117 protein-coding genes and 1 tRNA gene (2 of these 118 cut by a window edge) are annotated in these 113,950 nt (G+C 47.3%); 72 read left to right on the top strand and 46 right to left on the bottom strand.

Features of this window, described 5'->3' with window-relative positions:
• Positions 1–344, top strand: partial view of a response regulator gene (locus tag OU814_RS12640; protein ID WP_017286307.1) — the 3' portion only. 52 nt of this gene lie to the left of the window's left edge; the window shows 344 of its 396 coding nt (coding positions 53–396); its start codon lies off the left edge, out of view; its stop codon occupies positions 342–344.
• Positions 345–352: 8 nt separating this feature from the next.
• Here OU814_RS12640 and OU814_RS12635 read toward each other — a convergent pair whose 3' ends face one another.
• The 5 genes from OU814_RS12635 to OU814_RS12615 form a co-directional block, all read right to left on the bottom strand.
• Complete coding sequence (locus tag OU814_RS12635; RefSeq protein ID WP_017286306.1) at positions 353–1,099, bottom strand: superoxide dismutase; 747 nt, start codon at positions 1,097–1,099, stop codon at positions 353–355.
• Positions 1,100–1,262: 163 nt separating this feature from the next.
• Positions 1,263–2,579 (bottom strand): ATP-binding protein, encoded by a 1,317-nt coding sequence (locus OU814_RS12630; RefSeq protein ID WP_268183268.1) that lies wholly within the window; start codon positions 2,577–2,579, stop codon positions 1,263–1,265.
• Between the two features lie 39 nt (positions 2,580–2,618).
• Positions 2,619–3,368, bottom strand: coding sequence for a proteasome-type protease (locus OU814_RS12625; protein ID WP_026148415.1), 750 nt, complete (start codon positions 3,366–3,368; stop codon positions 2,619–2,621).
• Between the two features lie 139 nt (positions 3,369–3,507).
• Positions 3,508–4,071: a TIGR04376 family protein gene (locus OU814_RS12620; protein ID WP_017286303.1), complete on the bottom strand. Its 564-nt coding sequence runs from the start codon at positions 4,069–4,071 to the stop codon at positions 3,508–3,510.
• Positions 4,072–4,121: 50 nt separating this feature from the next.
• The gene (locus OU814_RS12615) at positions 4,122–5,159 is read right to left on the bottom strand and encodes a type II secretion system protein N (RefSeq protein ID WP_268183265.1); all 1,038 of its coding nucleotides are present in this window, start codon (positions 5,157–5,159) and stop codon (positions 4,122–4,124) included.
• Between the two features lie 192 nt (positions 5,160–5,351).
• Between OU814_RS12615 and OU814_RS12610 the strand changes: the two genes are divergently transcribed.
• A complete protein-coding gene (locus tag OU814_RS12610) occupies positions 5,352–5,540 on the top strand; it encodes a hypothetical protein (RefSeq protein WP_268183263.1) in 189 nt (62 codons plus the stop codon).
• On the opposite strand, the gene OU814_RS12605 is transcribed toward OU814_RS12610, so the two are convergent.
• Positions 5,511–6,098 (bottom strand): Uma2 family endonuclease, encoded by a 588-nt coding sequence (locus OU814_RS12605; protein WP_268183261.1) that lies wholly within the window; start codon positions 6,096–6,098, stop codon positions 5,511–5,513. The two genes, OU814_RS12610 and OU814_RS12605, sit on opposite strands and share 30 nt — an antisense overlap.
• A 148-nt stretch (positions 6,099–6,246) precedes the next feature.
• On the opposite strand from OU814_RS12605, the gene OU814_RS12600 reads away from it, so the two are divergent.
• From OU814_RS12600 to OU814_RS12570, 7 genes are all read left to right on the top strand, one after another.
• A complete protein-coding gene (locus tag OU814_RS12600) occupies positions 6,247–8,880 on the top strand; it encodes a tetratricopeptide repeat protein (protein WP_268183259.1) in 2,634 nt (877 codons plus the stop codon).
• 162 nt (positions 8,881–9,042) lie between these two features.
• Entirely contained in the window at positions 9,043–9,321 is a 279-nt protein-coding gene (locus OU814_RS12595) for a type II toxin-antitoxin system prevent-host-death family antitoxin (protein WP_268183256.1), read from the top strand.
• Between the two features lie 5 nt (positions 9,322–9,326).
• Positions 9,327–9,608, top strand: a complete 282-nt coding sequence (locus OU814_RS12590) for a type II toxin-antitoxin system RelE family toxin (RefSeq protein ID WP_268183254.1) — start codon at positions 9,327–9,329, stop codon at positions 9,606–9,608.
• Between the two features lie 187 nt (positions 9,609–9,795).
• The gene (locus OU814_RS12585) at positions 9,796–10,098 is read left to right on the top strand and encodes a DUF4258 domain-containing protein (RefSeq protein WP_268183252.1); all 303 of its coding nucleotides are present in this window, start codon (positions 9,796–9,798) and stop codon (positions 10,096–10,098) included.
• A 15-nt stretch (positions 10,099–10,113) separates the two neighbouring features.
• Positions 10,114–10,341, top strand: coding sequence for a type II toxin-antitoxin system MqsA family antitoxin (locus OU814_RS12580; protein WP_268183250.1), 228 nt, complete (start codon positions 10,114–10,116; stop codon positions 10,339–10,341).
• A gap of 183 nt (positions 10,342–10,524) precedes the next feature.
• Positions 10,525–10,791: a hypothetical protein gene (locus OU814_RS12575; protein WP_268183248.1), complete on the top strand. Its 267-nt coding sequence runs from the start codon at positions 10,525–10,527 to the stop codon at positions 10,789–10,791.
• Positions 10,792–10,806: 15 nt separating this feature from the next.
• Positions 10,807–11,013, top strand: a complete 207-nt coding sequence (locus OU814_RS12570) for an HNH endonuclease (RefSeq protein ID WP_190647099.1) — start codon at positions 10,807–10,809, stop codon at positions 11,011–11,013.
• A gap of 84 nt (positions 11,014–11,097) precedes the next feature.
• Here OU814_RS12570 and gndA read toward each other — a convergent pair whose 3' ends face one another.
• The 3 genes from gndA to OU814_RS12555 all read right to left on the bottom strand — a co-directional run bounded on the left by gndA (position 11,098) and on the right by OU814_RS12555 (position 14,568).
• Positions 11,098–12,615, bottom strand: coding sequence for an NADP-dependent phosphogluconate dehydrogenase (gene gndA, locus OU814_RS12565; RefSeq protein ID WP_190647098.1), 1,518 nt, complete (start codon positions 12,613–12,615; stop codon positions 11,098–11,100).
• Positions 12,616–12,833: 218 nt separating this feature from the next.
• Positions 12,834–13,670, bottom strand: a complete 837-nt coding sequence (locus OU814_RS12560) for a hypothetical protein (protein WP_268183244.1) — start codon at positions 13,668–13,670, stop codon at positions 12,834–12,836.
• A 154-nt stretch (positions 13,671–13,824) separates the two neighbouring features.
• Entirely contained in the window at positions 13,825–14,568 is a 744-nt protein-coding gene (locus OU814_RS12555; RefSeq protein ID WP_268183242.1) for a histidine phosphatase family protein, read from the bottom strand.
• 118 nt (positions 14,569–14,686) lie between these two features.
• On the opposite strand from OU814_RS12555, the gene OU814_RS12550 reads away from it, so the two are divergent.
• On the top strand, positions 14,687–15,025 hold the full coding sequence (locus tag OU814_RS12550) for an NAD(P)H-quinone oxidoreductase subunit M (RefSeq protein WP_017286292.1): 339 nt from the start codon (positions 14,687–14,689) through the stop codon (positions 15,023–15,025).
• A gap of 103 nt (positions 15,026–15,128) precedes the next feature.
• Here OU814_RS12550 and OU814_RS12545 read toward each other — a convergent pair whose 3' ends face one another.
• From OU814_RS12545 to OU814_RS12535, 3 genes are all read right to left on the bottom strand, one after another.
• Positions 15,129–17,069, bottom strand: coding sequence for a peptidoglycan D,D-transpeptidase FtsI family protein (locus OU814_RS12545; protein ID WP_268183239.1), 1,941 nt, complete (start codon positions 17,067–17,069; stop codon positions 15,129–15,131).
• A 2-nt stretch (positions 17,070–17,071) separates the two neighbouring features.
• The gene (locus OU814_RS12540; protein WP_017286286.1) at positions 17,072–17,461 is read right to left on the bottom strand and encodes a hypothetical protein; all 390 of its coding nucleotides are present in this window, start codon (positions 17,459–17,461) and stop codon (positions 17,072–17,074) included.
• 158 nt (positions 17,462–17,619) lie between these two features.
• Entirely contained in the window at positions 17,620–20,349 is a 2,730-nt protein-coding gene (locus OU814_RS12535; RefSeq protein ID WP_268183236.1) for a GAF domain-containing protein, read from the bottom strand.
• A gap of 145 nt (positions 20,350–20,494) precedes the next feature.
• Here OU814_RS12535 and OU814_RS12530 point away from each other — a divergent pair, with 145 nt between their 5' ends.
• Positions 20,495–21,610: a quinone-dependent dihydroorotate dehydrogenase gene (locus OU814_RS12530; RefSeq protein WP_326498300.1), complete on the top strand. Its 1,116-nt coding sequence runs from the start codon at positions 20,495–20,497 to the stop codon at positions 21,608–21,610.
• Between the two features lie 59 nt (positions 21,611–21,669).
• Here OU814_RS12530 and OU814_RS12525 read toward each other — a convergent pair whose 3' ends face one another.
• The 4 genes from OU814_RS12525 to OU814_RS12510 all read right to left on the bottom strand — a co-directional run bounded on the left by OU814_RS12525 (position 21,670) and on the right by OU814_RS12510 (position 27,344).
• Positions 21,670–23,265, bottom strand: a complete 1,596-nt coding sequence (locus OU814_RS12525; protein WP_190647095.1) for an NAD(P)H-quinone oxidoreductase subunit 4 — start codon at positions 23,263–23,265, stop codon at positions 21,670–21,672.
• Between the two features lie 741 nt (positions 23,266–24,006).
• Positions 24,007–25,542 (bottom strand): type IV pilus twitching motility protein PilT, encoded by a 1,536-nt coding sequence (locus OU814_RS12520; protein ID WP_268183232.1) that lies wholly within the window; start codon positions 25,540–25,542, stop codon positions 24,007–24,009.
• Between the two features lie 90 nt (positions 25,543–25,632).
• Positions 25,633–26,577: a glycosyltransferase family 2 protein gene (locus OU814_RS12515; RefSeq protein WP_268183230.1), complete on the bottom strand. Its 945-nt coding sequence runs from the start codon at positions 26,575–26,577 to the stop codon at positions 25,633–25,635.
• A 44-nt stretch (positions 26,578–26,621) separates the two neighbouring features.
• Entirely contained in the window at positions 26,622–27,344 is a 723-nt protein-coding gene (locus OU814_RS12510; RefSeq protein ID WP_190647093.1) for a hypothetical protein, read from the bottom strand.
• Between the two features lie 79 nt (positions 27,345–27,423).
• Between OU814_RS12510 and cobU the strand changes: the two genes are divergently transcribed.
• Complete coding sequence (cobU, locus tag OU814_RS12505) at positions 27,424–27,954, top strand: bifunctional adenosylcobinamide kinase/adenosylcobinamide-phosphate guanylyltransferase (protein ID WP_268183227.1); 531 nt, start codon at positions 27,424–27,426, stop codon at positions 27,952–27,954.
• On the opposite strand, the gene OU814_RS12500 is transcribed toward cobU, so the two are convergent.
• Positions 27,951–28,544 (bottom strand): Uma2 family endonuclease, encoded by a 594-nt coding sequence (locus OU814_RS12500; protein ID WP_190647091.1) that lies wholly within the window; start codon positions 28,542–28,544, stop codon positions 27,951–27,953. The two genes, cobU and OU814_RS12500, sit on opposite strands and share 4 nt — an antisense overlap.
• A gap of 95 nt (positions 28,545–28,639) precedes the next feature.
• Between OU814_RS12500 and OU814_RS12495 the strand changes: the two genes are divergently transcribed.
• The 5 genes from OU814_RS12495 to ureC all read left to right on the top strand — a co-directional run bounded on the left by OU814_RS12495 (position 28,640) and on the right by ureC (position 37,170).
• Positions 28,640–29,383: a phosphoadenylyl-sulfate reductase gene (locus OU814_RS12495; RefSeq protein ID WP_026148413.1), complete on the top strand. Its 744-nt coding sequence runs from the start codon at positions 28,640–28,642 to the stop codon at positions 29,381–29,383.
• 250 nt (positions 29,384–29,633) lie between these two features.
• Complete coding sequence (locus tag OU814_RS12490; RefSeq protein WP_017286275.1) at positions 29,634–30,974, top strand: efflux RND transporter periplasmic adaptor subunit; 1,341 nt, start codon at positions 29,634–29,636, stop codon at positions 30,972–30,974.
• A complete protein-coding gene (locus OU814_RS12485) occupies positions 30,971–34,162 on the top strand; it encodes an efflux RND transporter permease subunit (RefSeq protein WP_268183223.1) in 3,192 nt (1,063 codons plus the stop codon). Before OU814_RS12490 ends, OU814_RS12485 begins: the two co-directional genes overlap by 4 nt.
• A gap of 56 nt (positions 34,163–34,218) precedes the next feature.
• Positions 34,219–35,334 carry a LuxR C-terminal-related transcriptional regulator gene (locus OU814_RS12480; RefSeq protein ID WP_268183220.1) on the top strand — a complete coding sequence of 372 codons (1,116 nt, stop codon included), beginning with the start codon at positions 34,219–34,221 and terminating at the stop codon, positions 35,332–35,334.
• A gap of 126 nt (positions 35,335–35,460) precedes the next feature.
• Positions 35,461–37,170: an urease subunit alpha gene (gene ureC / locus OU814_RS12475; protein WP_190647087.1), complete on the top strand. Its 1,710-nt coding sequence runs from the start codon at positions 35,461–35,463 to the stop codon at positions 37,168–37,170.
• An 85-nt stretch (positions 37,171–37,255) separates the two neighbouring features.
• On the opposite strand, the gene OU814_RS12470 is transcribed toward ureC, so the two are convergent.
• Positions 37,256–37,630: a c-type cytochrome gene (locus OU814_RS12470; RefSeq protein ID WP_017286271.1), complete on the bottom strand. Its 375-nt coding sequence runs from the start codon at positions 37,628–37,630 to the stop codon at positions 37,256–37,258.
• A gap of 223 nt (positions 37,631–37,853) precedes the next feature.
• Here OU814_RS12470 and petG point away from each other — a divergent pair, with 223 nt between their 5' ends.
• The 3 genes from petG (at position 37,854) to OU814_RS12455 (ending at position 39,624) form a co-directional block, all read left to right on the top strand.
• Entirely contained in the window at positions 37,854–37,967 is a 114-nt protein-coding gene (gene petG / locus OU814_RS12465) for a cytochrome b6-f complex subunit V (protein ID WP_017286270.1), read from the top strand.
• Positions 37,968–38,077: 110 nt separating this feature from the next.
• Positions 38,078–38,767 (top strand): DUF1361 domain-containing protein, encoded by a 690-nt coding sequence (locus OU814_RS12460; RefSeq protein ID WP_268183213.1) that lies wholly within the window; start codon positions 38,078–38,080, stop codon positions 38,765–38,767.
• A 38-nt stretch (positions 38,768–38,805) separates the two neighbouring features.
• Positions 38,806–39,624 (top strand): hypothetical protein, encoded by an 819-nt coding sequence (locus tag OU814_RS12455; RefSeq protein ID WP_268183211.1) that lies wholly within the window; start codon positions 38,806–38,808, stop codon positions 39,622–39,624.
• 100 nt (positions 39,625–39,724) lie between these two features.
• Here the strand turns inward: OU814_RS12455 and OU814_RS12450 are convergent, their stop codons facing one another.
• Positions 39,725–41,338, bottom strand: coding sequence for a 2-isopropylmalate synthase (locus tag OU814_RS12450; RefSeq protein WP_017286267.1), 1,614 nt, complete (start codon positions 41,336–41,338; stop codon positions 39,725–39,727).
• A gap of 167 nt (positions 41,339–41,505) precedes the next feature.
• Positions 41,506–42,012, bottom strand: coding sequence for a LabA-like NYN domain-containing protein (locus OU814_RS12445; protein WP_239741285.1), 507 nt, complete (start codon positions 42,010–42,012; stop codon positions 41,506–41,508).
• A gap of 556 nt (positions 42,013–42,568) precedes the next feature.
• On the opposite strand from OU814_RS12445, the gene OU814_RS12440 reads away from it, so the two are divergent.
• The 23 genes from OU814_RS12440 to OU814_RS12330 all read left to right on the top strand — a co-directional run bounded on the left by OU814_RS12440 (position 42,569) and on the right by OU814_RS12330 (position 56,568).
• Positions 42,569–45,031, top strand: coding sequence for a protein kinase domain-containing protein (locus OU814_RS12440; RefSeq protein WP_268183206.1), 2,463 nt, complete (start codon positions 42,569–42,571; stop codon positions 45,029–45,031).
• 303 nt (positions 45,032–45,334) lie between these two features.
• Positions 45,335–46,330 (top strand): aromatic ring-hydroxylating dioxygenase subunit alpha, encoded by a 996-nt coding sequence (locus OU814_RS12435; RefSeq protein WP_268183203.1) that lies wholly within the window; start codon positions 45,335–45,337, stop codon positions 46,328–46,330.
• 103 nt (positions 46,331–46,433) lie between these two features.
• On the top strand, positions 46,434–46,727 hold the full coding sequence (locus tag OU814_RS12430) for a hypothetical protein (RefSeq protein ID WP_268183201.1): 294 nt from the start codon (positions 46,434–46,436) through the stop codon (positions 46,725–46,727).
• Between the two features lie 6 nt (positions 46,728–46,733).
• Positions 46,734–47,078 carry a type II toxin-antitoxin system VapC family toxin gene (locus tag OU814_RS12425; RefSeq protein WP_268183199.1) on the top strand — a complete coding sequence of 115 codons (345 nt, stop codon included), beginning with the start codon at positions 46,734–46,736 and terminating at the stop codon, positions 47,076–47,078.
• A 532-nt stretch (positions 47,079–47,610) separates the two neighbouring features.
• Positions 47,611–48,249, top strand: coding sequence for a 50S ribosomal protein L3 (gene rplC / locus OU814_RS12420; RefSeq protein ID WP_268183196.1), 639 nt, complete (start codon positions 47,611–47,613; stop codon positions 48,247–48,249).
• Between the two features lie 3 nt (positions 48,250–48,252).
• Entirely contained in the window at positions 48,253–48,888 is a 636-nt protein-coding gene (rplD, locus tag OU814_RS12415; RefSeq protein ID WP_017286260.1) for a 50S ribosomal protein L4, read from the top strand.
• Positions 48,878–49,180, top strand: a complete 303-nt coding sequence (locus OU814_RS12410) for a 50S ribosomal protein L23 (RefSeq protein ID WP_017286259.1) — start codon at positions 48,878–48,880, stop codon at positions 49,178–49,180. The genes rplD and OU814_RS12410 overlap by 11 nt, the downstream gene beginning before the upstream one ends.
• 18 nt (positions 49,181–49,198) lie before the next feature.
• Positions 49,199–50,062, top strand: a complete 864-nt coding sequence (gene rplB / locus OU814_RS12405; protein WP_017286258.1) for a 50S ribosomal protein L2 — start codon at positions 49,199–49,201, stop codon at positions 50,060–50,062.
• A gap of 18 nt (positions 50,063–50,080) precedes the next feature.
• Positions 50,081–50,359: a 30S ribosomal protein S19 gene (gene rpsS, locus OU814_RS12400; RefSeq protein WP_017286257.1), complete on the top strand. Its 279-nt coding sequence runs from the start codon at positions 50,081–50,083 to the stop codon at positions 50,357–50,359.
• A 5-nt stretch (positions 50,360–50,364) separates the two neighbouring features.
• Positions 50,365–50,724 (top strand): 50S ribosomal protein L22, encoded by a 360-nt coding sequence (rplV, locus tag OU814_RS12395; protein WP_017286256.1) that lies wholly within the window; start codon positions 50,365–50,367, stop codon positions 50,722–50,724.
• 15 nt (positions 50,725–50,739) lie between these two features.
• On the top strand, positions 50,740–51,492 hold the full coding sequence (rpsC, locus tag OU814_RS12390; protein ID WP_017286255.1) for a 30S ribosomal protein S3: 753 nt from the start codon (positions 50,740–50,742) through the stop codon (positions 51,490–51,492).
• Positions 51,493–51,601: 109 nt separating this feature from the next.
• Entirely contained in the window at positions 51,602–52,030 is a 429-nt protein-coding gene (rplP, locus tag OU814_RS12385; protein WP_026148407.1) for a 50S ribosomal protein L16, read from the top strand.
• A 3-nt stretch (positions 52,031–52,033) separates the two neighbouring features.
• Positions 52,034–52,240, top strand: coding sequence for a 50S ribosomal protein L29 (gene rpmC / locus OU814_RS12380; RefSeq protein WP_017286253.1), 207 nt, complete (start codon positions 52,034–52,036; stop codon positions 52,238–52,240).
• Between the two features lie 6 nt (positions 52,241–52,246).
• A complete protein-coding gene (rpsQ, locus tag OU814_RS12375; protein ID WP_017286252.1) occupies positions 52,247–52,492 on the top strand; it encodes a 30S ribosomal protein S17 in 246 nt (81 codons plus the stop codon).
• An 18-nt stretch (positions 52,493–52,510) separates the two neighbouring features.
• Positions 52,511–52,876, top strand: a complete 366-nt coding sequence (rplN, locus tag OU814_RS12370) for a 50S ribosomal protein L14 (RefSeq protein WP_017286251.1) — start codon at positions 52,511–52,513, stop codon at positions 52,874–52,876.
• On the top strand, positions 52,877–53,227 hold the full coding sequence (gene rplX / locus OU814_RS12365) for a 50S ribosomal protein L24 (protein WP_017286250.1): 351 nt from the start codon (positions 52,877–52,879) through the stop codon (positions 53,225–53,227).
• A 49-nt stretch (positions 53,228–53,276) separates the two neighbouring features.
• Positions 53,277–53,822 carry a 50S ribosomal protein L5 gene (gene rplE / locus OU814_RS12360; protein ID WP_017286249.1) on the top strand — a complete coding sequence of 182 codons (546 nt, stop codon included), beginning with the start codon at positions 53,277–53,279 and terminating at the stop codon, positions 53,820–53,822.
• 25 nt (positions 53,823–53,847) lie between these two features.
• Positions 53,848–54,249 carry a 30S ribosomal protein S8 gene (rpsH, locus tag OU814_RS12355; RefSeq protein ID WP_017286248.1) on the top strand — a complete coding sequence of 134 codons (402 nt, stop codon included), beginning with the start codon at positions 53,848–53,850 and terminating at the stop codon, positions 54,247–54,249.
• Between the two features lie 72 nt (positions 54,250–54,321).
• A complete protein-coding gene (gene rplF, locus OU814_RS12350) occupies positions 54,322–54,870 on the top strand; it encodes a 50S ribosomal protein L6 (protein ID WP_017286247.1) in 549 nt (182 codons plus the stop codon).
• Between the two features lie 3 nt (positions 54,871–54,873).
• Positions 54,874–55,239: a 50S ribosomal protein L18 gene (gene rplR / locus OU814_RS12345; protein WP_017286246.1), complete on the top strand. Its 366-nt coding sequence runs from the start codon at positions 54,874–54,876 to the stop codon at positions 55,237–55,239.
• An 11-nt stretch (positions 55,240–55,250) separates the two neighbouring features.
• Positions 55,251–55,778, top strand: coding sequence for a 30S ribosomal protein S5 (gene rpsE, locus OU814_RS12340; protein WP_017286245.1), 528 nt, complete (start codon positions 55,251–55,253; stop codon positions 55,776–55,778).
• Positions 55,779–55,787: 9 nt separating this feature from the next.
• Positions 55,788–56,231 (top strand): 50S ribosomal protein L15, encoded by a 444-nt coding sequence (gene rplO / locus OU814_RS12335; protein ID WP_190652369.1) that lies wholly within the window; start codon positions 55,788–55,790, stop codon positions 56,229–56,231.
• A 94-nt stretch (positions 56,232–56,325) separates the two neighbouring features.
• Complete coding sequence (locus tag OU814_RS12330) at positions 56,326–56,568, top strand: hypothetical protein (protein ID WP_268183186.1); 243 nt, start codon at positions 56,326–56,328, stop codon at positions 56,566–56,568.
• Between the two features lie 134 nt (positions 56,569–56,702).
• Here OU814_RS12330 and OU814_RS12325 read toward each other — a convergent pair whose 3' ends face one another.
• A complete protein-coding gene (locus OU814_RS12325; protein ID WP_268183184.1) occupies positions 56,703–57,350 on the bottom strand; it encodes a DUF726 domain-containing protein in 648 nt (215 codons plus the stop codon).
• A gap of 58 nt (positions 57,351–57,408) precedes the next feature.
• On the opposite strand from OU814_RS12325, the gene OU814_RS12320 reads away from it, so the two are divergent.
• The 3 genes from OU814_RS12320 to OU814_RS12310 are packed head-to-tail and all read left to right on the top strand — an operon-like array spanning position 57,409 to position 58,303.
• Complete coding sequence (locus OU814_RS12320) at positions 57,409–57,612, top strand: hypothetical protein (RefSeq protein WP_268183182.1); 204 nt, start codon at positions 57,409–57,411, stop codon at positions 57,610–57,612.
• Positions 57,606–57,869, top strand: coding sequence for a hypothetical protein (locus tag OU814_RS12315; protein ID WP_268183179.1), 264 nt, complete (start codon positions 57,606–57,608; stop codon positions 57,867–57,869). Before OU814_RS12320 ends, OU814_RS12315 begins: the two co-directional genes overlap by 7 nt.
• A complete protein-coding gene (locus tag OU814_RS12310; RefSeq protein WP_268183177.1) occupies positions 57,863–58,303 on the top strand; it encodes a type II toxin-antitoxin system VapC family toxin in 441 nt (146 codons plus the stop codon). The genes OU814_RS12315 and OU814_RS12310 overlap by 7 nt, the downstream gene beginning before the upstream one ends.
• Positions 58,304–58,417: 114 nt before the next feature.
• Here OU814_RS12310 and OU814_RS12305 read toward each other — a convergent pair whose 3' ends face one another.
• Both OU814_RS12305 and OU814_RS12300 read right to left on the bottom strand, forming a co-directional pair.
• Positions 58,418–58,714, bottom strand: coding sequence for a type II toxin-antitoxin system RelE/ParE family toxin (locus OU814_RS12305; protein ID WP_268183174.1), 297 nt, complete (start codon positions 58,712–58,714; stop codon positions 58,418–58,420).
• A complete protein-coding gene (locus OU814_RS12300; protein WP_017286239.1) occupies positions 58,711–58,935 on the bottom strand; it encodes an addiction module protein in 225 nt (74 codons plus the stop codon). Before OU814_RS12300 ends, OU814_RS12305 begins: the two co-directional genes overlap by 4 nt.
• Positions 58,936–59,033: 98 nt before the next feature.
• Between OU814_RS12300 and OU814_RS12295 the strand changes: the two genes are divergently transcribed.
• From OU814_RS12295 to OU814_RS12280, 4 genes are all read left to right on the top strand, one after another.
• Complete coding sequence (locus tag OU814_RS12295) at positions 59,034–59,180, top strand: hypothetical protein (RefSeq protein WP_268183171.1); 147 nt, start codon at positions 59,034–59,036, stop codon at positions 59,178–59,180.
• Positions 59,181–59,262: 82 nt separating this feature from the next.
• Positions 59,263–59,499, top strand: a complete 237-nt coding sequence (locus tag OU814_RS12290) for a type II toxin-antitoxin system Phd/YefM family antitoxin (RefSeq protein WP_268183168.1) — start codon at positions 59,263–59,265, stop codon at positions 59,497–59,499.
• 109 nt (positions 59,500–59,608) lie between these two features.
• Positions 59,609–59,758: a Txe/YoeB family addiction module toxin gene (locus OU814_RS12285; protein ID WP_268183166.1), complete on the top strand. Its 150-nt coding sequence runs from the start codon at positions 59,609–59,611 to the stop codon at positions 59,756–59,758.
• Between the two features lie 270 nt (positions 59,759–60,028).
• A complete protein-coding gene (locus OU814_RS12280; protein WP_268183164.1) occupies positions 60,029–60,286 on the top strand; it encodes an HNH endonuclease in 258 nt (85 codons plus the stop codon).
• Here the strand turns inward: OU814_RS12280 and cas1 are convergent.
• Complete coding sequence (cas1, locus tag OU814_RS12275; protein ID WP_268183162.1) at positions 60,274–60,750, bottom strand: CRISPR-associated endonuclease Cas1; 477 nt, start codon at positions 60,748–60,750, stop codon at positions 60,274–60,276. The genes OU814_RS12280 and cas1 overlap by 13 nt on opposite strands.
• An 81-nt stretch (positions 60,751–60,831) precedes the next feature.
• Between cas1 and OU814_RS12270 the strand changes: the two genes are divergently transcribed.
• Positions 60,832–61,728 (top strand): ABC transporter substrate-binding protein, encoded by an 897-nt coding sequence (locus OU814_RS12270; protein ID WP_268183160.1) that lies wholly within the window; start codon positions 60,832–60,834, stop codon positions 61,726–61,728.
• 173 nt (positions 61,729–61,901) lie between these two features.
• On the top strand, positions 61,902–62,687 hold the full coding sequence (locus OU814_RS12265) for an N-formylglutamate amidohydrolase (protein WP_268183158.1): 786 nt from the start codon (positions 61,902–61,904) through the stop codon (positions 62,685–62,687).
• 77 nt (positions 62,688–62,764) lie between these two features.
• Here the strand turns inward: OU814_RS12265 and OU814_RS12260 are convergent, their stop codons facing one another.
• Positions 62,765–64,462, bottom strand: a complete 1,698-nt coding sequence (locus OU814_RS12260; protein WP_268183156.1) for a TROVE domain-containing protein — start codon at positions 64,460–64,462, stop codon at positions 62,765–62,767.
• Between the two features lie 73 nt (positions 64,463–64,535).
• Positions 64,536–64,663 (bottom strand) — tRNA-OTHER (locus OU814_RS12255).
• Between the two features lie 249 nt (positions 64,664–64,912).
• On the opposite strand from OU814_RS12255, the gene OU814_RS12250 reads away from it, so the two are divergent.
• Together OU814_RS12250 and OU814_RS12245 are read left to right on the top strand one after the other, a co-directional pair.
• Entirely contained in the window at positions 64,913–67,792 is a 2,880-nt protein-coding gene (locus OU814_RS12250) for a HEAT repeat domain-containing protein (protein WP_268183154.1), read from the top strand.
• Complete coding sequence (locus tag OU814_RS12245; protein WP_144056139.1) at positions 67,755–68,024, top strand: hypothetical protein; 270 nt, start codon at positions 67,755–67,757, stop codon at positions 68,022–68,024. Before OU814_RS12250 ends, OU814_RS12245 begins: the two co-directional genes overlap by 38 nt.
• Here the strand turns inward: OU814_RS12245 and OU814_RS12240 are convergent.
• From OU814_RS12240 to OU814_RS12230, 3 genes are all read right to left on the bottom strand, one after another.
• Positions 67,997–68,455 carry a DUF4174 domain-containing protein gene (locus OU814_RS12240; protein WP_051077764.1) on the bottom strand — a complete coding sequence of 153 codons (459 nt, stop codon included), beginning with the start codon at positions 68,453–68,455 and terminating at the stop codon, positions 67,997–67,999. The two genes, OU814_RS12245 and OU814_RS12240, sit on opposite strands and share 28 nt — an antisense overlap.
• A 160-nt stretch (positions 68,456–68,615) precedes the next feature.
• Positions 68,616–70,070, bottom strand: coding sequence for an alpha/beta fold hydrolase (locus OU814_RS12235; RefSeq protein WP_268183151.1), 1,455 nt, complete (start codon positions 70,068–70,070; stop codon positions 68,616–68,618).
• Between the two features lie 109 nt (positions 70,071–70,179).
• Positions 70,180–72,927, bottom strand: a complete 2,748-nt coding sequence (locus OU814_RS12230) for a CHAT domain-containing tetratricopeptide repeat protein (RefSeq protein ID WP_268183149.1) — start codon at positions 72,925–72,927, stop codon at positions 70,180–70,182.
• Between the two features lie 318 nt (positions 72,928–73,245).
• Here OU814_RS12230 and OU814_RS12225 point away from each other — a divergent pair, with 318 nt between their 5' ends.
• From OU814_RS12225 to OU814_RS12185, 9 genes are all read left to right on the top strand, one after another.
• Entirely contained in the window at positions 73,246–74,169 is a 924-nt protein-coding gene (locus OU814_RS12225; protein ID WP_268183147.1) for a type IV pilin-like G/H family protein, read from the top strand.
• A 74-nt stretch (positions 74,170–74,243) separates the two neighbouring features.
• A complete protein-coding gene (locus OU814_RS12220; protein WP_268183145.1) occupies positions 74,244–76,037 on the top strand; it encodes a hypothetical protein in 1,794 nt (597 codons plus the stop codon).
• Positions 76,038–76,255: 218 nt separating this feature from the next.
• On the top strand, positions 76,256–76,786 hold the full coding sequence (locus tag OU814_RS12215; protein ID WP_198421427.1) for an SH3 domain-containing protein: 531 nt from the start codon (positions 76,256–76,258) through the stop codon (positions 76,784–76,786).
• 43 nt (positions 76,787–76,829) lie between these two features.
• Positions 76,830–77,792 (top strand): hypothetical protein, encoded by a 963-nt coding sequence (locus OU814_RS12210; RefSeq protein WP_268183141.1) that lies wholly within the window; start codon positions 76,830–76,832, stop codon positions 77,790–77,792.
• A gap of 133 nt (positions 77,793–77,925) precedes the next feature.
• The gene (locus OU814_RS12205) at positions 77,926–78,546 is read left to right on the top strand and encodes a tetratricopeptide repeat protein (protein ID WP_268183138.1); all 621 of its coding nucleotides are present in this window, start codon (positions 77,926–77,928) and stop codon (positions 78,544–78,546) included.
• 66 nt (positions 78,547–78,612) lie between these two features.
• Positions 78,613–79,095, top strand: coding sequence for a hypothetical protein (locus OU814_RS12200; RefSeq protein WP_268183136.1), 483 nt, complete (start codon positions 78,613–78,615; stop codon positions 79,093–79,095).
• A 29-nt stretch (positions 79,096–79,124) separates the two neighbouring features.
• Positions 79,125–79,682 (top strand): hypothetical protein, encoded by a 558-nt coding sequence (locus OU814_RS12195; RefSeq protein ID WP_268183134.1) that lies wholly within the window; start codon positions 79,125–79,127, stop codon positions 79,680–79,682.
• 253 nt (positions 79,683–79,935) lie between these two features.
• The gene (locus OU814_RS12190) at positions 79,936–81,885 is read left to right on the top strand and encodes a hypothetical protein (RefSeq protein WP_268183132.1); all 1,950 of its coding nucleotides are present in this window, start codon (positions 79,936–79,938) and stop codon (positions 81,883–81,885) included.
• Positions 81,882–82,184 (top strand): hypothetical protein, encoded by a 303-nt coding sequence (locus tag OU814_RS12185; protein WP_268183129.1) that lies wholly within the window; start codon positions 81,882–81,884, stop codon positions 82,182–82,184. The genes OU814_RS12190 and OU814_RS12185 overlap by 4 nt, the downstream gene beginning before the upstream one ends.
• Positions 82,185–82,319: 135 nt before the next feature.
• On the opposite strand, the gene OU814_RS12180 is transcribed toward OU814_RS12185, so the two are convergent.
• The 6 genes from OU814_RS12180 to OU814_RS12155 all read right to left on the bottom strand — a co-directional run bounded on the left by OU814_RS12180 (position 82,320) and on the right by OU814_RS12155 (position 89,031).
• On the bottom strand, positions 82,320–82,994 hold the full coding sequence (locus OU814_RS12180) for a pyridoxamine 5'-phosphate oxidase family protein (RefSeq protein WP_268183127.1): 675 nt from the start codon (positions 82,992–82,994) through the stop codon (positions 82,320–82,322).
• Between the two features lie 285 nt (positions 82,995–83,279).
• Entirely contained in the window at positions 83,280–84,014 is a 735-nt protein-coding gene (locus tag OU814_RS12175) for an SGNH/GDSL hydrolase family protein (RefSeq protein ID WP_268183124.1), read from the bottom strand.
• 1 nt (position 84,015) lies between these two features.
• The gene (locus OU814_RS12170; protein WP_268183122.1) at positions 84,016–85,434 is read right to left on the bottom strand and encodes a hypothetical protein; all 1,419 of its coding nucleotides are present in this window, start codon (positions 85,432–85,434) and stop codon (positions 84,016–84,018) included.
• Between the two features lie 38 nt (positions 85,435–85,472).
• A complete protein-coding gene (locus tag OU814_RS12165) occupies positions 85,473–86,297 on the bottom strand; it encodes a hypothetical protein (protein ID WP_268183120.1) in 825 nt (274 codons plus the stop codon).
• Between the two features lie 362 nt (positions 86,298–86,659).
• Entirely contained in the window at positions 86,660–87,727 is a 1,068-nt protein-coding gene (locus OU814_RS12160; protein WP_268183117.1) for a DUF1822 family protein, read from the bottom strand.
• A 2-nt stretch (positions 87,728–87,729) separates the two neighbouring features.
• Positions 87,730–89,031 carry a hypothetical protein gene (locus OU814_RS12155; protein WP_017286213.1) on the bottom strand — a complete coding sequence of 434 codons (1,302 nt, stop codon included), beginning with the start codon at positions 89,029–89,031 and terminating at the stop codon, positions 87,730–87,732.
• 249 nt (positions 89,032–89,280) lie between these two features.
• Between OU814_RS12155 and OU814_RS12150 the strand changes: the two genes are divergently transcribed.
• Positions 89,281–91,347 carry a caspase family protein gene (locus OU814_RS12150; protein ID WP_268183113.1) on the top strand — a complete coding sequence of 689 codons (2,067 nt, stop codon included), beginning with the start codon at positions 89,281–89,283 and terminating at the stop codon, positions 91,345–91,347.
• Between the two features lie 233 nt (positions 91,348–91,580).
• Here OU814_RS12150 and OU814_RS12145 read toward each other — a convergent pair whose 3' ends face one another.
• The 5 genes from OU814_RS12145 to OU814_RS12125 all read right to left on the bottom strand — a co-directional run bounded on the left by OU814_RS12145 (position 91,581) and on the right by OU814_RS12125 (position 96,482).
• Positions 91,581–92,273, bottom strand: coding sequence for a hypothetical protein (locus OU814_RS12145; RefSeq protein WP_268183110.1), 693 nt, complete (start codon positions 92,271–92,273; stop codon positions 91,581–91,583).
• On the bottom strand, positions 92,266–94,524 hold the full coding sequence (locus OU814_RS12140) for a CHASE2 domain-containing protein (RefSeq protein WP_268183108.1): 2,259 nt from the start codon (positions 94,522–94,524) through the stop codon (positions 92,266–92,268). The genes OU814_RS12145 and OU814_RS12140 overlap by 8 nt, the downstream gene beginning before the upstream one ends.
• Complete coding sequence (locus tag OU814_RS12135; RefSeq protein WP_268183106.1) at positions 94,499–94,732, bottom strand: hypothetical protein; 234 nt, start codon at positions 94,730–94,732, stop codon at positions 94,499–94,501. Before OU814_RS12135 ends, OU814_RS12140 begins: the two co-directional genes overlap by 26 nt.
• A 242-nt stretch (positions 94,733–94,974) precedes the next feature.
• Positions 94,975–95,946, bottom strand: coding sequence for an NAD(P)-dependent alcohol dehydrogenase (locus OU814_RS12130; RefSeq protein WP_017286207.1), 972 nt, complete (start codon positions 95,944–95,946; stop codon positions 94,975–94,977).
• A 35-nt stretch (positions 95,947–95,981) separates the two neighbouring features.
• Positions 95,982–96,482 carry a hypothetical protein gene (locus OU814_RS12125; RefSeq protein ID WP_268183105.1) on the bottom strand — a complete coding sequence of 167 codons (501 nt, stop codon included), beginning with the start codon at positions 96,480–96,482 and terminating at the stop codon, positions 95,982–95,984.
• Positions 96,483–96,793: 311 nt separating this feature from the next.
• On the opposite strand from OU814_RS12125, the gene OU814_RS12120 reads away from it, so the two are divergent.
• Complete coding sequence (locus OU814_RS12120) at positions 96,794–99,160, top strand: TonB-dependent hemoglobin/transferrin/lactoferrin family receptor (protein ID WP_268183103.1); 2,367 nt, start codon at positions 96,794–96,796, stop codon at positions 99,158–99,160.
• 3 nt (positions 99,161–99,163) lie between these two features.
• Positions 99,164–100,027, top strand: coding sequence for an ABC transporter substrate-binding protein (locus OU814_RS12115; protein ID WP_017286204.1), 864 nt, complete (start codon positions 99,164–99,166; stop codon positions 100,025–100,027).
• Here the strand turns inward: OU814_RS12115 and OU814_RS12110 are convergent.
• Entirely contained in the window at positions 100,004–100,810 is an 807-nt protein-coding gene (locus OU814_RS12110) for an ABC transporter ATP-binding protein (RefSeq protein WP_268183100.1), read from the bottom strand. The two genes, OU814_RS12115 and OU814_RS12110, sit on opposite strands and share 24 nt — an antisense overlap.
• On the bottom strand, positions 100,810–101,862 hold the full coding sequence (locus OU814_RS12105) for a FecCD family ABC transporter permease (RefSeq protein ID WP_268183098.1): 1,053 nt from the start codon (positions 101,860–101,862) through the stop codon (positions 100,810–100,812). The genes OU814_RS12110 and OU814_RS12105 overlap by 1 nt, the downstream gene beginning before the upstream one ends.
• 527 nt (positions 101,863–102,389) lie before the next feature.
• Between OU814_RS12105 and OU814_RS12100 the strand changes: the two genes are divergently transcribed.
• The 3 genes from OU814_RS12100 to OU814_RS12090 all read left to right on the top strand — a co-directional run bounded on the left by OU814_RS12100 (position 102,390) and on the right by OU814_RS12090 (position 104,669).
• Entirely contained in the window at positions 102,390–102,554 is a 165-nt protein-coding gene (locus OU814_RS12100) for a hypothetical protein (protein WP_017286201.1), read from the top strand.
• 63 nt (positions 102,555–102,617) lie between these two features.
• Positions 102,618–103,646 (top strand): chlorophyll a/b binding light-harvesting protein, encoded by a 1,029-nt coding sequence (locus OU814_RS12095; RefSeq protein ID WP_268183095.1) that lies wholly within the window; start codon positions 102,618–102,620, stop codon positions 103,644–103,646.
• A 411-nt stretch (positions 103,647–104,057) separates the two neighbouring features.
• Positions 104,058–104,669 carry a Crp/Fnr family transcriptional regulator gene (locus tag OU814_RS12090; RefSeq protein WP_017286199.1) on the top strand — a complete coding sequence of 204 codons (612 nt, stop codon included), beginning with the start codon at positions 104,058–104,060 and terminating at the stop codon, positions 104,667–104,669.
• Between the two features lie 338 nt (positions 104,670–105,007).
• Here the strand turns inward: OU814_RS12090 and OU814_RS12085 are convergent, their stop codons facing one another.
• Both OU814_RS12085 and OU814_RS12080 read right to left on the bottom strand, forming a co-directional pair.
• Positions 105,008–105,409 (bottom strand): ExbD/TolR family protein, encoded by a 402-nt coding sequence (locus OU814_RS12085; protein WP_268183093.1) that lies wholly within the window; start codon positions 105,407–105,409, stop codon positions 105,008–105,010.
• Positions 105,410–105,423: 14 nt separating this feature from the next.
• Positions 105,424–106,065 carry a MotA/TolQ/ExbB proton channel family protein gene (locus OU814_RS12080; protein ID WP_017286197.1) on the bottom strand — a complete coding sequence of 214 codons (642 nt, stop codon included), beginning with the start codon at positions 106,063–106,065 and terminating at the stop codon, positions 105,424–105,426.
• Between the two features lie 276 nt (positions 106,066–106,341).
• Here OU814_RS12080 and OU814_RS12075 point away from each other — a divergent pair, with 276 nt between their 5' ends.
• A complete protein-coding gene (locus OU814_RS12075) occupies positions 106,342–107,820 on the top strand; it encodes an energy transducer TonB family protein (protein ID WP_017286196.1) in 1,479 nt (492 codons plus the stop codon).
• Positions 107,821–107,841: 21 nt separating this feature from the next.
• On the opposite strand, the gene OU814_RS12070 is transcribed toward OU814_RS12075, so the two are convergent.
• Both OU814_RS12070 and OU814_RS12065 read right to left on the bottom strand, forming a co-directional pair.
• Positions 107,842–109,863, bottom strand: coding sequence for an iron ABC transporter permease (locus OU814_RS12070; protein ID WP_268183090.1), 2,022 nt, complete (start codon positions 109,861–109,863; stop codon positions 107,842–107,844).
• Positions 109,860–110,777: an ABC transporter substrate-binding protein gene (locus OU814_RS12065; protein ID WP_268183088.1), complete on the bottom strand. Its 918-nt coding sequence runs from the start codon at positions 110,775–110,777 to the stop codon at positions 109,860–109,862. The genes OU814_RS12070 and OU814_RS12065 overlap by 4 nt, the downstream gene beginning before the upstream one ends.
• A 309-nt stretch (positions 110,778–111,086) precedes the next feature.
• Here OU814_RS12065 and OU814_RS12060 point away from each other — a divergent pair, with 309 nt between their 5' ends.
• Positions 111,087–112,079 carry a helix-turn-helix transcriptional regulator gene (locus OU814_RS12060; RefSeq protein ID WP_268183085.1) on the top strand — a complete coding sequence of 331 codons (993 nt, stop codon included), beginning with the start codon at positions 111,087–111,089 and terminating at the stop codon, positions 112,077–112,079.
• 176 nt (positions 112,080–112,255) lie between these two features.
• A protein-coding gene (locus OU814_RS12055; protein WP_017286192.1) for a TonB-dependent receptor domain-containing protein crosses the window boundary here: on the top strand, positions 112,256–113,950 show its 5' portion. It continues 849 nt past the right edge of the window; 1,695 of the gene's 2,544 nt are visible here — the first part of the coding sequence; its start codon is at positions 112,256–112,258; its stop codon lies off the right edge, out of view.

Below are 113,950 nucleotides of genomic sequence, written 5' to 3'. Positions count from 1 at the left end.
CTAGGGATTTGCTTCGATTCATGCTTGAAGATGAAGGTGCGATCGTTACCGTTGCGCCCAACGCGAAGGAAGCATTATCCCTACTTGAAAGAGAACTTCCAAAGCTATTAGTCAGTGACGTTGCGATGCCTGAAATGGACGGCTTTGAGCTAATCGGGCGGGTGCGCGAACTCCCCAAAGGTGAAACGCTTCCTGCGATCGCGCTGACTGCTTATGCGCGTGAAGAAGACCGCCAGGCTGCGCTCAGATCCGGATTTAATGACTACCTGACTAAGCCCGTTGATCCTTTGGAACTCATCCGGCTGGTTCAGCAATATTGCTTGGCTTTCCCGCCGGATGCTTAAACCGATGATTACTTTCTCTGCGCTTGCGCGTAGCGTTGATTGACTGCTTGCCAATTCACAACATTCCACCAGTTGGTTAGATATTCTGCGCGACGATTCTGATACTTCAGGTAGTAAGCATGTTCCCAAACATCATTGCCTAAAATCGGATAGGCATTAGGATTGCTCATCAGGGGATTATCTTGGTTTGCGGTTGAAGTGATGCTGAGCTTTCCTTGGCGATCGCTGACGAGCCACGCCCATCCACTGCCAAAGCGATCGGCTCCAGCTTTATTGAACTGCTGTTTAAATGCATCAAAACTTCCGAAGGTTTGATCAATTGCTTTTGCGACAGCCCCAGTCGGCGTGCCTCCAGCTTTTGGAGCCATAATCTGCCAGAACATCGTGTGATTGACATGTCCGCCGCCGTTGTTGCGAATCTTCGTCCGAATTGCCTCCGGAACCTGGTTGAGATTCTGAATTAAACTATCAACACTTTGCTTCTGAAGGTCTGGATAAGCCTTTAGAGTCTCATTAATGTTATTCACATAAGTTGCATGATGCTTATCGTGGTGAAGTCGCATCGTTTGAGCATCAATGTAAGGCTCTAGGGCAGCATAATCGTAAGGCAATGGATCAAGCTTTGCGGGGGAAGCACTCAACTGTGGTGCTGCTGAGGGAGCCGCATCGACTTGGCTATTAGACTGACAAGCAAAAAACAATGGAACTAGCAAACCGACGAAAAGGATGAGGATACGTCTGAAAGTTGTTTGCATAAGAACCTCTCTATTCCTAGAATCACTCAGACAATACCATAGGCGATCGGCAACTTCGTTCTGATGTGACCTCGCTTTACAGTCCTAATGAAATCGTCATAAGCCCTCTGTCTTAGGGCAGTTGAAAGCTTATGACGGTTCCTGATACAGCGCGTTCTGTAGCTTAAAGTGTGAACTCAGCAAACTCATCCTGTTCGGTTGACGTTGGCGGAGTTTGATACTTCTGAGTTTGAATCAATTCGCTCAAGGTCAAATTCGGATTCTGCTGGATTAAGTTCAAAGCAGTCATGAAATCGCGAATAATTTCACCTGGAGTGAGGCGCGTCTCAGAGCCGACTTTTCCGCCGCGGACTGCACTGATAAAGGTTGAAATTTCAGAAGCAGTGAATTGCTTCCGCATCTCGTAATGATTGAAAAATACGATCGAGATTCGCTGCAAAAGTAACTGCAATTCTGGTTCACTTAATGCCTCTAATCGAATCACAGGCGCACTTGTATCTGCTTCATCGGATTGAATGACGCGACTTTCAGCCGTGCGACGTTGCCAAGCTGGATCACTATACAATCCGCGTCTCGGATCTTCGAGAAACTGAGGGGTTCCGCCAATCAAAGTTCCCAGATGGCTGACCTTCCCTTGCATCGCATCATTGAACATTGCTAGAAGCTTGTCATAGTTGTTTTGACGCGCGATCGCGGTTGAAATCTTCGACAAGTGGATGACTTCATCCAAAATGATGATCAGTCCTTTATAGTCAATGTCTGCTGCAAATCGAGCGATCAACTTCACATAGTCATACCAAGAATCATCATCAATAATGACTCTGACTCCCAAAGCTGCTTTAGCTTCGGTCTTAGTGGAAAACTCACCGCGTAACCATCGCATTGCGGCTTCTTTTTTGGCTTCATCATTCGATCGATAGCCTGTCCAGTAAGCGATGATCACCGTTGCAAAATCAAATCCATTGACTAAATCTGCAACATCTTGCGTCACTAACCGAATCTGAGCTTCTACCTGTTGATCGAAGCCTTCGTCACTCGGCTTCATGCCTGTGTCCTGAGCCACCTGTGCCTGAATGGCTGCAATCCAGCGTTCTAGAATGAGGGTGAGCGCACCACCTTCCGGTCGGCTTTTCGTTGCCAAATTTCGCATCAATTCGCGGTAAGTTGCAACGCCTGCGCCTTGACTGCCAACTAACCGTCGATCGGGTGTGATATCTGCATCTGCAACAACAAATCCCTGTTCCATTGCGAGATTGCGAATCAATTGCAGGGTAAAGCTTTTCCCGGCTCCATATCGTCCAATCACAAATCGAAATGCGGCTCCGCCATTTGCCACATGCTCAAAATCCTGCCGAATGGCTGCAATCTCTTTTTCTCGTCCGACTGCAATATGCTCTAAACCGACACGTGGCACAACTCCTGCACTCAGAGCATTGACGAGAGCAGTGGAAACGCGCTTAGTAAGTTTAGGTTGAGACATAGAGAACCAAAGAATTTCAGAAATTCACAGTAACACTAATTATGTGTCCCCGTTCAAGTAATGCTGCCAATCAATGTTCGGCATCTGCTCAAACGCTTCGTTGAGACATTTTCCCCATTGTTGGCGAATCTGAGTTAAGTAAGGCGCATCAATGTTTAAGCTCAGGCGATATCGAACTTTGAAACTATTCGCCTCATACATGACTAAGTTGATGGGCGGGCCGACTGAAATGTTAGAAATCATGGTCGAATCGATCGATAACAGCGCACATTTCGCAGCTGATTCGATCGAGGTTTCAAAGGACAAGACACGATCGAGAATCGGTTTGCCATATTTCGCCTCGCCAATCTGCAAAAAAGGCTTTTCTTTCGAGGCTTGAATGAAATTGCCTTGACTATAAATCATGAATAGTTCTGGCTCTGAACCGCGAATCTGTCCGCCGAGGAGCACGGTGCAGTTGTAATCAATGCCATCTTTCTCAAGCCAGGGGCGATTTTGTTCCTGAACTTGACGAATCATGTTGCCGATATACCGCGCAATTTCAAACATGCTCGGCAATGTGTGCAGGCTGACTTCTGCTTTTGCGGTGATGTCTTGCTGCATTAAAGTCAAAGCGGACTGCGTGATCGACAAATTGCCAGATGTGCAGAGCAAGATGGTGCGATCGTTGTCGATCGAGAAGTCAAAGAGTTTCCGATAGGTCGAGATGTAATCGACTCCCGCATTCGTTCGAGAGTCTGCCGCCATTACGAGTCCTTCTTTTGTGAGAATCCCAAGGCAATAAGTCATACGGGTAGAGTAAAAAGTCTATTAGCACTACTCTACGATGAAGTGGGGAGTGGGGAGTGGGGGTGTTCCTTTGGTAGCTTCCTACTCCCTACTCCCTACTCTTATTTAGCATTTACAATTGCAAACAGAATTCCTCTCCCTATCTCCCCATCTTCCGCTTCATCTCCTCCAACTCTTCCTGCGTTTCCCACTGCTGAAACTTCTGCTCTAACGGGTCATCGATCTTAGTTGCACTCTGATTCCAGCCATCGACTGCCCAGCGTTGTGAAGCTTGAGCGGCTTGGGTTGCTTTCACCTGTTTGATCTCAGTCTGCAATTCTTGTCGTCGAATCTGGATTTTTTTCTGTAACTCTTCTGTCTGCTGAATCCGTTCTTTGAGAACTTGCATTTGTCCCCATTTCTGATTGCCTTCGCGTAAGAGCGAAGCTTCATGTGCCTCGGCTGGTTCTGCTAAATCCTTGCGTCCTGCTGTTCTTGCTTTCTCAATTCGCACATGCCAGCGCTGAATTTCTTGCGCTGTCGTCAAAATTTCTGCTTCGACTTGTTTTTCTCGCAACCGCAAATCTGCTAACAATCGGCGCGTTTCCTGTTCTTGTTCATACAGCTTCTCTTCGAGTGCTTGTAATTCAAGCTGCGGATTGTTCTTCAAAAACTCATCGATGCGAGTTTCTAGAAAACGCCCAAGATCGTCGAACAAACCCATAAACTGCTCCAAGAGAAAGGGACAGAGGAAGAATTCTCCCCTGCCCTATTCTAAAGTTTTTGTCCGATCGAGAGCGATCGAACCTCGCCATTCCGTCGCACCGTGACGTAATTATTGTCAATATCGACGACGCTCCATCCGCTCGACCCAATGCTCTCACCAATGTAATAGCGCTGAGTCACACCATTCATTTCAAATAAAATTGCAGATTGGGTGGGGTCAGTCGCGATCGCGATGCCGCGTAATAATCGCTGAGGTTCTGCTGCTGGAGCTTGACTCGGCAGGATGACTGGAGCCACTGGAGCGTTTGGTTTGGTTGCTAAGGGATTACTGGCTGGATTGATCGATAAACGCTCTAGCGCAGAAGAAAGCCGAGAGAGAACTTGGTTGAGTTCTTGCGGATTTTTACTGACGGCTGTGCCAACGGGCATCGGACTGGAAACAGAAGGAACATTGATCACGACTGGCGAATTGAGTTTGGATGCAGTGGGATTTCCTGCAACTGCAACCGGAGGAAGACTATTCTTAAGGGGTGTGAGATTTGTCGGCTTATTTGCAGCTTTGCGATCGATAGTTTCGAGCGATCGCTGCATGTATTTTGCAAATTGGGCGTTTGTATCTTTCGCAGGTGTTTTAATCGTGGTGGAAGTTGCGATCGCAGAGGGTTCTTGGGTCGCGATTGTGAACCATCGCTGAATTGTTCCTCGTTGAATCAGCCACGCTGAAGCGGCAGCGATTGCCGTTAAGCCGAATGCGATCGTCAGAAATTTCAGAAGTCGATTGCTGTGAGGCTTGAGCGGTTCTGCTGCGATCAGTTCATCCATTTCGGGCATGGAACCTGCCGAATTCCATTGAGGTAAGCGGGGCAGGGATGCTGTGGAACGCGGCACGATCGAGGAAAGTGCGGGAGGCATGACGATTTCGGGTGATTTCTGCGGTTGCGCCCGAATCGGTTCAGGTGGGGGAACGCTGCCGGAGAGGAGATCTTCCACATCCTCAAACAAATCATCCATGAGTCGATCGGCGTAGGCATCGACTTGAATCGAGGGTTGAGTTGCAACGAGTGCGCCGCTGATGTTTTGAGGCATAGCTTTGAGTGCAAGGGCGGATATGTGGACTTTCTGGAAACCAGAACAATGGGATCGATTTTCAGTAGGCGATTTTTTGCCGCGATCGTGGGTTTCACGATCGGTTTTTCGAGTAAAATCTTCGATTCCGGTCGTACTACGTGTTTGGAATTATACTCACGAACTTTTTTGACGGCGCAGTTCTGATTCACGATGCCCGGATTCTACGGAGATCTGGTGCGATCAGTGGGGAGTGGGGAGTGGGGAGTGGGGACTCTAAGCGCGATTTGCTCGATCGAAAAGGTGGCCCGTTATGAGGCGGGAGGGGCGATCGCGATTCGACTGTTGCAGATTTGGGGGATTGGGGGTGGGTTAGTCGTCTGTGAAGCGATCGACAGTTAATTCAAATCCTGGGAGAACATCTTCGCCTGAGAGGATTGTGGGGAGTGGTTTTACTTCTTTGGCTTGTCCTTGGCGGTAGATTTCGACTTGTTGATCTTGTGGATTGAGTAACCAACCGAGTCGGACTCCGCTTTCTAGATATTCCTGCATTTTTTCTTGCAGCGTCTTCAGATCATCAGTGGCGGAGCGTAATTCGATCACAAAATCGGGCGCGATCGGGGGAAATTTTTTGCGTTGGTCTGGAGTGAGGGCTTGCCATCGAGACGATTCGACCCAGGCTGCATCGGGAGAGCGCTTCCCGCCTTTTGGAAGTTTGAAAATTGTTGAGGAGCTAAAGACTTCTCCGAGTCGAGTTTGACGATTCCAGATGCCAAGATCGATGATGTAATCCGCTTCTCGTTTACCGCTTTCTCCGCCGACGGGTGACATAACGATTAAGACTCCTTCTGCATTCTGTTCGATGTTCCATTCGGGATTGTGGAGGCAGAGTTGGTAAAACTGCTCGTCGGTGAGATGAACATGGTTGAAATCGAGTTTGAGGGGAGACGTGAGTTCCATATTGCAGTCCAAAGGTTGGTGCAAGAAAGAGGATGCTTTTATCGTACTTCTGAACTGGTGGGGTCAGGAGATTGACTCGGCTTTGCTTTGCGGAAATTCTTTCATTCTGTGAGTATAAAAGAGAGGTCTCCCGGTTGGATGTTTGATTATGCAGAATGAGACGACTGTGCTTGATTCTCCGCTGTTGATTTTCATTTGCTATGCTCGCAAAGATAATCAAGATGATGCCTTCAAACGCCGATCGCTAGATCGACTTCTCGACCATTTAAAGCCATTGGAACGTCAGAGAAAGGCGAGGATTTGGTGTGATAAGAAGATCGATCTGGGAACGCAGTGGGATGACGAGATTCATACGGCACTGAGTTCGGCAAAGGTGGCGATCGCGTTAATGAGTCCTTCGTTTTTTGCGTCGGATTACGTTTGCGAGAAAGAGATGCCGAAGATTTTTCAGCAAGTCGATGCCGGACAGACGATATTACTGCCGATTTTGTTGAGTCCGTTTGATTTGGGATCGGCTGAGTTTTATTACTTGGATGCTCAGGGTGAAGAAAAAGTGCGATCGCTGATTGATTTTCAGGCGGCGAATGGGATGGAGAAGCCGCTGATCGGTTTGCCGGAGCATGAGCAGGATGCGGTGTTGCTGCGGGTGGCACAACGGGCGCGGGAGATCGTCAGCGGAAAAAAGTCTGAGGTTCCCATCGGTGGGGAACGGGGAAAACATACACCGAGTAATTTACCGCGATCGCAGACGGAGACATTTGTGGGGCGGGAGGTGGAACTGCGCGAGATTCACGATCGTGTGCAAGATGAAAGTCGGTTGGCGATTTTTGCGGTGTCGGGGATGGGGGGCATTGGCAAGACGGAATTGGTGTTGCAGTATGCAATGCGGTATCGCAATGCGGGGATTTATTTGGGGGCGGTGTGTTGGGTGAATGCTCAACAGGAGATTGGGTCGCAGATTTTGGGGTTTGCTCGATCGTGTTTGGGGTTGCAGTTGCCGGAGTTTTCGGATTCGAGTGAGTTGGTGGCTTGGTGTTGGGGACATTTTCCAACGGAGTCGAGTCTGGTGGTGTTTGATAATGTGCTGGACTATGCGGACATTGAGAATTTTCTGCCGCCGGTTGAGGAACGGTTTAAGGTTTTGCTAACGACGCGATCGCGGATTGAAAGCGAGGCAGTTTCGGTGTTGTCGATCGAGACTTTGCAGCCGTTGCAGGCGTATCGATTGCTATATGAAACAGTTAAAGATGAGCGTCGGTTTGAGCGAGAGCAAACGCAAGCCGCAGAACTGTGTGAATGGGTGGGAGATTTGCCACTGGGGATCAAATTAGTCGGGAAGTTTCTGAAAGTAGAGCCGGATTTGTCGATCGTGGAACTTCTTGCGGAGCTAAAGGCAGAGCGGTTGAAGCAGGATGGCATTAGTCAGATCGAAACAGTCTTTGAGTTGAGTTGGGAGAGGCTGAACGCGGCAGAACGACAGTTGGCGATGCTGTTGGGGACGTTTGGGAAAGCAGCGATCGCGTGGGAGTTGGTCGATCGAGCGGTGGAATTTTGTCGAGAGGAAACGGCGTGTTTGTTGCTGGAGCCAAAGGCGTTGCGGCGAGGGCGGAGAAAGTTAGTTGAGTTGAGTTTGCTTCAGCGATCGGGAGAAAACCAGTATCAAATCCATCCGCTCTTGCGGGAGTTTTTTAGAAGCAAGATGACGCAGGAGGAACAGCGATGGATCACAACTGCGGTGGCGATGGTGATAATTGAAATCGCGAAAGAAATTCCGCAAAGTCCGACGTTGGAATTGATTGGCTCGGTTACTCCTGCAATTCCACATCTGCAAGCAGTAGCAGAAGACCTGATGAAGTTGAAAAGTCGGGAAGAATGTGGGATTCCAGACGATGATGATCTGACTTGGGCATTTATTGGAATTAGTCGATTTTATGAGGGACAAGGACTTTATGCCGATGCTGAGCCTTGGGTTGCTGCGGGGTTAACGGTGGCACGATCGCTGCTAGAAGAGCAGCATCCATTGGTAGCGACGAGTCTGAACAATTTGGCAGTACTTTATCGCACTCAAGGACGATACGAGGAAGCGGAACCGCTGTATCTCCAAGCGTTGGAATTGTATCGAACGCTGTTAGGAGATCAGCATTCATTGGTAGCGACGAGTCTGAACAATTTGGCAGAACTTCATCTCTCTCAAGGACGATACGAGGAAGCGGAATCGCTGCACCTCCAAGCGTTGGAATTGTATCGAACGCTGTTAGGAGATCAGCATTCATTGGTAGCGACGAGTCTGAACAATTTGGCAGGACTTTATTTCTCTCAAGGACGATACGAAGAGGCGGAATCGCTGTACCTCCAAGCGTTGGAGTTAATGCGAACGCTGTTAGGAGAGCAACATTCATCTGTGGCGACGAGTCTGAGCAATTTGGCAGGACTTTATTTCTCTCAAGGACGGTATGAGACAGCTGAACTGCTGTGTATCCAAGCTGTGAAAATTGGACTGCAAACATTAGGAAAGGATCACCCTGATGTTGCAATTCGGTTTAAAAATCTTGCAGGACTTTACACAAAGCTAGAGCGCTACGTAGAAGCAGAGCAATTGTATCGACAAGCGATCGCCATCTTTTACAATCGGCTCGGAGAAGCGCATCCTTACACTCAACAAACTTGCCAAGGATTTATCTATTTCTTAGATCAAGTGCTGCGAAAGGGTCAAATTTCCGAACTCTCGGATCATCCGATGACACGATCAATCCTTCAACAATTGCAAAGCGCATCAGAATAAAGAACGGTAGCTTCGCTTCTGGGAGAGTTCGCAGGAAGTAAAGCAGCGATCGCTCTTTTCAAAACTGCGATCGTCTAGAAGCCTCTGAGAACCCTTGCCCCTTGCCGCCATCCTCAACAAATCGCCTAAAATAGTCGCATCTGCCGTGAATCATTTGCCACCATGCAGCAATATTCGATCGAAGAAATGCGAGAGCGATCTCAAGATGTCCTAGACTCCGCAACCAGCGAACCCGTCATTTTAGTCAATCAATCTCGACCCAGCTACGTTGTGCTATCCGTTCAAAATTATCAACAACTCATCGATCGATTAACCGAACTAGAAGATCGCGCACTCGGCAAACAGGCTGAAACTGCACTCCAAAACTCATCCCTGATCGGAACCGAGACATTTGTCACCGAACTTCAGCAACTTGCCAACTTAGACGATGGCGACCAGTAGCAAAGATGGCAAAACTGGATGGTCTAGCATCCGTTCTCGAATTTATCAAAGGACTTCAGCCCAAAATCGCGGCTCAAATCTCCAAAAAAGTTCTCATGTTAAATCTCGATCCCTTACCTGCGGATAGCAAAGCCCTCAAAGGTTACGAGGGGTATTATCGAGTAGACTCCGGCGAATACAGAATTGTTTACCGCTTTGATCCAGAAGCAGATCTCGTCGAAGTGATTCTAGTCGGCAAACGCAACGATGATGAAGTCTATAAACAACTAAGCCGATTGCTTGATTAAACCGCTTTGCCAATCCGTAAACAATCTTGCAGAATGCCACCTTACACTCAACGACTTGGCGAGAAGTAAAGCAGCGATCGCGGTTTTGAGCAGAGCGATCGCACTTGCGATAATCGATTGAGATTTAGAGCTAGAAAATTTAGATCTGGATCGCGATCGCGGACACTTTATCTAGTTCAATAGAATTTTGTCCTATCAACGATTTATTGTGTTTGAACAAATCTTGCAGCGAATGCAGGAAAAAATCCATCAAAACCAATATGTCATGACGCTCCACGCCGAAGAAGAAATGGAAGACGACAACCTCTCCATTCTTGATGTTGAGCAAGCTATCCTGACAGGCAGTATTCTGGAACGTCAGAGTGATCGAGTAACAGGCGAATGGAAATATCGCATCTGTGGCATCACGCTAGACAACTCCGAAGCAGAAGTCATTGCTAAACTTGGAGTAACCGATAAAGTTGTCATCATCACTGTGTACCTTCTCTAAACTCCTGCTGCTGCCATGCTATGTGATATCTGTGGACAAGGAAACGCTCGAATTCGACACATCTCTCGGAGCTATGGCAAAGGCGAAACTCTGCTCGTTATCGAGAACGTCCCCGTGATTAGCTGCCCAGATTGTGGTGAAAGCTATCTCACTGCCGAAACCCTCCATCAAATTGACCGCATCAAACGCGATCGCAAAACCCTAACGCAAGAACGCCCCGTAGAAGTCGCTACATTTGTCTAGTCCCTGTCCTGGCTAGCTCATCACACCCAGAAAGATGGTCAACTGAAAAGCACGTTGCGTTTGAACATACGACACGCTTGCAATTCAGTATTGAGCGATCGTAGTTTTGAGAAGAGCGATCGCAAATTTCGCCAGTATGATCAATCTACACATACTTAAATCGCCCGTATACGATCGCCGCTTATGACAAATTCTCTCATTCCTGCCCTACGAATTCTCCCCAACGCACTGCCCATTGACGGAGCCGTGCGTTTAGAACTTGAAGAAGGCATTCCCATCTTCAAAGCCTCTGAACTCGTTCAAACCCGTATCGAAACCCTACTCAGCAAACAGCAAACCAGCGAACTCACCCCAGAAGAAATTCAAGAACTCGACAGCTACGAAGAAATGGACGACTATCTTGGCTTTGTCAATCGCACCCTTCGCAACCTGCACCTCACTCAAAGCTAAAATCCTTCGCTCGTAATGTCATCTCGTAACAAACTCTCACCCGAACTTCAGCAACAGATCCGCGAACGCGCTAAATTCCTATGCGAATATTGCCACGCTTCAGAAAAATGGCAATACGTGCAATTCACGATCGATCACATCATCCCAATTCGCCAAGCTGATCTTGCAATTGGAAGACATCCACCCCTACAAGATGCGATCTTGAAGGAATCGCTACCCTAATCTTCAATCGAAAAGGTCGATCGAGAAACCTCGATCGACCCTTGTTTGCAGACGTTCCCAAGCTAGATGACTCAGTGTAACTGACTAACGATTAGTCTGCACTTCTTTTATCTCAACATCATCTGCACTTGGACGTGGCTGATCCGCAACCAACTTCTGCGGAGTCGAAAAACTCGAAGCCGACTCCTGCGCCAAAGCCGTCCATTCCGTGTGGAATACACCTTCTTTGTCCGTCCGCAGATAAGTATGCGCCCCAAAATAATCGCGTTGTGCCTGCGTTAAATTTTGTGGCAAGCGATCGCGACGATAACTATCGAAATAATCCAGCGACGCACTAAATGCCGGAACCGCAATTCCATGCCGTGCCGCCGCCATAATCACCTCACGCCAAGCCGATTGACGATCGAGAATCGTCTGCCTAAACTCCGGAGCCAACAGCAAATTCGGCAGCGTCGGATTTTCGATAAATGCGTGCTGAATCTTACCCAGGAAGCCCGCCCGAATAATACAGCCGCCCTTCCAAATCCGCGCACATTCCGCCAAATTCAACTCATAGCCATAGTTTTGCGACGCAACATTCAGCAACGCCATCCCTTGCGCGTAAGAACAAATCTTCGAGCAATACAGCGCATCTCGCACTGCATCAATAAACGTTTTGCGATCGCCCTCAAACTTCGGACTCTCATAGCTCAACTGCTGCGAAGCCTCCATCCGCTCCGTCTTATAAGACGACATAATCCGCGCATTCACCGCAGCAATAATCGTCGGGATCGCAACCCCCAATTCCAACGCATCCGTCACCGTCCAGCGACCCGTTCCCTTCTGCCCCGCAGCATCGAGAATCAACTCAACCAAAGGCTTCTGAGTATCGGGATCAAAGACTTTGAAAATATCTGCGGTAATTTCAATCAGATACGAATTCAACTCAGGAGTCTCATTCCACTCCATGAACACCTGATGCAACTCGTCCTGAGTCAATCCGCCCACATTTTTCAGCAAATCATAGGCTTCTGCAATCAACTGCATATCGCCATACTCAATGCCGTTGTGCACCATTTTGACGTAGTGACCCGCGCCACCTGGCCCAATGTAAGTCACACAAGCCCCGTCATCTACCTGAGCCGCAATCTTCGTCAAAATCGGCTCTAGATATTCATAAGCCGTTCTCGTTCCCCCCGGCATCAAGCTTGGCCCATTCAATGCGCCTTCTTCACCGCCACTCACGCCCATACCAATGAACGTAAACTTAGCCGCTTCCAGCTCACGAGCACGACGCGCTGTATCGGTAAATAAAGAATTACCGCCATCAATGAGAATATCTCCTTCATCCAATAGCGGTTTCAACTGCTCGATCATCGCATCCACAGGCGCACCCGCTTTCACCATGATCAAAATCTTGCGCGGACGTTCTAATGAAGCGACAAATTCTTCGATCGTATAAGTCGCCTGAACATTCTTGCCGCCTGCCCGCTGTGCCATGAAGGCATCGGTTTTTTCGCGGCTGCGATTATAGACCGAAACTGGGAATCCGTTCCGCTCAACGTTGAGCGCGAGGTTCTCGCCCATCACGGCAAGACCAATTACACCAAAACTTTGTGCCATAAAAATTCTCTGCTAACTCTGTAACAGCCAGAAGCAATCGTTCCTTCAACGGTAACTCGATCGCACTTAGAGTAGCCTGGAAGATTACATTAAGACTCTGGCTCAAGAATGATTGAGTGCGATCTCAACATTGCTTGAGCAAAGCATCTCAATCAAAAATGGCACTGTATGCAATTGTTGCAATTGTCAACAGCCTCACATAAATTGCGAACACAAAATTATTTTAAGTTCCGCAGAGCAACTTCCTGGTTTTTACGGTAAGCCTGAGTTCGATTTTTAGCGACATCCGCACGAGCATGATTGTTCGGAACTTCAGACATCAACCGTGAAGCCGTTCCCCACATATCCGCTACTTCTTGCCACTGAGCCGGGGTTTTGGCATCTTTACTCGCTTTGGCTGCTCGTTCTGCAACTCGGACTGCGGTTGCAAAGGAGTCACCATCTTGCTTAATACTGCTTTTCCAGGTTGATTGAGGAGAATCTGCTGCTTGTGGAGGCTGCCCCGGCAGAATCTTGCCGCCGGTCATGGCATAAACCCCGAGTCCCGCCAACATCAAGCCTGCCGTCAACACCACTCCACCCAAAATCCCGCGATTGAATTGCCGTTTCTCGCGTACAGCTTGGGGAGAAAGCGTTCGGGGCAGATCATCGCGCTCACTGAACGTCTCTCGTAAATCTTGAAACATCCCTTTAATTGGGTTCGGTCGTCGCAGCGCAATCTCTTGTGCCCAAAGCAACTGCCCATCGGGATCGCGATTGATTTCCTCAAACCAAAGCAACTGCTGCTCGCGCACAATTCGACAATTGATATTGACTCGTCGCACATTGCGCGGCGAAATCGACTCGAGAATCTTGCGAATGCGCTCGGTAAGGGCGGCTCGATCGAGCTGTTCCGCAGTCGCCGCTTCACAGAGCAGTTGCAAAACCCCGTTTGCGAAAATCGCACGAGTTCTTACGCCTGAATCTGAAAGCTTATCATTCAGAACTTGAATGATCGCTGCAACGCTCCCTTGATGAGCTTGCCTGTAGATATCGTTGACCGGACTTACAATCATGAGGATTTATTAGTAAGTAAACGAATAACCCTGACTCGGAAGGCTCTACGATAATATATCTCGTGTTTTGGTAATTAGAGCAAGCATAACTTTCAAAAAGGACATTTTTTTGTCTAAAAAACGCAATTCTGACCGATATCTTACGTCAGTATTTCTAATGTAAATGACGCGAATCATTAAACCGACGAATTTGCCATAAGTCTGTATTGAAGCGATTCTGATTTTGCAGTTCCCATCGCGATCGATCAATCCAAAACTCAAACAGGGCAGTATTGTGCGCCCGTAATCGCCAAGATCTATCGCTTCCTAGTAATTGAGCGATTAAGTGTTGCAAAATCCAGCTATGGCTAACAATCCAAAGTTGATCCCCATCGCGATGACGCTGCATAATTCGATCGAGAAATCGTTTCGCGCGATCGCGGGCATCGTATAGCGTTTCTGCTTCTGGAATCGGGATCCAATCCGGCGAACTTTCCAGTTTTCGACACAAATCTGGATAGCGAGTCTGTGCTTCTGCCCAAGTTAACCCTTGAAAAATTCCGTTCTGAAATTCTTTTAATTCTTCTGCGTGTTCGACTGGAATTGTTTTTGGGCTCGGCTCGTCTGCTTCGATCGTGGTTTCGCTATCTGGATCGATCAAATCGCTCACCGCTGCGGGTAGATGCGGCACTTGAAAATAAGAGAGTAAAATTTCCGTCGTTTGCACTGCCCGTTTGAGCGGACTGGTATAAACGTGCGAAGGTCGCCACGATTCAGTCCGAAGAGTCTTGGCAAGGCTCTCTGACTGTTGCCGACCCAGCGGAGAGAGTTCGTAATCGCCGTGACCTTGCATCCGTTTTTCGATGTTCCCGATCGATTGAGCGTGGCGGATAAATAGGAGTTTGAGGACTTTCGACATGAGAAATCAATTCTTAGGGGCGAGGAAGATCGATGGACAGATTTGAGGCGATGAAGATTTTTCGCAGGAAGTGCATTTACAATGCTTAAAGCAGGTTATACGAATCTTAGGTCAGCCTATGTTACTCAAATCCACAACTCGCCACATTCATATTTTTACGGCAGAAGTGCAAAATAATGAGCTAGTTGAGAGCGATAAGGTTCTGACACTAGACGTTGATCCCGACAATGAGCTGCTGTGGAATCAAGATGCACTGCAAAAGATCTACAGCAAGTTTGATGAACTGGTTGAATCTTACAGCGGCGAATCCCTAACGGACTACAATTTGCGCCGAATTGGGTCAGATTTGGAGCATTTAGTGCGATCGCTGCTCCAAAAAGGCGAAATCTCCTACAACCTAGAAAGCCGCGTATTGAACTACAGCATGGGTCTTCCCCAGGTAAAACCGGAAGAATAAGCAGATTGCATCGGCTGCCACACTCAATCTGATAGGGAGATAGGGCACAATCTGAGCCTGGTTCTCCCTACTCCCCACTCCCCAAAATTCATAGAGTTGACGACTACGGTGTCGCCGCTGGATTCGGCACAGGATTCTGAATCGCATTCGGCGCAGGTGCATCCGGCTGACTTGGAGGAATCTTGTCCGCTGTAATTAACGCCTCCATCACCGCTTTCACAATCGGGGCTGCCACTGTCGAACCAAATGCATCTTCTCCTTTTGGCTCATCAATGACTGCTGCTACTACATAACGCGGCGCATCGATCGGAAAAATACTCACAAAACTTGTAATCTTCGCGCCTTCAATATATCCACCATTCGGACCTGCCTTCTGTGCGGTTCCCGTCTTCCCACCAATCCGATAATTCGGAATTTGTGCGGCTTTCCCGGTTCCGTTTTGCACAACCGATTCCATCATTCGCAGTACGGTTTGCGTGGTCTGCGGCGAAAAGACTTGTTTCGGCTCAGGCAAGGTTGCCCGCCAGTAAGGTTGTCCATTCTCATCAAATAACCCTTGCACCACATGCGGCGTTAACAACTTGCCGCCGCTGGCAAGAATGGCTTGTTGTTGCACAAGCTGCATGGCGGTGAGCGAAAATCCTTGACCAAAAGAACTGGTTGCCGCATCAACCGCAGATTCAGAGAAAGTTTTCTGATCTTTAAGTTGTCCTGCTGTTTCAAATGGCAAATCAATTCCGGTCGGTTTTCCTAAACCAATTTTTTCCAACCAAGCGTAATAGGTGGGGCGAGGCATTTGCTGCACAATTCTCACCATGCCAACATTGCTCGAATGCTCCAAAATCTGAGTAATCGTGCTGGGTCCGCGTGCCCCTGCGCTGGAGTAGTCAAAATTCTGAATCGGCCATCCGTCAATTTGGGTTGCCCCTTCATCGTTGATCACTTGATTCGGCTGGATCGCACCTGCTTCTAGCGCGATCGCAACATTCAACGGCTTAAACGTTGATCCTGGCTCATACAAATCCGTCAATGCCCAGTTCTTAAACTGCTCAACTTTTGCTTTGTAGAATTCATTCGGGTCATAAGACGGATCAGATACTAACGCCCGAATCCCTCCATCTCTGGCATCCATCACAATCACAACCCCGCGCTTTGCCTTGAATTTCTTCAACTGCGGTTGCAGGGCTACAAGCGCAGCGCGTTGAATTCGGCTATCAATCGTTAATTGCAAATGCAAATTATCTGACTGTAAAAATCCGCCCGGAATCCGATCTGGCATCATCACACCAGCCCCTGTCCGGCTCAATCGCACCGATTTTACCGATCGCTCTAAAAGATTACTATGCGTATATTCAACACCTGCCTGTCCAATGCGATCGATATCCAAATACCCAACGACATCGGCTGTGAGATTTTGCTGTGGATAAAGGCGCTGCTGCTGTTGAGCGAGTTCTAATCCGTCGATTTGCATCCCTTGAATGCGATCGGCTGCCGCTTCAGAAATCGCATATTCGACGCGAACCCCACTTTCTGCTGAATTAAACCGTTGCAATAATTCGCCCGGGGTCGTTCCGAGAACACTAGAGAGTCGGGTGGCAATTTCCGTTTTCGGAGCTTTAAAGGCGATCGGGTGTGCGTAGAGGGTATAAACCGGACGATCGATCGCTAACGTATTGCCATTGCGATCGCTAATCGGGCGACGGGGGACAAAGGGGCGTAAAAACGTCGTTTGTTGCGATCGCGCTTGCTCCAACAAATCAGGAGCCTGAAACACCTGGAGTCGAACGAGATTTAAGGCTAATAGTCCTGTTGCACCGACGAGAATTGCCCAGACGATAAAGAGGCGACGTGCGCTGGGTTTTGCTTGAGCCGTCCGGAATCGTTCTACCCAATGATCCGCAAATCGCCCGAATGCTTGTGCGGTTGCAGAAGAGTCAAAAACACGTTCATAGGCTTGTTCCACCATCAACGGCAGTTTCGATCTCCGTGGGTTGGGCGTTGGGGGACGATGAGGTGAGGAGGTGGGCTTTCCTCGTTTTGACATGACTAATATCCTATGGGAGCAACGGGCGAAGCTTGCGAAGAGGGAGCAACAGCATTATCGGGGCGCATCGGAGCCGTTTTGAGAAAAATCATATTTTCTGGTTTAGAAGGCACCAGACCCGCACCGGGACGAGCCGACTGATCAGCAATCTGATTTTTAAGAACTTCTCCACTTTCAGTGATTTGGCGTTCACTGCGGCGTAATTGTTCTAGTTTGCTGTATTCTCTACCCCAGAGTTGCTGAGAATACACTGTCCAGCCATAAACAGCAAGTACTGAACCTGCCAAAACAAATGTGGCAATCACTGAAGCCTGCTGAGCCAGAAGCAGCGATCGCAACCATTGAGGGGGTTTTTCCTGATTCGGTAATTGCCGCAGAGATGAATGGGACACCGAACCTAATTTTTTTGATCGTCTAGAATTCAGTGCCGTAGCCATACCACCCTCACAAGTCAAAAGTCTTTTAGGTCGAACTCAATTCAAACCTTACAGCGAACATTGTATCGGGAGTTTTAGTTTGTGAAGACTAAAGTCTATGAAATTCCGTAATCCTACCCGATTGATAGTACTAATCGACTCATAATGCGCCCATCTTCCAATTTGTAAAGGTTGAATTCCGATCCCATTTGCTGCATCAAAGATTGGCAAATGGCTAGATGCAATCCAGGGACTTTATCTAAAGTCGAAGGAGCAAGTAAGTCTACAGCCCGTCCAGCTTCTAGATCTTCGACGAGACGCGGCTCGACCGTGCCATCATCGGTAATTGCAATCTCTAACCACTGTGCGTCAATCGGCCGACACCAGATGTCAATCCGTCCTCCTAGATTGGCTCGCTGGCAGGCAATTAGGAGCAATTCATACAAGACCAATTCAATCTTAGTAATGTCTCCAAAGACCATCGGATTAATTTCATGATGAACTTGTGACCAGAGTTGACGTTGTTTGATCAGATGATCGACGCGATCGAGGGCGCGTCTAACTAATCCAATCATTTGAACGGTTTCGTTTCTCACGGTTAATTGCCACTGTTCATCCCGGATGACTTGGCGTGCAGGTTCGATCGCGTCCTCGATTTGACGCACAAGTTGGGTATGGCGTGGAGTTGTTTCTGGGAGTTCGCTTAGCTTGGACGCGCTAAATTTCACCGTGCGATACATGTCTTCTAAACGCCGATGCTTATACCAGCTCAGACGTTCTAGCCGTTCGCGATCGCGCTTTAAACTTTCCGAGATCATCAAATGGCGACGTGACCAAGCGAGCTGTGCGACCAGCGTATTCAGTACTTGATGTTCTCGATCAATCCACTGCCGCCCCAAACTATCCGCCACCAGTAAAATTCCGGTCGGCTCATGCTCTGGCGCAGTGCGGAGTGTAATGGCGAGGAGCTGACCGATTCCGGGAGCATTTAACCATTGGCGAGTTTCAATAGGAATTTCATCGATCGAGACTGGTAGAACTCCCTCATGAGCGAGGACGCGGTGAAGAAAGGTATCCGTCTCGAGCGAGACTTTCATCACCGGATCAAGATTGAATTTGCGCTCCTGATTCGATTGCACAATTCGTCCAACCCGTCGCCCTGCTGACCAAGCCACCAAAATCGCTAATGGCGCTTCTAACGTCTGACCAATGTATTGCAAAGCTGACTTTTCCAGCAAATCCAGATGCTGGGTTTGCTGAATCGTGGTCAATCCCCATTGAATGGTTTGATAAATTTTCTGCTGTTGTTCATTTTGCTGCTGCAACTTCCACTGTCTCAGGACAATCCCAATCTGCTGAGCAACAATCTTGGTTAATTCGCTTTCTACTTGGCTCCAGACTCTGGGAGCTTCATGTGCCAAAATCACGAGTCCTTGGATAGATTGACCGGGTGCTGTATTACAAACTAACAGCGATCGTACTCCCATTTCGAGGAGGGGCGTTCTCCAAGCTGCAAATCGCAAATCATCTTCTAAATTCTCAATCGCGATCGCATCGGTCGATTTCTCTAACATTTGCCAATCAATCGGACTTAATGATGCGAACCAAGTGGGTAATGTTTTCTTATACTTCGGCTGGATCTGATAGTGAACTTCAAATGCATCGTGATCAGCGCTATAGCTCAAAGCCAGCACCCGATCAATTTTCAAGCGTTGAATCAGTAGAGCCGCAGCATTTTGTAGAGCCGTTTTTCCATCGCTGATGCTGTAAATTGCTTGAGCAACTTTTGCGGTCAACGCCTGATCGAGTTTGATTTGCTCGATCGTAGCTTCCATTTCTTCGAGTGGAGATACCAGCGCGATCAGTTGTGCGGCTGCTCGAATCAACTGTTTTTCTGCATCCTGCCACACTCTCGGTTCATCACTTTCTGCGGCAAGAAATCCTAAGAGTTCATCTTGGTACAAAATCGGCGCAGCAATTAGCGATCGTGCTCGAATATATTCCATGACACGCATGGTAAGGTGAGCTTTGACCATTCCCATCGATTCACCGATCGCAATCACCTGATCTGCTTTGAGTGCCTGATAAAAGCTGCTCATTTCTTGGACTGTTAACCCTGCGGTTTGATCGCTCAAACGTGTCCCTTTTTGACTCGTTGCTCTGCGCCAAAAACACCGATGAGTTCTTTCAAACCAATACACACTCGTTCGCGCAGGCTGAATGAATTGCTGCGTCTGATCGATCACCCGATCCAATCGCTGGTCAAAGTTTTTAAGAAGTCGCAGTTCTTCTAGCATTGCCAGAACTGGGCGATCAATGGGTTTAATTTGCTGCTTTTTGAGTTCTACTTCTGCGGTTTCTAGCGTTGCAGCAAACTCACCTAATGCGATCGAAATCAGCGATCGCTCGTCAGCTTTTGGAAAATTTCCCCATAGCCGCGAGCCTAAAATGGCAACTCCATGACACCGATCCTTAAACGTAATTGGAAAAATGATCGTGCCTTGAATATTTGCTTTTTCAGCAAATCTACGCCATTCATTGGCTCGCTGCTCTTCTCTGAGATCTGGAAGGGTCAGAGGTTTTTGCTGGATCACTGCCTGTTCAAGAATATCGCCTGCTGTCAGTGAAAATCGCTGTTTGAGCAGCGGCGAATCTGAAATTGGGCTTTTTCCCCCTTTACCAATTAAACGATGTTCGGTACGATCGTAAAGTCCGATCCAAACGAGATCGAACATGAAACAAGTATTGAGATAGAGATAAATTGTTTCGATCGCGACAGTATTACCCTCACGTAATTGTTGCAATACACGGCTAAGGGCAAGTAATTGATGTTGGGATTGTGTTGTCTCTTTCGAGTAACCCATGAGCGATCTGTCGGGGGATAACACGGACAGGCACAGTTGCCTACTCGCTCTTTAGAGTGCCCGGAGCGAATTGGTTTTGCACGATATTCCACGCTCAAAATGCGCTACTGTAGCCTTGCTCTCTTGTAAGAACTGATTTTTTACCGTGTCAGATTTTTATCGATCGATGCTGCGTCCGGTGCTGTTTTCTGGGTTGAAAGCTGATCCGGAATTTCTTCATTCTCAGGCAATGCGATCGCTCTCGTGGCTCAGTTCACCGGAGCAAAGCTGGTTGCGATCGTATTTAGAACGCCTGTATGGATATACCTCGCCTCAGCTATCTCAAACGCTTTGGGGGTTAAATTTTCCAAATCCGATCGGACTTGCGGCAGGCTTTGATAAAGATGGCGTTGCAACCAATGTTTTACCTAGCTTTGGCTTCGGGTTTGTAGAAGTGGGAACCGTCACCTTTCACGCTCAACCGGGAAATCCGCAGCCGCGATTGTTCAGATTAGTCGAAGATTTGGCGGTTCTCAATCGCATGGGCTTTAACAATCAAGGAGCCGCAGCGTTACAAGAACGGTTGCAAGATCGAGTGTCTAACATCCCGATCGGAGTCAATTTGGGTAAGTCGAAAATTACTCCACTAGAATCCGCAGCAGAAGATTATCTGAGTAGTTTTCGCTTACTCAAAAGTCTAGGTGATTACTTTGTCGTGAATGTGAGTTCTCCGAACACACCAGGCTTACGATCGCTGCAATCGACCGACCAGTTAGAGCCAATTCTGTCGGCGCTGCAAACTGAGAATCAATCGGAAAAACCTTTGCTGGTCAAGATTGCACCAGATTTAGCAACAGAAGATATTGCTGCGATCGTTGAACTCGCTCAGCGATATCAATTAGCTGGCATTATCGCAACGAATACCACGATCCGACGAGACGGTCTGAAGACTCAGACGATTCGAGGCAATGCGATTCAAGATGAAGCAGGCGGAATTAGCGGCGCACCTGTGAAAGCGCGATCGACGGAAGTGATTCGCTTGATCTGGGAACAAACGCAGGGCAGCTTACCGATTATTGGAGTCGGTGGTGTGTTCTCAGCAGAAGACGCTTGGGAGAAAATCACGGCTGGAGCAAGTTTGATTCAAGTCTATACAGGCTGGATTTATGAAGGTCCAACCATGGTAAAGCGGATCTTGCAGGGATTAGAAGAAAAACTTCAGCGATCGGGATTTTCAGATTTAAAGTCCGCGATCGGTTCAGCGCATCAGGTCAAACAATAGCGACAAAAAAAGCCTGGGCTTTTACCCAGGCAACGAACATTCTTTGAGGGAACTCTTTCTTACTTGATCATGCCCAACAGTTTGGGCTGAGCAGCAGGAATTTGCGGTGCTGCTAATCCAGGCAAGGAAACCATTTGCTGTGCAACAACCGGAACCGCATTGCGAGCATTCTGAGCGACCTGAACCGTTTTCGCATCGTAAGTCTGCGTAATCAGTTTTGGATACAGACCAATCGCAATGATGGGGACAATCAGGGAAGCGGTAATAAACAACTCTCTAGGGTTCGCATCTAAGAAAATCTCTTTGACTGCTTTGCCTTCTTTGCCGTAGAACATTTCACGCAACATTGAGAGCAAATAGATCGGAGTCAAAATCAAGCCTACCGCAGCGAGTAAAAGCACAACGACTTTGAATGCTGAAGTATAAGCGTCGCTGCTGGTGAAACCGAGGAAGATAGCTAACTCACCCACAAATCCGCTCATTCCTGGCAGAGCGAGAGATGCCATCGAACAAATCGTGAACAGGGCAAAGGTCGAAGGCATTTTTTTCGCGAGTCCACCCATTTCATCCATATCCAAGGTGTGAGTCCGATCGTAAGTCACCCCAGCCAAGAAGAAGAGAGCCGCAGCAATCAAACCGTGGGAAACCATTTGCAGAACTGCTCCGCTCATACCCAGTTCGGTGAAAGATGCAATCCCCAACAACACAAAGCCCATGTGCGAAATCGAAGAGTACGCCATCCGACGCTTCAAGTTTCTTTGAGCAAAGGAAGCCAATGCACCGTAGATAATATTTACAATTCCGAGAATCGCCAGAATCGGAGCGAAGTAAACGTGAGCATGAGGCAGCATCTCCATGTTCATCCGAATCAGCGCATACCCACCCATCTTCAGAAGTACACCCGCCAGAATCATTGAAACTGGAGCAGAAGCTTCACCGTGAGCATCCGGTAGCCAAGTATGAAGTGGGAAAATCGGCAGTTTGACACCGTACGCAATCAAAAATCCAACGTAAGCCAGTAATTCAAAGGTCAGAGAATAGTCTTTCAGTCCTAGCTCTTGCATGTTGAAGGTGAAGTTATCACCGTAGAATGCCATCGACAGTGCCGAAACTAGAATAAAGATCGAAGCTAATGCGGTGTAGAGGATGAATTTAGTTGCAGCATACAAACGCTTAGGCCCACCCCAGATAGCAATCAGGATGTAGACGGGAACCAGTTCAACTTCCCATAACAGGAAGAACTGAATCATATCTTGAGCACAGAACACCCCAATTTGTGCGCTGTACATAATGAGCAGCAGAAAGTAGAACAAGCGAGGCTTATTGGTAACTTTCCAGCCTGCCAGCATGGAGAGTGTTGTGACCAGAGCCGCTAGAATGACGAGCGGCATTGAAATGCCATCGACTGCCAGTGTCCAGTTCACACCGATTTGGGGAATCCAGGCGTAATTTTCGACGAGCTGAAAATCCGGATTTTGGAAATCGTAGTGCTTCCAAAAAGCATAGATTGCGAGAACGAGATCCGCCAAACCGACACCTAAGCCATACCAACGAACCGTTTTACCCTGTTTATCAGGGACAAGGGGAATCATGAAGGAAGCGACAAGAGGTAGGGCGATAATGGCCGTTAACCAAGGAAATGAAGTACTCACCATGACATCAGTGACCAGTTTGTAGAGAGATCAGAGGGGGATCGGTGCTTTAAACCGTTTAGACTCAATCCGCTAAAGTTGCCCGATTCAAAAAGCGAGGCTACGGGCGGCGGGAGTCGTGGCGGCGGGGTAATGTCTCAATAGTGAGGCGGCGGTCACAATTCCCACGATCAAACACTTGTAAGGTGCTTGGCGGATCAAGTTGTAGAAGGGAGGAATGTCCAATGAGGATTTCTACCTACTGGAATCATTCTACCCCGGTTTTATTAAGTAAAGTGAACTTAAACAACAGAATGTAGAGGTTTTTGGATTGGACTATCAGATGGTGGAACATAGAATCCCTCTATCTAAAGAGATTTATCAACTGAACATTCTGAATCTTCTCAATGATTCAGAGCACTTTCGGATTGAAGTGGTTGCCTTTCTGAAACCTTTACAATCGTTCACATTATAGTAAGCCGCTGTTAAATATGACAAAAATTTAATAATTGGCTGAAGTACTTACATAGCAAAGGTTTTCAAGAACTTAATAAAAAAGTCACGGAATTCCGTGACTTCTGGCGGTTGAATTCGCGATCGAACTAAAGTCGGTAGATTTAACTTTCAGGCGATGAATGATTTTGCATCCTCCATAAGGATTGACATTCAACGTTCCTCTACCCATCGAGATCCTGGGCTAGAGAGTTGAGCCAAGTCACAACGCGCTGAATCAAATCATTTTTTCTAGCTGAAAACAACCCTGTCCTAGAGTGGCGATTGATTGTAGTAAGCCTTGCTCATCAATCCAGAGCGGCTCGATCGACGCGATTCGTTTTTGATCATGTAATTTAAGTCGTCTGGATGAAGCGATGCTGATAGCGCATTCTCATCGGTAATCTCACCATTTTTATAGAGATCGAATAACGCTTGGTTCAGAGTTTGAGAGCCGTCTGTGCCTTCTTCCATCAGTTGATAAATTTCGTCGATGCAGCCTTTTTGTAGATAATCGCGAATGGTATCGGTATTGAGCATGATTTCAAGTGCTGCTGCTCGACCGCCTTGGATCGTTGGGACAAGGGCTTGTCCAATGACGGCTCTCAAAGCTTCTACGATTTGAATGCGAACCGAATCTTGTTCTTCGGGGGTATAGAAGTTGAGGAGCCGCTTCACGGCGTTGACGGTTCCTTTGGTATGGAGTGTTCCGAGAACTAAATGTCCGGTGAGTGCTGCGCGGATTGCTGTATCGACGGTTTCGCGATCGCGCATCTCTCCAATCAGCAAGATATCTGGATCTTGCCGTAGGGCTGCGCGGAGTGCCTCTTTAAATTCCTGGGTATGAAGTCCAACTTCTCGCTGCGTGATCAAGCATTGATTGGAGGCATGAACATATTCAATCGGATCTTCGATCGTGACAATTTTGCGAGGTAACGTGTCGTTGACATGACGCAGCATTGCCGCGAGTGACGTGGATTTTCCAGAGTTGACAGGTCCAGTGACGAGGATCAATCCTTGGCGTTCTTCAACGAGTTGGGCTAAACGATCGGGAAGTCGGAGTTTCGCGATTGTGGGCACTTCTAGGGAAATGAGCCGTAACACCATCACGCCACCCATCAACGATTGAGCGCAATTAACTCGGCATCGCACAAGATTTGGATAGAAAATGGCAGTGTCTAATTCTTGCTTGGTATGAAAAGCTTCTCGTTGCTCAGGGGAGAGGATTTCTTCTAGAAATTCTTCAAACTGGCGGGATGTGATGGTTCCGTATTGCGCTTGCAGATGCATCTGTCCCTGAATGCGATATCTCGGAGTTTCGCCAACTTGCAGATGAATGTCGGATGCGTTTTGTTCTAATGCATCTTTTACCATGCGGCGAATGGTTCCAAATTCTTTCAAATCTTCGCTCGGCTGATCCAACTCGATCGCACTCAAACTCATTGCTGGAACGCCCTGTGTCGTCAGACCACAATTTAACCGGGCTTGGATGAACCCCTGGATCTGCACACTCGTGTCTAGCTTTTGAGTTTCGAGATATTGCTTCAGCTGCGATGGCGATAAAATTTCTTGGATGTAATGGTTGTAGCGATCGGGTGTGATCAGCGCAAAGTGATCTTGAGGAATGAGTTTGCCCTGTAGTCGGTAAAAAGGAGCGCGACCAATTTGCATATAGAGACTGGAAGCCCCCTGATGATAAGCGTCCTGAACGAGATCGCGAACCGAGGCTGCGGTCTGAGGTGTTGTGGAAGATACCTGAGTAGCAGTCATTTCTAAAGCTGTGACGAGAAAGGGTACGTCCTGATCCACATTCTTACGATCAGGATTTTTACAGATGTGGAATCTACGTAATATTCTTGCCGAATGAAAACACTGCTGTCAGTGCTATACGGATAAGTTTTACGATCGCTTTACAGATCTAGAAGAAAAGACAAGTCCTTGCAAGGCTTTGATTAAATAGCCAATTTGACCGTAACTGTAAACAAGATTTTCAAACCGCTGAGTTGGGTTCGTCGCAAATTTGACGGACTTGTACAGTCCACGAATTAAGCGTTCTCCCCCACGACGAAATTGACCGATTCCAGCTTCGCCTGCAATTTGTTCGCGATAACATTCGCTAATGCCTTGCCACCAACCGCGATTGAGAAACCACTGTCGTTTGACGCGCTCCGGAGCGACATGATGCGCAACATGAGCATCCGGAATATAGGCAACTTCCCAGCCCATTTGCAGGGCGCGATTGGTCATGTGAAGTTCTTCATTAGAAAGAAGATTTTTACCAACTCGTCCTAGATTCGGATCGAAGCCGCCAATCTGATTGAGAAAGGTTTTCCGGATGGAGTAGTTCAAGCCGCGTGGGGTCAGTCCGGGGCGATCGATGTTAACGACCGAATCTCCTAAATCATATGCCCCTAAATTTCCGGCAAGTCCATCCGAGAGCCAGTCTGGAGCCGTCATGTCATCTGTCCAGATTAAAGTGACTTTGCCACCCGCGATCGCGAGGTTTGGATTATGAAGGTAGGCGTTATAAAGGGTGGTGAGCCAATGCGGAGAGGCGATCGCATCGTCATCTAAGTAAGCCAAAATCTCGCCGTGGGCAATTCTTGCACCTGTGTTGCGGGCGACGGATAAGCCGATTTCAGGTTCATGAATGTAGCGAATTTTCGGGTTCTTTAATCGAGCTTCGACGACTTGACGAGTGCTATCGGTGGAGGCGTTATCGACGACGATGATTTCAAAGTCTGCGAAATCCTGGGCAAGCAGGCTATCGATCGCTAAACCGAGATAGCGATCGCGATTGTGGGTGCAAATGATGGCGGAAATGGGGAGTGTGGGCACAACCATACCTCAGGCTTGAATCAAGTCAAGCTTTAGAGTGCCCGAAACGCCTAATCTTGCATCTGTCCGTGCATGATTACGAGCGTTTCAGCTAGTCCCGTGAGACGATTTTCTAAGGTTTGTTTGCGATCGAGCAGTTGGCGAAGTTTGTGATATCGGGCGATCGCAAGGCTGAGGCTGGGAATTTGCTCTGTCGGGCAGGGATATGACCAGCGCTGACCGTCGGCATTAATGCCACAGAGACGATATCCGGCTTTGGGCGCGTCTTTTGTCCCTGGAATTGGGGTGGCGCAGATTTCTTCGATGTAGCTCATTAAGCGATCAACTTCAGCATGACGAAGCGTGGAAAGATCACCGAGGGGTTCACCTGTGTGGGATTCGAGCCAGCCATCGACAATGGGGCCTTCTAAATAGAGATCCTGGATTTGGCGTAAGATTTGGTTCAGTTCAGTGTGCCAGCTTTCTGTGATCACTTGCATTTCAGCGAGCAGGCTGGATGCCAAAGCAGGATTTGCGGCGTTGCGATGGCTGGAAAAATTAGGTGCTTTGAGTTTAGGGAGATTGAGCGGCTTGGGGTCTGAACTTGGCGCGGGTTTAACACTCGGAGGTGCAGCGATTTCAGGTTCAACGACTTTGGGCGGCTTTGTGTGAAGATCAAATGAGACTGGTTTTTGCAGAGGTTCAGGTTCTGGGGTCGGAGCAGTGTCGAGCGTGGGGACTCGTTTATTGAGTTGAAGTAAGGTGTCTTCAATTCGCCGCAGATCTTTCTTCATTGCTGCTCTGTCTTAGGTTGAAGTAAGGCTAATTGTAGCGGGGAATTCAGATTCAGCAAAGATTTTATCTGAAAAATTTATGGCACAAGTGATTTTGGTGACAGGGGCAGCGCGATCGGGCAAAAGTGAATGGGCAGAAAAACTGGCAACGGATTCCGGTCAATCTGTCATTTATATTGCAACAGCTCAAGAAAATTCTGACGATCCAGAATGGCAGGCGCGGATTGAGTTACATCGATCACGTCGTCCTTTGGAATGGCAGACTCAATCTGTTCCAGTCGAGCTAAGTGATGCGATCGCGAATTCATCGAATTGTCTATTGATTGATTCGCTAGGAACTTGGTTGGCGAATCTTTTAGACCAGTCTGAACCGGAATGGGAGAAGACAATTGCCGATCTGTTTCAGAGTTTTGAACAAACAGAAAGCTTGCTCATTTTTGTGGCAGAAGAAACAGGCTGGGGTGTAGTTCCGGCTTATCCGATAGGAAGAGTGTTTCGCGATCGCTTGGGGAATTTAACGCGGCGGTTGGGCGCGATCGCGGATACCGTTTATTTAGTCGTAGGAGGACATGTTTTGAATTTGAGTCAGCTTGGGATGCCTTTGAGCTAAACACCTGCTTGCAAAATTTGTTCTGCGATTAGAGTTAGCCCTGGAAATGTAGGAGAAACAATCTGATCTTGACCCTGAAAACGTCCAATTTCTTGATAGAGTTGTCCGCTCAAATGCAAAACAATGACGACATTTCGAGACGGATCGATCAGCCAATACTCTGGAATGCCTCGCGCTGCGTATTCTTTCCGCTTATCGATGTAGTCTCTGTCGTAGTTTTTCTCTCCTGGCTCACCGGGCGAAACGACTTCGATTACTAAAGCAGGAGCAGGCATCTCTGGTGTGATGAGTGATCGCTTCGCTCCAGAAAGTGCCGACCAACATGCTTCCGTCAAGACGATCAAATCGGGATATCGACTGGTCACACTTTGACTCGGAACTACGATTTCAGTTCCGCGATGAATGAGATAGTGAGGAACTGAAAGTTGGAGGAGGACAGAGATCAAAAAAATTGCGATCGCAATATTCCCAGGATTTTCCGCGCCCATTTCGACTAACACCCCGTCAACCAATTCGTAAGGGATGTCTGTTCCATCGTCATACGCCAGATAATCCTCGATCGTGCGAAATCGAGATTTCGCTTGTGTCATTTTTCAACTCCACCAAGATGCTCTAGTTTAACTCAACACAATCCGTCCCCTGAAGTTAGATAATGGATGCTGACGAAGATCCGGAGAACACAATCATGGCGCAAAGTACCGCGCAACCCGCTCTAGATATTCCTAGCTTAAATGAGGAATTATCGAGCCTCAGTCCTCAGAAAATTGTGGCAAAGGCACTGAGCTTATATGACAACATTGCAATTTCATTTAGCGGTGCAGAAGATGTTGTACTCATTGACATTGCACATCGCTTGAAAAAGGACATTCAGGTTTTTAGTTTGGATACAGGGCGGCTGCATTCCGAGACTTACCAGTTTATTGAGAAAGTCAGAAAACACTACGGAATTGCAATCGACATTCTCTCTCCCGATGCCGCACAACTCGAAGCTTTTGTCAAAGAGAAAGGGCTGTTCAGCTTCTACGAAGATGGGCACAAAGAATGCTGCGGAATTCGCAAAGTCGCGCCCCTGCGCCGCAAGCTGTCTACTTTAGATGCTTGGATTACGGGACAGCGCAAAGATCAAAGCCCTTCGACTCGTTCAGATGTGCCGATCGTGCAAGTCGATGGTGCGTTTTCTTCTGGCGATCGTGAGTTAATCAAATTCAATCCGCTCTCGAATTGGTCGTCTGCTCAAGTTTGGACCTACATTCGGGCGTATGAAGTTCCCTACAATCCTCTGCATGAGCGGGGCTTTATCAGCATTGGCTGTGAGCCTTGTACGAAAGCAGTGCTACCCAATCAGCATGAGCGTGAAGGTCGATGGTGGTGGGAAGATGCGACGAAGAAGGAATGTGGATTACATGCTGTGAATCCAACGGAATCGTAGAAGTGGGGGCGGAGGGTTGACCCACGACTCGTATTTCGTCTGAATTCTAAATTATCTGGAAAAAGCCTTAGAAGAGAAATTCTAAGGCTTTTTTACGGCATAACTTTTCCTTCCAAATTCGATATCGATCGGTTAGAATCCTCAATGATTATTAAAAATTCGTAAAAATTTAGCTTCGAGTCCTCGACGATCGTCCATTCGCTTGTCTCGCGTACTCTTTGACCGCTTTGCTCTTTCGCGTCATTGAACTATGGAATCCCTCGACTCTCAACATCAGCCCTCGATCGATCCTCCTGAAACATTCGATGCTCAACCGACCACCCCAAATCGCAGACCTTGGATCTGGTTGCTTTGCACTGGGCTAGTCGCTGTAGGTGGATTTGGGGTTTGGCGAATGTTCAGTCCGGTAGGAGAAAGACCTGCCGTAGCTCAACCGCAAGGGCAACCCCCCAGAGCGGTTGAAACGACGAAACTGGCAACGGGAACTCCAACCCGAACGGTACAACTTCTAGGACAAGTTGAAGCCAGTCAGCAATCGACGATTCGGGCGCAGACCAGCGGGATTGTGGAGGAGATTTTAGTCCAGCCTGGAGATCGCGTTACAGCAGGGATGGCGATCGCAATTCTCGATGATTCCGATCAACAGTTAGGGATTGCTCAAGCCCAAGCAGCACTTGCTCAACAACGCAGCAATTTAGCTCGCTTGCAAGTCGGAACGCGACCGGAGATCATCGCGCAGCGACAGGCAACGGTGAATGCAGCAAAAGCACGAGAACAGGAAGCTCAGGATAACTTCAAGCGAACGTCTGGACTCGTGAAAGAAGGAGCCATTTCGCAGCGATTGTTAGTCGAAGCGCGATCGAACGTCGATCAAGCGACCGAAGCACGACTCGCAGCAGAAGCAAGCTTAGCAGAAGCAAAAGCAGGTCCAATTCGAGAAGAGATTGACGCACAAAAAGCAACTGTCGCAGCAGCGATCGCGACGGTCAATCAGGCTCAACTGGCTCAGAGACGAACTCAGATCGTCGCAACCGAATCGGGAATTGTCCAAACCCGGCATGTGAGCCGAGGCGATTTAGTTCAAAGTTCGGGGCAGATTGTTACCCTTGTTTCCGGGAATCAAGTTGATGTGTTCTTGGAATTGCCGGAGGATTTGAGCGGGAGAGTGACGCCGGGGATGTCGATCGCGTTAACTGCTAGAGCTTTGCCGCAGTGGAAACAGCAAGCAACCATTACAGCCGTTGTGCCTTCTGCGGATACAACGTCTCGGCGGCAACGCGTGAGGGTTCAGATCAATCCACCACAAGGAATGTTGCCTGGGATGGCGATTTCGGGTGCTTTGACATTACCGACGAATCGAGAAAGCTTTGTCGTCTCACGGGATGTTTTGACGCGGCGGCGAAATGAATGGTTTGTTTTTACGATCGCAGATGGCAAAGCAAAACCGATCCCGGTTGAACTTGTCACAGATATGGGCAAACAAGTCGCGATCTTTAGCTCAGAACTGCGATCGGGACAAGAGATCGTCCTGCGAGGCGGAGATGGATTGAATGAAGGTGCACCCGTCAAAATTGTCGGAGACCCATCATGAAATTGATTGAAACTGCGGTTCGCTGGAGACACGGAACGTTTGTTTTGTTCTGTCTACTTGCCATTTTTGGCGTATTTTCTTTGTTTCGACTGCCGCTTGAATTGCAGCCAGGGGGCGATCGACCTGAGATTACAATTCGCACAGCTTATCCAGGTGCGGCTCCGACAGAAGTTGAAGATTTGATTACTCGCCCGATCGAAGAACAGATGGAAGAAGTTCTGGGCGTGAAAGAGATTAGTAGTGCTTCGCGTGCTGGCGCGAGTTCGATCACGCTGGAATTTCAGGAAGGAACCGATGTTGAACGTCGATTGGTCGATGTGATCAATCGATTGCAGCAGGTTTCGAGTCTGCCACCGGAAGCATCGGAGTCGAATGTGGAATTGGTCGGGGGCAATAGTTCTCCGATGATGTGGATTCCCTTTGATACAAAGCCTGGATTTGAGCCAAATCCTGATCACTATCGGGACTTAGCAGAAGAAATTGTTTTACCTCGATTGCGGCGAGTTCAAGGCGTTGGGCAGTTTATTGTTCCTGGCGGACGGCAGCGAGAAGTTGAAGTTCGAGTTGATCCCAAGGCATTAGCCGATCGCAATTTAACGATCGGTGATGTGGTGCGAGTGCTGCGGGAAAACAATCGCGATATTCGAGGGGGTCCTCTGGAGCTAGGGCGACGAGAATATCGTGTCAGAACGATTAGTCGATCGCAAGATATTGAACAGATTGCAGGCTTTGTGGTGCGGCGAGATGCGGCAGGAACTGTCTACATTCGCGATGTGGCAAAGGTAGAAATGGGGCGCAAGCTTCGCGATGGTGCTTTTCTGTTTAATGATAAGCCCGCAGTCGCAGTTGGCATTATTCGCCAGGTTGGAGCAAATGTCCCTGAGATTTCCAAAGGGGTTCGTGAAGCGATCTCTGAACTGCAAGCTCAGTTCGATGAGCAGAAAGAAGGAATTCAGTTCGTCTTTAACTATGACGAAAACGAATATGTTGGTCAATCTGTGAAGTTCGTGCAGGAAAACCTGATCGCTGGAGCGTTACTTGCAACAATCGTCTTGCTCTTGTTCTTAGGATCGATGCGAACGGTTGCTGTGATTGCAATTACGATTCCGATTAGTTCAGTGATGATTTTCATTGTTCTGTCGGGGTTGGGTCGATCGCTGAATATTATCAGCCTTGCTGGGATTGCATTCTCAACGGGCATGGTCGTAGATAACTCGATCGTGGTGATCGAAAATGTATTTACCCACATGCAGCGTGGAAAAAATGCCTTTCGAGCAGCGATCGACGGAACTCAAGAAGTGTGGGGGGCAATGCTCGGCTCGACGCTCACGAATGTTGTCGTCTTCATTCCACTGCTGATGGTCACAGGGGAAGCAGGACAGCTTTATGCAGATATGGCAATTACCATGTCTTGTTCTGCCCTATTCTCATTGTTTGCAGCCATTACTTTAGTTCCGATGCTGTCGGGATTGTTTCTGAAAGAGTCAGAAGCAGTGCAGATGTTTGAAGGTGGAGAATATCGGGGTGGCAATTGGTTTGAGCGATCGATTGCGCAAACTTCTACTGTATTTCGCCACGTTCAAGGAAAGTTAGAACGCTTCTTAGTCAGAACGGTGCGCTGGTCAATCGGGCGGCGAAGAATGGGACGGCGCTTGATGGTTCTAGCAATTCCGGTGTCATTGCTCGTAGCGAGCTTCTTGCTGCTTCCTCCAGCGGATTATCTGCCTGAAGGAAATCGCAATACGATTCAGTGGCGAGTCGAACCGCTACCCGGAACCAGTGTTACAGAAGCTATCAAGCAATCTGAGCCGGTTCGAGCCTTTGTGCGATCGCAACCGGAGGTCGATCGCGTGATGTTTATCGATCGACCTGGAGGATTGAGAGCAATTTCAGCCATTCTCAAGCCTGAATACGCGACAACGCGCGGACTTGCAGAAATGGTTAACCGATTCCGCGCTGCGAGTAATAACTTCGCGGGTTATCGATTCATGGTTCCGGTGCGTCCATCCATCTTCCGTGATCCGGGCAAAGAATTCGAGGTGGACATTGTTGGAACAGATTTGAATCAATTGGGGCAACTCGATCGAGAAATTTCCGGTAAGTTGCGCGGGTTGAATGGCATTCGGAATGTGCGATCGAACTTTGTGCTCGGTGCAGGCGAATTACAAGTCGTGCCCAATCGCGAAAGGCTTGCAGAAGTTGGACTCTCCGAATCTGAAGTTGGCTCAATGGTCGAGACGGCTTTAGGAGGAAGACTAGCTTCTAAGTTTGTCGATGGGAAAAAAGAACTCGATGTCACCGTTGAACTGCAAAATGCGTTCGTACAAACGCCTCAACAGCTACGAGAATTGCCCCTGTTTGCACGAGGGAGACAGATTCAGTTGAGTGATGTAGCGGAAGTCAGAGAAACTACCGGAGCCGATGTGATTAATCACACGGATTTAGAGCGATCGATTACGCTCACGGCATCTCTCAATGACACGGCATCGTTAGGAGCCATCGTCGATCAAGTCAATCGTGAGATATTAGCTCCAGCCCGCGCAAACTTGCCTGCAAGCTATCGCATCGAACTCGCTGGAACGGCGGATCAACTCGCCAGAACCGTTTCGCAATTATCCTCTGCCTTTGTATTTGCGATTCTGATTACATATCTATTGCTGATCGCCTTATATCGCTCGTTTCTCTATCCAGTTGTGATTATGGCAACGATTCCGATGGGAATGAGTGGTGCGTTATTGAGCTTAGTGTTAGTCAATCAAATTCCAGGGATGTCAGTTCCATTGGATATGATTACTGCGTTGGGATTTGTGATTTTGACTGGAATTGTCGTGAACAATGCGATTTTACTTGTCGATCATGCTTTGCAACTTCAGCAGGAAGGAGAAGATTACGATTCCTCACTCTTAAGTGCGACGAAGGATCGATTGAGAGCAATCTTTATGTCGGCAGGAACCAGTGTTTTGGGAATGTTGCCGCTTGCTGTTTTACCTGGACAAGGCTCAGAACTGTATCAAGGGTTGGGGATTGTCCTGACGGGAGGATTAGCATTCTCAACGATATTAACTCCGACGGTCGTGCCAGCATTGATGGGATTGTTGAGAGATTGCTTCGGGCAGAAATCGATCGTGATTCCTGTCGAGCATGGTGCAATGGCAAATTCCAATGATTTGAGTGTGACTGAACCTTAGTAGATTAGTTTCCGGCAGTATAATCGAGTCACTAGATTCTTCGATCGAGATTTCTAATGCCCCAACTGCCAAGCATCGCTGATTCGGCAAGGATTCTGCTCGATTTGCAACAGATCAATGAGATTGCTCAAACGCTTTCAGGCTGTCTGATTCCGGAAGAAATTGCGCGAACAGTCACCACCGGATTAATTGATCGGTTCGACTTTGCAATGGCTCGATTGTGGCTCCTCGACACCGATCAAGCGATGCTGCGACTCGTTGCATCCGCAGGGCTACACACTCGCACGGATGGCAGATTTGCTAGAGTTCCGCTCGGCGCTTACAAAGTTGGCAAAATCGCGCAAAATCGCATTGCTTTTTTGAGTAACAATCTGCCTGCTGAGTCTTGGGTGGGCGATCGAGACTGGGCGATCGACAATCGAATTCAAGGCTTTGCAGGCTATCCGTTAGTTGCCCACGATCGCGTGATTGGCGTACTCGCGATGTTTAGCCGCCATGTGCTAGCTCCCGAATTTTTGGAGGTTTTACAAACGCTCTGCACGATTGTCACCATTTCTTTAGATACTGCAATTCAGTATCAGCAAACACAGCATAGTCAGTTGATTTCTACTAGCCAAGCTAGTGAACTCATGCTGTCTGAGCAACTTGTAACTGTGTTGAAAACAGCACGATTGACGCTAGTAGGGACAGAGCGAAGTTTAGCACCGTCGATTGTCTATGGGTTTCTCAAAGCAGCCGAAGTTCTCAGCACTGTGGACTGCTCTTATGGTCGCTTGATCTACAGTGAGAGTGCAGTTTCACTCGAAGCAACCGTTCCCACAGCAAAAATTGCTGAACCAGATGCTGTTCGATGGTTAGCGGCATCTTTCGATCGCATTTTTCCCACTTCTAAACATCGCGACATTCAAACCCAATTAAGTTCTGACCAAAAACTGCTTCAGATTGTTCTGAGTGTTCCTTATACTTCGATTGTGTCACCCTCGATTTTGTCGGAACGAGAGGTCGAGATTCTCACGCTGCTCACGCAAGGACACCGCGATCGCGATGTGGCTGAACATTTAATTATTAGTGAGAGCACAGTGAAGTTTCACATCAACAACGTACTGAGCAAGTTGCAAGCAAAAACCCGATATCAAGCGATTTATCAAGCACTCTCATCAGGCTGGATCTAGCCACAAGTCATGCTCCCTACTCCCCACTCCCCATTCCCCCAAAATCCGTCAAAATCCTAAAGGCATCCAGAACTTAGAAAAATTACCCTGATAATAAACAACCGAGAATTTGTCTGAGGTTGCCCTATGAGCTATCGCATGAATCGCCGCGCCTATGCTGAAACTTTTGGTCCAACTGTGGGCGATCGCGTTCGCTTAGCTGACACTGAATTGATCATCGAAGTCGAACAAGACTTGACGACTTACGGGGATGAAGTGAAATTTGGCGGTGGAAAAGTCATTCGGGATGGCATGGGGCAGTCTCCGATTACGAATGCAGAGGGTGCAGTCGATGCAGTGATTACGAATGCGCTGATTCTCGACTGGTGGGGAATCGTCAAAGCGGATATCGGCATCAAAGACGGCAAAATTCATGCGATCGGAAAAGCGGGTAACCCCTACATTCAAGACAATGTGACTATCATCATTGGACCAGGAACCGAAGCGATCGCTGGAGAAGGCATGATTCTTACGGCAGGTGGAATTGATACCCATATTCACTTCATTTGTCCCCAACAGATTGAAGTCGCGATCGCATCTGGCATTACGACCATGATTGGAGGTGGAACTGGACCTGCTGCGGGAACGAATGCGACGACTTGTACTCCTGGCCCTTGGTACATTCATCGGATGCTGCAAGCGGCTGAAGCATTTCCGATGAATTTAGGCTTCTTGGGCAAAGGAAATTCGAGCCAACCGGATGCGCTCGAAGAACAAATTAAGGCGGGTGTAATGGGATTAAAGCTCCATGAAGATTGGGGCACGACTCCAGCCGCGATCGATACCTGCCTCAGCGTTGCAGATGAGTATGATGTGCAGGTTGCGATTCACACGGATACACTCAATGAAGCGGGCTTTGTCGAAGATACGATCGCAGCGTTCAAAAATCGAGTCATTCACACCTATCACACCGAAGGTGCAGGAGGTGGACATGCTCCAGACATTATCAAAGTCTGTGGTGAGGCAAACGTTCTGCCTTCTTCGACAAATCCGACCCGACCTTACACACTGAATACGCTGGATGAGCATCTGGATATGTTGATGGTCTGTCATCATCTTGATCCCAGTATTCCAGAGGATGTGGCGTTTGCAGAATCTCGGATTCGTCGAGAAACGATCGCGGCTGAAGATATCCTGCATGATATCGGTGCTTTCAGTATGTTGTCTTCGGATTCGCAAGCGATGGGGCGGATTGGAGAAGTAATCATTCGGACTTGGCAGACTGGTCACAAGATGAAAGTTCAGCGCGGCGCTTTGTCAGAAGATAGCGATCGCAATGACAATTTCCGCGCAAAACGCTACGTCGCCAAGTACACGATCAATCCTGCGATCACTCATGGCATTGCAGACCATGTGGGATCAGTCGAAGTTGGGAAATTGGCTGATTTGTGTCTATGGCGACCTGCAATGTTTGGCGTGAAGCCAGAACTGGTGATCAAAGGTGGCATGATTGCATGGGCACAGATGGGAGATGCGAATGCAAGTATTCCGACTCCACAGCCTGTGCATATGCGTCCGATGTTTGGCAGTTTTGGAGGTGCGATCGCGCCGATTTCTCTTACCTTTGTTTCACAAGCTTCGCTCAAGAAAGGCGGATTGGGTTCGCTGAATCTGCAAAGACAGTTAGTTCCGGTGTCGGGAATTCGGAGCTTGACGAAGCGGGATATGAAATTAAATGATGCAATGCCGCAGATGGAGGTTGATCCTGAAACTTATCAGGTGCGTGCAGATGGAGAATTGCTCACGTGTGAGCCTGCAACGGTGTTACCGATGGCGCAGCGGTACTTTTTATTCTGATCCGGAACTTTATAGAGTAGGGAGTGGGGAGAACCATGATTTTAGATTTCTCTCTATCTCCCTATCCAATTGATTGTGGAGCTTGCTAGAGACTCTCTAAATAGCTCAGCAAATCTGCCATTTCTTGTGGGCTAGGCTGAAATTTGGGCATGGGAGGAGTCTGTCCGCTGATCACCTGCTTGATCAGACGGGGAGGAGATTTTCGATCAGAAACATTTTTCAGACTAGGACCAACTTTGCCATCTGCCATGATTCCATGACATCCAGCACAGTTAATCTGAAAAATCGCATGACCTTGAACTGAATCCCCATGCAGTGATAACACCTCCTGAACATAGGGGTCAGGTCGGTGCAATCGGGTTGCACCCAAAAGCGCCACTACGATCGCAAAACAGACCACTAGCACGATCGTAATAATTCTTTGGGATAACCCTTCAGATTTGACAAGTTGCTCGTTCAAAAGAGGATATCAAGGAAAAGGACTGTAAAAAATATTCACTCATTTACTAAACAGATTTTAACAACTTTCGGGAACCCCTGCTGCACCCAAATCTGTAATCTTGCAAAAGTTCTGGAGAATAAAAGGTGTTTCAGCGTTGGAGCTACAAGAGGGGCTAAGATAGGAATAAAGAAACCTTCATGATTTAAGTTTCAAAATCTTACAAACTGAGGAGAGTTCAGACATGGTTGAGCCAATTTTGCTTGGCATCGTGCTGGGATTAGTGCCTGTCACGTTAGCAGGTTTGTTTGTTGCCGCTTACACCCAATATCGTCGCGGAAACCAACTCAATCTCTAATCATTCAGAGGAACCCCGGAAAATCTCCGGGGTTTTTTTATGGGGTTGTCATACGATCGACAAATCGAGCCGTTAAATTTGCATCAAAAGTAATTTCTCAATACTGAATTATGGACTTTTCGATCAAGTTGTTGGTTTCAGAAGCGATCCGGACAGTCGTGAATCATGCAGATTGGATAGGCTGGAACCTTTTCCTAGCATTTATCCCTTTGGTTTTGAGCGTGTTTCTGTTTCGACGAACACCTATCGTGAAAACGGCGATCGAATATCGTCACCGCTCCTTATTCTGGTGGCTTGGAGTTGCAGTCTTTGTCGCATTTCTTCCTAATGCGCCCTATATTCTCACTGATATTATTCATTTTGTGAACTGGGTGCGTGCAGGTGCTTCGATTTGGGTTGTTACCCTCATTTATGTTCCGTTGTTTGTTGTATTCCTGACAGCGGGATTTGAAGCGTATGTGATGTCATTAATGAATGCTGGATATTATTTGAAACAGCGCGGGTTAAGACACTATGTTTTCCCGATGGAATTAACTTTACATGCACTGAGCGCGATCGGGATTTTTCTCGGGCGCTTTTTACGCTTCAATAGCTGGAATATTTTGACGCATTGGAACGATGTGGCAGCTAGCCTGGTTGGAGATGTGTTTGATCGACAACCGATGATCACGATTGTCATTACGTTCATCATTTTGACTCTGCTGTATGCGCTGGTAAAACCGCTGCATTTTGCGATGTCACACTACTGGAAATTTCGTCCGCAACCCGAACGATCGCAATTCGTAATTCCGAACTCGTGAATGGTAGTTAAATGCAGTTTCTGAGACTGCATTTTTTTATGATGACTATCCGGGCGATCGTGTTGGCGGGAATTGGTGTGTTTGGGATGGCGGTGGCTTCGGTTCGGGCAGAAACGGTCACTAAGACCGTTCAGCAAGGCAATGTGAAAGCAGAATTGTCGTATGAGCGCGATCGCAAGCCTGACGAATTTCCGCAAGTTCAAAATCTGCGCTTGAAAATTCAGCGCTCCAATCAAACTGTTTTTGACAAGGCTCCTGGCTCTGAAGAATACGATCGACCCCTGCTGGATTGGAATGCAGAAGATCAAGATAGTTTCCTGGTGCGTGACCTCAACGGCGACCAAGAGCCTGAAGTGATTCTCGATTTCTTTACAGGTGGCGCGCATTGCTGCACGTATTCGCTGATCTATCACTACGATGCGAAGCAGCAGCAATATGTTGAGTCACGGGCATTTTGGGGGAATTTGGGCTATCAACTGCAAGATTTGGAGAGAGATGGAAAAGTCGAATTTATGAGCGCGAATGATAGCTTTGCCTATGCGTTTACGAGCTATGCAGCCTCAGCGTTTCCGATTCAGATTTGGCGGTTTGAGAATGGCAAGATGATCGATGTGACTCGCACATATCCCAAGCTCATTCATAGTCATGCCTATCGGCTCTGGCAAGCGTATCAGGAAGTGAAGGGGAACGATGCCGATGTGCGGGGGATTTTGGCAGCTTACTTGGCAGATAAGTATTTGCTTGGTCAGCAAGAGGACGGCTGGAAGCGGTTACGGCAGGTTTATCAGGAAAGCGATCGTGAAGAGTATTTCGTGAACTTGCGGAAGTTTTTGAAAGAATCAGGGTATGGCGATTGATACCCAATTCAAGGATTTGGCTGACCCAAACTTGAAAAGAATCCCCTGAAGTCTCCTGATTCAAAGAGGACTTGAGGGGATTCAAAGATCAATTGTCTATTTAGACCGTCGTTTGAGATGCAATCACCTGCTGACTATCCGCAGTTTGCAAGGAAGCATACAGACGATTCAGGGCGTTTACATAAGCTTGAGCCGATGCCACGATAATATCCGTGTTCGCAGCACGACCTGAGAAAACACGATCGCCATATTTCAATCGAATCGTAACTTCCCCGATCGCATCAATGCCTGCGGTGACAGACTGCACCGAGAACTCGATCAATTGATTCGGCACATTTACGACTCGATTGATCGCTTTGTAAACTGCATCGACTGGCCCTGTTCCGGTAGCTGCATCCGTTAGCTCATCTCCATCCGGAGTAATTAAGCGCACGGTTGCGGTCGGACAAGCTGAATCGCCGCAAGAAACCTGAACGAGTTCTAAACGGAACAACTCCGGCACATGCTGAACTTCGTCATTGACGATCGATTCCAAATCGCGATCGGTGACTTCTTTCTTTTTATCCGCCAATTCTTTGAACCGAACAAACGCTTTGTTCAGTTCTTGGTCGGTCAGTTCAAATCCTAGTTCGCCCAAGCGAGAGCGGAACGCATTCCGTCCCGAGTGTTTGCCCAAGACGAGTAGCGTATCGTTTAGCCCGATCGTTTTCGCATCCATGATCTCGTAGGTCTGCCGATTTTTCAGCATTCCATCTTGGTGAATGCCCGACTCATGCGCGAACGCATTCGCTCCGACGATCGCTTTGTTCGGCTGAACCAACATTCCTGTCAAACTCGAAACCAAACGCGAGGTTTTGTAAATCTCTTGCGTATGAATTCCAGTCAAAGGCGTTTCCGATTCAACCGGACGACCGAGATAAGGATTGAAATACGATCGCCGCACGTGCAGCGCCATGACCAGTTCTTCGAGCGAGGCATTTCCAGCCCGTTCGCCAATGCCGTTGATCGTACATTCAAGCTGACGTGCTCCATTTTTCACCGCTTCGAGGAAGCAGGCGACCGCTAAGCCCAAATCATTGTGACCATGCACAGAAATAATCGCTTGATCGACATTGGGAACGTTTTCTTTGATGCCGCGAATCATGTCCCCAAATTCGCTCGGAGTCATGTACCCAACCGTATCGGGAATGTTGATGGTTTTTGCGCCTGCTGCGATCGCGCGTTCTAACACCTGATACAGATACTCAGGGTCGGAACGGGCTGCATCCATTGGCGAAAATTCCACATCATCGACAAACGATTTCGCGTAAGCGACCATTTCTTCAGCGATCGCTAAAACTTCTGCGCGGGATTTCTTGAGCTGATATTCCAAGTGGATATCAGAGGTCGAGATAAAGGTGTGAATTCTAGGTTTTGCAGCGGGTTTGAGCGCTTCGGCTGCCGCTTTGATATCGGCCGGAATCGCACGAGCCAAGCTACAAATCGTCGGCCCTTCCGGTGTACCTACGGCTTGGGCAATTTTCTGAACCGCCTCGAAGTCTCCAGGGCTAGCAAAAGCAAATCCAGCTTCAATAATGTCAACTCCGAGTCGAGCAAGCTGACGCGCGATCGTAAGTTTTTCATCCACGTTAAGGGTTGCGCCGGGGCACTGCTCGCCATCGCGCAAGGTGGTATCGAAAATCAGAATGCGATCGTCAGATTTAGATGCGTTCATAGCTCGACTGTTTTTTGGAGTGTATTTTTTGTAGAGAAACAATCAAATTCTGCTAAAACCGATGCCCGAATAGCATTTCAGCCTTCGGGCATAGATCCTGTCAGAATTTCTGTAGTGATTGTAGCGCTTTTTGTAGTACGCCGATGAATCGCGTGATGAAATGTTGACTAATATTCAGCCTTTTCGATGCGATCGCGAATGTCGTTGAGATCAATATATCGATCGGTGACATTCCGAAGCTCACGCGCAATCATTCCTTCTGTCGAAACCACCGTAATGTGGGTGTTTTTCGAGCGGAGTTGTTCGATCGCACGCTCAAAATCGCCATCGCCGCTGAATAAAATCACGCGATCGTATTGCTCGACCGTGTTAAACATATCCACAACGATCTCGATATCAAGATTCGCTTTCTGCGAATATCGACCCGAAGTATCGTCATAATACTCCTTGAGAATCTTTGTCCGAACCGTATAGCCCAAACTAATCAAAGCATCTCGGAAGCCCCGCTGGTCTTGGGGATCTTTCAATCCGGTGTACCAATAAGCATTAATTAGCTCAACGTTCTTTTCAGAAGTAAAATACTCTAAAACACGTTTTGGATCAAAGAACCAGCCGTTTTTTTGTTGGGCATAGAACATATTGTTTCCGTCTACAAAAATAGAGAGACGGTTCATTGAGTAATGCATAGAAGCTAGAGAACGTAGAACTTGTATAAGCAAGATATGTGAATAATTAATTCTAGCAACGGAAAACTGAGAGCGGACTAAAAAAACTTAGAATTCCACGGAATTCAGATTTAGTGCGCGACTCGATTTATGGATAAATACTGACATTTCTCCGTTACAAGTGCGATAGGTCGCAGCTTCTAATCGGCTTCAATCGTCAGTTGTCCTTGAATAAATCCACTTTGTTTTAGTAACAGATAAAACCAAAGTGAGGGACAGCTGACACGATTCATCTGGATGTGGCGGAGTTTTCCTAACATTTTAAATTAGATTTATACAGCAATAGGGAATAGACCTTTACTTTAGTGAACGTGAGCGATCGCGGCAGTTCCTCGGCAATTAGATAGATCTTAACAGTCAGATTATCAGTATTGCATTCGACGAGGCGTTAGCTTCTACTCGTATGATTAGGGATAGAACAAGTTCGATCGAAAACCGTCCTGACTTAAGCGATTTTGTGTGATTGATCAAACGTCCCGGTTTGTTGAGTGCGACTGTATCTAAGATGTCAAAGAAAGTTTCTCCTGCTGGATTATTTCAGGCGTTGACGCTCACCCTAAAATCAGGGTTACGGTCTGGTTTGTTTCAGCAGACGACGGTGAAGCAGCCAGGAGACTTGACGACTGAGACCATGCCGCTAGAGGACGATTCAATCGATCGCGCAATCGCCCCAACAGAATCGCCGACTAAGAAGGACACCAAATTTATTCGATTGGGGCAGGGCTGCCTGGTTTTGTGGGCATTGGTTGCAGGTCTGGTCACTGCGATCGAACCCGAATCTGCTCAATACTGGGAGCGCCAGATTCAGAGTGCTATGTTGCGTATCCGAGGAGCAGTTGCGACTCCGGATAAGATTGTGATTTTGGCGATCGATGATGAAACGCTGCTGCAACTTTCAGGATCAGGTCGCTTACCTCGACGCTCTGCCTATGCAAAAGCGATTGATCGAGTCATGCAATCTGGAGCAAAAGCTGTTGGAGTGGACTTAATTCTGGATTTGCCGAGCTTTGGTGAAACTGAGGTTTCGACAGATTGTACTCAACCGAATCAGAAACTTGCAGAAGACGATCGCCAACTCCAGCAAGTTTTACAACGCTATGGTGGGCGAATTACTTTAGCGGTCGAAACCAGCCGTCTAGATAATCGCCAAGGTGAACAAATGCGGCTATCGCTGCCATTTTGTCCGTTCCGAGCCGCGAATATTTCCTATGGATTGATTGAGTATCCAAAAGAGGCTAACGAGAAGATTCATCGCTTAGGCAGTGCGGCAGTGCAGAAGGTGCGATCGTCTCCTGAAATGGCGGCATTGTTTGATGAGGAAAAGATTTTGCCGTTTGCAAATGCGGTTTTGCGATCGGCGAACCTACCGCCTTCAACTGCACGAGGAGAAAATCTCTTTTTGCATGGCGGTGATGGCACATTCAGTCGGACGACGATTCCATTTTGGAATGTTTTATCAGAAGAGAATTGGAATAGCGATTTTCTCAAACGAGGACAGGTTTTCAAAGACAAAATTGTGCTAATTGGAGTTACCGCTTCCAATATCAGCCCTAGTTTGAATACTGCCGTTGGGATGATGCCTGGAATTGAACTGAATGCCAATGCGATCGCAACTCTGCTCGAGAATAAATCGATTCGCAATGCATTTCCGAATTCCAGTCTTGCTGGACTCGCGATCGCGGGATTAGTCCTGAGTGCTGGATTTTTGCAAATGCAAACCAAACGTCCAACAGGAAGACTCGGTTGGGCAGGAGCAATTGCGCTCTTTTGGGCAGGAATCGGATATGCGACATTCACGCAGGGCTTGATGATTTTACCGATCGCTGTGCCGATCGCGGCTATGCTCCTCACCGGAGTTTCCTTCTTGGGGACGGGTCTAGCGCATGAGTACCGCAACAAATTAGCTTTCCGCAAGACGCTCAAACAATTTGCCAGAGCACCCTTAGTGCAAGAACTGATTCGAGATCAAGAAGAGTTTCAGACTCTACTCCAAGAGCATGAGCAAGAAATTTTAGGGAAACAGCTTGGCGGACGCTACAAGATTACTAAAGTTCTCGGTTCAGGTGGCTTTGGTGAAACCTACATTGCAGAAGATAGTCAACGTCCTGGCAATCCAGCTTGTGTAGTCAAACATTTGCGTCCAGCGAGTAACAATCCTCGACATTTACAGCTTGCTCGTCGCTTGTTTAGATCTGAAGCCCAGAGCTTAGAGCGATTAGGCGAACACGATCAGATCCCTCGATTGCTGGCTTACTTTGAGGAGGATGGAGAGTTTTATCTCATTCAAGAATTCATTGCAGGTTCGATGCTGAGTGAAGATCTCACAATCGGGCGACATCTGCCGGAATCTCGCATTGTTCCTTTGCTGCAAGATCTCTTACAAATCCTCGATTTCGTTCACAGTCGAAATGTGATTCACCGGGATATTAAACCCAGTAATATCATTGTGCGATCGCGCGATAAAAAGCTCGTCCTCATCGACTTTGGAGCCGTTAAAGAACTTCATCAACAACTGGCTGAAGGCGATATTGCAACAGCGACGATCGGGATTGGGACTCAAGGGTATATGCCACCCGAACAATGTGCAGGGAATCCTCGATTAAACAGTGATTTGTATGCGGTCGGAATGATCGGCATTCAGGCACTGACTGGATTACCTCCTAGCCAATTGCAAGAAGATCCAGAGACAGGAGAAATTGCTTGGCGCGATCGCGCAATTGTCAGTGGTTCCCTCGCTGCTATTCTGTCGAAGTTAGTCCATCGTGATTATCGATCAAGATATCAATCTGCAAAAAGCGCGATCGAGGATCTGGCTCAACTGACGAATCTTTCAACATTAACGCTCCCTCCAGAATTCTTTGTTGCGGCTGCAATGGAGATCGAAGAAGATGTGACAACAACTCGCCCCTGGCCCGAAACCTTTGGTGAAGAGGAGCTACCCCCCACTGAAGCACCACCAGAAGTCTGAAATTTACTTTTTAGCGCGGATTTATGCTGCTCTGATAGCCTCCAAATGGGTGCTATCAGTTATCGAGAGGCACGATTGTCCAACAAGAACAAAGCCTAACCCCCGTTACTTTCTTTACAGACAGAGAATCAGAGGAAAGAGTAAATTTGCTTTTAGTAACTTCATCCTGCATAAATTCCCGGTGCTCAATGAAAGCAATTCCAAGGCTCTCGAATCTACCCGTCGTGGATAAGGTGCTAGTCAGACACTGATAGCATTCAGGATTTCCTCATCTCAAAGAACCATATTAGTGAAGCGAATCCTATGATTGATCCGATTCTGTGGAATGACTGGCATCCCGTTGCTCGATCGACTGATCTCAAACCTGGAACCATTCTGCGATCGCGGCTACTTGGCACTGATTTAGTCCTTTGGCGCGGGCAGAACACAGGTGCAATGGCTTGGGAAGATCGCTGTCCACATCGAAGTGTGCAACTTTCCAATGGCACTGTAGTAGATAACACGCTGGTCTGTCCTTATCATGGCTTAGCTTACAACTCAGCAGGACAATGTGTTAAAGTCCCGGCTCATCCCAACTATGTCCCACCAAAACAAGCCTGTGTGAAATCGTTTGCGGTACAAGAACAGTATGGGGTCGTTTTCGTTGCGCTCGGCAACCCGCCTACATCAGTTGCTCCGTTTCCTGAATGGAATGATCCGACATTTCAGACCTACCTCAGCGGTGGGCATTACTGTCGCTGTAGTGGATTGCGAGCCATTGAGAATTTTCTCGATGTAGCTCATTTTCCGTTTGTCCATGCCGGAATTTTAGGAGAACCTAGTCAACCTGTGATCGAAGACTATGAGGTACATTCGATCGATACAGGCATTTACATGAAGAATATTCAGGTCTGGCAGCCTGATCCTGATGGAACTGGGCAAGGAGGCATTGCTACTTACGAATATTGGACGCTCCGCCCCTTAACTGCTGCCCTGATGAAGAAACGGGAAGATGGTCAAACGATGGTGCTTTTAACTTACATGACTCCTGTTTCTGAAGAAGAATGTCTTGGGTGGGTATGGGGAGCATTGAACTATGCTCATCACCTATCCGAAGCAGAGATGGAGGCGTTTCAGGATGAGGTCATGCTGCAAGATGTCGGAAATTTAGAATCGCATCGTCCAAAACGGTTGCCCCTGGATGGACAGACAGAATTTCACTTGCCGAGCGATCGCGCTTCCCTCGCCTACCGAAAGTGGCTCAAACAACTGGGAGTAACTTACGGTACATTGCGATCGTCAACAACGATCGTAGTCTAGCTCAAGCAAAGCAAATCTCTGTTTGTCGTTGCAAGGGTCAACAGAATGGCTAGTGCTATCTCTTTATCTAAAATAGACCTAAGTACTGACGGAGAATTGCATCATGACTCCACACCTCGAAGCCGCGATCGCGGCTATCCAACCCCTCTCTCCTACAGAGCGCCAACAACTCCTGCAAATTCTTCAAAATGACACGATAGAAGACTCTCAAGTTGATCTGAAAGTACTTGACAAACAATTTCGGCAAGGGCTGACACTTCAGCAACTTCGTGCGAGTCAAAACCCCCAAACATTTAATGCGAGTAACTTGAAAGCTTTTGGTGCAGGTATCTTTCCTGAGGCAGACTCGATTGAAGACTTTCTCGCATTCTTACAGCAACAGCGTCAAGCGACCTAATGTTCTATGAACCTGCTTCTGATTGACACTGATATTGCTTCCTTCATCTTCAAGGCGAGTGACTACGCTACTCCATATCTTCCACTTCTGAATGGTCATGATTTAGCCATCTCATTTGTGACAGTTGCTGAACTCTATCAGTGGGCAATTCTGCGTCAGTGGGGAGAACGTCGTCTTGAGCAGCTAAAGCAGTCTCTTCTGAATTACATCATTATTCCAAGCGATGAACTGCTTTGTCAGGAATGGGCAAAAGTTCGGGCTGAGCGACACGTTATCGGACGGCCCATTTCACCCCAAGATGCCTGGATCGCAGCGACAGCTCTCCGGCATGATTTACCTCTAGCCACATAGAATATCAAAGACTTTCGCGACACTTCTAATTTACGGTTGGTGACTTCTTAATTTTCCTCCCGTTCTCACTCTGAAAAATTTCTAGACAGTTTTGCCAATTGTGTCCTATAGTGTTTAATTGTCGCTAAAATTCAGTTGGGCAATTTCCGGGAAATCTCTCTGGATAAAACTCCGAGAGCATTTTTATGTGTGCTTGAGCGCACAGTAAAGCCTCCCAGAACTTGCAACCCTTCGAGCAAGAAGCTGAGCCAAATCAGTCTTTCTTCGCGAGTAGATTCCGACTCCTGGAAACTGAGTAGCAACCCTACTTAAGTCCGATCGGAAATCGCATTTTCAGAGCAGATGCACTATCAGCTTTTCGATAAATGCTTGAAGAAACCAACTTAAAAACGCGGAATCCGCTGCCTCCAATCTCCTTGGGGCAAGATTCTTCTGGTTGTCCGACCGTGGATCCGTTGGAGTGACTTGAGACGCAGAGCGGCGATCGTTGGGTTCGCTGATTCTGCATAACGTGTAAAACAGGAGAAAAACAGTGGCTGTCGGAATTGTCGGCACGAAACTGGGCATGACACAAGTGTTTGATGAACAGCGGAGAGCAATCCCCGTTACCATCATTCAGGCAGGTCCTTGCCCCGTGACGCAGGTAAAAACTAAAGAAACAGACGGATATTCTGCAATCCAAATCGGATATGGCGAATGTACCGAGAAAGCATTGAACAAGCCCGCGCTTGGTCATCTGAAAAAATCAGAATCTCCGCCTCTGCGCCACTTGATGGAATATCGAGTCGATAACGCAGGAGACTACACCCTCGGTCAGCAATTGAAAGCTGATTTGTTTGAGGCAGGTCAAATTGTAGACGTGGTTGGAACTAGCATCGGACGTGGGTTCGCCGGTTATCAGAAACGTCACAATTTTGCCAGAGGTCCAATGTCGCACGGTTCTAAAAACCACCGTGAACCAGGTTCGACTGGAGCAGGTACAACTCCTGGACGGGTTTATCCTGGGAAGCGCATGGCAGGTCGCTTAGGTGGAACTCGTACCACAGTTCGGAAGTTGACCATCGTGCGCGTCGATGCAGAACGCAACTTGATCTTGATCAAAGGTGCAGTTCCTGGAAAACCCGGTGCGCTGGTAGAAATCGTGCCCGCTACGATCGTCGGGAGCAAATAGACAATGGCAGACTTTAAAGTAAAAGATTGGGACGGCAAAGAGTCGGGAACTGCCGCAATCGAATTAAAAACCGCAAGACCCGAAAGTGCAGCTGGCATTCTGCACCGTGCTGTGGTTCGTCAGTTGGCGAATGTACGTCAAGGTAATGCTTCAACCAAAACGCGATCGGAAGTGCGCGGTGGTGGACGCAAGCCTTGGAGACAGAAAGGAACTGGTCGTGCCCGTGCAGGTTCGAGCCGTTCTCCGCTGTGGAGAGGGGGCGGTGTGATCTTTGGACCAAAACCCAGAGATTACTCGATCAAAATGAACCGGAAAGAGCGCCGTCTAGCGCTGAGAACGGCATTCCAAGGACGCGCAGAAGATTTGATCGTCGTGCAGGACTTTGCAGCAAAGCTGCCGCGCCCGAAAACGAAAGAATTAGTTGCAGCGCTGTCTCGTTGGGGTGTTGAAGCGGGATCGAAAGTCTTGATGATCGTGGCTGAACGCGATGATAATGTTTATCTCTCGGCTCGCAACGTTGAAAGACTGAGGCTGATCTCAGCAAACAACCTCAATGTGTATGACTTGCTGCACGCAGATCATATTGTTGCGACATCTGCCGCATTAGAAAAAATCCAGGAGGTGTACGGTGAAGACTGATCCCCGCAACCTAGCCGATCTGATTCGCCGTCCGCTGATTACGGAAAAGGCGACTCGGTTACTAGAACTGAATCAATACACGTTTGAAGTGATGCCCAAAGCATCCAAGCCTGAAATCAGAGCCGCGATCGAATACTTATTCGATGTCAAGGTGACTGGAATCAGCACCATGAATCTTCCTCGCAAGAAGAAACGGGTCGGCAAGTACATCGGGTACAAACCCACCTACAAAAAAGCGATCGTCACCCTTGCAGAAGGCGATTCGATCACGCTGTTCCCCGAACAAGTATAACCACCAAGAGAGCAAGTTATGGGCATCCGAAATTATCGACCCTATACCCCCGGCACTCGCCAACGCAGCGTGACTGACTTCGCGGAAGTCACGAAATCGGAACCCGAAAAGTCTTTGGTGACATACAAGCACCGCAAGAAAGGACGGAACAACCGAGGCGTGATCACCTGTCGTCACCGGGGCGGCGGTCACAAAAAACTCTATCGAATCATCGACTTCAAACGCGACAAGCGTGGAGTCGTCGCGAACGTTGCTGCGATCGAATACGATCCGAACCGCAACGCTCGCATCGCATTGCTGTACTACACGGACGGCGAAAAGCGTTACATCTTACATCCAGTCGGATTGCAAGTGGGAACGAAAGTACAAGCGGGTGCAGATGCACCGATCGAAGTTGGAAACGCGTTGCCTTTAGAGAATATTCCTCTCGGTACGATCGTTCACAACGTTGAGCTTCAACCGGGTAAAGGCGGACAGATTGTTCGTGCTGCAGGTGCTGCGGCTCAAGTGTTCGCGAAAGAAGGCGACTATGTCACCTTAAAACTGCCTTCGACTGAAGTTCGCAAAGTTCGCAAAGAGTGTTACGCCACGATCGGACAGGTGGGCAACACCGAGCACCGCAACCAGAGCTTAGGAAAAGCAGGTCGGAAACGTCATTTAGGTCGTCGTCCTGAAGTTCGTGGTAGTGTAATGAACCCAGTGGATCACCCACATGGTGGTGGTGAAGGACGCGCGCCCATTGGACGTTCTGGTCCTGTTACACCTTGGGGTAAACCCGCTTTGGGTGCGAAGACTCGCAACAAGAAGAAACTCAGCAGCGCCTTGATCGTGCGTCGTCGTCGTAAGACTTCTAAGCGCGGACGTGGCGGACGCGAATCGTAGTTAAGGAGACGATAAACGATGGCACGTTCATTGAAAAAAGGTCCCTTTATTGCAGACCACTTGATGAAGAAAGTGGAAGCAGCACGGGCAAAAGGAGACAACCAAGTGATCAAAACTTGGTCGAGAGCGTCCACCATTTTGCCGCAGATGATTGGCATGACCTTTGGCGTACACAACGGCAAAACTCATGTTCCAGTCTATGTGAGCGAACAAATGGTTGGACATAAGCTAGGTGAATTTGCGCCGACTCGGACTTACCGGGGACATGGCGGCGGCGATAAGAAATCGCGGAGATAGAAACAATGGCGACACAAATCCAAGGAGAAGTTAAGGCAGTAGCCAAGTACATTCGGATGTCACCTTTTAAGGTGCGTCGAGTTCTGGATCAAATTCGCGGTCGTTCCTATCGGGAAGCGCTGATTATCCTAGAATTCATGCCGTATCGCGCGTGTGAGCCTGTCTTGAAGGTTTTACGATCGGCGGCAGCCAACGCTGAGCATAACGAAGGATTAAACCGGGGAAGCTTGGTTGTCAGTCAGGCTTATGCTGACCAAGGACCTGTGCTAAAGCGGTTTAGGCCGAGAGCACAAGGGCGGGCATATCAAATCCGCAAACCGACGTGTCACATCACGATCGGTGTTGCTCCAGGCGCAGATTCATAAGGGAGAACAACCAAAATGGGACAAAAGATTAACCCCAATGGATTTCGGCTGGGTGTGATTAAAGAACACCGATCGCGCTGGTTTGCAGAAGCCGATCGCTATCCCGAACTGCTGCAAGAAGACCACAAGATTCGGAATTTCTTCATGAAGAATCCGAAGAATCTGGACAACTTGAAGAAGCCCGGGATCTCCGAAATCCGAGTCGAGCGGAAAGCTGACCAGATTGATTTAGAAATTCGGACCTCTCGCCCCGGCGTTGTTGTTGGACGCGGTGGTGCTGGAATTGAAGTGTTGAGAACAAACCTTCAGCAAGTATTGGGCAACAGCGATCGTCAAATCCGCATCAACGTGGTGGAAGTAGCGAGAGTCGATGCCGATGCAATGTTGATTGGAGAGTACATTGCTGAACAACTCGAGCGTCGGGTTTCGTTCCGCCGTGTCGTTCGTCAAGCAATCCAACGCGCTCAGCGGGCTGGCATTGAAGGAATCAAGATCCAAGTGAGTGGTCGTCTGAACGGAGCTGAAATTGCCCGTCCAGAGTGGACTCGCGAAGGTCGAGTTCCCCTGCACACCTTGAGAGCAGATATTGACTACGCTTACACCACTGCACAAACGATCTACGGAACGTTGGGGATCAAAATCTGGGTATTTAAGGGAGAAATCCTACCCGGACAAGAGCGCGAAGCAGAAGTCGTTGCGCCGAACCAACAGCCCCGTCGTCGCCAGCAGCGTCGTCAGCGTTTTGAAGACCGATCGAATGAAGGGTAGAAACAGCGGGGAGTAGGGGTAGGGAGACAAGAGACTGTCAAAGCGGAATCTTGCTCTCCCCACTCCCCACTCCCCACTCCCCACCCACAGACCTTACAGGTATCGACCAATGTTAAGCCCAAGAAGAACAAAATTCCGTAAGCAGCAGCGCGGTCGGATGCGAGGATTGGCGACACGCGGAAGTCAACTCAACTTCGGTGACTTCGGCTTACAAGCCCTAGAGCCAACCTGGATCACATCGCGCCAAATTGAAGCTAGCCGTCGAGCGATGACGCGCTACATCCGCCGGGGTGGACAAATCTGGATTCGGATTTTCCCTGACAAACCCGTCACTGCACGTGCCGCAGAAACCCGGATGGGTTCTGGTAAAGGTGCGCCTGAATACTGGGTTGCAGTCGTGAAACCGGGTCGGATCATGTTCGAGATCGCAGGAGTGCCCGAAGAAACTGCAAGAGAAGCAATGCGACTCGCCCAGTACAAACTCCCGATCAAAACTAAATTCATCACCCGTCAGCAAGTCGTCGAGGAGGAATCATAAATCATGGCACTTCCAAAAATTGCGGACGCACGCGAACTCAAAGACGAGGAACTCTCAGATCAAATTCTGGCTGTCAAGAAAGAGCTATTTCAACTCCGAATGCAGCAAGGGACTCGTCAACTCGATAAACCCCATCAGTTCAAACATCTTAAGCACCGCCTCGCGCAGCTTTTGACCGTAGAACGTGAACGACAGTTGAAAGGTGAGTAATCCCAAATGGCAGTCAAAGAAAGAGTTGGCGTAATTGTCAGCGACAAAATGGACAAAACGGTAGTGGTTGCGGTCGAAAGCCGTACCGCGCATCCCAAATACGGAAAAATCGTAGTCCGAACCAAGCGCTACAAAGCACATGACGAAGAAAACAAGTGCAAAGAAGGCGATCGCGTTCGGATTCAAGAAACTCGCCCCTTAAGCCGCACCAAACGCTGGGCTGTGCTTGAGATCCTGAGTACCAAAGCCTAACCCTACTAGGAGACGGACATGATTCAGCAGGAAACCTATCTCAATGTGGCAGACAACAGCGGCGCACGGAAACTGATGTGCATTCGCGTGTTGGGCGGCAATCGTCGCTATGCCGGCATTGGTGATGTCATTGTTGCTGTCGTGAAGGATGCAACCCCGAACATGGCAGTGAAAAAGTCGGACGTGGTGAAAGCCGTGATCGTTCGCACCCGGAAAACTTTACGTCGTGACAGCGGCATGAGCATCCGGTTCGACGACAACGCAGCGGTCATCATCAACGCAGACGGAAATCCCAGAGGCACGCGTGTGTTTGGACCCGTCGCTCGTGAACTTCGTGAGAAGAACTTCACCAAAATCGTATCTCTAGCTCCGGAGGTGCTGTAGATGGCACTTAAGAAGAAAAAGTCCCCCGTTGCACTGAAAATGCACGTTAAAACGGGTGACACTGTACAAGTGATTTCTGGAAACGACAAGGGTAAAGTGGGCGAGGTTGTTCGCACTTTCCCTAGACTCAGCAAAGTCATCGTCAAAGGCGTAAACATCAAAACCAAGCATGTTAAGCCAAAAGGCGAAGGCGAATCGGGCAGTATCGAGACCTATGAATTTCCGATCCATAGCTCGAATGTCATGTTGTATTCCGAAAAGCAAAAAGTTGCATCCAGAGTTTGCTACACCTTCACCGAAGATGGTCGCAAGGTTCGCAAACTGATCAAAACTGGCGAAATCATTGATTAGCCCTTGAACTTAACTTAGCCCTGACCAAGCCCAGGGAGGAACTAAAACAATGTCCAACAGACTGAAAACCTCGTACGAAGAAAAAGTCGTTCCCAAACTCAGAGAGCAGTTTGGTTACACCAACGTTCACCAAGTTCCCAAAGTCGTCAAGATCACCGTGAACCGGGGTCTGGGCGAAGCGTCACAGAATGCGAAAGCGCTTGAAGCATCTGTCAACGAACTCGCAATCATCACTGGTCAAAAACCTGTTGTAACTCGCGCTAAAAAAGCGATCGCAGGTTTCAAAATTCGTCAAGGAATGCCAGTTGGGGTGATGGTGACGCTCAGAGCTGACCGCATGTATAACTTTTTGGACCGTTTGATGAACCTCGCGCTGCCTCGGATTCGGGACTTTCGCGGTATTAGCCCGAAAAGTTTTGACGGACGAGGAAACTATACCCTCGGTCTGAGAGAGCAATTGATCTTCCCCGAAATCGAATACGACAGTGTCGATCAAATTCGGGGGATGGACATTTCAATCATCACGACTGCAAACACCGACGAAGAGGGACGCGCCCTGCTGAAAGAAATGGGTATGCCCTTCCGCGATCAGTAAATGCAGTCAAATCACAGAGGCAACTATGGCAGCGAATGACACTATTTCAGATATGCTGACGCGCATTCGGAATGCAAGCTTAGCGCGTCACCAAACCACCGAAGTTCCATCGACTCGTATGACTCGCAGTATCGCTGAGGTACTGGTCTCTGAAGGCTTTATTTCTTCAGTGGAAGAAGTCGGCGAAGCTCCGAAAAAGAACCTAGTTCTTGGCTTGAAATACAAAGGCAAGAACCGCAAACCGATCATCACCGCGCTGAAGCGGGTGAGCCGCCCCGGTTTGCGCGTGTACTCGAACCGTAAAGACCTTCCTCGCGTTTTAGGCGGGATCGGAATTGCGATCGTGTCCACCTCAAGCGGCATTATGACTGATCGCGATGCCCGGAAAACGGGAGTTGGCGGAGAAGTCCTTTGCTACGTCTGGTAATTGTTGGTCGATTGGGTTGCCCAACGTTAGAGATGTGAATTTAACGCATCTGTACGATAGAGGAAATTAGCTATGTCTCGGATTGGAAAACGTCCTATTACGCTTCCCGCTAAGGTGACGATCACGATCAACGGTCAAGAAGTCGTGGTAAAGGGACCCAAAGGTGAACTCACAAGAGTTCTGCCTGCGGGAGTCACCATCAGAACTGAAGGCGATACGGTAAACGTCGATCGCGTGAATGATTCTCGGATGGCAAGAGAGCGGCATGGATTGTGCCGTACACTTGTTGCGAACATGGTTGAAGGAGTTTCGACAGGCTTTAGCCGCCGCCTCGAAATTCAAGGGGTCGGTTATCGGGCTGCGGTTCAAGGCAAAAACTTGAACATGAACATGGGTTATAGCCACCCTGTGCTAATCGAACCGCCGGACGGGATTCAATTCCAGGTTGAAAACAACGTCAACGTTACGGTTACGGGCATCGATAAAGAGATCGTTGGAAACACAGCCGCGAAGATTCGGGCAGTCCGTCCGCCTGAGCCTTACAAAGGTAAAGGGATTCGCTATGCAGGCGAGAAGGTTCGTCGCAAGGTTGGTAAGACTGGCGGTAAAGGGAAGAAATAAACCATGAGCAAAGTAAGTCGTCGAGAATCTACACGCCAGCGCCACCAGCGAATTCGTCGCCGGGTTTCTGGCACTCCAGAGCGTCCTCGGTTAGCCGTTTATCGATCGAACCAGCATATTTATGCTCAGTTAATCGATGATGTCGCTCAAGCGACCATTGCTTCTGCATCAACTGTTGATCCAGAAGTGAAAGGCAAGATCGAATCGGGCGCAAACTGTGCGGCCGCATCTGAAGTGGGCAAGTTGATTGCCCAACGTGCGAAAGCAAAAGGCATCGAGCAAGTTGTGTTCGATCGCGGTGGTAATTTGTATCATGGTCGCGTCCAGACCTTAGCGGATGCTGCCCGTGAAGCTGGTCTTAACTTCTAGGAGCAAAACATATGGCTAAGGCGAAAGGCAAAGAAAAGAAATCCCGTGAAAAGGAATCTGATTTCCAGGAGCGCGTTGTCCAAATCCGTCGTGTGACTAAAGTAGTAAAGGGTGGTAAAAAACTCAGCTTTAGAGCGATCGTGGTTGTCGGCAACGAAAAAGGTCAAGTCGGCGTTGGTGTCGGCAAGGCAAGTGACGTAATCGGCGCGGTGAAGAAGGGCGTAGCAGATGGTAAAAAACATCTGATCGAAGTTCCTTTGACTAAGGCGAACTCGATTCCTCATCCTTCTACTGCTTCTGGCGGTGGTGCGAAGGTCATGATGCGTCCGGCAGCTCCAGGGACTGGGGTAATTGCTGGGGGCGCAGTTCGGACTGTGCTTGAGCTTGCGGGTGTGAAAAATATCCTGGCTAAGCAACTCGGTTCGGGCAATCCTCTGAACAATGCGCGTGCGGCTGTGTCTGCTTTGAGTGGGCTACGTACGCTGTCGGATGTTGCACAAGAGCGTGACATTCCGGTTGAAAAACTTTACGGCGTTTAGGAGGCATTGATGAGATTAGAAGATGCTGTGCCTCAAAAAGGCTCAACCAAGCGCAAGCGTCGCATTTGCCGTGGAATTTCTGCGGGTCAAGGTGCGAGCGGTGGTTTTGGAATGCGGGGTCAAAAATCTCGATCGGGTCGTCCGACTCGTCCGGGGTTTGAAGGGGGTCAAACTCCTTTGTATCGCCGCTTGCCGAAGTTGAAGTACTTTACGGTGATCAATCGTAAGCACTTTACGGTGATCAATGTTGGTGATTTGGCTGAATTGGCTGCTGGAACTGAAGTTACATTGTCTTCGCTGATGGATGCGGGGATTGTGACTCAGGATGACGGCCCGCTGAAGATTTTGGGCGATGGTGACTTGTCGGTGAAGCTGACTGTGAAAGCAGCAGCGTTTACTGAAGGCGCTAAGTCGAAAATCGAAGCCGCTGGCGGAACTTGCGAAGTCGTATAAGTTCTGAAGTTTGTTGAAAGACCTGCACTATTCGGTGCGGGTCTTTTTTGTTGAGCGACCGGATAGAATAGCGATAAAGCATTAAGAGGTTGCAATGAGCGCAGTTCTTAACAAACCATCCTCGCTTCTACATCAAATCCAAATCGAAAAAGTTGGTGAATGGAATTTGTTTAAGTTTAGCGATTCGCTACAGCTTCGGATGGAAGAGTTGTTAGAGAAGAAGAAAGCGGATCAACTGGCACTTGAAGAGATTGGGGAATTGGAAGCGATCGCAGAACTCGATCGAATTTTCACCCATATCAATGCGATGATGGCGGCTCAGAATGTCAGTCAGTAATAATGTTCGGCAGGCTGTTCGAGAGAGAGCATTTTTTTGTGAGTATTGCTACTCACTAAGTTCTAAATTAAGTCAATTAATCAATTAAAAAGACCTGCACAAAACAGTGCAGGTCTTTTTAACTTTTTCTCATTTCAACTTGCAAAGCTAGGTAAGTAATCCAGGTATCTTCTTAAACTATGATGGCTCCCGATATCAGATGCATCAATATTCTCAATTTTAGAATGTTTCTCCTTTATTGGTTTTCGCCCACAAGGGCTTATTCCACCTTGGCATTGATGAAATATTTTAAGCCTTGAATCACTTTTGTTATAGATATTAAAAAGATGCCCATTCAACTTTGAAGCAGCGTATCCCCAATTCTTACTTTTATCCCTTTTGATTGCACCACCTAACAAAATTACATCCGCTAATTTATGCTGTCCTGCCCATGATTCAAGAGCATAGTAAGCAACACGTGCGCCAAACGAGTAAGCAAGAATTGAAACTTCTTGTTCAGTAATTCCTGACGACACTAAGCTACAGAAGGAATTGCTGCCAACGTGTTTAGCTCGATCCATAATCTTTCCGATCTTGTAGAAATTAGACCAAGGGTTTTCCGATGAATCCCACCACAATTGATAAATCGAATCTTCCCACCCTGCCCTTCTCAAGGAATTGGTTAGATCTTTAAGATCCTCTTTGTCTTTCCCCCAATCTTGACACCATCCCCCATGTATGAAGACAATTGCTTTCCTACTATATGTTGGTCTTGCGATTAATCTAAGCTGAGCATTATTCACTAGCCTATCCTCCAGATTAATGATTACTTTGCTTGATTCACATTTATCCCAATCTGCTATGGCTACTACCACCAAGGCGACAACGAATTCAGGCTCTTATAGAATTGATGCTTTTAGCTGTAGCTCTGTTTATCTGATGCGATCACTTCGGGCTGACACGAGCGCATCTCTCCACCTAATTGAGCGATCGTACTTCTGGGCAGTTTATCCGATCGCGAGATATGATCAACACACGATCGTCTGGAGGCTGCAGAAATGCTAGATGTCGATAAGCAATACGTTTACAACGAGCAAGGAGAAGCGATCGCAGTTCAAATTCCGCTTGAGCAATTTCGACAGATTGAGCAACTTCTTAGCAATGTTCCGCAACCCATTTCACAAGATGAGTCCGATCAACCGGAAGCAGAACTGGAATACGTGAACGGGATTTTGGTCATCAAATCTCAGGGCACGAAGATTCCTGCTTCGATCGTGGACGATATGCGCGAAGAACGGATTCGGGAACTTGGTGGATGGTAAAAGTTTTGTTCGACACAAATATTATTGTCGCTGCTCTGTCTGAAGCTCACGAAATGCACGATCGCGCTAGACCCTGGTTAGCACAAGTACAAATCGATCGAACGATTGAAGGTTTCATCTCAACCCATAGCTTTGCAGAATCTTATTCTATTCTGACACGACTGCCACCACCTTATCGAATTAGTCCGGCAAACGCCGAACGCCTTTTATCAGAAGATTTGACTCAGTTTACTAGAATCAGTTTAACGGCTGAGGATTATCAAGCAGTACTCAGAAAAGTAGTTCAGATGAATATCTCAGGTGGTGGAATTTACGATACTCTCATTGCCTATGCTGCTCTCAAAGCAAATGTAGATATGCTTTTAACATTTAATGTTAAGCACTTTGTCAGATTGGGAGAAGAAGTTGCACAACTCGTTCAGCTTCCTGATTGACGTTTAGGAACAGTGTAACCAAGCAGGGAAAATGGCTCAAGTTCAGGGTAATCTGATGCGCGATAGCTTCGGGCTAATACGATCGCTTCTTCCACAGAATGCTTCGACCTCAGCTTAATTTCTCGATCGCCATTTCTTCGGATTTGCCCGACCGTGAATAATCGCTAATACAATCACGCGATCGACAACAACGCGATAATAGATTACATAAGGAAATCGCCGTACAACAGCCCGTCGGATATCTCTGCGAACCACTTCATACAACTCTGGCATCTGACAAATCTGATTCAGCCTCTCATCCACACAATCTAGAAAATCATCTCCAAGATCCTCTTGTTGTGCCTCATACCACTGATAAGCTTCGTCCAATTCTTGCCGCGCTTCTGGTCGAACAATTAAAACAAAACTCATGACTTTTTCTTAATCGAGGCTTTGACCTCTTCCCAAGTCATGACATCATCTGGATTTGCATCATAAGCCGCACTTCTACGATCGAGTTCCTGCTCCTGTTCCAGTGTTAATTCAGGAAAACCCTGCTCCGCTGCAATTCCATCCCAAATTGCTTGAACCAGGCGAATACGATCGTCAATACTCAACTCATTAATCTGATTCAAAGTATTGTTGATGTCCATGCCATTGCCTCGATATCTACTCCCAAGATAAGCGATATCTAATCGATAGATCGATCTATCGATTAGATATTTGTCTAATTCAATATTTTTTGGTAGACATGATCGCTTTTCGCTGTGCCGAAGGCAATGTGATTCACATTCCTGTAGAAGAATTTCAAGAAATTGAGCGGATTCTTTCACAGGAAGGCGATCGCGTACCAGAAGAATCTGAATCCGACAAGAATCTGAATCCGACAAGAATCTGAATCCGAGCAACCGGACGAAGAAATCGAATACCTGCACTTAAGATGGATTAGATATCATTGTGGCAGATCGAGAGAATAGCTTATGATTCCAGTCGATGATGCTCGACAGCAGTTGCAAGATTTGATTGATACCGTCAGCAAGTCCCATCAACCGATCGCAATCGCAGGGCAAAACAACAATGCTGTGTTGCTCTCTGAAGCAGATTGGGCATCGGTGCAGGAGACTCTCTATCTGCTCTCTGTTCCAGGAATGCGAGAGTCGATCCGAGAAGGATTAGCAACCCCGATCGAAGAGTGCGATCGGGAGTTAGAGTGGTGAACTGGAAACTGGTGTACACGAAACAGGCACAGAAAGACGCTAGAAAACTTGCTTCTAGGAACTTACGAGAAAAAGCACAAGAATTACTTGAGATCTTGCAGGAAAACCCGTGGCAAAATCCACCCCTTACGAGAAGCTAATTGGAGATTTGGAAGGTGCATATTCACGACGAATCAATATTCAGCATCGATTAGTATATGAAGTCATCGAGCCTGAGAATACGGTGAAAATTTTGCGGATGTGGACGCATTATGAATAACTCAGATGACGCGCATACGGACTTATTTTCTATTAAGCTATCCTCGTTTCTGCACGAGATCCGACTTGAGAAAAAGGGGGAATGGAATTTGTTCAAATTTAGCGACGCTTTACAGCTTCGGATGAAAGAATTGCTAGAGAAGCAGAAATCTGACCAACTAGCAGTGGAGGAAATTGGTGAATTGGACGCGTTGCCTTCGGCTCACGTGAAGCGTGTCCGCAGAACTTGATCGAATTTTCACTCATATCAATGCAATGATGGCGGCTCAGAATGTCAATCAGTAATGATGTTCGGCAGGCTGTTCGAGAGAGAGCAAATTTTTTGTGTGAGTATTGCCATTCACCAGAACGCTTGAGTGCAAATCGTTTTACAGTTGATCATGTGATTCCGAGATCGTTAAACGGTTCGGATGATCTCCGCAATTTAGCTTTGGCTTGTCGGCGTTGCAATGAGCGGCGATATAACTTTGTGGCTGGGATTGATGCCGAAACTCAGGAAGTTGTGCCGATTTTTAATCACAATCCATAAGCAAAACTCAGCAACGCATTCACCGGATCAGTCGGCGGACGACGATTTCGACCTGAAAACTGCCAATTCCCTTTCAACATCTGCGACCAATAACCAAAATACTCCCGCGCTGCCAACCCTTCTATCCCCCTCACTTGATCGATCGTCTTTTGAGCAGCCACACTCGCTTTTCGCTGCTTTAACGGATGCTCTTTCACTCCATGCCGATAGAAAATCGTCGCTTGATTGTAGATTTTAGTCGTGACGATCTCTTTCATCAATTCCAACTTCTGCGCCTGATCCTCATACCGTCGATACTGCGCTAATCGAAGTTGCCCATTGCGCGAATAAGCAGGCAACGCCGATCCCAAGTGTTTGCCAAATCCAGACAGATAATGCACAGGCATCCCGAGTTCTAGGGCATACATCAACACATCGCCCGTTAACTTGCTGCTGGATGGATGACGAGTTGATGGCTCGGTCACAGGTTCTACGATATCAGGGGTTTGGAAGACGGTAAGCTTTAGAAATACAATTGCGATCTTATAAATTTAAGTTGGCGGATAATGGCTAAGTTACGCTTGGGATTGGAATGGTTTTTGAATCCAGATCATGTGCCTCTGCTGGTGGGACTGAAGCAGGGATGGTTTGCAGATGTGAATATCGATTTGGAACTGGTTGAACCATCTGAACACATTGATGCGATCGCCCAAATCCAGGACGGAACGCTCGATATTGCCATTACGGAGCCAGTACATCTGGTTGAAGACCGCAGTAATGGTCATCCGGTCATTGGTTGGGCACGGTTTTTACATACCAATGGTGGGGTCATGTACTTCGCAGGACAAGGAATTGAGCGCCCTAAAGATATGCTGGGTAAGCGACTGCAATACCCCGGCGCACCCTCGGCTTTAGGAAAGGCGATCGCTCAAACGATGATCGAGGCGGATGGCGGTCAGTTTACCGATGATGCGATTACCTCCGTCGATAATGGCTTTTTCCACACGAACGCACTCGTTGAAAACAAAGCAGACTGTGCAACGCTAGTTTTCTACAATTTTGAAGTCATTGAAGCTCGGCTTCGGGGCTACGATGCTCAGTTTTTTGCCCTCAAGGATTGGGGCATTCCAGATTTCTGTCAACTCATTTTCATCACGACTCCAGAGTTACTGCAACAGCGACGGCAAGAACTTCAGGCTTTCCTGAAGGTATTCCGACGCGGGATTGACTTCATTCATCAGCAACCCGAAGCTGCACAGGCAATCTATAACCAGCACACTGGAGCCTATGCTGACGATGCGATCGGGCAAGCCATCTATCAGGCAACCGTTCCCTGTTTCACTTACGACTTTGCAATGACCACTGACTACTACGACCAACTACAGACCTGGATGCACAACACCGGACAGATTAGCGATCGCTTATCTGCCACCGCCTATTGGACTAACTCACTCGCCCTTTAAGCGGCATCGAGGCGTGCTTCCAACCTTGATAGTGGCAAATGACGGAGGAATGCTCTGGTCTCCCATCAAAGATGGCTTGAATCCAGAGCGGCGAGTTTTTCAAAGACAAAAGTGGCGATCTCTGTTTTCCCATATTTAAGGATCGAGCAATTTATCTACTGACTAAGCCACCAATGCCAGACCCTTTCCTCCTGCACTTACCTACTGCTCACACCATTCCGGTTATCGCCAGTCTGCCTCACAGTGGATTGCTCATACCGAAGGAGATTACTAACACTTTAGAAGCTTCTTACCAGCACTATTTACCCAATCAAGATTGGCATCTCGATAAACTCTATGATTTTCTGCCCCGTTTAGGCATTACTGTCCTGCAAGCTGTCTATAGCCGTTACGTCGTTGACCTCAATCGATCGCTCCGCGAACCGCTCTTTGGTAGCTTTTGGCAATCGGTCGTTGCTGAAAAGACTGCGTTCAACACCGCAATTTATCGAACTCCGCCTTCAAGAGAAGAGGTTGAACAGCGAGTGGAGCAATACTATCGCCCCTATCACCAACAGCTTCAAACTTTGCTGAACGAACAGATTGAGCAATTTGGCAAGGTATATTTGCTGGATTTACACAGTTTCCTTGGATTAATTGAGGATGAAGTCTGTTTGGGGAACGGAAATGGGGCAACCTGTTCTGAACACTTCATTTCTGTCGTTGACACTGCTTTTTGCTCACAGAGGTATCAGGTTGTTCGCAATAAGGCGTTTAGTGGTGGACATATCACACGGCATTACGGTCAGATGCCGCAAGTTGAAGCGTTACAAATTGAAGTTCGCTACCCGGTTTACCTGAATGCGAAACAACTGGATTGCGATTCTGTCCCGGATTGGCAGGTGCTAGAGTTTGATAACGCGAAGCATAAGTTTGAGTCAATTTTCGAGCAGATTACTAAAAATCTAGCATCTGCCTAGCTTCCCTATTTCTCATCATTTTGAACCATAAATTGGGAGTACTTTCAATTGAAAAAATACTCCCAACTTTAAGCAAGTCAAAGCTCTCCTGCTGCAATCATTTGAATTAATCGAGGTGTTCCTGGATCAAACCCGGCAATATCCCACGACATTGAATCCTGTGGATCAATCAGCGAGATATTGTAGGGAGCCAGGGTGACGTAAACAGCTTTTGCCCCAGGATTTACCTTACGGCGATACTCGGCTAATGCCTGGCTCGGATGCTTGCGTCCTGCCCAGCTTTCACAGTCCGTCCAGAAGCAGAACACGTCTGCCTTGAACTTGTGTTTGATTGCCCACTCATACGCGACTGCCGCATCCGTCCCACCAAAATTCTGGTTGCTCGCTTTGGCGATCGCATCGCGAAACGAATCCCGTGCTGTAATTTTCAGGTCACGGAAATCGGTGGCAAATCCGCGAATGACATAGTGCGGTTCAGCTTTTGCTGTTGCCAGTGCCATCGTGGTTGCAATCTCACAGCAGGTCAGTCCGATCGAACTCACGCTGTAGTAAGACATGGAACCAGAAACATCGATCGCATGTAGAAACACCTTGCCCGTTGGCTGCATCACCTCAAAGGAGAGTTCCAGAGCTTGCTCCAGAATATCCACAATGCGGGGAACAGGTTGCCATGTTTTCTGGCTGCGTCCCAACTGCCCACCGGATTGATAGGTTTTGAGGGCTTTCAAGACATCGATCGGGTGAATACGTCCTTTTCGCAAATGTTCCGCACTGTTGAGGACTTTCGCCACTCGTTTCAGATTGTCGCGGTTGTCAGCCGTCAACACATCTAGTTCGGTTAAAGATCCCAGATTTCGTAGCATTGCGCCGATCGGCATATCGTTGAACAGGAGTTGCCATGCCCGCTTGTCCATTTTGCCCACGGGGGCTGCCATTTCATGCGTTAACCGACCCTTGGCGATCGCTTCATGAGTTCTCTCCGGATTGCGTTTCAGCCACTCGTACCACCAGATTTGCGCCAGAGCATCCGAGGGAATTTCTTGCGGTAAGTTCTCCCAACCTTGAATGACCCACTGAAATAGCTGGTTGTGGTCTTCCGTGGGCGGTTTAACGTGAAACAGCCGCAGCGCATCCCGGTGAGAAAAGCCTTGGCGCTGCTGATATTTCAGCAGTTGATATGCCAACCCTTTCGCATCAGGGTTTGATAACCAGGACTTACCCGCTTCTCGGACAATCTTTCCAAACCCGCGCATTGCTTTGGTGTAGCTCAACCATTCGTAGAAGTGGCTTCCCGTTCTTACCACCTGGGGAAAGATCGATTGAAAAGCGTGCTTTGCTTCAACTGTCTCACCCATTGATAGCAACACCAGTGCCAACAGAGGCGCACTGTTATTGATTGCCCGTCCATCGCTGGCGTACAGGATCTCTGAGGCAACGCGATCGGGGTTGAGAGCGATCGCCTGTTTCAAGACTTCGACAAATTCACCCGTCAACTCCTGCTTGCCTGCGTAATAAGCCCCTTGAGCCGTTCCAATCAACAGGCAGCGACGCAGCACATTCCAGAGGTCGGCTTTGAACATCCAACCATCGGAACGTCCCTGAATCATGTCTGCTTCCCGACCAGGAATCGGCTGGCTTTGCGGTGTTTGCGTCTTGTTCTGGACAAAAAACTTGTAAGTCATCACAATCTCCTTCAGCCCGTCAGGGCAACATTTGGAAATTGGCAGGATGGGAGTTGCACCCATATCACCCGCTTGGAAGGCGATAACCCTCATTCGTCGTCCCTTTCGGGCAAGATGTGAATAAGGATGTTTTAGGCGTTCTACTGTTAAACTACCTGCCAGTGTTTGGTGTAGCGGCGCGGGGGTTGCACCCGCATCTCCGGCGATTAAGGGGGAAGTCGTCCAAAGCGATAACCCTCAATCTGCGTCCCTTTCGGGCAATCGTTGGCGCTCTACGATTGAGCTAGCCGCCACAGGGTTGAAAGTCGAGGGTAGGAGGTGAGAAGCGTTCTCTCGTTTCCTTTCCCTTTGATGAATCCAGAATAGGCAGTTCATCTTCCCCTAGGCGAATTGGCATAAAAACGGCTGAAAGGCTTCCTCCAAAACAGACTTGAAGTTAGGGGAATGGTGGAACCGAAGGAATTCCCCTGGCTTCTGGGGGAAAATGTGAGTTAGAACCGTGAGATATTCTCAAGTTGTCTCCAAATTCCGATTCTCCTAACAATGGCACGCCCCAGTTACGGACCTGAAGCCAAAAAGCGATCGCTCCACCTGTTCACAACCCTGCTCGACTACGCAAACGACGAGTTGGACTGTGATGAGGTGGCTTTGGATGGGCTGCGATCGCAGATTCAGACCCACTGGCAGACTGAACAACGGTTAGTGGTGCGAACAAAGGTTCGGTTCTTAGAGGCTTTGACTAACCTGGCGAAATCTCCGCTGAATGGCGAACAGATCAAGGAGGCATTGCGGCGATTTGAGGATTTTCTAGAGATCCTAGACGACAATCGCCCCAACAGGGGTGGATCTGAAGTTTGGCACTTCACCCTTAACCTCTGGCACAAGCGGAGCGATCGCCCAGCCAATCTGCGTCAATTCGAGCAGGAATGGGAAAAACGCCGCCCCCAGAAATCGAAGCAGGTGACAGGCAAGGAACCTGTAGAACCAGAAGCTTCGGGAGCGGATAGGCAAGATTCCTGGTGGCAACTTTGCCGTAACAGTCTGGAATTACAGCAATACGAACGGTTGACGATTAATCCATTGACGGTCGGCGATGGCATAACCTTCAACCTGGATGAACTCTATCTTCCTCTGGGCTTGATCGAACGCAAGCAGCGGCATCGCGAAGCCGATCGCTCATCAGTCGGTTCACCTGTTGAGGACGGAGACGAGCCAGAAGACACCCTCTCTTTAGAGGAATTTTTTGACCGTCTGCGATCGCTCGAAAAACAACGAATCGCGATCGTAGGTGAACCGGGTGCAGGTAAAACGACGCTACTTCAAAAAATCGCCGTCTGGCTGCTAGAGCAGGGGGTACTGCCTATCTGGATTTCCCTGGCAGATTTGCAGGGAGCGACATTGGAGAACTACCTCTTACAGGACTGGCTGAAGCAAGCAACCGGGAAGATCAGTGTTCCTCTAGAGCTTCAAGAAGCGTTTGTCCAACAGTTTGAGCAGGGGCGGGTGTGGCTACTGCTGGATGCGATCGATGAGATGGCGATGGATGGGGCAACCGCACTGTCGAGCCTTGCCTGTCATCTGCGAGGATGGATTGCCAATGCTCGTATCATGCTGACCTGCCGCTCGAATGTTTGGGACAGTGGTAAAAATGCCCTCGATGGGTTTACAGTTTACTGCAACCGCAGTTTTAGTTATGGACGTGGAACTGATGGGGATCAGGTGGGTCAGTTCATCGATCGCTGGTTTCAGGATCATCTGGAGTTGGGCGATCGCCTGCAACAAGAATTGAACAACCCTCAGCGAAAGCGAGTCAGGGATGCGGTCAAAAATCCTCTCCGATTAGCCTTGCTTTGCCGCTCCTGGTCACTAGCTCAAGGAGCATTACCGCAAACAAAATCCCTGCTCTATCGGCAATTTGTCGAAACACTCTATGAATGGAAGCAGGATCGCTTTCCCACTACGATCGCCCAGCGGCAGCAACTCAATGAAGCATTAGGGCAGGTTGCGCTGCGGGCACTGTTGCAAAGGGAAACGCGCTTTCGACTGTCCCATTCCTTCGCTCAAATTGCATTTGCAGGGTCATTAGACTTAATGACTCTGGCATTACAACTGGGTTGGCTTAACCAGGTTGGAATTTCAGTGACCACAGGCGAGAAGATTTACGCCTTTTACCACACCACATTCCAGGAATATTTCGCCGCACAAGCCATTTCAGATTGGCAGTTTTTCTTTGATCCGGCTCACGATTTTCCAGTTTTTCATGCGTCCTGGCGAGAGGTGATTCTACTCTGGTTGGGGAGAACGGATATTGCTGTTGCTGAGAAAGAGGCGTTGATCACAGCCCTCATGAATTTTGACGATCGCTGTGGCGGTTTTTATTCCCATCGAGCTTACTGCTTGGCGGCGGCAGGGTTGGCAGAGTTTCCCCAATCTGGTCATGCCTCAAAAATCCTGGCTCAACTTCTCCAATGGCGATTTGGGGTATTTCCTGCTTCCCTCTGTGAAGGAGCCAGAATCGCGTTGCTGCGAACCGATCGCCAGCTTGCAACTTCGGTTCTAGAGGAGTTTGTCCAGATTGCCGAAAATCCCTTTGCTCGTTGGCAGGCAGCTTACACCCTGGGTAAAACGCTTGATCCAGGTAATTCAATGGCGATCGCTGCCCTGTTTCAACTCATTGACACCCTACAGAGTGAAGCTCTGAAATTACAGGTCATTGAAAGCCTGGGCAGAATCGAGCCAAGTCATCCGATTGTGCTTACTGCTCTGGAGGAGATTCTGGAATCAACCCAGGAGGACAATATTCGCCGGAGAGCCGCTTATAGTCTGGGAAAAATCAATCCTGGTCATGAGAAAGCGATCGCTACCCTGAAGCAGATCATTCACTCAACCGAAAATGCCACATTGCGACTGCGAACCGCAGAGAACTTAATCATCCTTGACCCAAAAAACAGTGTTGCAAATGCTGTACTTCAGCCAATGAGAAGGTCTGAGAAAACAAGTCAAAAACATCAAAATAAAACAACCAATCAGCAAGATCTAAAACACCTCATTAGTACATTAGAACAACGATTATTAACAGCAAAAGACTGGGCGAATCAACGGCGAATTGCCTATCGACTGGCAACGCTCCAACCTGGACATCCTGGAGCGATCGACTGCTTGTTGCAAATTCTTTTGAACGAGAAGATTCCAACTCACCATAAACGAGTTGTCGAAGATTTGAAAGAAGTCATGTTGGAAAACCAGTTAAGCCATGTCGTCTATCAATTAAGCTTGTTGTTTACAGACATAGATCTTTCAATTTTCAATCAATCTTTCAAGCAATCTACAGTACAACTGCATGAGTGCCACAAATTATTGTCATACTGCGCTCAGCAGATGTCTTATGCCGAATTCTCAAATGCCTGGCGGAAGGGAGCTTGAGGATATGACGACGACTCAATCTTTTCCGGCAGATAGCGAAATTGAAGCCATCTTAGAACAACGCATTGAACAGGAAAACAAAGGGTTAGTATTGTCGCAGGGATCATTGATGGAAGCCGACAAAGCCACTGACATTGTAAAGGACAACATCCTAGGGACGGGCAGAAGACTGATCAGACATCGCAACAGCATTCCTGCCAATGGCTATTGTCGAGAACGCATTTCTTGCTGACGCATGGGCATCGCATCGATCGTGCGAAACAACGCTGCTAAATCAAGTGGAGCTTGGCTCCGTTGCTTCTCCGTACCATCCTTACCCACCAGAATCACTGCAAACTCCTCAGAGGTAATCCCAAACTGTTGTCTTAGTTTTTCCACCGATGCTGAATTGAGCGATCGCCCATCAACTTGGCTCTCTCCAGTTCCCAAAATTTGCACCAGTTTCAGATCGCGATTGCCTGTCCCTGCTTCATCCGCCTGCCATACCTGCATTTGTTGGCGATACTGAGATGAATCGGTTGAGGGGGCAAAGACCAGCAAGATGCGGTTTTGCCATTGATAGTCGCTCAGCTTAAATTCAATTCTTTGGGAACGATCGGGGTTTGCTGCAACATTGGCTGTCTTTAGTGACTGAGCATGAGAAGGGTTTGGCAAATCACTCATAACAATGAAAGGCTGGGCGGAAGCACAGCTCTGTAGCAGGGACAAAAGAACGACAAGCCCAGTTAAAGACTGCATTGGAGTACGAGAATAACTTTACTCACTGTAACCAAATCGTTGCAAAAGAGACTGGCTCTCAAGGGAGAATTTGAAAGTATACAGGTCAGGCAGAAAGAGGAAAACCCGCTGCCAATAACCAACCGAAGAATAAAGCAGAGCCGATCGCGTAGACCCATGCTTGGTTGAACAGACCAGCAATCAGAGATAAGATCCCCATCAGTAGTGGAAATAGTGGCAACAGCAAAAACATAAATCCCAATTGAGGTAGGAAATTGAGCGTCAACACGAAGCCGCCAATCAAAACGACGCTCTGCCCCAGCCACCAGAGAAAGCGTTTGCCGACCCCAATATTTTCTTGCACGATTCCCGCGGCCAGAAACCAGGGGAAACAGGCGATCGCCACGGGCAACCACACTCTTAGCCGAATTGGGATCAGCCACCATTGAAGCCAAACCACCTGCGCCATTGCACCAAAGGCAATCCAGAGAATGACAAATAGCATAATTCCCAGCCCAACGGCACGCAGGGTAGGGCGAGGTAGACGCGCCAGTATTCCCAGCCAGGTTAACCCGGCAATCAAAAACCAGACCCCAACCGCTCCACCAACTTGAACGCCACCCAAGTTCTGGAGGTCAAACCGCTGACTCAGCAGTACTAACCCTGCCGTTGCCGCCAGTGGTGCAGCGATTAAGCCTGTCCATCGTCGGATAGGAGCTATTTTTGTGGGGATGAATGGAGGGTGAGTTAGGAGAGGTGAGATTGCGGCGAATCCAATTAACCAACCTAACAGGTGTAGTCCGTACCATGCCATGCGGCGATCGCGATACTGGCTATCATTGGTTCTGCCAAATGCTGCATCCAGCCAACGGAGGGCTGACTGATGACTCCCATCACTAAACAAGATGGTGATATGTTCCACACCCGGAATCACAACTAATTCCCGCCCCTGCCCTGTTGCCAGATTCGTGTTTTCTCCCCCAGACCGTGCTAGCAATCGTTCGGCATTCCCCACAAATCGCCCCTCTCCACTCCCTGCCTGTAGTTGCAGATTTCGCGGAGATTGGGGAGTGACATTCGCTCCCGTTGGAGAAACTGCAACCGTTGCAGCAAAGCGTTCTCGATCGCGAATCCCAGCATTCATCACAATCCCGCTGCCCATCGAGTGCCCTAGCAGTGCCAGACGACCTGGGTCAACCTGGGGTTGTTCCAGGAGAGCTTGCAACGCCCTCTCCAGATTCTGCTGTAGCTCATACCGCTCTAAGCGCGTTCCATTTGCGCCATGCCCGTCAAAATCCCAGAGCATGACCGCATAACCCGCATGAGCCAAGACGTGCCCATAGCCGAGCATCAACTGTTTAGAACCTGCAAACCCGTGTGCCACAAGGACTCCTGGAATTGTCTTTGCCCCTTGAGGAGCGAGATATAGCAGAGGAACTCCTTCTTTTTGGAACGATCGCACGTCCAGCCCGGATCGGGCGAATGCGATTCCCAACCAGGACGAAACAATCAGCAGAATCGCGAGTACCAGGAGTGCTAAGCGTTTATAGTTTAATTTCACAGGCTTCAGCCAACATTCAAACACCACCTACTGGTGTAACGCAAAACAATCTTCAGGATTTGAAAATCTAGCCAATATCTCGAAGTTAGCGATTCATGATTCAGGTATTTCACCATGCTTCTCCAATGAGAGTGAAGGCTGCCCAGTTTTTGGGATTGGGATGCGTCTTGAGCGTAGCTAACATCGCTTGACGCAGAGCTTGTGCTTTGTCAGGATTGCGGTTGAGCTGTTGATAGAATGCCTGCATAAGTTCAGCAGTCGGAGCATCAGGCACAGCCCAGAGAGAGACAATTACGCTCGGAACTCCTGCGGCAATAAACGATCGAGATAATCCCACCACACCATCTCCTGTCACGCGCCCCCGACCAGTATCACATGCGCTTAAGACGACTAAATCAGCATTTAGCTTTAGGTGTGAGACTTCTTCAGCAGTTAAGATGCCACTATCATTTTCAGAGGGGGCAAAGGCTAGCCAACTTTTGAAACCATTGCGATCGGAGAATGATCCATGAGTTGCGAAATGAATGACTTTGGCATCAGAGATTTTCTGAAGAATTGTTTTTTTAGTTCCTTGCTGACCAGTCAGTGCTTGGGTGTTAAATAAAGACGCAATTGCAATAGCTTCTTGCTCTGCATTTGGTAAATTCGAGAGTCGTTTTGCTTGTGCAGAATTTGGATCGATCGGCATCAATGGATTGCCAACGATTAAAGTACCATTGCCTTGAGAGCGAGAGTTCAGCACACGAGTTTTATCTAGCAATTGAATTGAAGAAGCAGTCCGAATGGGATGCTGCTCAATCAAGAATTGACCGTTTGCAGCTTTGAGAGCAGGGAAAGGAACGAGGAAGAGAGTTCCATCCGGAATAAAAACAATGTGTTGGTTTGGATCAGTCGGGAGTAGAGATGCGATCGGTTCAATCAGCAATTGGTGAAGGGTTCTAAAATTTGCGTCTTGATCAGACTGAGCACAAGGATTTTTCTGGGTTGTTTCTTCTACAATTAACCAATCCGATTGGGCACTCCGAACCCCGATCGATTGCCGACTATTCCCAATCAATTGTGTGATAGAAGCGCATTGTTGCGGTAAAACATCTGTAAGCTTCACCTGTCGAAAGTCGATTGTGCCCGTCGGCTGAATGACCCAAATGTAAAGTTCTTGCTTACGTTCATTGAGCGAATATTCAACCAGGGTGGCATTTTGCGATCGCGCAATTCGTCGAAGTTGATCCACACTCGGTGCTTCTGAAGGGGGTGAAGCAGTCGGCTGTAACTGTTGGCTTAACCGTTCGACTAACGCTTTCGTTCGTCCCCATTCTGAGATTGTTAGTGCTGCTTCAAATTTCTTCTGGGCAATCATCACCTCTTGTAAGATGCGATAGCTCACAGCTTGAGTTTCAAAGAATGAGATTTTGTTTGCTTCAGACAGTCGATCCAATCGAATCGATTCAAACACTGCGATCGCGCTTTTCAGGGATTTTTCTGCTGAAGCAAACTGACGAATGTTGAGGTAAAGAGCGCCTAGATTATATAAGGCTCGTGCTTCCCCAGATCGATCTTTGACCGATCGATAAATCGGCAATGCTTCATTGTATGAGCGAATCGCATCTTCGTAGCGTTGCACAGCTTGATAAGCATTGCCTTGATTTAATAAAACTTGCGCTTCCCCGTTGCGGTTTTTGAGTGCTCGGTAAAGGGGTAAAGCTTCTGTGTAAGCTCGAATTGCATCCTCATAGCGTGAGACTGCAACATAGGAAATTCCACGATTCATCAATGCTAGCGCTTCTCCATCAGGACTTCTGATCGCTCGATAGATTTTGAGAGCTTCTGTATGTGCCTGAATTGAAGCAGCGTGCCGAGACATTGCACCATAAATAATTCCTAAGTTACTCAGTGCTTCTGCTTCACCTTGAGGATTTTGAATTGATCGAAAAATCGACAAAGCTTCCGTATAAGCTGCGATCGCTTCATCATTGCGATCGAGCAAATCATAGACCACTCCCCGATTCATCAAGACCCCTGCTTCTCCTTTTCGGTCTTTGATGGCGATCAAGATCGGTAAAGCTTGATCGAAGACGGTTAAAGCTTCCTCAAATCGGGAGAGAAAACGGTACGTATCTCCCAAGCTAGATAATGCTGAAGCTTCAGCACGACGATTTTTAAGTTCTCGAAAGATCGGTAAGGCTTGATTGAAAGCTGCGATCGCGTCATCGTAACGAGAGAGAAAACGATAGACAATTCCTCGATTCATCAACGCTGAAGCTGCATTATCCCAGTCCTTGAGCGCTTGGAAAACTGCGAAGGCAGCACCGAAACCTGCGATCGCCTCGTCATTGCGAGAAAGGTAAGCATAAGTGATACTGCGATTCAGCAGGATTTTTGCTTCAAGATCGCGATCGTTCGTTTCACGAGCAATGGGTAGTGCTTCATCAAACGATCGCAGCGAATCTTCATGACGAGAGATAAGAGAGTAGGCACTTCCTCGATTCATGAGAACGACTGCGGCATCCTTGCGCCGATTGAGTTGTTGAAAAATCGAGAGTGCTTGATCAAAGGCACGAATTCCTTCTGCATAACGAGATAGCAGTGTATAAGAGCGTCCTTGATCATTCAAAAGCTCTGCTTCATTTTGTCGATCGCCAATTTCTCGATAAATTTTGAGTGCTGCTTCCCAAGAGGCGATCGCAGCTTCATGCTGCTCAGATTTGTACTGCTGATGTCCTTGTTTTGCTAAGCGATCGGCTGCTAATTTGCGCTGACTCGGTTGTACTTGAGCAATCGTTTGAGTCAGCGCGAATGATGGATTTGTGCCGATACAGAGAAGCGCGATCGCGAGAAGTTTGAGAGAGCGTTGCATCATGAGTCCTTGATCGTCCGGAGTCCATCTTAAAAGAGAATCTATTTGCGGTTTTTTATTTTTCATTCTTCTCGCTAAATTTGCGGAATTCCGTAAATTTGCCAAAATGCTTCTGTCTGTTTCAGAACATCAACTGTGTACTCAATATATTCCGCTTACAGTTGCATATCCTGGCAAAGATGGGACTCTAAAAAACTGCATAGATTTCAGCAAGCGAGTAGACAACTGGCTCAAATTCAAGAAACACGATCGTACAAAAGGAGCCGCCTGCAAACACATTGAATCAATTACATCGCAATTTTTATTTGGAGAGCCTTTACTATGCCGCATCAAAGGAACAAACCGATTGCAATGCTTCTCATCATGAGCGTTTGTACAGCAATCTCGGTATTTGGAGGGATAAAAGGTAGGAGTGCCGAAACTCGTGAACAATCTTTGAATAGTCAACAAATCATCGGACGCTGGGAGGGGATTGACAGCACAGGAATATTGGGAAGAGCTGGCGAAGCGACTCCGGTGACGCTTCGCTTCACACCTAAGGGGAAGGCAATCATTCTCACTGCTCCTTCAGAGGGCTTGCAAGGATTCACATTTGATTACAGCTTGAATCCACAACCGAAACCAATATTCCTAGACCTAGACTTTAAGCCAATGGGGGCGAATACGATTGTGCCGACGATCGCACAATTTACAACGCCGCAAAATTTGAAAATTCAACTCTCTGGTACTCGTCTAAACGGCGATCGTCCAAAAGAGTTTTTAGATGAGTTGAATTTGAGCAGAGTTTCAGACCATATGGTTGCTGCGTTTCAAGGTGAAGGAGCCGTTGCCACTCAATTGATCCAAGCAGAACAATCCAAAGAGGGTGAAGGAAAGTTTGTCATGACTACTTTAGTTCGGTCTGCCTCAATCTATCGACTTGAAACAGGTCAGTTTCCAATAACGTTGACCCAACTTGGGTTAGGTCATACTGCTACACAGAACTATCGCTTTGAGATGACTGTGAAAAATGACCGATTAACTCTTATTGCTCGTCCGAAAAAAGCAGGCTTGAGAAGTTACATTGGAATTACAATTACTCAACCTTTTCGGGAAGACAAGACAACACAAACCCTTGCGATTGCAAATCTTTGCCAATCGTTTCGCCCTTCTACGATCGCACCTGTGACGCCTGTCATTCATCATATTAACAGAGCCTTTCCGGCGATTGAATGCGGTTCTGGCTCGGAAGCTGTGCGGTTTTGAGTTCTCTGCGATTTGATTAAAGATTAGAAGATCATTGATGTCAGACTTAAATTTACACACTAAAAGTGATAACGATGTTAGCTTTCTCAAAATCAGCCATCCATTTTCCACTTGCCCTACTTTTGCTGTTTAGATTTAGTCAGCCTGCTCAAGGCACTCTCGCAGTTCAGGTTAATCCTGATCTCTCCTCACAGGCTCTATCTGAATCATTAGCAGCGCTTGGAACTCAAGTCGCTGCAAGTCCAAATCCTCAACCTGCTGAAGCGCTATTTGAGAGAGCACTTCAGATCGCAGAAACGATACAACCGCTTACAGAGCGGAGTCAAGCTTTGCTCACCATTGCTCGTAAGCTTCGCGAAGCCAACCAAACTTCAAGATCCCAGCAGTTGATTGAACGTGTGATTCAACTTGCACTTGCTCACGCTTCAGAGCGAGCCACAGATGAATATGGCAAAGAGCGACAACAGGAAGATTTAGCCATCATCAGCGCTCAACTTGCAGAAGCCGGGCAGGTTGAGCGTGCCCTCCAGTTTGTCAGAACTAAGATTTCTTTAAAACTGCGGAAAGGGCAAGCGCTCAACAAAATTGCAGTCGCGATCGCACACCAAGGCAAAACTCAACAAGCTAGAGAACTATTGAGTGAAGCTGTGCGATCAGTAAAAGGCGACACAGAAGACTATGCCTATGAATCGAATGGCAGTTGTGGAAATGAGAAGTTTGCAGTTTTCTCAGACATTGCCAAAAGCTTGAGCTTAGTTTCAGAGTTAGATCAGGCATTACAAGTTGCTGAAACGATATGGGGCTGTAACTCAGCATCAGGAGATTCAGCCCAGTATTATCAAGCTTGGGCTTACTTGGGGATTCTGAGCAACCTGAGAACGGTTGGGCAACTTCAACAAACTTGGAATAGTGCTAAACGAATGCCCCAAGCACCGAATGTTTCAGGCGATCCAGTCGAGCGATTAATGACTTGGCATGAGCTTGCCGAGAAACTGATTGATTTAGGAGAAATCCCACTCGCTTTATCGATCACAACTGAACTCTCGACACTCTCCAGGATCAAAGATGACACTCGAATGTCCATCTATCCACAATTGTTAGTCGAAATGGGGCAGGAGAACTTGCAAAAAATTGCCCTTAAACTGGCTAAAAATCGACAATTTGAAGCAGCTTTGCAAGTGACACAGTTACTCGCAGGTGCTCCTGCTCGGCAAGATATTGCTCGTAAAGAAATTGCGGCTCAACTAGCTCACACGAGACAACTCGACAAGGCTCTGCAAGTCGCAAGCTCTGTTTCGGATGCCACCATGAAAACGAGAACGAAACTCGCGATCGTTGAGCGTTTGCAAAAAATTGGACTCACGGCTCAAGCAGATGCCTTGTTTGAGAAATTGATCCCCGCGTTGACTCCTGAATCTGCACCTGAGCTAGTCGCAATTGGACAACGCGATCGTGCCCTCAATTTGATTGCTAGACTAGACGGACAATCAGATGCACAGACACAAATTTTAGTTGAGACTGCGATGCAATTTGTGGAGCTGAAACAAGTTGAGCCAGCCCTACAACTCTCTCTTAAACTGAAAGAGGATAGAAATCGACATCCTCTTCTGTTAGCGATCGCCGCTCAACAGGTCAAACTTGGACAACTTGATCGATCGCTAGAAGTAGCATTATTCCTAAAAAAGAGCAGTCTTTGGGATTTGCCTCCTCAGCGCGATCGTCTTTTGACTAGCATTGCTTATGGGTTTGCTCGGTCAGGACAGTCTGTGAAAGCACGTCAAGCCGCAGAAGAGATTTCTGCGGATCTCGCGAGAGTTGCTGTCATCTCAGAGCTTGCAATTCAAAAGCAGCAGGCACAAAAAAATTAAACATCAGTTCGGCGAGTTCTCTCGCTTCGTTGCTCACCTGCCCCGGAATCAATTTAGGGCAGGACGCAAACGAGAGCAAGTATCTTCCAACTACACTTCACCTCTCTACTGAGAAAAAATTCCGAGAATCCGAAATTGCTGCTGTAGTTGTATCTAATTTCAGGGTGATTTACATACCACTTAGCACTGAATCAACCCTCATCAAGCTTCTGAATTCAATGATGAAACCCGTCGCAAAACTCTCTTCTGTTTCAAAACTTCTCGGTCTGATCAGTTTTGGCACACTTCTGATGACTTCCCTGCCTGCAATGGCGCGTCCTGGAATCGTTACGACACATGCTAATGTTCGATCGGGTGCATCTCTCAATGCTCCAGTGCGAGAACTTCTTGCACCCAATGGCACAGTTGAAGTCCTCAACATTGTCCAAGGTAAGGATGGCTGGAAATGGTACTATGTCCGCTCAGAAATCGAAGGGACTGAAGAAGGTTGGGTGCGGAGTGATCTGATTCGCTTCACACCAAGTAACTGGAGACATGCAGTGCTACGGGGCGATCGAGAAAACCGGATCAATGTTCGATCGGCTCCTAGCATTTCATCAAGCATTGCACACTATGGTATTGGCGGAGATGTGATCGAAATCGATGACAGAAGCATGACTAGAGAAGGCAATTACTTCTGGTACCGCGTAACTTTCCCCAATCAAGTCTCTGGATGGGTTCGAGGTGACTTGTTCATCAGAATCGAGTAACCCTCAGCATCCTTCGTAACTTTGACATTGTTCTTGAACCTTTATGAAACGGCTCAATCTATCCCGCATTCAGCAACTTTTCCACTCATTTCGCCTGCATCCTGCTGTCATTGCTTGTTTAACAACAGGAATGATCTTAACGGGTAGTTTTGCGATCGCTCAACCCGTCGCGACAGGTTGGCTGTTTAACGGACAAACCACACCCAATCAGATTACGCTCAATGGTGTGAAGTACACAGGAGAATGTGCTGCAGGGCCATTCTTCCCAGACCTTACAGGCACCTTTATCTCTGCAAAGACTCCGCCTGCCCCTCATACTCGCGTCTTGATCAAAAATGTGACTTCAGGCGTTTCGACTAACCCCCATCCCTACACTAATCGTGAATACGACGAACGTCGCCCGACTTCTGAAGTTGCCAAAATGACCTTCTCAAATCGACATCAGATGCGGAAATTTGGAGTACTCGAAGGCAGTAATACCTTTGAGTACACAATTCAGCAACGGGACAAGGTTCTAGAAACGGGAACTTTTACTTCCGACATTACAACGAATGTACGCACAGAAGAACGGACGGCAACCTGGGTTCGAGACAAAGTGTGCGCCAATCGATCCGTCTCACTCGATGTCTGTGCTGATATTCGCGATCGTCGTGCTCGACAATGCCAAGATGGGCGAATTTTGCAATCTGAATTGACTCCTGATGACCCTGAAATTGTCAGCCGCGTTTACAACGACACTGGAGAAACGCTCAACTTCCGATTTGAGCATCGAGAATATCGACTCGCTCCAGGAGAATATGCAGTCATTAGAACCTATGAATCCGATTCCTCTCAATCGCTTTACTTTAATACGACCTGCAAGGACTGCTCTCGTTTCAGTTCATCTAGCACCTTTACTCCTGGCAAACGCTATCGTTTTACTTCAACGAAGAATGGCGAAACTCGAACTATTCGTTTAGAGGATTACTCGCGTTCAAATGACTACCACCAGAGAAGATGGCGATAATGCTCAACGTTCAGCGATCGAGAGATCGGCAGTCTATCGTTCGCGCATTTAGGATGACGATGGAGTTCTTGCAGATTGCATAACCTCGATCGTGGTTAATCCTAAACCTATATGAGACGTTGAGTGATCAGTCATGACGCATCCCATTCAAAGCACAATTGCGATCGCCGTAGGCATCGTCATTGGTTTAGCTCATCAAATTCCGATTCACGCGAAGGAGTGCATTCTACCCAGGTATGAGGTCGTTACTGAGAATCTGGTCAATGATCACAATCAGCAAGTTGTGGAACTGCTGACGCGAAAAGAATATGAGGCGGCCGCATTGACAGCACAATTTGCGATCGCAACGGGTGAATCTGTTCTCGGGATCACTCATCCTTCGATCGTCACAAGCTATCATCATTTGTCTCAAGCTTATCGCGGCTCGAAACAATACGATAAAGCAGAAGCAACGCTCTTAAAACTGATTCAAGCAACTGAGGCAAAGTTCAGCCAAGAGAGTCGAAACTTAATTCCGGCACTGCATGATCTAGGAGATCTCTACTTTGAGCAAGGACAATACGATAAAGCAGAAACTGTCTATCTGCGTGCGTTGAGTCTACTCGAAAAGACATCTGCAAAAACCTATCTGAGTGAGATTGCCCCTTTGGAAAAACTCATTGCAATCTACACGGCTCAAGGTCATTCGAGTAAAGCACAACAATTTACTCAACGGCTCAACACCCTCCGCCAGCAATTTTATCCTTCAAAGTGATCAGTCGAATTCCCCACTCTCCTATCATAGAAAAACCTTGTAGCTAACTAAATTGGAGCTTTTCTCATGCAAAATCAACACTTGCAATCAATCTCGAAATTCTTTACGTTAAGTACTCTTGCAATGACGATCGCTTGTACTGGAAGCATTCCTTTGATTCTGAGTAGTCCAAGCAGTGTCCATGCTGAAACCCGCCAGCAATCAGTGGATAGCGTCACAGATTGGTTGTTTGGGAATTTGAATCCTGGGCTAAATCGCCGCCGATTGCAGCATTATGAGCATGCCTATATTCGAGAATGGAATGCGATCCGCCGTGTGATTGACCAAGGTGGCTTGCGCTACTCCAAAGTCGGTCCAAATGGAGGCGCATGTGGTGAGCCAGATTGGACGTTTCCTAATAAAGATGAGGCACTAAAAGAGCGTCTTGCAGATGCCGTCTTTCACAGTCGCTACCCTGGAAGAAGAGGCGCACCGATTCGCCCAAATGAACGTGCTGCAATGCGAGAATGGGTCAAGATCAAAAATTCCATGTCTGTTGCCTATTGCTAAAAGCACATGATTTTCTAAGGTTTATTCCAATGCGTCACTTCAGTTTTGTTTTGCTTCTGAGTTGTTTTGCGATCGTAGGGTGTAACGCTCAAATTGATGCCAAAGTCACTCCGACCCAAGCAGCAACTCAACCTAATCTTCAACTCGATGCCAAAGTCACTCCAACTCAAGCAGCGACTCAACCCGATGTTCAAATCAATGCCCAAGTAAAAGAGTCTACCAAATCTGAAGCACCTCAGATTGTAGAAGAGATTGTAGAAGGGCGATATTGGATCGGCGGAACTGATCAGGCACTAGAAGTCCAAGGCGATGCCTCCGGCACAGGTAGACCTGCTCGCTTCCGTTATGAAACTGAGGGAGGTGTGCAAGAATGGCGATCGCTTTCCTCACTTCAAGCTATCAAACCTGGTGTTGTCTATGATGGCAACGATTATTGGTGCTTATCAACAATGCAGCCGAAAACAGGGATAGCGATCTGTTCTAAAGAAGGTTGGGTCACTCAACAAGAACCTTCACAACAAGAACCTTCACAATCCGAACCTTCACAATCCGAACCTTCACAATCCGAACCTGACCAAAAACAGTAGTCATCACTCCCGTTAAATCTTGGAATGTACAACGTCGCCTCGATCAAAGTTCCCACCTCTAAATTTTCGGTTGATCGTTGATTGCGCTTTCCCGCCCGTGATTGAAAATCACGGTCTAACCGTGCGAAGTCCCTAAAGGGACTAACAGAATACAGCGATTCAGTCCCTTTAGGGACTTCGCACAGTTAGCACAGGGTTTTAAACCCTGTGCGGGAGCACGTAATCAACAAATCAACCCGAAGGCAAATTTATAATGACTAAGAGCGTTACGATCGGTTTCCTGAGCTTATATCTGGTGACTTCAATCGGCATTCCAGCAAGCGCAGAACAACCTGCCTGCAAGGATATTGACAGGATCAACTCGATCGCGCTACCGACTCATCCTATCGATCGTGAAAGAACTTGGGCCACTCGGCAGGCTGAGATCGCGATCGAATTTCTCCGTGCAAATCGTCCTGATCGCAGCAGTGAACTGAATCGGCAGATTCAATCCCGATTAAAGCTTTCACCCGCTGATAAAGCTGTACTTGAAACGATTCAGAACTTAGAAGCTGGCAAAAATGCGAATTCCCTACTTCCGTTCATCACAAATCCTTCGCTCTATGCGAATTCATTCTCTCTCCAGCTTCAGCGGCTCCCACTGCAAACTCGAAAAGAATGGATTCTTGCAGCAGTAGAGCAATGGTCAGACCGTGATCCAGCTTTTCAAATTCAAACAATCAACTGGATACTAGACCTTGCGGATAGCTATCAACAAGCTAACAATCAAACTGAAACATTAAATCTTCTCAAAAAAGCGCGATCGCACTTAGACAAAGCACCTGCAAGAGCTTGGATCAATGTTGCTACCGCTTACCGCAAAGCAGGTCAACCTGAAATTGCTCGATCGCTGCTAGCCTCCGTGCCCGATCGCATCACAGCCTCATCTCAAGCGCAAATCGATCGAGGGACTAGAGATTGGTTAGATCTGGGTCATCAGCTTGCACGATCAGGACAAGCTCAGCAAGGTCTTGTTTACATTACTCAAGCTGAGCAGCGTTTTCAGCAGTACAAAAGTCGGCTAAACTCGCAAGAGTTCACTCGCTCTCTGGCTCTAGCTTATGCCGCAGCAGGACAATCATCCAAAGGATTGCAACTCGTTGGAACCCTCAGGAAATATGACGCATCGCTTGGATATTTTGAATTAGCAAAACAAGCCGCTGAACTGGGTGATGAAAAGTTTGCCCAACAATCTCTCAGCTTAATTCGAGAAGCCTGGAACGTTCGGGATAGCGTCAGCCAAGTCGCAGAGATTTTTGCAAAGGCTAGAAAATTTGAAGCTGCTCGACACATTGCCAATTCAGCAACTTATGGACTTGATAAATTACAAGCACTTGCTGCGATCGCGCATATTGCCTCTCAAGCTAATCAATCGGCTGTGAGCCAGCAAATCATTCAGGAAATCAGTCAAATTCGTTCTTCTGATTTGCCTGATAACAATATTATTCAAGTCATTGATGCGCTGATTGAAGTCGGCGATCGCACACTGGCTCAAGCACTGCTCAAATCACTGAATTCAAATCAAAATCGATTCAACCTTGCTAGTAAATACATCAAAATTGAGGATTTTGCGACTGCAAGAAGCTTGCTCAATGCAGAATACGAAGTTCAGAAGAATCAATATAATCTTACTCGCCTAAACATCAATCCGTTTCCAACACCAGTTCCACGATTTGTCCCCCGCTCTCCGCTCGAAGAATTCTTTTCTGCTGCTCAATATATTCCTGTAACAAAAGATCCACCTCTCCGTACAAAACAGACGCGAAAATCTCCACTCAAGATTTCTCCGATTTCGCCTTCTCAAGCTAACAGGCAATCCGATCGAATTGCTGTACTAGCAGCATTTGCCAATTCCTACGCTTCTGCACGTGATTTCACGACAGCCTATGCTTTGATGGCTGAGATTCCAGATGCCAATTGCACTCACAAGATTAGGGCTTGGAATCACTTGCTCACAGAAGCAATGAAGGCGGGACGCTTGGCACTGGCAGTCGATGCCTTGCAAAACAGCGATCGCTTATCAAAACGAGCAAATCTGAAAAATTCTGAGTTTGTTCGATCTAACCTGGTTGCGATCGCAAAACTGTATTCTCAAGCAAATCAGCCTCAAGAAGCTCTTCTGCTCCTAGAATCAGCACTTTTACTTTTGCAGGACACTCTATGAAAAACATTCAAATCATCGATCGAGCAATCAACTGTGCTTATGATATCTACAGTGCAACCGATGAGGAATTTCTCAAGATTTTCCCAAATCCAGGGCAAGATATTCAATTTAACGAAGACATTGAAGACGATGAAGAAGTGCGGCAAATTTTAGCTCGACTGTGGAAGAGGCGTGTAAACAAGCCGGAAGTTCACGGCATTCATGGCACGCTCTTTTATCAACTCTCTGAAAAGAAGCGATTCTACCCAAACAAAAAAGATCACGATCTGACAATCAATCATAGTAGACCTCAAGACTAAAGCTGAAGCGTTCAATGAGTAGAAAGCTAAAGCACTCTAGCTGTTGAATATTCTTACGTTTGAGTATGAACTCTACTTTTTTAAAGAGCATTCAAACATTGATTACGCTTCAGAATGTCCACACCGAGAAAACGGTCAACAACACTGATCAATATCAGATTCTACGACCTTTTGATTCCAGGGACGCGAACAATCTTTTGCTTTGAAAGCGTCTCCCCCTTTGTGCTTCATATCATCTGTGCCCCAATGAATCTTTTTATCGAGCTTTTGCAGCAATGGAATGTGTTTAGAACAGTGAATGTAGGCTTCTTCTACTTCAACTAAAATCCAACGTTCAGGGCTACGACCGCCACAAATTTTGCTTTCTTCAATAACCTCCGAAGATACATTCGGAAGATGAGCTAGCTCGTCGTTCTCAACAACACAAGCTTTTCCATTGACATGTAAGCCAACTGTATGTTGGAAAAAATCAATGAAAATCATGCCGATATGGGGATTTTCTAGAATGTTGCCGACACTCGCCATGACTCCATTTCCTCGGTATTCTGGATATACGAGGGTTTTCTCATCTAGCACTTTAACAAAGCCAGGATGACCTGCTCTAAGCGAGCAATCACATTCTCCTTGTGCATCAGATGTCGCGATGAATAGCAGTTCTTGCTGCCCAATAAACTCACACATTAATGGATTGAGATAGGTTAGCATTTGCTTGTTGTAAAATGCTAAGGCTCGTCGAGTTGTGCCATATTTTGCTTGGGCTAAGTGTTCACCTTTAGAACCGGGTAACTTGTTCTCTGTTGTTTTCGTCATGGTTATTGTGAATTGAGAAGCGTGTGCCTGAGCAATCCTTGCTGAAGACATTAGTTTGTAGCGTTTGTGGTTTTGAGCATATGCAACTGAACAGGCTCTTGCATAACCTCTCAGACTTAAAACCGTAGACTATTACGCACGATTGAAGAACCTGTAAAAGTGCTATGAAAAACGATCGCAAAAATCTCTAAAGATAAACTCAAGGTAAAAAGCTGAGAACTTGCTCCTCAAAGGATTGCGTAACATCAAATTGAATCAATTCAGCTTCAAAAGTAGAACAAAAATCTAAAGTTTGAGCATTTCAAGCGGTTCAATCAGCGCTTGATTTAACCTTGAGTATCCCTGTTGATTCAGGTGCAATTCATCCATTCGATAGTCTGAGCGTAGCTTGCCTTGTGAGTCAGCGAGAATTGAAAACGCATCAAAAATCATCACTCGATCGCTAGCTAGTGCTGCTAGCTCACGATTCATCTCTTGCACAGCTTGACCAATTTCATCTGACCAAAAGGGCTGACGCTGAAGGGGCACATCTCCGACTGGAAAAATCGTAGTCAGAATCACGATCGCGCCCAAAGCTTTCGATTCTTGAACAATTCGCTCAATATTCGATCGACAATTTTCGATGATCTCAGCTTTTCGTTCTGGAAATAATGCGATCGTCTTGAGATCATTAATTCCAACCTGAACAATGATGACTCTAGGCTGTAAGGGTCGGACATGCTGTTGAAATCGTTGAATGGCTTGCACTGAGGTTTGTGAGCTAATTCCACGATCGATGAATTCATACTGACTCATCTCTGGAAATGTCCAATTCTCAGCCCTAGAGTCTCCAAAAAAGACGACGCGAGGTCGATTCTGACTGGGACTAGGAGAAGTAGAATAAGTGCTCAATCCAACCGGATCAAGTCGCGTTTCATTCAGTTCGAGATAGTACTTTTTTGCCTGACTAAATAGGATAACGTTCAGCGCGATCGAAGCTCCCAAAACTGCGATCGCGCCTATTAACACAGTGAATCGCATCCTAGCGACTCTCTGGAACTTTTAAGGATGGAACTTGAGAAGGCTGAACCCTGCGAACGGGATTAGCGCGTTGCTTGAAATGACTGGGAAGCGTAATTTTTGCGCGCTGCGGCAACGTTCGCTCAATTGCCTCTGCTTTTCGGATTTGGTTGAGCGATCGATAGCGTTCAGCAATTTTATATAGCTTCTCCTCGCGCCAGTAAGGAGCCGGGACTAACGGCGGTAAGATAAATTGACCACTCGTTTGAGGTTTTGGATTATAAGCATCCCGAACCGCGATCGCGGCATTATCTAGCATTTGAATTGCAGTTCGGTTATCTCCGATCGACTGATACTGAGTCGCAAGTTTGATCAAAGTCTCTGCTCGGTAGGTATCCGAATCAAATTGTTTCAAGCCTTTCTGAACGTTTTCGAGTAACTTCAAACCATGTGCTTTACGTCCGCTTCGGATATTTAGACCTGCTAGCGAAACTTGGTAGTTGATCAGATCACTTTGATAGTTTAAGTTCGGATCACGCAGTACTGCAATCAAAGCTTCTATCTGATCGAGTGCTTTCGCTTTCTGAGGATTAGACACATTCAAGTTTGAAGCATTCAGTTGTTCAAAGGCGTTTACTAAAACTTCTATACGGATTGAGCAATCTTCTATATCGTTTGCAATTGTCCAAGCTTTGACAACCTCACGGCGGTTTTCAGATAACCATTTTGTTGCCATATTTTTTAGGGTGAGCGATCGTAGATATTCCCCTTCGATCATGCCTGCAACTGCTTTCGCTTGCGCTGGCTCAAATAGTACTGCATTCGCAACATCTGTCCAAATTGTCCATTTCTCAGTTACAGGAAACAACGTCATGACTTGCGGAATGGTTTGAATCTGATGGGTTGCAGCAAGCGTATCCACAACTGGAGTCACAGCATCACTGAGATATTCGGAAGTCTGAGGCAATTTTTTGAGAAGTGCGATCGCATCATTCAATTGATTGCGACCCGTTAGTTCAGCCGCGATCGCGCCGATTCCCCGCGCTCGTTGTCGAGACTGTGGCGGAAACTGCTCAATCACAAACCGAGATGCACGAGCCGTTTCATTGGCTCGAACCAGTCCAACAAAGAGCGATCGCGCTGTCTCATCTTGTACCCAACTCGATCCTTTCTGAAACTCTTGCAGCGCCTGCTCCCATTGTCTCGCTGCAATTAATGTCTTAAGCTTTCTAGCCTGAGCCACTTGCTCAGATCTAACGTAAACAGCTGTTGGTGGTAGCCTCAAAGGCATGGGCGCGAGCAGTCGATGAGAATCGGTTGTGCAACTTGTCCGAATCATCGGAAGCTGAATTTCTGCTGAGTATGCAGGACGAATACTAGAAGGAACAAACCAAATCGCTGTCAATACGAACAACCAAGATTGAGAAACTATTAAACGCATCGTAAAGTCAACTCTTGAATTACTGAATCATGTCTGTGCTATCGTTCGCTCTTACCTCTGGGCTGAGAGGTTTCCCGCGTAATCTGAGCCACGCATTCGGCTAGATCCTTACGCATTGGAGCGGCACTGTGCCATTCACCGCTCAAAAGTTTACGGCTCTCCAGATGAACGGCAAAGTCCTGGGTGTCTTCGATCGATCCGAGCAGTGCTTCGCTTGATGGAACCTTGAAGAAAATCATGCCCATCTTGGGAGCCAGCGGGAAATGTGATGCCAAGACCTCGACAGTTTGCGTCTCCCCGGATTGCACGAGACTGACTCGCATCCGCTTCGCTTTTTTCTCAGGCGGCATAGACCTGGCAAAGAACATCATCGCTGTGCCGGATTGCTCTCCTTTCCAGTCCATCAAAACAACCCCACCGTTCAGCGTCCAAAATGTTGCCGCACAAGCAAGTGTACTCTGCCCCGCAGGAGAGCGACCCACCGTCCACACTCCTTCAGCAAGCTCGTCAAAAGTTTTACCAGCAGCCTCACCATTGCGCTTAACGATCAATTCTCTCTGGTCTCTGAGTGATGACTGGCGCAGGTGTTCAAAGAAATCCGCCCACTTTTGAGGATCATAGGTAGAAAGCCCGGGCAGCCTGACACCATTGTTAATCATGGGCGGTGGATTATTAGCTGGTTGTGCTTGTCCGCTGCCTACACCGCCATCCATCGGAGCACAGCCGACCCAACCACCGCTGCCACCCCCGATCGGGTAAAAACCCGGTGGGCAGTTTCCCTCGGCACGAACTTGTGAAGGGACAAGTGCGGCGACAGAGATAGCCGCCAGCATGAAAAAGAAATTCAATGGCTTCAATGACATTTCAATAATGCTTTATTGCTGTAATTGTTAGGTTTGCCAGGTTCATCAGGATGCAGATGAGTTCGGCAGTGCGACGATCTCGATATCGCCACTTTCGGACGTGCATGTGCAGCTTCTGCTTAGGACATTGCTGCACTTTGTGAAGGACTCCGAGATGCACATTGCTGTTATACCTGGTCTGTCGGATAAAAGTCACGAGATTTGCGATGCAGAGGCAGAAAGTTTATTTTTGCCTCTAGGACGGTCTAGGTTTCACAGTTTGGCAGGTTATGCAGTTCTGATGCATTGAGAGTTTGTGAGCCATTCCAGACTAGCTCGAATCGATAAGTTTTTCGACGCGCTAGATTCTGAGCAGTAGGGCATTAATCCGGTTGGAAAACGATCGGAGGTAAGCTCAGAGAGTCGATAGTCATGCGATCGCCAGGATCAACACTCTTGAGCGTTAATGTAAATTGTTCATTCCAATCTCCGATGATCTGAGCAATCAGATACGCCGATCGCGCTTTTGCTTCTTCCTCTACTAATACCGTTTCGCCTGCTTGAATCACCAGTTGTGTCCCAGTTGGCAAAGTGGGAGACTGAATTGATTCTAAGATTGCCAGTAAAGACCATTCTGCCTCTTCTACTGCCCAAGTCGTGATGTAAAGTCGGAATGTATGCTGGTTGAGTTTAATCGATCGATAACCCGATTGTGCTGTTGAAGGAATTTGAAGTCCAGACCGCTCGATCTCAGTAAACACAGAACTTAAGTCTGCGCTAAACGCATTTGCTGAAGCTCTCATTCCGGCAGGCGCTAGCTCCAACGAAAACAGTGTCCAAGACCATTCATCAATTTGAGTCTGAACCCATTGAGCCGCATTGACAAGCGGTTGAATCAGCCATTGAGCAGAAATGGCTAAACTTGACGATGGTAACGGAATCGCACTCAATTCCAAACTTGCTAAGTACCAAAACAAGTGCTCAAAATTTGTTTCAAGTTGAGAAACCGGAATGAGACAAGTTGCATCAGAAGTAGAACTTAGATTCAGTCGATCTCCTCTTAAAAACCCATAAAATTCAATTTGATTCGCTTCCTCATTCACACTAGCAGCAATATAGAAGTGAGCTGGATTTTGCATTAAACTCATCGGAAACTCAATTTCGTTGTCTACGACAAATAAAGCAAGGTGAAATTGATCGGCATAAATCGAATTGATCGCAGCGGGTATGCCAAATTCTGAAGGCTCAAGTAATCTTGCCTGAGTTCGATCGAACTGAATCGGAATCGATCGCTCACTAAAATATTGCGCCAGACCTTCTAGAGCGAGTAAAGCAAGATGAGATTGCCAGCGAGTGAGAGAATTCGGGAGTGTCTGGCTAAATGCGATCGCTCGATTAATTCGGTCTGATGTGAGGTCAAGTGGGGTAGAAGCAGCGTTTAACGGAATCATGATCATGCTCCGGAATGATTAAGCAAGGCACAAAGTTGTTCAGCAAACAGATTATTGCTTTGATAGGCTTTTGGCGTTTTGGATTGTTGAGCATCCTTTTCTAGCAGAGCATCGACTTGATCGCGCAATGCGAGATCGATCGCTTCTGCAAACTGAGTCAGTCGCTCTGGATCGATGAAGGTTTGCGCCGTCTCTCGGATATCCTGTTTCAGCCCTTTGAGCATATGCAACCCGACATCAGCACGCAGCGTTTTTAATTTTAAAAGTCGTGCAACGTTGTCTTGACGCTTGAGATCAAGCTGATCAGCAATCTGGGTCATGGTTACGCGCTGACAATAAAGCAGTTTCAATGCTGTCAAGAATTGATCAACTTTTTGACCTTTTAAACGACTGGTGTAATCGTGAATCACAATTTCTAAAGACGCATTCAAACATTTTAAGAATTGAGCGCGATAGTAGTTTAAAAATTCTTCTGCGGGATCAGCCTCCGAATGACTCGGATGTTCTGCCTTCGCTTGAATTGCTTTATCCTCGATCGATTCAGTCTGGTACCGATTGAGCCGATGTTGCCGAAGACAATGCGCGATCGCAAGTAACTGATTCAAAATTTGATTGGGAGAAACGATCTTCGGCTGCAAATACTCTACCATTCGCTGCAACTGCTCAGAAGTTGGCTCTTTACATCTGCCTTGACTTCCTGCAGCAATGCGATCGTTCAAATACACCGCATGATAGCTTTCAAGATACAGAATGGCAGTTTGAATCGTTTCTGCTGACCAGTAAAATCGTTCTTTTAAGATGCGCTGCAATTGTTTTGAGGTTGTACTGTTGAGAATTGCCCAATCGCTTTTTAAGAATAAACCCTGTTGCTTAAAAAATTGATTCAGTTCTGGATGTTGTCGAACCAATCGAGTTGCCCAAGTATTCAATGTTGCGATCGCTGGATTGTAGCTTGCTAGAATTCTTTTGGACAATGGGCTGTATTCAGTCGAGAGTGAACCATCATCATCTAGCACATAGGTCAGCAGATCGAATTGATGAAATTGATAGTACTCACCAAACTGGCGTGCGATAGAGCTACATTCTTCCAGTGTGCAATGTGAGATAAAGCAGCGAAGACAAAGTTCTGCTTCTGTGAAGCCCTGTTGATAGGCGTAAACCAACTGCTGCTGTAAGTGTTGCGATTCGGAAATGTGCGAATAGTTCTGAGTAATATAGCGGTGTGCGATCGCGCTTTTCTCTGTTCGGTAACCGCCTGCCGGGTTGATGCAGATTAGTGTCCAGTATTTGACGAGATCATCCATACTCACCTCAATTCCTAGCAATCAGAGAAATCAAATTATACTTCCCGGAGGAAGTTATGCATATTGCAAGGATTCTCGACAACTTTTCGGAATTCCGTAATTCAAGTGAGAAGAAAGGAAAATAAAATCTTGATACTAACCTGTCTAACCGATTAAGGAATATCTGACGATGTGCCGTTTTCTGACATGCTTGAGTCGAATCAATCCACTCACCACCGCACTCTTCTTAACGTTGAGTAGAGAAAGACTATGAAACGTCGTCATTTTCTTCAAGCAGCAGGTGCGCTATATCTTGCTCAGGCAAGCCGATATGGTCAAGTTTTGGCACAATCAAGTTCTCGCAAACTCGCGTTCTTAGTTGGAATTAATAGCTATTTGGAAACGAGTAATTCCTTCGGAGTTAGGCAGGATAATCATCGCGGACTTTCCCCCCTAACAGGTTGCGAAACCGATGTCCAACTTCAACGCGAACTGCTGATCCATCGATTCGGCTTCAAGCCTTCAGATATCAAAATTTTAATCAACCAAGATGCAACCCGCAGCAATATTCTCCAAACCTTTGAAGCGCACCTCATCCAGCAAGCAAGACCTGGCGATATTGTTGTCTTTCATTTCTCAGGGCACGGTTCTCGACTCTTTGATTCGGATGCGATCACTTCAGATCAAGCAAATAGCGCTTTCGTCCCTGCTAGAGCCGATTATCGCAATGCCGATCAGAGCGTCGATGACATCATGGGTAAGACATTGTTCTTACTCATGTCAGCCCTAAAAACAGAGAATGTTACCGCAGTACTGGATTGCTGCTACTCAGGTGGCGGAACTCGTGGCAGTGAGAGAGTTCGAGCCGATGCAAGTCATGCTTTCTATCAACCGAGTGCTGATGAAATTGCTTATCAGAAAAACTGGATGAGAAAATTAGGCATTTCATCACAGGAATTGCGCGATCGTAGAAAAGCAGGAACAGCAAAAGGCATTGTCTTAGCGGCTGCAACTGCAAATCAAATTGCTAAAGAAAGCGATGTAGCGGATGTTTCTTCAGGCTTATTTACTTACTGTCTGACTCAATATCTTTGGGAAACGACGAGCAGTTTAACCGATGCAGAGGCAATGATTACACGATCTCTACTCACTGCTACAGGCTTTCAAGAGCCTGTTTTCGATTCCAAGCCAGAAGTCAAAACACAGCCCATCTACTTCACTTCTCCTGTAAACCAAGCGGCTCAAGCAGTTGTTCGATCGATTCAACGCAATCAAGCAACCCTCTGGCTTGGAGGGTTAGATAAAAAAACGCTCGAAGCATTTGGTAGTGAGTCTCAGTTTTCAACTTTAGAAGGAACAGCAACGGCTACGATTACTCAGCGAAAAGGCTTAATCGCAACTGCAACGCTGACCGGAAATCTTGTTCCGGGTGCATTACTCAAAGAAACGTCAAGAGTGATCTCGAAGACGACAAAACTCCGAATTGGTCTAGATTCATCGCTAGGCAATCAGGTTCCTCAAGGTCAAGGTTCCCGAATCGAATTTATTCCTGCTCGCCCTGATGGTTCCTATCCTCAATCGGTACATTACATTCTCAGTCGAGTCACTGCTCAAACGACCTCTGCACCTCGCAATAGTATTGCGCTGTTTTCACCAAGCTTAGAACTTCTCCCTGATTCTTTCGAGCAACCTGGAGAATCGCTTTCAAAGGCGATTGTCCGGCTTACCCCAAAATTCCAGGGACTCTTCGCCGCACATCTGATTCGCCAAACCCTCAACCCTAACAGTTCTAAATTGAAGCTCGAAGTTTCACTTTATCCTCAAAGTCAACCAGGGCAGATTATTGCAAAAGCAAGTACTTACAGAAATTTGCCGACACCAAGTCAGCCAATTCGTGCGAGAACGCCTTGCCAACTTCAAATTACGAACCGCGATCGTGTACCGCTCTATTTACTCATTGCCCTGATCAGTCCAAATGGTCGCTTCTCGATCATTTTCCCCAATGACTACATTCGTGAAAGCTTAAGTGGTGAAGTTTCTGCCCAAGCGAATCGACTGATCCCTGACCCAAGCGAATCTTTCCGAATCGCACCTCCGGCTGCTGGACGGGGTGAAGCTTTGATTGTTGCAAGTCGTAATCCATTGACGAGAACCTATCAGCAAATGAGAACGCTAGCAGAAGAATCACATCGTACTCCAGTTACGATTGCAGATCAGCGAGGAATTGATGCCATTGACAATCTTCTTTCGGATCTCGATCGACAGCCAGAAAGCTCTTTCTACAAAGTAAGTAGTGATGATGTTGCAGTTCTTTCTCTCTCATTTGAGATCATTTGAGACCGCACAACGAAGCGACTGCAAGGGCGCTTCAGTGACGGGTACAAAACGTTCCTTTGAGCATAGTGCGTATTTTCAAAACTTCAGCGCCCAATTCTCACCCATCTTCGGGATCATGAATCCGAAATTCATGCAATTCTACCGCTTTTTTCCCGTGCAGTGTCCGTGTTTGACGATTTGGTTCGATTGACAGTATGGACATTAGATCATTCTTTTCAAAACCGCCAGCGAACTTACTTTCTGATACGGGTTGAACCCGCCGAATCTTCTAGCTGTGTGAGTAGATCATTGATTGCGGTCTGACGATCGCGGGCAGACACCTTTGATTGTTCAATCTCTTGAACGACATCAGACCATAATCCGAAGGATGCGAGCACCTCAATTCTTCGCTGCAATCGTTCTACAGGCTTGAGATTTTTGTTGAGGCGATTGAGCGCTGCGGCGACTTTCTGCCGTTGTGCAGTTGGCATGACTTCAATGTCCCACCCGATGATCACCTCATCTTTCTTCAGGTCAGCATTCCACTTTGAGAATCGCAAGACATAAGTTTTACCAGGCTCCAGTTTAGCTGTGATCGGTGTTGTCCGACTTGGCTGGATTCGTTGGCTCCAAATGGGAGAGCCTGAACCTGCCGGAAGAATTTCAGCACGATCGGGAATTAGCTTTCCATTAGGCTGCGATCGCCAAACTAAAATCGGTTGCAATGTCCATAGTTGTTGTGACAAACTGCCAGGAGTCAGCACTTGCCAACCCAAAAGACCTTCACGACCGCCGCCTCTTTTGCGAGGAAGCGGAGAACGGGAGACAATTCGCTGAAAGAATTCTTGCCAATTTGAGCGCTGTTGTGCATGAACAGGAGCATCCGCTAGCACAACAACCGGAGATGCGACCAGAAAGCTCATCAGAACTAGAGTTTGTTTAATCATTTGACTGAGGTTTGAGATTGAGTTGCGCTAGAAATGCAAGATAGGTCAGCGTGGGTAGTAGAAACGGGATCAGAACTTGGGAAGAAATGTAGAACTGTAAGCTAACTAAGCCGTAGAGAATTGGGACAATGAAAAACCATTTACAGTTGAGTTTTTTCTGAGTGATTAAAATGATTGTGCTTTTACCAGCGATCGCAGCAATGATGATAATCCAAAGATCAGGAATTGGAAGAATCATACGGTGAGCTACTAAACTATGAATCAAATAAGCATGAATTGTTCCTCCTGACATCTTTCTAGTTGCATTCGGCTGCCAAAATTTGAAGGCAAGTGGAGTACTAAAATAATCTTCCCCAGGCAGAACTCCTGCATCGAGTTGTCCACCAGGAACGACCAAGACAATTTCATTGTTCGGATTATCTCGATTCTGTAAGTATTGCCAGCTTGGAACTGCATCATAAACTTGATTGGGCGGAATTGAGAAATCGACTAAAGGGTGAAGCCAGGTTTGCCCAAATAAAGCAGAGAGTTGAGTGATTGGATGAAAATAGAGGTGTTCATTCTGCCGATTGAGTGCTTTTGGATTACACGATCGCACGACTTGGTAAGCGAAAGGGAGCATCTCAGTTTGGGCTGAAGTGTCACCAATCAATCGTGCATAAAAGGCTGGATCGCCTAGCAAGTCCATATCTCCACTGCTACCAAATTTCGTGAACTCTGGTAAAGCTGTCACCCAAGCTTGATAGGATTGAACATCTTGAGTGGCTGAGAAAACGATTTGCTTACCGGATTTAGTCGCTGATTGAAGAGATTTTGCGAAGATGCGATCGCTACTCGGTTGATGCCGAAACAATAGATAGTTAATGCCAATGACAGAACTCTCTGATTGAGAAATGCGATCGATAACTTTCGCAAGATATCGGCGATCGAGATTCTGCTCAATTAATTTGATGCCATCTTTTTGTAGGGATTCTTCATTGATTTGAATGAGCAAAGTTGAAGGGGCGGTTGCCTGAATTCCTTGGCGAGTAATCTGGCGATACAAGGCTTGTGCGAGTTGACGTTGATCAATCAGGGCACTTTGGATCGGGAGCCAACCACTTAGAATTGCGAATAAGCTGAGTACGATCGCTTCTCGGCACTTCGGTTTCCATCGTCTAAGCTGTGTCTTCCAACTCGGTGTGAAGAGCCGAAAAGGTTGAGCTTGAGGATGAGAAAATAAAGATGGAATGAGATAGGCTGAAGGATAAGTTAAATTCTTCTCTAGTTTGAGGAACTGACACGCTGAGATCGTTGCCTCTTGAGCATCTTGATGACTCGATAGATATCTTAAAAAGTGAATCAGAAAGTCTTTTGCAACATCATCACGAATTGGCTCACGCATCACAACAACTTGATTCAACCCTAGCTTGATCAGCAATTCTGCAATGCTCAAACCGTTACAGGAGTTGAAAATCGCAAATTGCAATCCGCGTTCTTGAGCCGTTTTTAGCTGCGGTGCAATTTCACTCATGAGAATTGAAGTGTTTGGAGCAATACCGAGTTCTCCGCCCGTGAGCGCGGTTTCGTTGCTATGTCCTGCAAAAAAGAGAATGTCCCAACCTTCGGGATCAGCGATCGCAGTCTTAATCTGTTGCAATAACTCAGGTGTTCGGATCGCTGGTTGCCACCCAACTAAGCTAATTTCAGTGCGATGATCTAACTGCTGTAAGGCAGCACGTTCAGCTTCAAAGTTCAAGCCAGTTTCATCGCCAAGAATGACTAAGATCCGATTTCTAGTTCGACGAACGGGTTTCGCTTGTTCAGCACAGAGAGCAACTGAAGTTCGGATCACATGAATCGGTTGACCAGAGCCGAATTCTGAGCCAATCTGCCAAGATTCCCAAGGAAGTTTAACAATCTCTGGAGAATCGCAACGCAGATAGAGGGTTGAAGTTTTAGAACGAGTAATTTGTCGTCGAATTTCTAGTAGTTCTGCGCTATTTACCCAGTAGTGAAATTCTGCTAAAAACGTGGCTTCTGCTTGAACCAGGCGAGTGCGCCAATCAATCTCAGGTTCTTCTAAGTTCAGCACGAGACCGGGACGGGCACGTAAGGTTGAGCGATAAAACTGGAGGTAAGTGTTTTTCCAGGTTTGATAGAGCGTCGTCAGGGTTTCTGGATAGATGAGTTTCGCGCTGAGCGTGTGCGCCTCATTCCAGACTAGCTCGAATAAACAAGTTTGCTCAACACGCCAGATTTTCAATAACATCGCAACAGACCTGAGTAAGGTTGAAACACAGTTGAAACAAAACGGGCGGCAGGCTTAGAGAATCTAATAGAATGCCACTTTCAGGATCAAAGCTTTTGAGTGTTAACGTAAATGTCTCGCTCCAAGCTCCAATGACTTGAGCAATGAGATAAGTCGATTGTGCTTTGGCTTCTTCCTCAATTAAGTTAGTCCCATCTGATTGAATCATAAGACGTGTGCTTGCGGTCAAGGTCGGTTTTTGGATCGATTCTAGAATGGCGGGCAAAGACCATTCTAGTTCTGAAGTTTCCTCCATTGCATGATTGAGAAAAGCACAAAGCGATTCAGCGAATCAATGATCTCTTTGGTAGGCTTTTGGGGTTTTGGACTGTTGAGCGTCTTTTTCTAATCGAGCATCGACCTGATTGCGTCGGTTTGATTCATTACTCAGTTGTTCCATGCCCTTCTCGCTCAAACTCGAATCGCAACTTTCCCGGTTACTTGTCGCTGTTCGAGACGGCGAATCGCGGTAGGAAGTTCGCTTAATGGATAACACTGATCAATCAGAGGCATGAGCTTTCCAGCTTCCATCCATGCCTTCAGAGTGAGTAGATCGGTTTGATTTGGCTTGACCGCAAAACCTTTTACTTTTCGACGGCTGATGCTGGAAATGATAGATCCAAACAATAGCACCTGGAACAGTCGAACTGTTGAACCACCGACCATCACGTAAGTCCCTTGAGGAACTAATGTTGGTAAATAGTCGAAAACAGAGCGGAAACCCGCAGCATCTAGCATCAAGTCGTATTGCTGTCTCGCTTGAGTAATGTCGATTTGCGTATAGTCAATGACGTGATCAGCCCCAAGCGATCGCACTTTTTCTAGTTTCTGCGAATTGCAAACCGCCGTCACTTCAGCCCCCAGAATTTTTGCAATCTGAACCGCAAACGATCCAACCCCACCAGACGCACCATTAATTAACACGCGCTGCCCTAGCTGAAGCTGTCCTACATCCCGCAATCCTTGCAAAGCGGTTAACGCAGCTCCGGGCACAGTCGCAGCCTCTTCAAAGCTTGCCGTGATCGGCTTATGCACTAATGCCGTTTCAGGACAACAGACATACTCAGCAAATGCCCCAAATCCACACTCCGACAAATCCCCAAACACTTCATCTCCCGGATTGAACTGAGTAACTGCTTTGCCTACGGCTTCTACGCGTCCTGCAACATCAAAACCGAGAATCTTGAGCTTGGGCTTGAGTAGCGATCCATAGATAAAACGAACTAGAAAAGGACTACCCCGCATCAGATGCCAATCGCCCGAATTGACGGATGTCGCATGAACTCTAACGAGTACACTCTGATCCGTCATCGTCGGTGAATCGACCTCCTGTAAGCTCAGGGTATCGGATGAACCATATTGGGTCTGAACGATCGCTTTCATAAATTGACCTCAGTGATAGATTACGCAACATCTGATCAACGACAAGTGCCTGCAGTCGATCGTACAAAATTTCCCCGGCTCAAATAGTGAACGATTTGCATTTGCTGGGGCTGTCCACGAGTAGGACGCAAGCTGGCGTAGAGTCCATGTGTAGAACTGCTAACAGAATAAAGCCGAAACCCATTGTTAGATTGACCGCGAAACACACCTGTAAAGGGTAACTTAGAATAGTCCGCATCTGGAGCAATGTCCTCCAGATTATTGACTCGGACGCGATTCAAGAGAGTTTGGAGGTTTCCTGCGCGATCACGACGCTGCACCGTCATATTGATCGAGGTTCCGATCGGATTTTGAGGGCGATCAGACGTGGGATTTGGCACGATGCCATTGAGTCGATAGATTAAACTACTGCCTTGATCGAGCAGAATCGTGGCTTCGCAAGTCATGGGTTTGGGTAAGACTTGAGCCGTTGCAGGCAAAACTGCACCTGCTACCAATCCAGCTAAAAGTACAGGCGCGAATACTTTAAATACCATAGGATAACTCAACCTTGATTAGGGTAATGATCGTAGGGCAGAGAACTTTGTTAGGTTTACGTTTACAGCTGATGAGGATATGCATACAGACCATCGGACACTCGAATAATTCATGTCAGTGAAGCGAATACGATACAGCTTATTGACATTTAGTTTCATTTGTGAAATTCTGTGTTTAAGTTGATGAAAATTCTTCTCATTTATTAAGGAGGGAAGAGGAGCCGATCTGCAAGAATCGTGCTTCTCCACACTGCGCTATTCAATTTCCTCAGATGCTTGTCTTACAGTCGTTTACTGAACTTAATTACTCCATGAAATTCAATCTAATCGGGTTGAACGGGCTGCTTCTGAGTGCGCTTCTTGCTGCCCCTGTACTTGCTCTAGATGAGAATCAGCATCAGGAAGCTCTTGAGAAGGGAAAAATTCCGACGCAGCTATCAGAGTTCGATCGCCCAATTACTGAAGCGCAGCAACTTTCTCAAAGCTCGATCGAGCTTGAAGCTAATTCTTCAGAAGTCCCTGAAGAAGAGATTACAGTGACAGGAACCCGAACCCCTCGTTCTGTAAGGCTCTCTCCGTCAACGGTGAATGTGATTACGAATCAGGAAATTGATCAAAACTTAGTTCAAGACTTGCGAGATTTATTTCGCTATGAGCCAAATGTTGGAGTCGGAAGCAATCGGCGCTATGGGATTCAGGATATTACGATTCGGGGGCTAGGTGGCAATCGAGTTCTGATTCAGACTGATGGGATTCGCGCTCCGAGTCAGTTTACTTTTGGGACAACTTCAGTCGGGCGGGACTATGTTGAGCTTGAAACTTTGCAAAGAGCAGAAGTGATTCGGGGAGCGGCTTCGGCGCTGTATGGCAGTGATGCATTGGGTGGAGTCGTGACGTTTAGGACGATCGAGCCTTCAGATTTGCTGAATCAGTTTGGTAAGCGGGACTCGCTGTCTGTTTTATCAACGAGCTTTGATAGTGCCGATCGCGGTTTTGTCTTTAATGGTTTGACTGCGAATCGGATCGGAAACTTAGAGCTTTTGCTCGGGTATACTCGTCGCGATAGTCAAGAAGCAAGAGTTCCAGGAAATAACGACTTTGTAGACGATCGAGGAGTGGGGCGAAATAACTATCTGGGTAAGCTAGTTTATCGTTTGAGTGAGACGAGTAGCCTTGACTTTACTGTAGAGCGATTTCTGAACTTCGATGACTTTAATGTCAGTTCGTTGACGGTTCGAGATTTGATCAGCCCAACCGGATTTCGGGGGCAGGATGAGACGATCGCTTATACGACATCGCGATCGCGCTTCAGCTTAGCTTACAACTTTGATGATCCGAACAGTCGTAGCTTTTTGAGTGGAGCAAAGCTCCAGCTTTACTATCAGAATGTGAAAATTGAAGAGGAGCGTGTTCAGGACTTTGTACGCACAGGCGCGGGAGTCGATCGACGACGATTGCGGAACTTAGAGAATTTATTTGTCGATCGAGTGTTGGGTGGCGGTGTGCAGCTTCAGAGCCAGTTCAATCTTGGCACTGTTGCAAATCGGTTAACCTATGGGATTGATGTTTCAACGACTCGAAATGAGCGGACTCGTGACGGGATTGAGCAGCGATTTAATGCAGTTGGAACTGCGATCGCAACGACGAATGTGATTGGTGCGGATAACTTTCCGGTTAAGGATTTTCCCGATTCCGATACTTTTCGATTTGGAGCTTATCTTCAGAACGAAATTGAATTTGGTAAGGCTTTTACCCTGATTCCGGGTGTAAGATTTGATGCTTATCGATTAGAGACTCGCCCAGATGCGCTCTATGCCCGGAATCCGGGTGCTGTCTCTGCGGATCTCTCCTCGTCTTCGGTTTCGCCAAGCTTAGGATTTGTTTGGCAGACCACTCCTCAACTTGCGATCGTGGGTCGATACGCGCGAGGATTTCGTGCTCCGCTCTACAGTGAGATTAATGCTGGATTCACGAATCTCACTAGCCCAACATTTCGCTATAAAACGCTCTCAAATCCTGATCTAGAACCAGAGACAAGTAATGGGTTTGAACTCGGCTTGCGGGGTGGATTTTCGCAGTTTAACTTTAGTTTGACAGGCTTCTACAACCGCTATGACAATTTCATTGAGCGATTAGCAAATGTGGGGCAAAGTTTGACGATCGTACCGGGATTACCTGTTGCTCTGTTTCAGTCTCGCAATATAGCAAAAGCTAGAATCTACGGGGTTGAACTCAGTGGACAGTATCGCTTCAGCCCGAAACCTCACGGATTAAGCTTACTCGCGAGTTTAGGATGGACTGTGGGAGATAATTTAACCACGGATCAACCCTTAGACAGTGTAGAGCCTTTTAAAGCGGTTGTTGGATTGCGCTATCGTGCGCCAGAGGATCGATGGGGAGCAGAGTTGATTGGGAGCTTTGTCGCAAAGCCAAGACTCAGTGATAGTCGTCCTGCTAGCTCATTTACACCTTCTGCTTATACGGTAGTCGATTTGACGGGGTTCTACAATATCACGCCGTTAATTAGCTTTAATGTTGGAGTGTTCAATCTATTCAATGCAGAATATTTTGAATATCAGGATGTGAGAACCTTAATCAATGCTGCTGCACCGAGAGATCTCGATCGATTCGCTCAACCCGGTACAAGTGTTCGTGCAGGCTTTACTTATCGGTTTTAACCTATGAAATTTACTCCCTTGCTCCTAGTCCTGCTGCTAGCGGCTTGTCAAACACCCGCGCCGCCTGTCAGCCAGGCTCCAACGTCTCAAACTCAGCCTGAGATCAAAACGGCTTCTAAGGTGGTTGCTCTAACTTCCTTATCCGCAGATATTGTAAATCGGTTGGATAAAACAAAGCTAGTTGCGATTTCTGGGAGCCGATTGGTCAATCAAAACCCTGACTTTGCTCAATTGCCGCGAGTCAGTGAAGGACGGACGCCACCGAACTTAGAAAAGATTGTCGCCCTCAAACCGGATCTAGTAATTGGCGCAAAAGGATTTCACGATCAAGCGTTGGCAAAGCTACAAGAATCCGGGATTCAAACCTTAGCAACTGAAGTGAATAGTTGGCGATCGCTGTCTGAACTCACTCGCACGATCGCAACAGCGCTGAATGCGAATCCCGACCCCTTAATTCAAAGCTATCAAGCCTTGCTAGAGCCTAAGCCTGCTCAAACTTCATCTGTGTTAGTTTTAGCGAGTCGGCAACCGATCCTTTCGCCCAATAAGTCAAGCTGGGCAGGCGATCTACTCAATCAGTTTGCTGTTAAAAACGTAGCCGCAGAGTTGCAGGGGTCATCTGAATTTAATGGTTATGTGACGCTCTCACCGGAGAAGCTGCTTCAGATCAATCCAGAGAAAATCATCCTCATCGATACGGGAGAAGGTGAGATCAATCAACTCAAATCGCAATCGTTTTGGAGTCAGTTAAAAGCAGTCCAGCAGCAGCAGGTTTATACAATGGATTACTTTGGATTAGTCAATCCTGGAAGTATTCGCGAGATCGAAGAAGCTTGCAAAAAACTAAAAGAGACTGTTTTCCGGTGATAGAGAATGCAATGGGCAGATTTGCAGTCCTACAGGAGTGTCTAAAATCAGAGCTTGAATCCCAAACACTTCTGCTAACCGATCGACAGTGAACACTTGATTCGGCTGACCCATTGCATTCAAATAACCTTCTTTCAGCAAACCAATACGATCGCTATATCTCGCTGCAAGATTCAACTCATGCAGAACCGTGATGATTGTAATTTGATGATCACGGTTCAACCTGCGTAAAAGTTCTAATAGCTCTAACTGATAGTGGACATCAAGATAAGTGGTTGGTTCATCTAGCAGTAAAATCTTAGGTTCTTGTGCCAATGCTAAGGCTAAAAAAGCGCGTTGTCGTTCTCCACCTGAAAGTTCTTCGACGGGACGATCAATAAAACCTTGAAGCTGAGTTTGCTCGATCGCAGTTCTTACTTTTTGCTGGTCTAAAGCGTTTAGCTCCCACTGCCACCAAGCCTGATGGGGAGAACGTCCTAGTGCGACTAATTGTTCTACGGTCAGTCCTTCGGGAATGGTTTGTTGTTGAGGCAAGAGAGAAAGCCGTTGAGCAACGATACGCGGTGGTTGCTGATGAATTGCTTTACCATCAAGCAAAACGGCTCCATGCGTCGGTGTAAGAATTCGACTGAGCAGCCGTAATAGAGTAGATTTACCTGAACCATTTGCACCGACTAAGCTTAACCATTCTCCCGCAATCAGAGACAGGTGAATATCCTGTACGATCGTGCGATCACCATATCCCCCGGTCAGTTGCTGAGTTTCTAAAAGTGGAATCTGCATCAAAATCCTCCTTGGCGACGGCGGTAAAGTAACCAAATGAACAACGGGGAGCCGAGCAAGGCAGTCACAGCACCGACTGGAAATTCAATCGAGCCAATTCGACAAAGTAAATCTGCCAATGTCAGAACTAATGCACCCGCGATTGCGCTCGTTGGCAACACCCAACGATAATCATTGCCAATGATCAATCGCACCCCATGCGGCACAACTAATCCGACAAATCCAATCAATCCCGAAATACTCACTGCGCTTGCCGCTAGTAGACTTGCAGTGGCTCCAATTAAAATTCTCGATCGAACTAATGACACACCCAAACTCACTGCCATCTCGTTCCCTAAATTGAGTAAGTTGATCGTCTTACCCAGTAAACATCCACTGATCAGCGCGATCGCAACGTAGGGCGCAACCAGATGAAGTTCTGCCCAGCCGCGCCCATTCAAGCTTCCGATTAACCAATTCAGAACGCCTTGTACCTGTCCTTCATCTGCGAATAGCAGCAGCAACGTTTGAGCAGAACCGGATAGAGTCGCGATCGCGATTCCGCCCAGAATCAATCGCTCACTCACAATTCGTCCTCCTTGATAGCCCAGGGCAAACACGATCGTCACTGAAATGAGCGCACCTATCCAAGCACCCATGGGAACGAGTGCCTGCGCTTTTAAGACTGTAATCAGAATAACAGCAATCAGACCAGCACCAGATGAAATGCCTAACACAAAGGAGTCTGCCAAACTATTTCGGAGCATTCCTTGTAGCATCGCTCCCGACATACCCAGTGAAGCACCAACTAACACGCCTGACATAATCCTAGGAATTCTCAAATCCCAGATGATTGTTTGCTGTGTTGCCTCACCTTGTCGGAATAAAGCTTGCCATAGTTCAATAACATTCAGTTTGATAGCGCCTTGGGACAGGGCAAGAATCATGGTGAGAACTAATGCGATGATCAGTCCAAGGGTGAGCAAGAGCGCTCTAAACGTAGCAGAATGGTGCTGCAAAGCTCGCGAATTAGCAGAATTCGGCTCCCCTTTTCGCAAGTCCTTTTTAACCATAAACAGTCCATCTCCAACTTTTAATCTTCAATTTTGACTCTGACTGCAACATCTAACTGAAATTGTCACACTCAATACTTGTCATTTTACAGTCTCTCATTTAATCTGAGATTAATTCTCAATAGCTTGCTATTGAATTTGTGCGGACGATCGTTCATTCGCAATTCGTTATTTAAGGAGAAAAGGCACAGACGCAAATTTCTATTGATTCTGGAAACAAGAATCCAACCCAACTGATTTGACCGTAGATGAGCATATTCAGCTCAATCTAATTTCACTTCGGTTGTAGGGTACTCTCCTCCCTCACGCTACAACCGGAGCTTTTTTGTATTTATTCGCTGCTATACTACCCATCTTAATATTATTTAATGATTAGCTATTGAGGATTTATCGCAGTAAAAATGCTAAACTCTGTTTTGAACTTATTGAGATTTATAGTCAATAAATTGACATTGTTTGACTCTCCTCAATGAGGTAGATGGAATGACTAGCATCACAGTTCAAAGAAATTTGGCGGCGATTCAGTTGTGGATTTGGATATTTCTAACGCAGGCTATGAGCATAGTCAATCGAAAGCGGTGAGAGGGAATCCGTTCTGCGGACTCGCAATCGATGAAGATAACCCATCCGATCTCACAGACGATCGCGTTCAAGCTTGGGTCACTCAACTGAAAACAGACTTTGGCATTTAGTCGAGTGATCCGTTGTTCATGCTGAAGATCTCAGCACACTCTAACTTAGGAGAAAAATAAATCATGCAAAGTTACGGAAATTCGGAAGTTCAATATGATTGGTGGGCAGGAAATGCCCGGTTTGCCAATCTATCGGGCTTATTCATTGCAGCTCACGTTGCTCAAGCTGCCCTCATTACGTTTTGGGCTGGAGCGTTTACGCTATTTGAAATCTCGCGCTATTCGCCAGAGCTTCCCATGGGTGCACAAGGATTGATCTTACTGCCGCACCTTGCAACTTTGGGGTTAGGAGTCGGTAAAGGGGGACAAATCGTCGATACCTATCCTTACTTTGTTGTGGGTGCAGTTCATTTGATTTCTTCTGCGGTATTGGGAGCAGGAGCATTGTTCCACACCTTCAGAGCGCCGCAAGATCTCAAAAAAGCAGCAGGACAAGCACGGAAGTTCCACTTTGAGTGGGAAAAGCCTGAAACCCTCGGATTTATCTTAGGTCATCATCTCTTGTTGTTAGGGATCGGCGCATTGTTGCTCGTTACCAAAGCAATGTTCTTCGGTGGAATCTATGATGCGACGATTCAAGATGTTCGTGTCGTGACTGAGCCAACGCTGAATCCAGCAATCATCTATGGATATCAAACGCATTTTGCTAGTGTAAATAACTTGGAAGATTTGGTCGGAGGACATGTCTATGTTGGATTGCTGCTCATCGGGGGTGGAATCTGGCATATTCTTGTTCCACCATTAAAGTGGGCAAGAAATCTGTTGATCTTTTCGGGTGAGGCGATTCTCTCGTATTCTTTGGGTGGAATTGCGCTCGCTGGATTTGTTGCGGCTTACTTCTGTGCAGTGAATACACTTGCTTATCCGGTTGAGTTCTACGGACCTGCACTCGAAGTTAAGCTCGGAATCACGCCTTACTTTGCGGATACCGTTCAGTTACCCATGGGCGCTCATACTCCCCGCTCTTGGTTGGCAAATGCTCATTTCTTCTTGGCGTTCTTCTTCTTACAAGGGCATCTCTGGCACGCCCTTCGAGCCATGGGCTTCGACTTCAAGCGAATTGAGAAAGCATTGAATTCAGTGCAAGTCTAGACTTTGATTTCTGATGATGGAGGAGGATTGTTCCTCTTCCGTCGATCGCACTTCAGCCATGATTTAGGAAGACCCGATGAACCATAGACCGAAAATTGAGTGGATGAATGCTAGTCAGGAACACAGCCATCATGAACTATCTCGTTCAACTTTGCCAGGTTTTCTTCTGCTGCTTTTGCATTTTTGCACTGTTAACGGGTTTCCTTTTTAGTCTTAGTTGGGCAGGACAAGACGGAATGAGGCGATTGAGGAGGCTGCATCGAATTCCTTGTAGTCGCTGTGCTTACTTCACCGGAGATTACAACCTGAAATGCACAGTTCGACCCTGTGAAGCTCTGACTGAGGCTGCTATCCAGTGTCGAGATTTTGAACCCTGCTCTGTGAGTCCAGCTATTTCCAGACCTAAGAAACATGCTCTTTACTCTTTCAACCGCTACCGCTAAGACCCATTCTGAAGAACGGTATCTCTCCTTGATCCCTCCCTGTGATGTCACTCAAGCGCGATCGTTTCGGTATCGAGAACACTTGCCCTTTACTCGGGATGGTTTGTGGAGAATTGAATCAGGCTATGTCCGAACGATTACTTGGGATGATGAAGGGACGATCTCTGCTTTAGGGATATGGGGAACTGGAGAGGTTGTCGGACATCAGCTCTCAACGATTACTCCTTACCAGATTGAATGTTTGACTCCAGTGCTAGTCAGAGAAATTCCCTTGTCAGATGATTGCACTCACTTGCTTCTATCTCACCTCCACCAGGTAGAGACCTTGCTGAATGTGACGAGCATCAAGCAGACGATGGTTCGATTGGTCAAGCTTTTAGAATGGTTAGCACAACGATTTGGCAGATTGGATGAGCAGGGATATCTCATTGATATTCCGCTTACCCACCAATGTATTTCCGAGTTAATTGGCGCGACGAGGGTAACTGTGACCCGGTCTTTAAGCGAGCTAAGACGAGCCGGAAAAATTCAGCAACTCTGCCAGCACCGAATTCTTTTACAGAATTTCAGAGCGGTCTGAAATTCATGAAAACGACCCTCAAGTAGATCTGTACGTAAGGTGGTATGCACAATTGCTGCACAATTGGCGAATCTGCTAATTGTGCAGCAATTGTGTGAAATCCTAGAACGCTAGAAAACTATAACTGCGAGGCTTGCTCTATTTTGCATCTTAGAACTGGTGAGACAAGACAGCATCAGTATGTTTGAATCGACGGACTATCGCCTGATGCTCGTGATTGAATCTGTGATCGTCGTACCTAAAAATTAAGTTTTAACGTCAGTCAATCGAAATATAGAGGATGAGCATACTGACTGTCAAACGACGCAGCGTAGTAGATTCACAATCTGTGATCAAGTTCACTTCTTCTTCGTTGCGATCGCCATTTTTACCCCATCAATTTTGCGAATTTCGTCCATGACTGCCACAAGTTGACCATGCTGCACTTTTTCATCGGCATTGATCACGACCACCGCTTGCTGATTCGCTTGCACCAAAGTTCTTACCCCAACTTGGAGGTCTGAAATCTGGACAGGGAGCTTGTTTAACGCAATTTCTCCATCCGGCTGAATGCTAACAGCAATTCTTGTTTGCTGCTGAATCTTAGCGGTTGCTGCTTGGGGAAGATTCACCGGTAAGCCTTCTGATCGGGTTAAAAACAAAGTCGAAACAATGAAAAAAGTGAGTAGTGCAAACACCACATCAATCATCGGCACAATATTGATCTGAGGCGGTTGATCGTTTTCTTCAGGAAATAGCATAAGACTTCATTCAGTTAGGAGACTCGGCGGGTTTCGTAGCGGCGATCGTAGATGAGTTCAAACCGATTGGCGTATTCCTCAATCAGCGCTGTCTGGCGAGTAAAGAACCCGCGAAAGATGCTAACTGCAAACAAGTTAAAGATCGCGACAATCAGTCCTGATGCAGTCGAAACTAGAGCTTCACTGATCCCACCCGTTACGCCTGCGGTTTGGCTCCCGCCAACATTGCCGATGTTCAGCGACGAGAAGGAAACGATTAATCCCGTGACTGTGCCTAGCAATCCAAACAATGGAGATAAGCCCACAATCGTATCGAAGATGTTGGTAAATCGCTTCATTCCTGGCACTTCTGCCTGTGCTTCTGCTTTCATCGCCAAACTAAACTGTTCTGGAGTAGGACGATCAAGCGAGAGTGCCGATAGCAAAATCCGAGCCGCAGGTAGATCAAGGTTCTTTTTCAAAACCGCGATCGCTTCTGCCACATCATTTTCCTGATAGAGCATCAACACGCGCTGCATCATCTTCGGTTGACGTTTGATAATGCGACTCCAATAGCGCGATCGCTCAATGATCAAGCCAATCGCCGTAATGGAAAACAATAGCAAGGGGATCATAACAACCCCGCCTGCTTTCAGAATCTCGATCGCGTTACTCATTCCTAAACTCCAACCTACTCTGATAACTGTTCAAAGGCTTGTGAATGCGAAAAACTGTGCTGAAGCGGCAAAATATTCATAGAGCAGCGTAGAACCAAATGAAACTAATTGTCAAGTATTTTTACCTGCTTGCGGATCTGAAAACCGCCAAATTTTATTTGAAAACAGGCATTCTTAGAGTATGATTTCATTCTTGATCAACCATTGACAGATGTTAGGCGAGCTACTAGCCTGAGATCAGAAAAATCATCTGATGCAATTTATTGTCAATATTTTATGAGCATTGTTCCAGAAATCGCCGAGCAGCGTCAGAAAGAAGCACTAGGACTGAAGCGGTTTTTGCCCTTTAGTTTTACGGGCGCGATCGCATTGCATCTTATCTTGATCCCGTTGTTGGTGATGTTTTGGAAACCAAATTTAGAAGCGACGATTGCAGAACAAGAAATTGAAATCATTGCTGAGGATCAACCTGATGAAGCTCCCCCTGAAACAGATGCTTCTACTGATGTAGAAGCAGGAGGGAGTGGAGGTGGTTCAGAACAGTTCTCACTCTTTAACCCAAATCCTAGTACCCCTCCACCGAATGAAATTGCACAAGTGATCCCCGAACCTGTTCTTGTGCCTGCTCCGACCGTAGAGCCAGAAATTATAGAACCGACTCCCGTTCCTGATCCAACTCCGACTCCTGTACCGAGTCCAACGCCAAGTCCAACGCCAAGCCCAACACCAAGCCCAACACCGACTCCTGTACCCAGTCCAACTCCGACCCCTGCACCCAGTCCGAGTCCAACGCCGAGTTCAACCCCGGCTCCGAGCACCTCTGCAAGCCCTGCATCGAGTCCAACGACCTCACCCACCACACAAGCAAGCAAGCAAACGCCTGGAACTAGCACCGGAATCGGCAATGGAACTGGCAATGGAACTGGCAATGGCACGGGTAACGGGATCGGAAATCGGGGTACGGGTAACGGGATCGGCAATGGCACGGGTAACGGAACTGGCAACAGTACAGGCTCCGGACAGCAAGGTCGCCCGAGTCCTTCACCTCAACCTGTTGCGATTCGCCAAGCTCCGCCGCGTGAAGACTCTGACCCGTCCGCTCGTTCTCGCCGCAATCGTCCAAAGTGCAAAAACAACTGCGGCTTAGATGAATATCTTGGGGCAGAAGGTTCAGCCCGATTTGATTTTGATGTTGATAAAGATGGCAATGTGACCAATGTCCGCTTGAGACAATCGAGCGGGAATGCAGAAGTCGATCGTAAAGCGGAAGAAGCCATTCGTCGGCGCAGATATGAAGCTTCAGAAAGTGGTTTTCAAGGTCAACGCATTCGCGTCACCTCTGAACAAGAAGGCTCCGATTTCCAGCGGCAAAATGCTAGTCGTCGTCGCCAAGAAGAACAAGAGCGCGCAGCACAAGAAGCAGAACGCGCGGCACAAGAACGCTTAGAGCGAGAGCGTATTCAACGCGAAGCCCAACAGCAACAACCCCCTGCTTCTGCAACTGAACCCATCCAACCACCCCCAACGACTTCACCCTCTCCGACTCCTGCTGCTCCATCCCCTGAACCCGCACCTGTAGAGGCTCCACCTGTAGAAGTTCCACCCCCCGAACCCGCTCCCGCAGAAGCCCCGCCTGTAGAGGCTCCACCCCCCGAACCTGTTCCAGAAGCCCCGCCCGTAGAAGCTCCACCCCCCGAACCTGCTCCCGCAGAAGCCCCGCCTGCGCAACCGCCTGCGGAGCCGTCCACACCATAATTGATGAGATAAGTTATGGGACTACTTTGTTCGCTTGACTAGAATCAACCACAAAAAATAAGGTGTTCCAATCATGGCGGTTACTAGCCCTGAAGGAATCTCTCTAGGCGCGATCGCAGTTCTTCCGATTACATCGGCAAGGCTGACTAGAAGTGCGCCTAAAATTGCAACTAAAGGGACAAGTTGACGGTAACGACCTCCAACTAACAGCCGACCTGCATGAGGTGCAATCAATCCCACAAAGCTAATTGTGCCAACTGTGGAAACGGCAACGGCTGACAGAACCACTGCGATCGCAATCATGGCTGCACGAACTCGTTGCAGAGACATTCCTAGAGTTCGAGGCACATCTTCTCCTAGCGCCAAAACATCTAATCGGCGCGCAAACAACCATACGATCGGCAAGAGTAAAACAGGTAAGACGATCAATCGCCACAGTTCATCCCACTGGCGAGCGTAAGTACTCCCTGACAGCCACACGATCGCTTGTGCAACTCGTAATTTCGCTAGGACTATTAGCACGTTGATCCCAGAAGAACAAAATGCAGAAACGGCGACCCCAACAAGTGCTAACCTCGCTGGCAGTACTCCTTTTTTCCAAGATAGTAAGTAGACCAAGCTAAAAGCACTGACAGCCCCAACGATTGCAGCCAATGAAAGACTCTCAGGAGTCGCATTGGGAACGAAAACCAGAACAATCATTGCTCCTAATCCTGCCCCTGATGTTACGCCAACGATTTCAGGCCCGGCTAACGGATTTCGCACGACTCCTTGAAGCAGCAATCCACTCACCGCTAATGTTGCACCTGCAACCATCGCAACTAACAATCGAGGTAAACGAAGATTTAAAATCACGGTTTGAGATAAGGCAGTGCCTTGACCGGATACCAGATCGATGAGTTGGTCAACACCGATCGTGCGATTGCCGAGTAGGAGTCCTGCGATCGCAATAATGAATAGTAGCCCCATCAAACCCGATAGCAACACCGGATAGGAGAACCGATGGGGAGAAGTTTGCTGCTGAGTAGAGATAGAAGGCGTATCACCTCCTAATTGTTTTGACGTAGAAGCCAGCCAAATGAGGAAAGGAGCACCGATGAGCGCGGTAATACTTCCGGTTGGGAGATCGTTCAAGTTGGTGGTCAAACTTTGAGCAATAATGTCTGCTCCCACTAACATAATTGCGCCCCATAGTGCCGCACCGAGCAGTAATAATTTGTGTTTTCGACATCCCATGAGTTTGACCATATGTGGAGCAACAAGCCCCACAAAGCCAATCGGGCCGGATATACTGACGACGATCGCGGCTAAGAATACAGCTAGCAAGGTACTGAAGATACGGGTGAGTTGGACTGTGTTACCGAGCGATCGCGCGACTTCTTCCCCCAGAGACAACACATCTAAGGATCTTGCCATTCCCAGTAATAAAATTGCGGCAATTGTGACTCTAGGAGCAGCATACTGAACTTTACTCCAGTCAATTTGAACTAAAGAACCTGTTCCCCAGAAGAATAAATCACTGGTTTCATTTTCGTAGATGAGTTGTAGAGTAGCAGTGAAGGCAGACAATGCGAGAGAGACTGCTACTCCTGCAAGTGTTAGGCGGATTGGAGTGGCTCTGACTGCTCCTGCGATCGCATAAGCTAAACTTGCAGCAAATAATCCCCCAACTAAAGCGATCAGTGTGGGTGAGATTGAAAATAATCCAGGTGAAAAGATGACAGCCAGCGTAACAGCAAGATAAGCACCTGCATTAATTCCGAGAGTCGCAGGTGAAGCTAAGGGATTACGAGTCATTGTTTGTAAAACAGTGCCTGCCATTCCCAAAGCGGCTCCTGCAAGAATGCCAAGTGTGGCGCGAGGCAACCGAAGATAGCGAACAATGTTGTGTTCGGGCGTATCATTGGGTGAAAAAATAGCCTCGATCACGGTAGCAAGATCTAAGTTTGCTTGTCCTTGGGTAATGTGAATCATGAATAGCACCAGCAACAGCATGGTTCCTAAACCAAAGACCTTAAGAGGTGAAACGATTTGAATCTTCATTTTTCAGTGAGTGTAGCAGTCACTTTTTCAACCAATAATTGAGCGCTTTTAGGGCCGCCAAACACCCAAGTTTCTGCGCCAATAGGGTACAACCGTTGCTCCTGGACAAACTTTAATCCTTTCCAGACTGGATTCTCCCACAATTGCTTGAGGTGAGTGTTATTCTCTCCAGCAATGTAGAGAAAGCTTGCTTGCTCAATTTTGGGGAATGCTTCAATTCCGACAGTATTGAACCCGAAGCGATCGAGTTGTCCTTTCCACGCATTTTTTAATCCAATCTGGTTGAGGATTTGTACTGCCATTGCATTATCTGTGAATAGCCGAATCTGGGGAGTCGCTTCGTTGAACTGCCCTAGAATAAAAGAGCGCGTGTTTTGCTTTGAAGAACGCAGACGATCGCTGGCTGCCTGAAAAGTATCTTGCATTTGACGTAACACCGTTTCACCAGCTTCCCGCCGATCGACTCGTTGTGCGATCGCTCTAAACGTCTGTTGCATCTCATCAAACTGGGACAGAGTATTAGAGTCTGGATAAGGATTAAAGAGCTGTGTTGGCGCGATCGCGGATAAAGCATCGTAGATCGTCTCATGCCGGAGTTGAGTGCCGATGATCAGATCGGGTTGGAGTTGAGAGATCGCTTCTAAACTCGGTTCTTGACGAGTACCCACATCTACCACGGATTCTGCTAGCTTTGGTTCTATATCTACAAAGGTTTTGTAGCCTCGAATGTCTGCGACTCCGATCGGTTGAATTCCTAATGCCAAGAGATTTTCGACATACACCCATTCGAGCGCGACAATACGGCTTGCAGTTGTTGAGATGTTGGAGCGAGATTGATTTTGGCGTGTACAAGAAGCTACGGCGGCAGAAGCTAGCGCTGTAACAAGAAACTGCCGCCTACTAAACTGAGACATTGACTTCTCCCCGAATTCTAGTCAAACTACTCTGCTACGTGATGGATTAAACACGTTACTACTCTCTTTTCTTGAGAATTAATGTGATCTATTCTGATCTGACTCTAAATCACTCACTTCGTTAGGTTAACGAGCAAAAATGGCATAAAAACAATCTTGGAACATGTAATAATCGGCTGAGACTTCATAATTATTGAGAATTAATATGAATAGTATCTCAAAACAAGCTAAAATCTTCGAGAGACTAAACAACCAAATTTGTTGAAGTTCCTACCGTCTAAGTTTCTATCAAAGTTTGTGGCGATCAAAATGGACATCGTGACGCAAGGCGAATTCAATGATCTGTGGCAAGCTGCACTAGAAGCAGATCAAGTTTGGACGTGGCAAGGTCACGAAGGACTGCGCCAATTACCGCAAGCATTGGGGCAAGGGCAAAGACGATTAACGGTTTTCCGAGAAGGATTTCAGCTCTGGTTGGATAACGTGATCTACGATCGACCCATTCATTTAGATTATGTGTATCAACTTCCTCAGCTTACGCTAACGTTTTATCTATCCGGTGATTTTCGGATTGTGAATCCTGGTTTAGCGAAAGAGGAAGATCGCTCTGAAGAGAATGGAGAAAGCTGTATCTGCTATCTTCCTGATGTTCGATCGATCGAATATTATCCAGCCCAAAAACCGCTACAACGCCTAACATTGAGTGTCGGTCTTGAATTTTTACGATCGTACGCTCTCGATCAAACATTTCCCCTCCTGATTCGGCGACTCTTAGACGGACAGCCGATTGCTCCCTTTCACCAAACCTTTGGGATTGCGGCTCGTACCATTCAACCCATGATTCAGCAGATTTTGTCTTGTTCCTATCAAGGTGCATTGCGGCAGATGTTTTTAGAAAGTAAATCTCTGGAACTGCTAACCTTACAGCTTGCACGTTGGGCAAAAGATGAACAACAACCCATACCATCAACAGCCTGGAAATCTCAGGATTTGGAAAAGCTTGAGCGGGCAAAAGAGATTCTACAATGCTCGATCGAATATCCTCCTTCACTGGTCGATTTAGCGCAACAGGTTGGATTAAATGACTGCAAACTCAAACAGGGCTTTCGTCAGCTCTTCGGAACGACAGTGTTTGGCTATCTGAGAGCTTGCCAGATGGAACGAGCCAAACAATTGTTGAGAGAAAGTGATCTTTATATTACGGACATTGCTGCCAAGGTTGGTTACAGCAGCTTACCTGCTTTCAGTAACGCATTCTACAGACAAGTTGGAATGAGTCCACACAAATTCCGACGCAGTTGAATCGCAGTTTATTTAATCGAGATTCAATCACTATTTATTGCAAATATTGCTCCGTTTTGATTAAGTCAGCTCCCGATTGCGTAAGACTTTTTCTAGCGACTTTGATAAGCTAATTTTTAGCTCACTATTAGAACTAAATCCTAATAAGAGCGCACTAAAGTTTTGTGTGAGGCGGTATGAATCGGGCGTTGTGGTACTCTAGTTTTCCGCTGTTTTGGTTAGTGTTTCAGTCAACTGCGATCGCAGAATCTCCAGTGAAACGGCTTCAAGAATTTGAGCAGGTTTCTCGATCGGCAACACTACTATCGCAGTCTTCTGAAGAACTCCAAACCGATAGGATTCAGATTACAGATGTACGATTCGTGCCCACTGCAACCGGGGTTGATGTTGTTCTGGAGGCTGTAAAACCCCTAGCCCAACCTGTGTTAACAACAAGCGATCGGACTCTCATTGCTGAGTTTGAGAATGCAGTTTTAGCACTTCCTCAAGGTCAAACCTATCAGGTAGACGCTCCAGCAGAAGGCATTCAGCGAGTCACTGTTCAATCGATCGCCCCGAATCGGGTACAAGTAAGCATCACGAGCACAAACGAGACTCCGACCGCAACAATCCGAGCAAGCCAAGCTGGAATTACACTGGCGATCGTCGCACCAACCGAAACAGCAGAAGACGAAGAAGAAGTTGTCGTGACAGCCACTCGAACTCAGGAAACCCGTCGCGATGTTCCCCAATCGATTACAACGATCGATCGGAATCAACTTCAGCAACAGTTTGCAGTCTCTCGTGATGTTTCTGATGCGTTGAGCAAACTCGTTCCGGGACTTGCGCCACCCAACGAGCGAAACAATATTTTTGGGCAAACATTACGAGGACGGAACGTTACTGTTTTAATTGATGGGATTCCTCAAGCAACGACCCCTAATGTTTTTCGGGATTTGCAAACGATCGATCCGAGTATCATCGAACGGATCGAAGTGCTGCGCGGTGCAACGGCTCTTTATGGAGATGGTGCAACCGGAGGTGTGATCAATCTCATTACTCGCACTCCTGCCCAGAATCGGCTCACAGCTACGACCGAAATTGGAGTCAATACATCGCTGACGGGATCAGAAAATGCTTGGGGTCAAACCGTGCAGCAAACCTTCTCCGGAACAGAAGGGAATGTTGGCTATGTGCTCAGTGCTGGAATCGCTAACATTGGTAGCTTTCTTGATGCCAATGGCGATCGTATTGCACTCGATCCGACTGGACAAGGAGGACTATCCGATGCAGATTCGATCAATTTATTTGGCAAGTTCGTTTACACGCCAGACCAAAATCAACGCTTAGTGCTGTCAGCCAGTCGTTTTGAATATCAACAAGATCCCGCATTTACAAGTGATCCGATCGTCGCTCGCCTAGCAGGTCGTCAACGAGCGCGAGTTCTAGAGGGGCTTAATCTTGAAGATGAACCCGGAACTAAAAACTCGATTTTCAATTTGGAATACACTCATCAAAATGTTTTGGGGAGTCGAGTACGTGGACAAATCTACTATCGGGATGTTCTAGCGCGCTTCTTTCCCTTCGATGCTCGCAACACTGCAAGCTTAGGGCGTTTGATTTTTCAGTCAAGAGTTGAATCTCAACGATTCGGAACTCGTTTTGATGTTGAAACTCCACTCACAGCAAACAAAGCCGTAAACTTACTCTGGGGGCTGGATTTTAGTCATGAAAATTCTCGGCAGCCTGTATCGTTTTTTGATCCCGCCACCTTCGACAATAGCAATGGCTTAGCATTTCGGAAGTTAGGCGATCGCACTTGGACACCACCAATTACAACGAATAGCTTAGGATTATTCGGACAACTCGAAGCGCGACTCAACGATCGTCTC

The sequence above is a fragment of the Leptolyngbya sp. GGD genome (assembly GCF_026735145.1).
In the GTDB taxonomy this organism is placed as follows: domain Bacteria; phylum Cyanobacteriota; class Cyanobacteriia; order Leptolyngbyales; family Leptolyngbyaceae; genus Leptolyngbya; species Leptolyngbya boryana.
Note: the sequence above shows the minus strand (reverse complement) of the source record. Positions and strands in the feature narration are given on the sequence as shown.

Bases quoted from the DNA above. Each gene is read 5' to 3' on its own strand.
- rplP (WP_026148407.1), top strand. From the start codon at position 51,602: ATGTTAAGCCCAAGAAGAACAAAATTCCGTAAGCAGCAGCGCGGTCGG.
- OU814_RS12195 (WP_268183134.1), top strand. From the start codon at position 79,125: ATGCGTCACTTCAGTTTTGTTTTGCTTCTGAGTTGTTTTGCGATCGTA.
- OU814_RS12130 (WP_017286207.1), bottom strand. From the start codon at position 95,946: ATGAAAGCGATCGTTCAGACCCAATATGGTTCATCCGATACCCTGAGC.
- ureC (WP_190647087.1), top strand. From the start codon at position 35,461: ATGAGCTATCGCATGAATCGCCGCGCCTATGCTGAAACTTTTGGTCCA.
- rpsE (WP_017286245.1), top strand. From the start codon at position 55,251: ATGGCTAAGGCGAAAGGCAAAGAAAAGAAATCCCGTGAAAAGGAATCT.
- OU814_RS12575 (WP_268183248.1), top strand. From the start codon at position 10,525: ATGACAAATTCTCTCATTCCTGCCCTACGAATTCTCCCCAACGCACTG.
- OU814_RS12290 (WP_268183168.1), top strand. From the start codon at position 59,263: ATGATTCCAGTCGATGATGCTCGACAGCAGTTGCAAGATTTGATTGAT.
- rpsC (WP_017286255.1), top strand. From the start codon at position 50,740: ATGGGACAAAAGATTAACCCCAATGGATTTCGGCTGGGTGTGATTAAA.
- OU814_RS12300 (WP_017286239.1), bottom strand. From the start codon at position 58,935: ATGGACATCAACAATACTTTGAATCAGATTAATGAGTTGAGTATTGAC.
- OU814_RS12140 (WP_268183108.1), bottom strand. From the start codon at position 94,524: ATGTTATTGAAAATCTGGCGTGTTGAGCAAACTTGTTTATTCGAGCTA.
- OU814_RS12425 (WP_268183199.1), top strand. From the start codon at position 46,734: ATGAACCTGCTTCTGATTGACACTGATATTGCTTCCTTCATCTTCAAG.
- OU814_RS12485 (WP_268183223.1), top strand. From the start codon at position 30,971: ATGAAATTGATTGAAACTGCGGTTCGCTGGAGACACGGAACGTTTGTT.
- OU814_RS12155 (WP_017286213.1), bottom strand. From the start codon at position 89,031: ATGGATGATCTCGTCAAATACTGGACACTAATCTGCATCAACCCGGCA.
- petG (WP_017286270.1), top strand. From the start codon at position 37,854: ATGGTTGAGCCAATTTTGCTTGGCATCGTGCTGGGATTAGTGCCTGTC.
- OU814_RS12110 (WP_268183100.1), bottom strand. From the start codon at position 100,810: ATGCAGATTCCACTTTTAGAAACTCAGCAACTGACCGGGGGATATGGT.
- cobU (WP_268183227.1), top strand. From the start codon at position 27,424: ATGGCACAAGTGATTTTGGTGACAGGGGCAGCGCGATCGGGCAAAAGT.
- OU814_RS12555 (WP_268183242.1), bottom strand. From the start codon at position 14,568: ATGTCGAAAGTCCTCAAACTCCTATTTATCCGCCACGCTCAATCGATC.
- OU814_RS12165 (WP_268183120.1), bottom strand. From the start codon at position 86,297: ATGTCATTGAAGCCATTGAATTTCTTTTTCATGCTGGCGGCTATCTCT.
- rplB (WP_017286258.1), top strand. From the start codon at position 49,199: ATGGGCATCCGAAATTATCGACCCTATACCCCCGGCACTCGCCAACGC.
- OU814_RS12205 (WP_268183138.1), top strand. From the start codon at position 77,926: ATGACGCATCCCATTCAAAGCACAATTGCGATCGCCGTAGGCATCGTC.
- OU814_RS12260 (WP_268183156.1), bottom strand. From the start codon at position 64,462: ATGAGGGTTATCGCCTTCCAAGCGGGTGATATGGGTGCAACTCCCATC.
- OU814_RS12085 (WP_268183093.1), bottom strand. From the start codon at position 105,409: ATGCTATTTCCTGAAGAAAACGATCAACCGCCTCAGATCAATATTGTG.
- rplX (WP_017286250.1), top strand. From the start codon at position 52,877: ATGGCACTTAAGAAGAAAAAGTCCCCCGTTGCACTGAAAATGCACGTT.
- OU814_RS12180 (WP_268183127.1), bottom strand. From the start codon at position 82,994: ATGACGAAAACAACAGAGAACAAGTTACCCGGTTCTAAAGGTGAACAC.
- OU814_RS12120 (WP_268183103.1), top strand. From the start codon at position 96,794: ATGAAATTCAATCTAATCGGGTTGAACGGGCTGCTTCTGAGTGCGCTT.
- OU814_RS12635 (WP_017286306.1), bottom strand. From the start codon at position 1,099: ATGCAAACAACTTTCAGACGTATCCTCATCCTTTTCGTCGGTTTGCTA.
- OU814_RS12210 (WP_268183141.1), top strand. From the start codon at position 76,830: ATGAAACGGCTCAATCTATCCCGCATTCAGCAACTTTTCCACTCATTT.
- OU814_RS12620 (WP_017286303.1), bottom strand. From the start codon at position 4,071: ATGGGTTTGTTCGACGATCTTGGGCGTTTTCTAGAAACTCGCATCGAT.
- OU814_RS12545 (WP_268183239.1), bottom strand. From the start codon at position 17,069: ATGTCAAAACGAGGAAAGCCCACCTCCTCACCTCATCGTCCCCCAACG.
- rplE (WP_017286249.1), top strand. From the start codon at position 53,277: ATGTCCAACAGACTGAAAACCTCGTACGAAGAAAAAGTCGTTCCCAAA.
- OU814_RS12270 (WP_268183160.1), top strand. From the start codon at position 60,832: ATGGCTAAGTTACGCTTGGGATTGGAATGGTTTTTGAATCCAGATCAT.
- OU814_RS12280 (WP_268183164.1), top strand. From the start codon at position 60,029: ATGTCAATCAGTAATGATGTTCGGCAGGCTGTTCGAGAGAGAGCAAAT.
- OU814_RS12245 (WP_144056139.1), top strand. From the start codon at position 67,755: ATGCCGAATTCTCAAATGCCTGGCGGAAGGGAGCTTGAGGATATGACG.
- OU814_RS12220 (WP_268183145.1), top strand. From the start codon at position 74,244: ATGTTAGCTTTCTCAAAATCAGCCATCCATTTTCCACTTGCCCTACTT.
- gndA (WP_190647098.1), bottom strand. From the start codon at position 12,615: ATGGCACAAAGTTTTGGTGTAATTGGTCTTGCCGTGATGGGCGAGAAC.
- OU814_RS12265 (WP_268183158.1), top strand. From the start codon at position 61,902: ATGCCAGACCCTTTCCTCCTGCACTTACCTACTGCTCACACCATTCCG.
- OU814_RS12535 (WP_268183236.1), bottom strand. From the start codon at position 20,349: ATGGGTTACTCGAAAGAGACAACACAATCCCAACATCAATTACTTGCC.
- OU814_RS12615 (WP_268183265.1), bottom strand. From the start codon at position 5,159: ATGCCTCAAAACATCAGCGGCGCACTCGTTGCAACTCAACCCTCGATT.
- OU814_RS12460 (WP_268183213.1), top strand. From the start codon at position 38,078: ATGGACTTTTCGATCAAGTTGTTGGTTTCAGAAGCGATCCGGACAGTC.
- OU814_RS12060 (WP_268183085.1), top strand. From the start codon at position 111,087: ATGGACATCGTGACGCAAGGCGAATTCAATGATCTGTGGCAAGCTGCA.
- OU814_RS12330 (WP_268183186.1), top strand. From the start codon at position 56,326: ATGAGCGCAGTTCTTAACAAACCATCCTCGCTTCTACATCAAATCCAA.
- OU814_RS12105 (WP_268183098.1), bottom strand. From the start codon at position 101,862: ATGGTTAAAAAGGACTTGCGAAAAGGGGAGCCGAATTCTGCTAATTCG.
- OU814_RS12445 (WP_239741285.1), bottom strand. From the start codon at position 42,012: ATGAACCGTCTCTCTATTTTTGTAGACGGAAACAATATGTTCTATGCC.
- rplN (WP_017286251.1), top strand. From the start codon at position 52,511: ATGATTCAGCAGGAAACCTATCTCAATGTGGCAGACAACAGCGGCGCA.
- OU814_RS12240 (WP_051077764.1), bottom strand. From the start codon at position 68,455: ATGAGTGATTTGCCAAACCCTTCTCATGCTCAGTCACTAAAGACAGCC.
- OU814_RS12145 (WP_268183110.1), bottom strand. From the start codon at position 92,273: ATGATTAAACAAACTCTAGTTCTGATGAGCTTTCTGGTCGCATCTCCG.
- OU814_RS12070 (WP_268183090.1), bottom strand. From the start codon at position 109,863: ATGAAGATTCAAATCGTTTCACCTCTTAAGGTCTTTGGTTTAGGAACC.
- OU814_RS12115 (WP_017286204.1), top strand. From the start codon at position 99,164: ATGAAATTTACTCCCTTGCTCCTAGTCCTGCTGCTAGCGGCTTGTCAA.
- rpsH (WP_017286248.1), top strand. From the start codon at position 53,848: ATGGCAGCGAATGACACTATTTCAGATATGCTGACGCGCATTCGGAAT.
- OU814_RS12075 (WP_017286196.1), top strand. From the start codon at position 106,342: ATGAGCATTGTTCCAGAAATCGCCGAGCAGCGTCAGAAAGAAGCACTA.
- OU814_RS12605 (WP_268183261.1), bottom strand. From the start codon at position 6,098: ATGGAACTCACGTCTCCCCTCAAACTCGATTTCAACCATGTTCATCTC.
- OU814_RS12315 (WP_268183179.1), top strand. From the start codon at position 57,606: ATGCTAGATGTCGATAAGCAATACGTTTACAACGAGCAAGGAGAAGCG.
- OU814_RS12515 (WP_268183230.1), bottom strand. From the start codon at position 26,577: ATGGTTGTGCCCACACTCCCCATTTCCGCCATCATTTGCACCCACAAT.
- OU814_RS12490 (WP_017286275.1), top strand. From the start codon at position 29,634: ATGGAATCCCTCGACTCTCAACATCAGCCCTCGATCGATCCTCCTGAA.
- OU814_RS12560 (WP_268183244.1), bottom strand. From the start codon at position 13,670: ATGATTGTAAGTCCGGTCAACGATATCTACAGGCAAGCTCATCAAGGG.
- OU814_RS12175 (WP_268183124.1), bottom strand. From the start codon at position 84,014: ATGCGATTCACTGTGTTAATAGGCGCGATCGCAGTTTTGGGAGCTTCG.
- OU814_RS12250 (WP_268183154.1), top strand. From the start codon at position 64,913: ATGGCACGCCCCAGTTACGGACCTGAAGCCAAAAAGCGATCGCTCCAC.
- OU814_RS12430 (WP_268183201.1), top strand. From the start codon at position 46,434: ATGACTCCACACCTCGAAGCCGCGATCGCGGCTATCCAACCCCTCTCT.
- rplV (WP_017286256.1), top strand. From the start codon at position 50,365: ATGGCGACACAAATCCAAGGAGAAGTTAAGGCAGTAGCCAAGTACATT.
- OU814_RS12600 (WP_268183259.1), top strand. From the start codon at position 6,247: ATGCAGAATGAGACGACTGTGCTTGATTCTCCGCTGTTGATTTTCATT.
- OU814_RS12625 (WP_026148415.1), bottom strand. From the start codon at position 3,368: ATGACTTATTGCCTTGGGATTCTCACAAAAGAAGGACTCGTAATGGCG.
- OU814_RS12610 (WP_268183263.1), top strand. From the start codon at position 5,352: ATGCCCGGATTCTACGGAGATCTGGTGCGATCAGTGGGGAGTGGGGAG.
- OU814_RS12455 (WP_268183211.1), top strand. From the start codon at position 38,806: ATGATGACTATCCGGGCGATCGTGTTGGCGGGAATTGGTGTGTTTGGG.
- OU814_RS12125 (WP_268183105.1), bottom strand. From the start codon at position 96,482: ATGGTATTTAAAGTATTCGCGCCTGTACTTTTAGCTGGATTGGTAGCA.
- OU814_RS12295 (WP_268183171.1), top strand. From the start codon at position 59,034: ATGATCGCTTTTCGCTGTGCCGAAGGCAATGTGATTCACATTCCTGTA.
- OU814_RS12090 (WP_017286199.1), top strand. From the start codon at position 104,058: ATGCTCTTTACTCTTTCAACCGCTACCGCTAAGACCCATTCTGAAGAA.
- OU814_RS12595 (WP_268183256.1), top strand. From the start codon at position 9,043: ATGCAGCAATATTCGATCGAAGAAATGCGAGAGCGATCTCAAGATGTC.
- OU814_RS12310 (WP_268183177.1), top strand. From the start codon at position 57,863: ATGGTAAAAGTTTTGTTCGACACAAATATTATTGTCGCTGCTCTGTCT.
- OU814_RS12435 (WP_268183203.1), top strand. From the start codon at position 45,335: ATGATTGATCCGATTCTGTGGAATGACTGGCATCCCGTTGCTCGATCG.
- OU814_RS12590 (WP_268183254.1), top strand. From the start codon at position 9,327: ATGGCAAAACTGGATGGTCTAGCATCCGTTCTCGAATTTATCAAAGGA.
- OU814_RS12570 (WP_190647099.1), top strand. From the start codon at position 10,807: ATGTCATCTCGTAACAAACTCTCACCCGAACTTCAGCAACAGATCCGC.
- OU814_RS12080 (WP_017286197.1), bottom strand. From the start codon at position 106,065: ATGAGTAACGCGATCGAGATTCTGAAAGCAGGCGGGGTTGTTATGATC.
- OU814_RS12230 (WP_268183149.1), bottom strand. From the start codon at position 72,927: ATGATGCAACGCTCTCTCAAACTTCTCGCGATCGCGCTTCTCTGTATC.
- OU814_RS12185 (WP_268183129.1), top strand. From the start codon at position 81,882: ATGAAAAACATTCAAATCATCGATCGAGCAATCAACTGTGCTTATGAT.
- OU814_RS12550 (WP_017286292.1), top strand. From the start codon at position 14,687: ATGTTACTCAAATCCACAACTCGCCACATTCATATTTTTACGGCAGAA.
- OU814_RS12095 (WP_268183095.1), top strand. From the start codon at position 102,618: ATGCAAAGTTACGGAAATTCGGAAGTTCAATATGATTGGTGGGCAGGA.
- OU814_RS12150 (WP_268183113.1), top strand. From the start codon at position 89,281: ATGAAACGTCGTCATTTTCTTCAAGCAGCAGGTGCGCTATATCTTGCT.
- rplR (WP_017286246.1), top strand. From the start codon at position 54,874: ATGAGCAAAGTAAGTCGTCGAGAATCTACACGCCAGCGCCACCAGCGA.
- OU814_RS12135 (WP_268183106.1), bottom strand. From the start codon at position 94,732: ATGATTCAATCAGATGGGACTAACTTAATTGAGGAAGAAGCCAAAGCA.
- OU814_RS12630 (WP_268183268.1), bottom strand. From the start codon at position 2,579: ATGTCTCAACCTAAACTTACTAAGCGCGTTTCCACTGCTCTCGTCAAT.
- OU814_RS12450 (WP_017286267.1), bottom strand. From the start codon at position 41,338: ATGAACGCATCTAAATCTGACGATCGCATTCTGATTTTCGATACCACC.
- OU814_RS12580 (WP_268183250.1), top strand. From the start codon at position 10,114: ATGCTATGTGATATCTGTGGACAAGGAAACGCTCGAATTCGACACATC.
- OU814_RS12160 (WP_268183117.1), bottom strand. From the start codon at position 87,727: ATGATTCCGTTAAACGCTGCTTCTACCCCACTTGACCTCACATCAGAC.
- OU814_RS12495 (WP_026148413.1), top strand. From the start codon at position 28,640: ATGGCGCAAAGTACCGCGCAACCCGCTCTAGATATTCCTAGCTTAAAT.
- OU814_RS12170 (WP_268183122.1), bottom strand. From the start codon at position 85,434: ATGCGTTTAATAGTTTCTCAATCTTGGTTGTTCGTATTGACAGCGATT.
- OU814_RS12225 (WP_268183147.1), top strand. From the start codon at position 73,246: ATGCCGCATCAAAGGAACAAACCGATTGCAATGCTTCTCATCATGAGC.
- rplF (WP_017286247.1), top strand. From the start codon at position 54,322: ATGTCTCGGATTGGAAAACGTCCTATTACGCTTCCCGCTAAGGTGACG.
- rplD (WP_017286260.1), top strand. From the start codon at position 48,253: ATGGCAGACTTTAAAGTAAAAGATTGGGACGGCAAAGAGTCGGGAACT.
- OU814_RS12510 (WP_190647093.1), bottom strand. From the start codon at position 27,344: ATGAAGAAAGATCTGCGGCGAATTGAAGACACCTTACTTCAACTCAAT.
- OU814_RS12305 (WP_268183174.1), bottom strand. From the start codon at position 58,714: ATGAGTTTTGTTTTAATTGTTCGACCAGAAGCGCGGCAAGAATTGGAC.
- rpsQ (WP_017286252.1), top strand. From the start codon at position 52,247: ATGGCAGTCAAAGAAAGAGTTGGCGTAATTGTCAGCGACAAAATGGAC.
- OU814_RS12525 (WP_190647095.1), bottom strand. From the start codon at position 23,265: ATGGTGAGTACTTCATTTCCTTGGTTAACGGCCATTATCGCCCTACCT.
- OU814_RS12200 (WP_268183136.1), top strand. From the start codon at position 78,613: ATGCAAAATCAACACTTGCAATCAATCTCGAAATTCTTTACGTTAAGT.
- rpsS (WP_017286257.1), top strand. From the start codon at position 50,081: ATGGCACGTTCATTGAAAAAAGGTCCCTTTATTGCAGACCACTTGATG.
- rpmC (WP_017286253.1), top strand. From the start codon at position 52,034: ATGGCACTTCCAAAAATTGCGGACGCACGCGAACTCAAAGACGAGGAA.
- OU814_RS12215 (WP_198421427.1), top strand. From the start codon at position 76,256: ATGATGAAACCCGTCGCAAAACTCTCTTCTGTTTCAAAACTTCTCGGT.
- OU814_RS12190 (WP_268183132.1), top strand. From the start codon at position 79,936: ATGACTAAGAGCGTTACGATCGGTTTCCTGAGCTTATATCTGGTGACT.
- OU814_RS12480 (WP_268183220.1), top strand. From the start codon at position 34,219: ATGCCCCAACTGCCAAGCATCGCTGATTCGGCAAGGATTCTGCTCGAT.
- OU814_RS12065 (WP_268183088.1), bottom strand. From the start codon at position 110,777: ATGTCTCAGTTTAGTAGGCGGCAGTTTCTTGTTACAGCGCTAGCTTCT.
- OU814_RS12320 (WP_268183182.1), top strand. From the start codon at position 57,409: ATGGCTACTACCACCAAGGCGACAACGAATTCAGGCTCTTATAGAATT.
- rplO (WP_190652369.1), top strand. From the start codon at position 55,788: ATGAGATTAGAAGATGCTGTGCCTCAAAAAGGCTCAACCAAGCGCAAG.
- OU814_RS12440 (WP_268183206.1), top strand. From the start codon at position 42,569: ATGTCAAAGAAAGTTTCTCCTGCTGGATTATTTCAGGCGTTGACGCTC.
- OU814_RS12500 (WP_190647091.1), bottom strand. From the start codon at position 28,544: ATGACACAAGCGAAATCTCGATTTCGCACGATCGAGGATTATCTGGCG.